This window comes from Pseudoalteromonas 'SMAR' (assembly GCF_048515945.1).
In the GTDB taxonomy this organism is placed as follows: domain Bacteria; phylum Pseudomonadota; class Gammaproteobacteria; order Enterobacterales; family Alteromonadaceae; genus Pseudoalteromonas.
Window position 1 is genome coordinate 141541 of the sequence record NZ_JBLWMW010000001.1, and the last position, 114482, is coordinate 256022.

Genomic DNA, 114482 nt, shown 5'->3' on the forward strand with positions numbered 1-114482 from the left:
TAGGGGTTGATTGTCAGCGATCATCGCCAAGTAATGTTGTAATTGCTGCTGCTCCCAGTTATCAGGTGCATTATTGGGGTTGCGATTTTTATTGCTCTTTCTGGCCACTTGCCAGCGGTCTGTAGAGAGTGAGGCGGCAATAACCGGAGCACGTTGTTGGCATACTTTGATGCCGTTAACTAAGCCACCCGCTTTAATCGCAGCACTCAGCTCAGACTTTAATTGGCCAGAAAATGCCTGCACCATTTTTTGAGCTTGAATCACTAGCTTTTCTTCGTCTGCTGCAGCCACTGCAACAGAGGCTATTGCAGCACTTAATAACGCCATATACCTAATCAATTTACTCATCTTGATACCTTTATATTAGAATCCTCTAATATAATAGAACAGAGTAAAAATATGACAATGTTCAAGTCTGTCAATCTTCAGCAAATTTGTTATAAATCAACAAAAACTAAGCAAAGACGGTGTGTTGCCAAACCTGTGGAGCAACCTAGACGGGAGATATGCGAGTGGTCGGGGAAGTGTGTGCCATCTACTTATAAAAAGGAGCAAAGTTCAGGCACAAAAAAAGCAAGCTTAAGCTTGCTTTTTGTCAGTCGTTTAAGCGATTAAAGCTTAACGATGTTCTCAGCTTGAGGACCTTTTTGGCCGTCAGTTACTGTGAATTCTACTCTCTCGCCTTCAGCAAGTGTACGGAAACCGTCACCTTTGATTGCGCTGAAGTGTGCGAACACGTCAGGGCCATTTTCTTGAGCGATGAAACCAAAACCTTTAGACTCGTTAAACCACTTAACGGTACCTGTAAGAGTGCTAGACATAATACTAATCCTGATATAAAAACAAAAAATCAATGCTATCAATGTGCATTGATGAGCTATGCCCATGTGGGCGCATAGACCTAAATTTGTAGAGTGGATAAAACTTCAGGACGGTACTACTACAAGCAAACACTTATACAACAACGTAATGGAGATTTTTAAACACTGACTCAAATTCTGTCTATGAACATCATATAGGGATTCCTCCCTAAGTCAATACATTTTTAACTATCAATATGACTTGTTAATGACAAGCTTAAATCTAGCGATAATAAACTGGTAATTTATTGTTTTTGTGATTATTTAATCGTGCCGACGGCGCTTAAATTACAGGCCTTATGGCCTTGAACAAAAATAAACTTGCGGTGTCATACTAACCCCCTTGCACATGAACATCAAAACGGAGCTTGCGTTAAAACTCAAACTCTAATGCCAAGCGGAAGCTATGATCTTTGCCCGACTGACTGACCTCAGTAATGAACCCAGCCTCCCACTTTAGTTGCCGTTGGCCTTGAAAGCGATAAAGCCCAATAAAACCAGGCCCAATGCCAACAAAGTCTTCGCCTGAATAGAGCTCAATGGCGGGCTGAAAAGCGCTATATAGGCGGTACCGTACTTGCGCACGAAACTCCGTCTCCCACTCATTGTTTATTTCACTTCCCCATTCTTTAACTAAAAACGCATTGAGGGTAATGCTGGTACGACCGAACTCTTTTTCCAATAAAAACCCTGTAGTGGCTTCATAGGCTTTGGATTTATGCTGTTTTTCAAGTTCGAATAGCATACCAATATCCGCCCAATATCGGCCCTGCTCCACAAGCTGCCAACGCGACTCAATTTCATAGGCGGCTAAATCAAAGTTACCGGTATTATCTCGTTCACCGATAAGGTAACCTTCGGCTGTGACGGTTTCAGACAGACTCCACCCTAAGCCTAGGCGCTGGGCTAAGACATTACCCGCTTCAGTTTGCCGTGATAACAATCGCCACTCCAGCTCTCTTTCTAATGGTAATACATAAGGGTGGTAGACCTTGTCGACGACCATGCCGTCGGCCCGGCAAGTAGCGCTGAACAACCACATTAACAGCACCGTTAAAACCCATACAATGCTATTTTGCATGTCGTTGCCTCCAAATAGAAATGCCTAAGAACAGGCTCAGTGCAGCAACATAGCCGGCTAAAGAAGCGCTATTCGGTGTCGCTTCATACCCCACTAATATTCGCAGCAGCCGACCCATAACGCTGTGCTCATCAATCCACCCTCGTAAGTCTAAACTCACCGGGTTCGCAGCAATAAAATCAACTTGCAGGGCTAAATCTAATGCCATAGCCACCTTGCTAGCAGCGTGTAATGCCAACAGCAGTAATAAAACCAACACCACCTTGTTACTGCGAAACCAGTCGAGGAAGAAAAACAACAAAGTAGAAAAACTAAAACAGATCCCTATGCCAAGGACAACACCTAATGCCAATGATTGGCTGCCTGATACTTGCCAATAAGAGAAAGTAAAACTAGCCAGGTGATGCAAGTGCAGTATGGCCACTAATGCCAGCGCCAACATTGCAAAATGTGCTCCTTTTGCAGTAAAAGTAAACAAAAGTAAACCATAAATTGCCAACAACAACGTGATTTGCAGCAATTCTAAACCACGGAACTGAAAACTGCTGGCTATAGCAGAGCCAAACCACCACACCAACAGCCCACCAGCAACCCCCACTATAGTGGCCTGAAGTGTGGCTTTGTTTGATAACTGCGCCGGAGTGCACAGCACTATCAAGACCCATAATACCGTCACAGGTAATAATTGATTAACGGTGACAACCACTGAGTTAAGGAGCATTGTAAACCTCCTTTACAACCACTACCCCTTGAGCAGTATTAGGTGAAAACTCACCAAAAAAACGGTATTCGCCAGGTGCAAGCGGACCAATGTAAATCACGCTTTTCTGCTTGGGAAAAAGCACTTTCTCACGGTTTAAATCAAAGCTGTCAAACTCCTCCGCTTGACTGTCTTGATTATCAATAATGAGCTTTACTTTCTTGTTGGCCGGTACTTCAATTTTTGCCGGCGTAAATAAATGATTTTTTAAGGTAATGCTAAAACTTTCCGTGGCCTGTGCACGCACAGAGGCACTCGAGGCAACCAACCATAAAAAAAACATTACTCCAGTGCGATTAATCCGTAACATGCAAGCCTCGCGGTAAGCTAACACGCACATGCAAACCACCTAAGTGGCTACGCTGAAACTGGATGTGTCCTTGATAGATAGAAATAATATGACTGACAATAGCCATGCCCAGCCCGGCTCCCTTTTCGCCTGATGGATGTTGATCGCCACCAACACGGTAAAAACGGTCAAACACTCGAGCTATTTCAGAGTCAGTCATCCCACAGCCCGAATCTTCTATTTGCCAAACCACTGTCTGCTGTTGGCTGGCAATTGAGACTCGGATCTCGCCGTCGGTAGGGGTGTATTTAATGGCATTACTGAGTAAATTGGAGAGCAATGTGGTTAAGGTAAATTGACACCCCATCAGAGTAAGTTGTTGTGGGGCTTCAAGGCTGATATGCAGATTCTTCGCTGCTACTTTGTCATAGTGATTAGCAATTAATGTTTGCGTTAATGCCACTAACTCTTGGCTAGAAAACTGTTTATGCCATAACTCAGGTTCGGTTCGTGCCAGTGTTAGCATTTGTTCAACCACATGGTTCAACTGCGCCAAGCCTTGTTGCATTGCACGGATGCTGGCATGGCTAATATCTTCACTTAAGTTATGAAGATGCACACGCAAACTGGCTATGGGCGTTTTTAATTCATGGGCGGCATCGGAAGCAAAATAACGCTCTTTTAAGTACGCCGCTTCCACCTTTTGTAGCAGGTCGTTTAACGTTGAGATCACGATGGCCACTTCGGCCTTATTACTATTAACTTGTAACTGTGCAAAATCTTTTGGGTTACGACTGCGAAGCTGAGTGGATAATATTCTTAGTGGTCGCAGTGAGGAATAAATAAGCCAGGCAATAAATGCCGCTAAAAGGGGTAATACCACCACTTGTGGAGTCATCGCGGCCACTATCATACTCTCAGCAAGGCTAAAGCGCTTTTCTACCGGCTCTGCCACCACTACTAGGCGTTCGGCAAACACTTCACTATAGGTTCGTAATCGCACTGGTCCGACATTTTGGGTTGCTAGGCCTGAAGCCAGCGACAATTGCTGCTGGTGTTCAACTAACAGCTCACTCCCAGCAATGGCTTTGCCATCCACAAGCACTAAAAAATAAAAAGCACCCGCGGTTTTTACCGGTGTCAGTGTTTCTAACTGCGTTAGTTGAGCATTCACAATGGTCGCAATGGCTTGCAGATGGCTATCAAGCTGTGTTTCAGCCATTGCCATACTGGCTTTATAACCTCTAAGCAGCGCCAAAGACATGGTTAACACCAAAGCCGATACCAGCACTAACGTGAGCTTTCGGGTAATGGAGATTTCACCATTAGCCTGCTTTTGCCTCACTCATCCCCCTTTGCAATCACATAACCAATACCACGCAAGGTTTTAATAAAATCTGCAGGCATTTTTTTACGCAGATGATGAATATGCACCTCAATGGCATTTGAGCCCAAGGTTTCTCCCCAGTCATACAGCTTGTCTTCAAGTTGCGTTTTGGACAGCACCCTACCTGCGTTTTCCATTAATGCTTTTAACAACATTAATTCTTTTCTTGGTAACTCTAGCGATTTACCGGCGGCTACCACCTCATGACTGGCAACGTCCAGCGTTACTTGCTGACAGCTCAATGTGCTGCTGGTTTGCTGCGTAAAGCGGCGACCAATCACCCGCAAACGAGCAAACAATTCCTCCGGTTCAAAAGGCTTAGCTAGGTAGTCATCGGCTCCCAGGTCTAACCCAGCCACCTTATCATCGAGACTATTTCTCGCCGTTAAAATGATCACGGCGGTTTGTTGCTGTTTGCGCTTTAGTGTTTTTAGCACGCTTAAACCGTCGCCATCGGGTAAGCCCAGGTCTAGCACCACCAAAGCAAACTCAGTGGCGGCAATAAACTGTTCAGCTTGTTGCTGAGTACAGGCATGCTCTACCGCATAGCCTTGTTTTTTTAACGACACTACCAAGCCTTGAGCCAGTAGCTCGTCATCTTCTACCAGTAATAGCCTCATTATTTCCTTCTTGCTAGCTTTTTCTCTACTTTAACCAACAGTTGACCGACCTCTTGTTGCCGATAGTGATCGGCTTTTTCTCTGCCATCGCGGCTTGGCGCTTGTTGTGCTTTTTTTAAGTGGTTCAGTGCCGCTTTGTAATCGTGCTCATCGTATAAGTACTGCGCATAAAAGTAGTTTACATCAATTCCCGTGGGATTGAGCGCTAATGATTGCTGAAATAATTGCTGCGCTTTTTTATCGCTGCCAAAACCGATAGGCCAACCCGGTACTTGCGCATACAAGGTGCCTAAACTGGTTAGCGCCGAACCAGACAAGGCCGTTTTATCTAAGTCAATTGCTTGCTCTAACGAGGCTTTGGCTTGTTTTGCTAACCCTAAGGCCCCAAGCCCACCTTTGGCTCCAGCAAAGCTCGACTGCACAATCCCTTGCCAAATATAGGCCTCGGCACGTTCAGGGTGTGCCGCTACCAATTGCTGACACTTTGCCACCAGTGCTTCGAAAGCCTGCTCTTGGGCGTCATCTTGCATTTCATAATTGACTTCTGCCCAACGCGTTTGCACTGCAGCTAACTCCTCCGAGAACCCTGCCCAAGCAGAATAACTAGTAAAAGTAATAAGGACTGATAAAGCAAGTGTAATTAATGTTTTCATCTTACTGACTCCTTGGTGGAAAAAATAGTTTCAATGGTCTTAAGCTGTTTAATTAGTGCTTTATCTAACAGCTCAGGAAAAAAGCCATTTAAGCGGGCAAAGCAGGTTTCGGCGAAGCCAACCGTAGAGCGCTTGCGTTTGCTGTGTAATAGTTTGATAAATGCTTGTGCCACCAGCTCAGGTGAATCCATCTGATTGCCAAGTGCCCGATTGACGGCATTACTTCTGTCGTCATTCATTTGCGTGACCGTGGCTCTGGGCGCTAAATACTTCACTTCCACCACGCCGTTTAGTTCGCGAGTAAGTGCTTCGGTAAAGCCACGAATGCCAAACTTACTGGCACAATAGCTGGTTTGATAGGGATAGCCGATGGCACCAAATGCAGATCCGACATTCACAATAGTGCCAGTAGAGGCTTGCAGCTGAGGTAAACAAGCCTGAGTGATGAGCATCGGCGCCACTAAGTTGGTTTGAATGTGTTGCTGTATTGCTTGCGCAGGAATATCAGCAAATGCCGACATGGTGTTAATGCCAGCGTTATTAACCAATAAGCTCGCACCGCCCATTTTTTGGGCTTTATTGGCAATACTTTGTGCCGCATTGTCTGCTGCGACATCGATAGCTAAATAATCGTGCTCGCCATCCAGTGAAGCAATAACTTGCTGTAGGCGCTCAAGGTCACGACCAATCAATAAACAGCGCCAGTTGTGTAGTGCCAACTGCTTACAAATAGCCCTTCCAATGCCCTTGGAAGCGCCAGTAACAATGGCTAACTTTGCATTACTCATTAGCTGGCCTCCGCAAATTGCAGCACTGCCGGCTCTTTCTCAATACTGCGAAACACATCACCATAAAGCCGATAAAAGCAGTTAGCGCTGTGAATGATCATGGCTTGCTCCTGCTCACAGGTAATGCGGTTCATTAAGCCCTTAAAAAAATCGATATGCTCAATGTCCAGAGCGCCATGGGAGGTTAAGTAGGAAAAAGCCTGTTTTGGTAAACCAAGCTGGTCACCAATGTGCAGAGCAGCTTGGTCTGCTAATGCGATTGATGTGCCCTCCAACACATTGACCATGCCAAAGAAGCACAACGGATGTTTACGATTGATGCAATCATAGGCATATGACACCATCATTTCAGTGGCAAAGCTGGGCTGACTATGACGCACCAACTCTTTATCTACGCCACATGCAGCGACATCATTTAAAATCCATTCTTGATGGCCCATTTCTTCCTCAATGTAATGACCGATGGCCTCTCGCAACCATTCTTTGCTGTCATCCAGCCTAGCACCACAAGCCATTAATAGTGGCACCGTATGTTTCACATGATGAAAAGCCTGCTGCAAAAACGAGATGTATTGGCCTTTGGTGATTTCTCCATGAAACACCTCGCGAATAATGTCGGCTTCTAGTAGGTATTGTCTTGCTTGCTCTGTTTGTGTCTGCAGTGTTTGGTAGAAGTTGCTCATAATACGATTCCTATTAGATGTGAAGAAATGACTCAGGTTGTAAGGGTAAGGCTTGCTGAGTGCCGTAAAGTGCAGCAATTGCACTTTGGTAGTGATGTAAAATAGCCTGTCGTTTGATTCGACCATTGGCCGTTAACAGGCCATTTTCGAGGCTAAAAGGCTGGTTTAATCGAATATAACTCTTAATGTGTGCGTAGTCGGGTAAGGTAGCATTGACCGATTCTAGTAACTGCTCAATATCTGCTGCTGACATACTGGCAGCAACGTACAGTAGCGCGCTGAGATAAGGCTGCCCCTCGCCTACCACCATGCATTGCAACACCTCGCCATGACTTAATAACACTGACTCTGGCCACTCTGGGGCAATATTACGTCCAAAGCTGTTAATAATCAGGTTCTTAACTCTTCCCTCAATGCGCAAGCCGTTTTCTGTCACACTCACTCGGTCCCCAGTGGCAAGCCACTGCTCTGGAGCCATGGCTTTGTCACCTAAATAGCCTAAAAAGTTGTTGCCACGTAGATAGAGCTCAGAGTCAACTACACGATACTCGATGTGCGGTAATGGCTGCCCGACATTGCCGTCTTGCCCTGCCGTGTTTAGCGCCACCACCGAGCCTACTTCTGACAGGCCGTAACCTTGAAAAACCGGTAAGCCGAGTTTGGCGGCCCGATGTAACAAAGAGACATCGACTTTAGCGCCACCAACGGCAATAAACTTGAGTGATGACGGTGGCAACCAACCCGTTCCGACGGCTTGACATAAAAAGCGCAGTAACTCAGGCACCACAATTAAACTGTTCGGCTGTGCAGCAGTAATAGCATTAAGCAGCTTGTTAGGATGGCTGAGTTGACTGCCCGTAAACCCTAACTCTGACAGCGCAACCACTTCAACACACCCACCTCGAAGTAAAGGTGCGTATACCCCCGCAATATTTTCCAGTAATACCGCCAATGGCAATAGACATAAGTGCTTTGGTTGGCTGAGCGTAATGACCTGAGCTAAGCTTTTTGCTACTTGCAGCTGATTTTGCCAAGACAAACATACCCCTTTAGGCGTCCCGGTTGAGCCCGAAGTGAAAGTCACTTTTTGGGTGTTTGGAAAGTACTCAACAGGGCCTGCGTCTTCCATTTCGTAAAGATGTAGTACTTCTCCGCAGACGTTGAGTGTTTTAGTCGCTTGCTTATCTTGGATTTCGTTATCCGCTAACAACCAAGAGGCACCTGATTGCTGTATGGCATGCGCTACTTGCTCGTCACTAAAAAATGCAGGTAATGGAATAGCGACTTTTGTGGTTGCGCTTAATGCTAAGTCACACAGCAACCATGGCAATGAGTTGTCTAGTTTTAGCGCAACGCTCTGGCCATGTAGCTGTGCCAATGTTTCACTGAGTTGCTGACATGCCTTTTGAGCTTGCGCGAAGGTTAACGTCACATCGGCTGCTCTAAACAGGACGTCGTTGCTTTGGTGCGGTAGTTGTGAAAACAGCTTAGGCATAGTTTAACGCCTCTTTTAAATTAACGGCTTCAGGGCTGAGATCGTGCAAGGCATGCTTGTATAGCGCAGTGCTTTGAATCACTTGCTGTGCATGACGCAAGTTAACGACGCACACTTTGGGCACACATTGGTAATAACTGCCGTAGTCTTTGGCGCTGGCAATATTGCCATTGGCATTGGAAATGATCTGGGCCTCAACCTGACATAGCGACAACAAGCTTCTTACTTGTTGCGTTGCGGTGAACACTAAGTGGTGAATGGAGTGCTGTAATAGTGCTTCAGTGAGAATAATAAAGTGCCCTAATGTCGCCATTCGGCCAGTGGAGTATAAGTTGCCCAACTCTGCGATTTCTGAGCGTTTAACCTGCTTTCCTAAATGCAGCTCAAGCGGCTGTTGCAAGTACTGCTCAACAAATAAAGGCGCATTAGCCGCCAAGCGTACACCTAAAAAACAACGACTGCGGCGATAGCTTAATTGGCTTAATAAAGGATAAAACTCATGGAGATCGGCACCAAAAGCATGGGCAAAGCCAGTATAAATTGCCGCTTCTAACTCGTGGCGCGATGCATCATTTGGTGATGCCCAGGTTAAACGACTGCTGGTTGATACGCTTGAAATTGCTTCGCCCATAACTACATACCTTGTTCAATTTGATATGAACAGAGTAAAAAGCGAAAATTAAGTAAACCTTAAGTGGAAAAATATTTTTTTACTTTACTGTTTATTGCCGTGAAACTAACGACTGCAGCCGATGTGAATTGCTTGCATGAACCGGCAAGCTAAGCGCAGCTCTGTGATAACCTGCGGCTTGCTTAACTCCAGAGTATTTGTGAACTTGCTACAGTGCGGTTTACAGGCACGGTTGAGTGCATCAATTTAAGTGCTTGCGCTTTGCTACCACGGTATTTGTTGCAAGCAGTTGCTCTGTCTCGGCTGCACTCATAGGCGCAAACAGGTGTTCGCCTTGCAGCATGTGGCAGCCTTTAAAACACAGGGATTTTGCCTGTAATTCCGATTCAACACCCACAGCAACACACTCTACATTCAAGCTTTTAGCCATAGACGCTATCAGCTTGGGCAGATCATTGTCATGGTCTTGCTGCTGAGCTAAAAACAGCGGCGAGATCTTAATGGTATCGACTATTAAACAACTTAAATAATCCATGCTAGCGGCGGCTACCCCAAAGTGATCAATGGCAATTTTAACGCCGCTGGTTTGCCATTTTTTTAACTGTGTTGCTGACTTATCGAGCAAGGTAATTAAATCACGCTCTTGAATTTCAATTTCAACTTGGTTTGCAGCTATCTGGTGGTGTTGGAGTAAATCACAAAAGTCACTTTGGCATTGGCTATCGAGTAATTCAGCCAGTGACAAATTAAAAGTAATAATCAAATTATTGTGCTGCTGTAACCACTCTTTTGCGCATTCAAGGGCTTTTGCGCGAACTTGGCTGCCAATTTCATTGATAAGAGCAGTTTGTTCTGCCATCGCCATAAAGCGGCTTGCAGAGTTCAGCTGATTAGGTTGCTGCCAGCGGGCCAGTACTTCGAGCTTCACTACTTTACGATTATAAGCATCGAGAACGGGTTGAAAATAAGGAATAAACTCATTTTGCTCTACGGCCACCCTGAGCGCTTGCTCTTGTAGAGTGTGTTGCTCAGAGGTTTGAACCAGCTCAGCATTATAAAATTGCCAGGCGTGTTGCTGTGACTTTTTGGCACGATACATCGCGGTGTCAGCATGTTTTAGCAAGGCCTCGGTGTCTTGACCATCATCGGGATACAAGGCAATACCAGCGCTCACTGTCGCTTTCAGGTTCACCTGCTGCAAAGTATACTGACCATTCACGCGCTCAAGTACCTTAGAAACCACTTTGCGAACGTGTCGCTTATCTTTAATGCTATCGATTAATAACACAAATTCGTCACCGCCCATGCGTGCCACGGTGTCGCAAGCACGGAGCTTGTCAGTTAAGCGACTGGCCACCTCTTTTAGTAATAAATCACCATAGTCATGGCCAAAAGTGTCGTTTATTTTTTTAAACTTATTAATATCTAAAAAGATCAAGGCAAACTGATGCCCAGCACGCTTACCTCGTTTACACGCTTGCACTAACCTATCTTGCAGTAACAAACGGTTGGGTAAGCCAGTCAGGGGATCATGATGGGCAAGATGGCTCAGTTTTTTTGCCATAATGCGCGATTCCGTGACGTCTTGAAATACCATCACCGTGCCAAGAAAACCGCCGTCTTTGGCAAAAATAGGCGAGAAAGAATCTTGAATGGCAAAGGTCAAGCCCAAGTGATTGGTAATGGATGTCAGCTCTGGCAAGCAAATCGTGTGACCTTTTTCTAAACATAAGCGCGGAAAGTCAGAGATCAAAGCTTTACTCTCTTCATTATACATTGCCATTACCTCATCGAACGGCTTACCCACCACCTCTTCATTTAATCGCGCTAATATCGCTTCAGAAACCGGGTTAATATAGGTGATCTTGCCCTCGGTATCAGTACAGATCACGCCATCACCAATGGAGCTTAATGTCACTTCTAACAGCTCTTTTTCTGCCTCTAACTCAGAAGCTAAGCGGGCTTCGCGCTCAATACTAATTAGAGCCAGGAGAAAGTGACCCAGCTCTAGTGCAACTAAAATAGGCTGATAGTTAACCTTTTTGTAGCTGATTCGGCTGTGATTTAACGCTGAACTGTGGTGCAGCTGCTTTAGCGTGGCCCAATTAATCCGCTGGGTGCCACTTGGGGTAAATTGCTGCAATGTCAGTAGGGCATCAAGGGGTTGGTGGTTGATGTCAGTGTGATTAAATATTGCTTGCGCTTGAGTGTTGCTCGCGAGGATATGGCCTTGGTTGTTTAGAGTCAGTAATGGTATGCCGGAGTGGATGTCATTATCAACGACAGCTAACCAGGTTGAGTTGGTTCGCAAATACATCAGTACTACGCTCATCAGCGCAGTGGTGGCAATGGCGATATACGCCTTATCGGAAAGAGTGATTAGCGCTAGTTTATCGAGCACTGTCATAACAACAAAGACACAGAGTAAAACGATGATTATCTTTGCTACAGTCACGCTATTAAGCGGTAATCGGGCTTTTAATTTTTTAAATAGTAAATGCATTAGACAAGTTACGTTTGCCCACTATTGGCCAGAGCATAGAGCTAAATATTGTCTACAATGGCAGTTTCTTCAAGCAAAGTCCGCGCTGCACTCACACTGTAAAGGGGTTTTACACCAATTCGCTTAATTAAGTGGTCTATTTGAGGCAAGAAAATTTTGTCGATAACACCGCTCTCGCGTCCTGCTACCGCCAAGGTACCTACATCCGTGTAGGCAAGGCAAAAATTTTGCTATTTAGTTGTTCTAAATAAGAAATTTTTAACGCAGTTAGCGTCAAATTTACTCCCTCAAATTGAGCAAGTATTAATGCGAGTTGGTGTTCTCCCTATTCAGACCATACTGCAAACTCGTTACCACTGGGTTCAATAAAGTGAAAGCGTCGGCCTCCAGGAAAACTAAAAGTGGCTTTGTTTACCCGTCCGCCGGCTTGCTCAACCAGAGCCTGCGTGGCTTCTAGCTCTTTGCTGTAAAGCACCACTAAAGCGCCACAAGTTTGCTGCTCAGAGTGAACATCGGCTCTAAAAAAGCCGCCATCGAGACCGGCATTACTGAATGCAATGTAATCGGGCCCATAAGATTGAAACTGCCAATCAAAGACTTGCTCGAAGAAGGCCTGAGTGGCTTCAAGATTGCTTGCTGCCATTTCTAGATAGTTGATTTTATGATGCATAATTGACTTCCTTTTACTCGGCTATTTTGAGTTTACATCGTATTAGGTGCTAAAGTGTAGCCCAGTTTGTTCAGCGTTAGTGACTGATTGTGCGTTTATTATCGTTTTTTACCATATTAGGGATGGTTATCACCATGAGTTTTTCAGCTTCAGCTCAAGCTGCACCGGATCGCGAGTCAATAAGCCCAGCATCAATGCTAGGGCAAAAGCTAATGCTTGACCTGCGTTATTATTGCCCTGAGGGCTCAAGCTCAGCCTGCCGCACTCCACTTACACAATTGCCACCAGAGTTGCATCAACTCATAGCTAAACACGATATCGGCGGGATTATTCTGTTTTCCGAGAATGTGCAAGACACGGCGCAAATTGTTTCACTTACCAAGGAGCTCCAAGCCGCAGCTGCAAAAAGTGACAGTGGCTTGCCTTTGCTCATTGCCATTGACCAAGAAGGAGGCCGTGTTGCTCGTATTAATCGCGCCCAAGCAACTTCGTTTACTGGTAATATGAGCATAGGTGCAACCTACCCTGAGCATGGTGATAAATACGCCACGGCGGTGGCCAAAGCCATCGCCACCGAACTCAATAGCCTTGGGATCAACGTGAACTTCGCACCGACGGTAGATGTGAATAGCAATCCACATAATCCGGTAATTAATGTCCGCTCCTTTTCAGAAAACCCTATGGTGGTTGCCGAGCTTGGCGCCGCACAGGTTAGCGCCTTTGAGCAGCATGGGGTAATTGCAGCATTAAAACACTTCCCCGGCCATGGTGACACCCATGTTGATAGCCATACCGGCCTGCCTCGCGTCGACCACAGCCGCGCCGAAATAGAGCAACAAGACTTGCTGCCGTTCAAAGAGATCATTGCCAGCAGTGCACCCGGTATGATTATGACAGCGCATATACAGTATCCCGCACTCGATGCCAGCGAAGTGGTTAACTCTCAGGGCGAGCGCATGATAAAGCCCGCCACCATGTCACATAAAATCATGACGACGCTGCTGCGCGATGAACTAGAATACCAAGGCGTTACCATCACCGACGCCTTAGACATGGCTGGGATCAGTGACTTTTTCTCTCCACTGGATGCCACCATCACAACTTTTCAAGCTGGGGTAGACATTGCATTAATGCCATTGGCCATCAGAACACCCGATGACATAGCGCAATTTGATGACTTTATGACTGCCCTTAAAAACGCCGCAGAGCAATACTTAGACAGCAAAGAAATACAGCGCTCGTTCTCACGCATTACCACGCTAAAGAGTAAGCTGCCGAGCTCATTTCCCTCGGCCACCATTGCGCAATCGACATTGGGTAACCCTAAGCACCGTCGCTTAGAGGCCGAGCTGGCATTAGCCGCCATCACCGAAGTGAAAAACCAGCAGTTACTGCCACTGCCAGCGTCCTTAACGTCACTGCACTTGATCATGCCAGATAGGCAAAAATGCATGGCATTAACCCAGGCGCTACAGCAGCTTTCAAGCTCACCACTGAGCATTACTTGCAGCAGTTTACAGGGTTACGACCCGGTGCTTGCAGCCTCGCAAATCGCCAATGCCGAAGTGGTGATTGCCGGCCATGCTTCGCCTCCGCAAAGTGCCGTTGAAATTGGTGGCATGGAGGATGTGAAAAAGTTACGTGAGCATGGTGTTGCCCGCAATGAGCAACCAGAAGCGTTAAAATCTTTACTTGAGGTGGGTGCAAAGCTGAGCAAACCCCAGGTCTTTATTAGTTTACGTGCGCCTTATGAAATCACCGAATTTGCCCCTCTGGTTGACGCGGTATTAGCCAGTTATGCTTATAATGTCGATGTGGTTGCAGGCGAGCAAGTAAGTGGCCCGGCGTATACCGCCTTGGCAAAAGTATTGCTGGGTCAGGCGAAGGCGCAAGGCCATTTACCGGTAACCGTAACGCTGCCAGAGCAACACCCCTAACTTTAACTAGGATCTACACATGTTATTGAATTGCGATTTAGGTGAAAGTTTTGGCCCATGGCAAATGGGGCTAGATGACCAAGTGATGCCTCATATTGACATGGCCAACGTGGCTTGCGGTTTTCATGCGGGCGACCCAGATGTAATGGCACACACATTAAATTTGGTTAAACAACATCAGGTGATGCTTGGCGCGCACCCAAGTTACCCAGACCGTCAAGGGTTTGGTCGTCGCTCAATGGCACTGAGTGATGGCGAGCTGCGTCATGCCTTACATTATCAAATTGCCGCGCTTGAAGGCATGGCTAAAGTGCAAGGGCTCACGCTCAGTTACGTCAAACCTCATGGCGCATTGTATAATGATATGATGAAATCTGAGGCGCTGTTGAGTACTGTGATTAAAGCCGTGGCAGACTACCCCAGTGACCTTAAGCTGATGATACTGGCCACCAAAGCGCAGCAGCAACATCAACAGCTCGCCCAGCAGTATGGCGTAACGCTTTTCTTTGAAGCCTTTGCAGATCGACTTTACACCGATGAAGGCTTATTAACCCCACGCACAGAGCCCAATGCGGTTCATAATAAAACCGCATTATTGGCTCAGGTTAAGCAACTGCATCAACAAGGCAGTGTCACCACCAGCTCAGGGCAAACACTGCCTTTGCGTGCGGATACCCTGTGCGTTCATGGCGACAACGAGGCCAGTATTGCGTTAGTAAAAGAGATAAAGCACGAGCTGAGTTGCTAATCGCTGAGTGCCTGAGATAGTACTTCGGCACCCGTTTAACTCAAGTGCTACCGCTTATTTCTTAGCAGCGACCCTTTTTAGCTTGCCCAGGTGGGCAAAATCCACGAGTTGACTTGTTTTGCTCTGCTCCCACTGCAACTTGCACATCGTCAATAACCCCTTCAACACGAGTCAGTTTGCAGCCCGACAATAAGCAAACACACATACAGGTTATTATTGCTGTTTTCATACCTTCCCCCTGTGGCAGCAAATAAGCGCCACCAGCTATTTTGCCAACGCTTTGTAGTACGCCAGGTTAACTGTGGTCATGGCATATATAAAACGCTGGCGCATTTGTGATTAATGCGGCTATGATAGCCATAAGTCCTTAATCGACCATTAATCACTTAGTTAGGGTAATAGAAAGCGCAAAGGAGCAGTATGCAACTCACCACATCTAGACTGGTATTACGGCCACTTCAGAGATCCGATTGGCCATTGTGGCAACAGCTGCACCAAGACCCTGCCGTAATGGCCTATATCGGCGATATACCCGACGAAAAAACGCTCGGCGAAAAATTTCACACCCGAATATTAAGCCCACAGCAGCCTTGGCATAAAGAAGCGTCGCAGTGGCTAACTTTTACTATTATTGAACAAGCAAGCGGCAAAGCCATTGGCTTTCATGGCTTTTTAAGTCACTGGTCGCCATATCAGCAAGCAGAGCTCGGCTTTATGCTCGACCCAGCCTTTCAAGGCCAAGGTTATGCCTTCGAGGCAAGCCGTGCGGTTATTGATTTTGCCTTTGCGCACTGTCATTACCATAAACTGGTCGCCACAGTGACCCAAGGCAATGCCCCTTCGCACGGTTTACTCAAAAAGCTTGGTTTTGAGCTCGAAGGGGTACTAAAACACAATTTTCGCATTGCAGAGCAATGGGTGAATGATGAAAAGTTCGCATTGTTTAATAACGAATAACCACACCTGTATGCTGTTACAAACGCCAGCTAGGTGGATAGTGTTAGCTGGCTTTTGCCAATAACTCTTGGCGCACCAGCTCAGCACCTGCGCTTAATGCCTGCAATTTCCCTTGAGCAATATCCCGAGCCAGTGGTGCCATACCACAGTTGGTGCATGGGTAGAGCTTATCAGCATCAACGTATTGCAATGCTTGGCGCAAGGTTGCGGCCACTTGTTCTGGCGTTTCAATGCTCTCGGTTGCCACATCAATCGCCCCTACCATGACTTTTTTACCCCGAACCAGCTCAAGTAGCTCAATGGGAACTCGAGAGTTGTGGCACTCCAATGAAATAATGTCGATATTCGACTGATGCAACTTCGGCAATACTTGTTCATATTGTCGCCACTGCGAGCCTAAGGTTTTTTTCCAATCGGTGTTGGCTTTAATGCCATAGCCATAGCAAATGTGTACCGCCGTTTCACATTGCAATCCTTCAATGGCTCGCTCTAGCGCTGCAATGCCCCAATCATTGACCTCATCAAAAAAGACATTAAAGGCTGGCTCATCGAACTGAATAATATCCACCCCTGCTCCTTCCAGCTCCCTGGCCTCTTGATTGAGGATTTTGGCAAATTCCCACGCCAGTTTTTCACGGCTTTTGTAATGATCGTCATAGAGCGTATCTATCATGGTCATCGGCCCCGGCAGTGCCCACTTAATTGGCCGGTTGGTTTGCTGGCGCAGCACTTTGGCATCTTCCACAAATACCGGCTGTTGCCGTGAAACTGGGCCCACCACCGATGGCACGCTGGCCTCATAGCGGTCGCGGATTGTCACCGTTTGCCGCTTTGCAAAGTCGACACCACTGAGGTGTTCAATAAACGTGGTCACAAAGTGCTGACGGGTTTGCTCGCCATCGCTGACAATATCAATCCCGGCTAGCTGCTGCTCATGCAAGGCTAGCCGTAAGGCGTCATGTTTGCCATCCACCAGCTCTTGGCCATGTAATTTCCAAGGTGACCAAAGCACCTGAGGCTGCGCCAACCAACTCGGTTTTGGCAAGCTGCCCGCCGTTGAAGTGGGTAATAACTGTTTCATACCATGATCTCCTTTGTTTTACTGGTTATAACGCGTAGTTTTGCGACCACTGCTCAAGCACCCTTTGGTACGGCTTAATAAAATGCTCTTCGGCAAATTTACCCTGTGCCACGGCCAATTGGCTGCGCTCTTCGCGGTCATAGACAATTTGCGTCAAGGAATGATCTGGGTTTTGTAAGTTAGGTCGATAACGACGCCCTGCCACCGCATTGGCATTATAGATCTCTGGCCGATAAATCTTTTGAAAGGTTTCCATGGTGCTAATGGTGCTGATCAGCTCCAAGTTGGTGTAGTCGTTTAGCAAATCACCAAAGAAATAAAATGCCAATGGCGCCACACTGTTTGGCGGCATAAAGTAACGCACTTGCAGCCCCATCTTTTTAAAGTACTGCTCGGTAAGCGAAGACTCGTTGGGCTGATACTCAAAGCCCAAAATTGGGTGTTGGTTTTCAGTACGTTGATAGGTTTTGTTGTCAGAAACGCTCAGGCAAATCACTGGCGGTTTGTCGAAGTGCTGCTGGTAAGTGTCTGACTCAATAAAGCACTTAAACAGTTTGCCATGGAGTTCACCAAAGTTACTGGGCACACTAAAGTTCGACTTGTTTTTATTATACTCCCGAAGTACCACGCTAAAATCATAGTCACGAACATACGAAGAAAAGTTGTTGCCCACAATACCAGCGATGCGCTCATTGGTTTTATGGTCAAGGATATTGGTTTTCAGAACTTCTATGGAAGGAAACGCCTGCTCGCTGCCAGCAATGGCGATATCCACAGACACAATCTCAAGCTCAACGGTGTAGCGCTCCCCCTTGGGGTTATCCCAGTTAGCCAAGGCGTTAAAACGGTTATTCACCATCTGTAAGGCGTTGCGTAAGTTTTGTTGGCGGCGCTCACCACGGGCCAAATTAGCAAAATTAGTGGTAATTCGGGTGTTGTTCGACGGCTTGTAATGCTCATCGAGCTTAAGCTTTTTAATATTAAAGGTAAATTCTGTCGTCATGGTTTTTCCCTGTCATAATGAATCACGGTTGCGGGCAAACAACCCAGCATGCAATATCACTTCTGGCGGTGTTACCCTTGCCTCGAAAGTGATGAGATGCAGTAGTTATACGTGTTCCAGTTAGAGAAAAAAAACGCTTTAATTTCACCCCTACTATGAGGGCGTTTCATATAAATAGAGCGGTGCTTAAGCTCACCAGCAAAATCCCCCCAAAACACAAATAAACACCCAGACATTTAGAGCTCCAAAAGTCTAAATGTAGTTTTATTCATGTTCAAGATGAGGAAATATCAGCTCTTATTATGACCGTAGTTGTTATACTGCTGAGCACCTATGCAATCAAAAATATCAGCATAACCAACTGATATTTAATTAATTTAAATAAGAATAATATGACTGAGCTGATCCTACTGTTGTTAAGCTGCGCTGTACTTGGCGCCGTGGTTGGTTTTTTAGCAGGCCTGCTGGGCATTGGCGGCGGGCTAGTAATTGTGCCTGTGCTGAGCAGCATTTTACTCTACTTTGCGGTGCTGCCGGCAGAGCAAGTGGTGATTGTTGCGATTGCCACCTCTCTTGCTTCAATTTTATTTACCTCCACTGCAGCGGCCAAAGCGCACCATCGCAATAATAATGTGCCGTGGCATATTGCCCCTTGGATTATGGTTGGCGTAGCGGTTGGCGCCACAGTCAGTGGCTTTTTCGCGCCACTGCTTGATGCCAAGGTGGTTAGCATTATATTCGTTGCCAGTGTACTGCTGATTGCAGTAAAAATGGCGTTTGGTAGCAACCAACCTAAACAGACGCACCCTTTACCTAATAAAGGGGTGCTGATGCTGCTTAGTGGTGTTACCGGAAGTGTATCTGCGGTGATTGGCATTGGTGGCGGTGCTTTGCTGGTGCCGCTGCTGACTTTCTTTTCTGTTGATATTAAAAAAGCCATTGGTTGTGCCTCGGCAAGCGGCATTGTTATCGCGTTATTTGGCTCAATTGGTTATATCAGCACGGGTAGCCAAGATTTGGCGCTTAGCCATGGCTTTGCCGGGTTTGTTTACCTCCCTGCACTGCTTGGGATTGTGTGTACCTCTTGGTTTACCGCCCGGCTTGGGGCCAAAGCAACCCAGTATTTACCGGTGGCCACCATTAAAAAAGTGTTTGCGCTTTTGTTGGTTGTTATGGCGATGAAGCTGTTGGTTTATTAGTCGTTATGCTTAACTGAGTTTTCGTTTTGAATTTTTTGTATTGAAATTTTGAACTCAAACAACTTGTAGTGCCATAGCCCTACTCTTCTTATGCGGTTTGGTGAAATTGTCCTCCTGACGGGTTTCGACGCCCGTCCATGGGCGTCAACTGACTTTTCTTTGCTTGCCCAAAGTAAAGTAAGCAAAAGAAAGGGCACTCCCAGCATCACACCAGGAACCTCAAGTCAGCAGCCAATTTTAACGTTACCAGCATGTAAGGGCCGTCCTTGGCCCTGACATGCTTTTTCGCGCTATCCCGGCGCGAAATAAGTTAATTGGCTGCTGACTTGAGGGTGTGATGAGGGAGGTAAAGTTGCTGCAAGCGCGCTGCTTTTAGCTCGCAATTGAGTGGCTTATCTAAACGAAAACGGCCATTTCGATTAAGACTCCTAAGCTTTTAACTTTGAGGTTATAACCTTTTCCTATATTCAGGAAAGTGAACCATTTGCGCATTTTTGCCCTGAGCTCAACTTGTAACACTGCAATAATTTCTTTAGCTAGTAATGGGTTATCAAATTTGCTATTAATATGTGAGTTAAAATTATGAGTCATAGCGCGGCAGAAAAATGTACGATTTGCGCACTATTAAATAGTAAGATTATTCAGGGAAAGTCTGTGACAGAATCAGAATTATTAATTGTACTAAATAGGTTTTTATCTGAAGGAATAACCTTGTCAATTGGTACCTATATAGGTTTTTATCTGAAGGAATAACCTTGTCAATTGGTACCTATATAGGTTTTTATCTGAAGGAATAACCTTGTCAATTGGTACCTATATAGGTGCAGGTATTGTTACAATTTGCGCTAGTGCCATAGGAGCATACACATTAACTTTCTTTAAGAAAAACGCAGAAATAAAGGCTATCAGTAGTAGCGTTGAGGAAATTAAAAAGCATACAGATGCAGTGAAAAAAGCCGAAGCTTTAATCTCAAATCAATCTTGGGTTGAGCAACAGCGCTGGTTGTTTAGAAAGGAGTTATATCTTTCTATTATTGAGCTACTAATTGAAGCAAGAGATAAAAGCTTAAAATTAGACAGTATTCTATCTTCAGTAGATCAATTTACTTTCAACGAAGAAAGCAGCGTTGATGAAGACGCTCAATTTGAAGTGTGGGAAAAGCAAAAAGATGAAACCATAGCTGAGTGTCATAAGTTCGTTAAGGAGCATATAAAACCAATTGCTGATGATGTTGCATTACTTGTGAATAAAAAAGGAAAGCTATTTTTAAGTCAAGAGACGATTTCTATCCTTGGTGAGTTCTACAACTCTCATAAAACGTGGTATCAAAAAGAGTTAGATGAACAAAGGTTCGACCAAAAAAATATATCATCTCATTATGATCTACCTGCAGGCCCAAGTGAGGAGGGTTACTTAGCTCATTATAGTAAAGCAGCAAAGGATGCATACAAGATGATTATTACTGTTGCAAGAAAAGACTTAAAAATTGATATGAGCCTAGAGCAATAGCTTTGAGTTACTCATAATATAACTAAAGCCGTAAAACAAAGGACACAAAACAGCAGGCTTATGCTCCTACGTCGCAAGTTTTAGCATGCTATTTTTTTGCCGTTTACAGCAAGCGTTATACTCTTTGGATAGATAGTGCATGAAGAAAATTGTTCTTAAAGATTTTTCAGAGATACCTGATTATATTGAAGTTATTGCCCATTCTGCGGAGCAAGCTCAATTGCGCATCACCGAAATATCAGAGGAAAAAAATGCCATGGCTTTGATGGTAAAGCTGAAATTTGAGAGGCTCGGATACGACCCATTAAATTCAAGTCGTGATCTAAATTTCATAGAGCAACTAAATCAGACCTATACATATTTGGCATCATTAAAGGCTGCTGAATTCATTTTCGTTCGGCATCCTAATATTTCATCTCTAACGTTAAACCTTGGCACAGCATCTGGGTCTGATATTGAAACACCTGATTGTGGAGGAATTGCTGCAGAGGTGTTCGCTGCCACGCATCCAAACAGCAATAACAAACTCAAAAAAGATATAGAAAAAGTTTCAAAAACAGCCGCTCATTACAAATACTCCTTTTTTATGTGTCCAAACATTGAGGAAGGAGAGTATGTTTCAAAATCAACCCCAGCTGTCATGGTTTGGTCATTGGGGCCATGGAATGAATATAACAAATAAAAGTAAACCGTCGCGTAAACAACGCGGTTGCTTTAGGCGTTTTATACCATTGTTGTAGAGAGGATTTTATGTCAGTTGAGTTATCATCATCCTTTTCATCAGAGGATTGGCAAGAATTAAAAGGTAGCCAAGATAAGGCTCAAATTATTACTGTTCTACGTCATCGTTATTCCGAGAGATATTTTGAGCCATTTAAGAAAAATGAATCCAAGCACGGTTTCAGTATGATGGCAGTTTCGTGTTTAGTTATTGAGTCGTTAATTTCATTAAAACACGGATGGAAGAAAACTAATAAGCCAGGGAGAGTTATTTTTGAGGAGTTCTTCTCCACATCGCAACATTTAACTGACTTTACTGGACTTGGAGCTGATTTTTATCAACACATTCGCTGCGGTATTCTGCACCAAGCAGAAACTACAGGAGGTTGGCGTATTCGTAGAGGTTGCTCATTACCACTTGTTTGTTCCGATACGAAAGTAATCCATGCAACAAAATTTCTAAATCGGTTAGAAAAGGAATTCGAAAACTTTCTAACAGAACTAGGTGGTCAAGAATTCGCTTCACCTCAATGGAGCAAGGTTGTGAGGAAAATTGACCATATTGTTGCTAATTGTGGCTAGGCATATGACAATAAATATAAGAGTAATTCATAACGCTTGGCGCAGTCACTTATCGTAAGTTTTGCCTATAGCACAATGTGTTATGTAGGGTGGTAGTGTGCTTCACACCTTAACTGGGCGCTCTCAAATTCCATGCTTAACTCAACTACAACAACCAGCTTTGATAAATTCTAACAACCAAAGCTGACAGTCGAGATTTAGAGCCATAAATAAACCCAAGCGAAGCGTTGCCTGAGCGTTACCGCAAACGGCGAGTTAGTCGCTGTTTCTTTCTTCAGGTAGATCGCTAAGGTATTCGACAAATTCGACTTCAAAGCCCATGGGGTCGATAAAGTAGACGTTTTTGCGGTGGGGGTGCTCTGCGCCTTGTTTATCCACTTGGTAGCCGGCTTGTTCTAAGCGCTCGATTAATCTATCTAAGTTTTTTACCACGTAGGCAAAGTGTGCCAGCCCTAGTTGGTGGCCAGTTAAGTCGCGGTTTTCTCCTTCGCCGTTGTCGCTCATGGCGATGTAGTGGTAATCATCGCCAAAGTGCAGCCATTTGCGTGCTTTGCCATACCACTCTCCTGTGCCCTCACTTCTGATTTTCCAGTGTGGAAAGGCCGCACCATAAAAACGTAGCATAGTGTTAAAGTCATTTACGATTAGGTTGATGTGTTCTAAGTACATGGTCTTTCTCCTTGAGCTTTTAGTATTGAGTGCAAGCGCATTTTTCGTTGCATTGAGTAAAAGATAAAACCTGAAGCTAACTTGAGGTAAAGCAAAAAAATGAGATTTATCGAAAAAAGTTGAATTAATACACTGAGCGACCATAGTGGGTAACAACAATTATTATAAGGAAGCGTCATGAAACGTATTTTTGCAGGTGCCGCACTGGCCAGCCTCTGTGCGGTTGCACACGCCACGCCATTAGCGCCTACCGATATATTTAATTTAGAGTACGCCAACCAAATCGACATTAGTAACGATGGCGATAAAGTCTTCTTCGTACGCAATCGCATGGACATTAAAAGCGATAGAAAAGTCGGCAATATTTGGTCGGTGGATTTAGCCACCAACGCCATGCATCCTGTGACGGATGGTTTGCATATGGACTATTCGCCGATATTGTCACCGAGTAATGACCGCATTGCTTTTATCTCTACTCGCGATGGCAGTAGCCAAATCTATGTAAAATGGCTTGCCACTGGGGCCGTTGCTAAAATCAGTAACTTAACTCATAGCCCTTCTTCGTTGCATTGGTCTGAAGATGGCAAAAGCCTGTTCTTTAGTCAGTTTGTGCCCAGCAAACAAGCGCCACCGGTGAGTGTGGCTGGCAAGCCTGAAGGGGCTGAGTGGGCAAAGCCGCCGGTGTTTATCGATGATGTCTATTACCGTGCCGATGGTGCTGGTTATACGGAACCGGGGTTTCGCCATATTTTTAAAATCGACGCCAACGGCGGTAATGCTATCCAGCTGACTTCTGGTGACTTCGACCATGGCGGCAGCTTAAGCTTTAGTGATGACGGTAAAACCCTTTATTTTTCTGCTAACCGCCATCCAGACCACAAGATGCAGCCCACCAACAGCGAAGTCTACAAACTCGATTTAGACTCGCTAGAAATTACCGCAGTTACCGACCGAAAAGGCCCAGATCGTAACCCGCAAGTGTCGCCGAACGGTCGCTATTTGGCCTATTTAGGGCACGACGATAAAAAAACCAATTACGAAAATAACCTGCTGTACGTTAAAGACTTGCGCTCGGGAGACACGCAAACCTTTGCTACCGACTTAGACCGCAGTTTAGAGTCGGTCACTTGGGCGGCTAATGGCCGTGGTGTGTACGTAAGTTACGACAGCGAAGGCAAAACCACGCTCGGCTACCAACCCTTGAAAGGCCGTTTTGAAGTGATCACCGACGAAATTGGCAGCGTCAGCTTTGGCCGCCCTTATTCTGGTGGCGATTATGACATCAGTGACCGCGGCTTAGTGGCTTTCACCTTGGCAGACACCCAAGCCCCAGCCGACGTAGCGGTAGTGAAGCGAGGCGAGCCTCGGGCTATCACCCAGCTTAATGCCGATGCTTTAGGTAACAAAGAATTAGCCAAGGTTGAAGAAGTGTGGCTGAAGTCAAAACACGATGAGCTGCCAATTCAAGGCTGGGTTGCCTACCCTCCTGGCTTTGATAAGTCGAAGAAATACCCCTTAGTGCTGGAGATCCATGGTGGTCCGGTGGCCAACTATGGCCCTCACTTTAGTGCCGAAGTGCAGTTATTCGCCGCACAAGGGAACGTGGTTCTATACATGAACCCACGTGGTAGCGACTCGTACGGTAAAGAGTTTGCTCAAACCATTCACCATAACTACCCAAGTCACGACTACGACGACTTAATGACCGGCGTAGATCACCTCATCAGCGAAGGCTTTATTGATAAAGATCGTTTATTTGTTACCGGCGGCTCGGGCGGTGGAGTGCTGACTGCCTGGACTGTAGGGCATACCGATAGATTTGCCGCAGCTGTGGTAGCAAAACCGGTGATCAACTGGTACAGCTTTGTGCTTACCGCTGATTTTTATCCGTTCTTTGCGGATTACTGGTTCCCAGGTAAGCCATGGGAGCACATGGAACATTATATGAAGCGCTCGCCCATCAGCTATGTTGGTAACGTCACCACACCGACTATGCTGCTCACCGGTGAAGCAGACTACCGCACGCCCATCTCAGAAACAGAGCAGTACTATCAAGCGTTGAAGTTACAAGGCGTAGATACGGCCATGGTGCGTATTCCCGATGCCTCTCATGGGATCACCCGTAGACCATCGAACCTGTTGAATAAGGTGGCTTACATTCAATGGTGGTTTGATAAGCACGACCCTAAAAAGTAATTCACTTACCAACCAATTGGGCTGACAACCTCATTTTGTTAGCCTTTTTCCTTTTATGGGCTATTTTAACGGTACTGACTGGAAGTGTCGCTCAGACAAGGTGATAATAAGCGCAGAAGATATCAAGGCGCTCAAGTAAGGTATTCTTGATTCAGACCTTAGCAGTCAAGAGATTATCGGAGCAACTTGGGTAAAAGTGACGCAACTAGACCGCTTTGACTTAAAATAAGCCAGCAACGGTGGGGCGCAAGCCCCACTATTCTTTAATTAAAGCGCAGCTAAAATGGCTTCCGCTTTGCTCACTTCAAACTGTTTCGGCTCCTCAACGTGTAGCTGAGTAACCACACCATTTTCAATCACCATGGCATAACGCTGTGAGCGCACACCGCCAAAGCTACCGGTGTCCATGTCTAACCCCAATGCCTTGGTAAAGCTGGCGTCGCCATCTCCTAGCATCATGATGTCATCGGCATTGTGAGCATCCCCCCAAGCTTTCATTACAAAGCCATCATTTACCGCGACACAGGCTATGGTATCGACCCCTTTTGCCTTGATTTTATCGGCATTAACGACAAAGCCAGGCAAATGCGACGCTGAGCAGGTTGGCGTAAACGCACCAGGTACTGCAAACAGCACCACTTTTTTATTAGCAAACAGTTCATTCACTTGGTGGCTTTGCATGCCGTCGGCAGTTAATTCACTGAGCTCTGCCGCTGGCAGTGATTGTCCTACTTGTATCATAGCTTAATCCTTATGGTTAAATGTATTGTTACTCTAGACCATATGGAGGCGATTGCCGTATTTTTAAATCTTCGGGGCAATATCTCTTTGCTATAAAAGTAAAAAAAGCCCCTTTTAATGGGGCTAAAGTCACTGCCTTGCTGTATTAGGCTCAGTTAAAGTAAGCTTTATGCTGAACGAGTAAGCCGCGCTACAGTTCACCGCTTACCAGCAAAACAGTGCACTGCAACTAAAACGGGCCGCGGTTGTTACTCGGCGAGCGCCATAAACTTTGCCAAACATAATTACCGTGGATATAAAATAATTGCTCTGCGTTAATAAGCCCCCTATCTGCTTCAGAAAACCCCAGCGGCAAATCACTGTGTATTGGCGCTGAAAGCTGCGCTTCACTGCGACCCATATACTCTAAGCTTGGTTTTTCTTGCAAAGAAATAGTAAATGCAGCCAGGCTATTTTCGTTATACCACTGCTGCACAGCCCCCTCAGACTCCGTCACCTGCCACGACACCAATGGCAAGGAAAAGCGCACTTGAGTTTGCTCAGTCACCATTGCCAGCCCACGATAGTCGTTTTCCAGCGGCGTAAACTGTTCAGTAAAGTAGTGTGCACCAAGTAGCAATGGGGCAGTAGGGTCACTGACATCAAATAAGCTCACTTGAGTGCCCACTCCTTGTGCCGTATCAGCGCTCACCTGCTGACCCACGCCTAATAACAGGTTGTCAGCAACAGGATGGAGATAAGTGGAGTACCCGGGAACGTCTAGCTTTCCTATTATTTTGGGGGCTCGAGGGTCGCTAAGATCAATCACATAAAGGGGATCGCTTTGCTGAAATGTTACCACATAGGCTCGGTCGTTGACGTAGCGCACCGCGTACACCTGCTCTTCCACTTGGTTTGACTCTGGGTCGACCTTACCAATTAGCTGTGGATGCTGGGCATTGGGTAGCTGTGCAATAATGGCTAAATTATTGCCCTCAGCTTGCAATAGATGCAACTGATGTAAATGGCCTACCGTGGCATCATCGCGGCTGGTGAGCACTCTAAGTACCCCGTCACGTTCATCAAAGCGCGTTGCAGCCATAGTATCACTGGCACGTGCTAAGACTCCTGGTACTTGACCTGTTGCTTGATAACTCGCCCCCTGCTCCCTGAGATTAAACTTATGCAGTAGCAACCCCTTGGGATCCCAAAGTGCGGTGTTAGCCTGACTTGAGTGAGAGGGTGTAAAAACATAACTGTATAAATACAGTGACGACGGTGACATATAAAAGCCATCACTGCGAGCACTGACACAGGTCGTGGTAATATCACCGAGGTTTAAAACATCAAAGCTGGTGATGGTTGTTAGGCCATGGTAGCCATCATTTTCCGTGGCATCCTTGGGGATATAACATTGCTCACTGTTTACCAGCGGCTGACTCGTTTGCTTGGTTAGGTTAACAAGGCTTGGTAGCATTGCTGGCAATTCTGATGCTTGCAAACGCGCATAGCTTTGCTGCTTATCATTGGCGATAAAATCACTGTAAGTTAGGTCATGCTTAGCGATAACATAGAGCTTATTGCCCACTAAACGACTTCCCACTAAAGTGCCGTCCATTGCAAAACGTTGCCCTACTTGGGCTTGCGCAGGTAATGAAACGTCACTGAATGCCAGCTCAATGTGGCCTGGCGAGTTTGCCTTTGAAGTCACACCACTGGGGCTAAGCTGCTCAGCAAAGTGAGGGTTACTGCCTATCATCACACTCACTAAGGTCTGCTTATGTAAGTACAAGTGTTGGCTGCTAAACTCACGCGGTGAAAGCGTTAGCTCATTTACTTGCGTCGCTTGTGGCTGTTGTAAGTCCATGATCCGAACAAAGCTTTTACTTGCCTCGCGGTTATAAGCCGTTTGCGTACTTCCGGCAATAAACAAATAACGGCCAGCAAATTTAATACGGTCACTCTCAGCAACGCCAGCCACCAGCTGATTGCTGGTTGAATAAGGAGAACTGGCACTTAACCAAGGCGCAGACGGCTGCGCAGTGCTTTGTTGCAACCGCGCCAGAAAAATACCATTTTTAATAAAGCGATCGAATTGTGCACTACTGGCCTGCTGTAAATGGGCTTTACTGTTGCTGAGGGCCTTTAATGGCGGCACGCTTAGTGCTTCTGTGTCACTGCTGGTGTCACCGCAGGCACTCAAACCTAAAAGCAAAATTAAGCTTAATACCATCGTGTACTTCATGCTTGAAACCTTGATTCATTGCCGTGCTCCCAAGCCTAGTCATCTGGCACTAAAATTCTGTTATTATGACGCCTAGTTTTGTTATTTATTGTTACCCTTAGTGGTGTTTTACCCCAGTGCTGGTACATTAACTGCAGAATTCTTAATCGGCGTTCATAAGCATGCTATATCTTTATGGAGTTAGAGGTTGAAAAAATTTCTTGGTGCCTTGGCGCTGCTACTTGCCCTCCCCTCATTGGCTAACTCATCAGACTGTGATGCTGAACAACAGCAATGTGTTGCTGTCGGCCAATGGCAAGTTGGTGTGGCGGTAGGTGCAGGCGTTATTTCAAACCCATTGCATCAAGGTGAAAACATTCCTTTGGTTGTGGTGCCTTATTTAAGCTACTACGGCGAGCAGTTATTTTTTGATAATGGCACCTTGGGCTATACATTAGTAAACAAGCCGCGTTTTGATTTTAGCTTAATCACCACCTTTAACGCCGAACAAGCTTACTTTGAAAAGTTTCACCCGAATAATATCTTCTTGCAAAAAACCTTTTTGGATTCCAGCGCCCAGCTGCCAGGCGGAGAATCTACCGTCATGGCTAATGCCATTTCGCTACAACAAATAGCTAAGCGCAAATGGGCCGCGGATGGCGGCGTGTTAATGCATTGGTTGCTGAACAATCAGGTAAAAGTATCTGCCAGCTGGCTCAGTGACATAACTAATACTTATCAAGGCTACTTGGCAGAGGTTGCGCTTAGCTATCGCTTTGCTTTATCTGGCAAAGCAAGCGCTGCACTCAAAGCAGGTGTGCAATGGAAAAGCCAAGCATTAATTGACTACTATTACGGCATAGACGGCAAAGACACCGCCAACGCCAGCTTCTGGTATGACGGCAAAGCAAGCCTGCAACCGTACCTCAGTTTTGCTTACTCCTATGCCCTTTCAGAGCAGTGGCAATTTAAGTTCAACGCCAAATATAAACGCTTAGACAGCGCCATGACCAACAGCCCCCTAGTGACTGATGATTATACCGCCACGGTATTTGTCGGGGGCAAATATGAATTTTAACTCCGCGTTGTTGTGCTTGAGCTGTATAGCCCCTTTACAGGCATTCGCAGAGCAAAGTAGCGCCATACGCTTTGCTATTAAGCCCATTACCTGCATGGTAAAGCAGGCTGGGCAAGCGTGTGAAATGACCGCTAAAATCACTTGGCAAAGCGAACAAAAGCAAGACTTGTGTCTGTATCAGCAGCAGTTGCAATTGGCTTGTTGGCAACAAACGCAAAAAGTGAACACCAACAAAGCCATAAAACTTGAAAAAACCATGCGATTTACATTAAAAAATAGTCAGCAGCAGGTGGTTGCCGAGCAAATGATTGAAGTCCACAGCAGCGCCAACCAAAAGTACCGTCGTAAACTGAAAAGTGATTGGAGTGTATTTTAATGGCTAAAGTATTACTGGTTGAAGATGATGTTAAGTTAGCCGAGCTAACGGCTAAATTTTTACGCCATAACGACTTTGAAGTGGTCACTCTGCATCACGGCGTTAACGCCATAAACGCCATCGAAGTCGAAAAACCGGATCTTTTAATATTGGATATTATGTTACCTGGGTTAGATGGCTACTCCATCTGCAAAGCGGTACGGCAAGAATTTACTGGGCCAATTTTATTTTTAACCGCCAAAGACAGTGACTTTGACCACGTCAAAGGACTCGAGATTGGCGCCGATGACTACATTATTAAGCCGGTGGAGCCCTATGTGTTGCTCGCTCGTCTCAACGCGCTATTACGCCGCACCATAGTGCAACCGGCTAACACCGAGTCAATCGTGTTAGGCGATCTGCAAATTGATAAATCGGATCGTAAGGTCTTTTTAGCTGGAAACGAGGTTGAGCTCACCAGTTATGAGTTTGATTTACTGAAAACACTGGCCAGTCATGCCGGTGAAACTTTGAGCCGCGATTACATCTATAAGCATGTGGTGGGGCGTGAATATGATGGCTTAGACCGCAGCGTGGATGTGCGCATAAGTCGCTTACGGAAAAAGTTAGGCGATAACTTAGAACAACCTGCACGCTTAATCACCGTGTGGGGAAAAGGCTACCTCTGCTCTAAATCAGCATGGGACTGAATTATTCGTGTTAAAACTTCTGCTGAGCCTGTATTTGGCGGTATTCACCAGCATTGTTGTTATCAACCAGCTCAACGAACTTATTTGGCAGCAGTGGGCCGTATCAGAGCCTGACGAGCTGAGGCATGCGCAATCCGTAGCCCAGACTTTGCAAACCAGTGTCAGCCCAAGCTCCTTGCCCGCAGAGTCTGAGAACCTAAAAGTACTGCAAATCGACGATATCGCTTGGCTGCCCGAGCAAACTTCCTTATTACGTCAAGGACAGGTACTGACCAGTTACAATAGCCAAGGTCATGCTTTACTCACTTTTGCTATAGCGAACTCAGACAAACTCATCCAACTTGGGCCATTCGCCCCTGCCACCAGCGCTGCGGACAAACGTTGGGCGCTGAAACTGTTTTCTTACGCTATTCTGGCGTTTTTATTGATGTTATGGATACGGCCACTGTGGTTAGACTTGCTGCAATTAAAGCACATTACCGCCAGCCTCACGCAAGGGCAGTTACCCAGCGCAACTCGGCGCTCACGATTTTCAGCCATTGCTACCTTAACCGAGCAAATTCGTGCCCTTGCGGCGCAAGTGGCGAGGCTAATAGAGAATCAAAAGTTATTGGTTAATGCCGTATCCCATGATCTGCGCACGCCCCTAGCAAGACTTAAGTTTGCCCTCGCCATGCTGCCTAAGGAGAGCCAACAGCAAGCTCAAGCCATGGCTGAAGACGTTACCGAGATGGAGCAGTTAATCGCCGAAATGCTGGCTTACGCGCGACTGGAGTTCGAGCTTGAGGAACTAACCATGAGCGACGTCGACCTCAACGAGGTTATAGAGCAGCAAGTCAGCAAACTCGGTAAATTAACCGAGAAAGCCATTCACTTTCAGGCTGGCGGCAACGCAGTCAATGTCACTGGCAATAATCATTACCTCAGTCGTGCCTTGCAGAACCTGATCCAGAATGCCGATAAATACGGTTACAGCCAAATTTCAGTGTCATTGCAATGCCACAATGAACAAGCCAGTATTATTGTTGAAGACGATGGTAATGGCATTGCCAAAGAGCAATGGCAAAGCATTTTTGTGCCTTTCTCGCGGTTAGACGAAAGCCGCAGTAAAAACGGCGGCGGCTACGGTTTAGGGCTGGCCATAGTGCGCAAAATTGCCCAATGGCATCACGGTGAATGTGAGGTTGGCGAGGCCAGTTTAGGCGGCGCCAAGTTTACTTTAACCCTGCCATTAAAGCGTTAGTGAGTAGTAAATCAAAGCTTCACAGAGCCACGCAATGCCTTGGTTTGCCCACGCTTGGTTTTTTGATTAAGCCGCTTGCGCTGGGCACTTTTACTGGGCTTGGTGGGGCGACGCTTTTTTTCCACTTTGGTCGCTTGTTGAATAAGTGCTTGCAAGCGCTTTAGGGCGTCTTCGCGGTTTAGCTCTTGAGTACGATGGTTTTGTGCCTTGATCACCACAACCCCTTCTTTGGTGATGCGCGAATCGTTCAGCTCAAGGAGCTTGTCTTTATAAAAGGCGGGTAAGGTTGAGCGCTTGATATCAAAACGCAAATGAATTGCACTGGCTACCTTATTGACATTTTGTCCTCCGGCGCCTTGGGCGCGGATCGCCGATAAGTCAATTTCCCACTCTGCCAATGTTACGTTATTTGAAATTTTTAGCATACTTCCCCCATTGCTGTGATTTTACCATAGCAGCAAAATCACACAAAATGAGGGCCGCGAAATGGCATTAAGCGGTGCGAGTGGCTATAGCAGGAGGAACCCGTGCAGCCATCACTGCAGGGTAAAGTGTTGCTAGCTGGCCAACGGCAATCATTGCGCCAGCACACCAAAGTAAATACTCGCCGGGCACCGCGCTAAGGGCAAAGTAGTTAACCAAATACATGTTCGCTAAGATGGCAAGCACTGAGCCCAGCACGATGCCTGCAACCATCATAATTGCATTTTCTAACAGCAAGTAAGCCAATACCTGAGCGCGAGTCGCGCCTAAGGCACGCCGCGTGCCTATTTGCTTACGGCGTTTGATCACGGTGTATCGTGCCTGACCAAAAATGCCCAACATAGTGACAAAAGCCAGTGCGATGATCACCGCCTTCAAGGTTTGGCTAGCAGCAAAGTCGGCTTGCAGATTGTCTTTTTTTATCTCTGTGAAGGCCTGAAAGTTATCAAGGTGACGACCGGGCTGCTGCACTAACAAGGAATACGTCGCCTCCATGGCTTGCTGGCGTTGACCGGGCTTGGCTCGTACCACCAACATGCTTTCTTCATAATGCTCGCGCACCGAACTTAATACCGTCATGTCGTAGGCATACCAAAATCGCCAGGCGGCTTTCATGTTGTCTACCACCCCAATCACACGTTGCGGCACAAACTCAACAAAAATGGTGTCGCCAACAACACTACGCCAATCTTGCGGTTTTATTTTAGCTGCGAGCTGCTTGGAAATAATCACACTGGCCGAGCTTTTGTGGCCATCATAATACTGCTCAATGACATCGGAGGGAGTAAAGTTTCTGCCAGCAATTAAGTTCAACCCCAGCGTTTCTATCACAGTATGATCAGAACCATAGTATCCAGCGTGGGTGATGCGGTCGTTTTCATTATCCGTTAAGCCAACATCCAGCGAGCGTCCCCAATTAGTAAGTGGCATGCCTGTGATCGGGCTGACACTGGCCACGCTGGGTAAGGCACGAATGGCGGCCAAGTCTTGCTCTAATTGTGCACTTTTTTGCGCTTGGTTTCCTGGCAAGTTGGTAGAAAAACTAAATAACTCGCTTTCATTTAACCCGGTTGGCTTTACCAACTCAGCTTCTTTAGTCACCATCATGTTCATGGCGTTGACCAAAATGGTGAAGGTTAACGCCACTTGCAGCGTCAAAAGTAAGGGGGCAAGCTTGCTGTGCTTAATGGTTTTCAAAATGGGAAATACGTCTCTCATGGGCCGCTCCTACAAGCTTTTCAACTGACTCGATGGCTGCGTGTGCGCCGCTCGAACGGTGGGCAACAAACCAAAGATCATGGCACTAATAATGGCCAACGCCAGTGTCATGAGCACCAATCCAAAGGTCATTTCCAGCATTTGCGCATAGAGGTGACTGTAAAGCTGTGCGGTGATACTGAGCCCTAATTGCGCCAGTACCAAGCCTGCAACTCCCCCCAGCAAACCAATAATGCAGGTTTCAACTAAAAACTGCAGGATAATGTCGCGCTGCGATGCGCCTACGGCACGGCGTAAACCCACTTCACCGGCGCGGCTGTGAAACTTGGCCATCATCATTGCCATACTGTTGAGCAAACACACCAGTAAAAAAGCAAAAGCCAGCCAAATGGCAATGTTGCCATCTTCTTTGAGGACTTTTTGATCGTACAAATACTCCTTCACATCCAACAACTGATGTAATGGTTCGCGCAAAAATCGGCCATACTCTCTTTGCTCTGCCGAGTAACTACGTAAAAAGTCGAGGTACTGTGTACGCTCTGAGGCAGAGCCCAGCTCTACCCAATAAGAAAGCCAAACACACTCAGAAGCCAAACGGGCAGCGAATGACTCATCGGCAGGCTCGCGCCAGCAGCGGGAAGAAATATCCGAGGCCGTCCAAAAGGTGTGATTTACTTGAGATTGCAGTGGGATCATGACATCACGAGGCTTGCTGAAGGCACGTACGCCATAATCATAGAATTTGGGGGTGGGATACCAGTGATCGATAACTCCGACCACGCGGTATTGATGCTCCCCAATCAATAGTCCCTGTCCTACCGAGTTTGCACCGTTAAACAGCTTGTCGTTTAACTCTCTGGTGATCACCGCCTCAGGCAATCCTGCTTTATCTGCCTGCTCGCTCCATGGTTGGCCAAACAGGAATGGCACCTCGAACATGGCGAAAAAGTCGCGATAGGCACTGCGGATCGGAGTCATTTTAGCTGCTACCCGACTTTGCTCAGTGCTGCGCACCATTTGTTTAAAGCTGGCCAGAGGAGTTTTTCTTACCCCCGGCTCGGCCAGCTGTAAATTCATGGCGTCTTGATAGGTCATGATTTTAGGCGGAATTTCTTGCCCATTTTGAATAGCAAAAGGCTTATCGGGACCATAACTGTTAAGCCGAACATGGAACAGTTTATCGCTTTTTGTCGGAATGGGATCTTTGCTCAGCATATAACTGACCGTATAGGTGGTCATTGCCGCACCGATACCAATGGCAATGGTCGCTATCATTAATAGGGATAAAAAAGGGGTTTTGCGTAATGACAATATTGCCAGCTTAATGTAATAACCGAGCATATGATCTCCTAAGCAATGGCTTTGGCGTAGTCGGCGACTTCTGCAATAATGCCGTCGCGAATTTCCACTACACGCTGTGCTTTTAGCGCTTGTTGCGGGTCATGTGTCACCATAATAATACTGGTGCCTTGGTTATTAATGTCTTGCAGCAACTGCATAATGCTGTCAGCCATTTTGCTGTCTAAGTTGCCTGTTGGTTCATCCGCGAGCAAAAAAGCAGGCTTACCGGCAATGGCTCTGGCAATCGCCACTCGTTGTTGTTGACCACCAGAGAGTTGTGCTGGAAAGTGGCTTTGCCGCGACGCTAACCCCACCTTTGTGAGGGCATCCATAATGCGTTCATGACGCTGTTTGCTCGACAGCTTACGATAGCGTAGTGGCATATCGATATTGTCGTACAGGTTCAGCTCGGGGATTAGGTTAAAACTTTGAAAGATAAAGCCTATTTTCTCATTTCTAAGCTTTGACTTGTGCTTATCGCTGAGCTTTTCCACATTAATGCCATCTAACTCATACTGGCCTTCGCAGGGATTTTCCAGCAGTCCGGTGACGTTTAAAAACGTCGTTTTCCCAGAGCCCGATGGCCCAACTACGGCGACAAACTCGCCAGCGGCAATCTCCAAATCGAAAGGCTGCAACGCTTGAGTTTTGATGGTATCGGTATAGTATGCCTTGGCCAAATTGCGCATCGATAACATGTGTAAGCTCCCTATTGCAGAATTCTGACGCTTGGCGCGTCATTAAATAAGCGCGGATCCGACGTCACCACTAAATCCCCTTCTTTGAGACCAGCAAGCACTTCAACTTGCGAAATACTTCGTAGCCCTACCTTAATCGGTGTTTTAACGGCCCGCCCCTCTTTTACAACATAAGCAAACTGACCATTATGCACCGTGAGATACTGGCCATGGGGTAAGTAAGCAATATTTTGCTTGTGCTCTATCACAATACGACTGGTAAGGCGTTGGTTTTGTCTAAGGCCATTCACTGTTTGCTGATTAAAGCGAATTTTGCCGGCAACCTGACCGTTTTCTATTTCTGGGGAAATGGCGACAATTTCTCCTTGGTACGATTCACCATTAAGATTAATTTCAGCGCTCATGCCAATGGCTAAGTCTTCTGAGTAACTTTCAGGGATCTGCACCTCGATTTCGTATTCGGATAAATCAACCACACTCAACAAGGATTGATTTTTTGCCACCGTATTTTTTTGCTCAACCGCCAAATTCCCCACGATCCCCGCGACCGGTGACACTACTTTAAGGGCATCAACCTGGCGACTCAGTTCAGCCACCTTGACCTTTTGGGCATCGTATTCCAGCTCTTTGGTACGAATTTCAAATTTCTGGCTTTCTTTTAATAGCGCCACTTCTTTTAGTGCCAAACGGTATTCCCGCTCGGCATTTTGTAATTCGTCTTTGGCTTTTTGGTAATCTATATCGCTGATCACTTGGCTTTTTAGGCCATTTTCTGATCGCTGCATTTCTCGCTTAGCCGCATTCAGTGCCACCTCGGCTTCACCAAGGTAGTTTTCTTGTACTAAGTCTTGTTTTTTGGCGTGAATGATCTGACGTTGCAGTTGGGTTTCTAGGCGGTTGAGTTCAGCTTGCTGTTGCGCCAGTTCACTTTTTAGTTCTGGGCTGTCGATAACGGCTAACGTTTGTCCGGCGACCACGGAATCGCCAGCGGCAACATGATAAGTCACCGTGCCTTGAGCTGGACTATAAATCTGCGGCCGTCGCGCGGCAACCACTTTACCTTGCACCGAAATATCTCTGATAAAGTCGCCCTTTTTAACACTGGTAATGTGGATGTCTTGTTTTGCGACCGCCGCTTCACCACTGAGCCACTGGGAAAAAAGGGGCGCTAACGCAACCACCACTACCACTATAGAAATAGCAGCCAATACTAGTAACGATAAACGCCTTTTCGGCTTTTCGACCTTAGTATCCTGGGAGCTGGTATCAGGGATATAAGTCATGTGAGGATTCCTTTGTCACGGCTTATGTTGTTTTTATTGCTATGCAAGTGCCGCGCACCGTTTTACCCAATGTAACCAGGTGTACCGAACCGTAATGCCTTATGATTGTGCACAGCAACTTACTTAGCGTCCTATATCAACGTGCCTAAACCCTACACAAATTAAAATAAAATGTCACTATTTATGAAAATTTTTGTTAATTATTCATTCTGACTGTTTACCATCTCCAGGTAGCGGCTTTCAATAAACTTTTTCTCTTTTGAAAGGTGATGCAAGGCTTCTCGGGTTTGCTCAAGTTCAGCCTTAATTTCTTGCAATTTTGCACCATCTTCCACTTCTTGCTCTTGTACTATTAGCTGTTGCAAAGCTTGACTCTGCTCAGCAATTTGGCGTTTATATTCGTTGATTGTATGAGACATATCTTGCCGCTCACGCTCAAAATTCGCCACCAATTGTTCCAGTTCCTTCTCTGACGGTCCAGCGGCGGTGTGTGATTCCTCTAACTGTTGTCGCAATTCTTGATTTTCTTTTTGTAATTGTTCGGTCGATTCGTACTGATCATAGAGTTTACGACGGGTGACTTTAAGACGCTCGATGCTGCTATCTAGATCGCCTTTGAGTTTTTTAATGAGCTTATGAGATTTAATTAACTTGCGATTCAATTCATCAATTTTAGTTTGTTCATCTTTGGTAATATGATCTTGGGTGGAGGTTTTTATTTCTACTAACTGCTGCTCGAGGTTGGATTGTATGCTGGCCAGCTCTTGGATGGTTTTTTGGTTATCGGCAATAAACCGCATAGAGCGGTCAATGGCATCGCGACACTGTTGCAACAAATAGTGGTTATCTTGTCCTGCTTGGTTATTCCCTTGGACATTTTTTGCAAATAGCCGAAATTCTCTTAATATCAATAATAGGATATAAAACCAGGCCGCTAATATTAACAGTCCAAGGTTTACCGCCATATAAATGAATACGTCGCTGGGTAGTTTTTCAATTAACATATTGCTTGCTCTTAGTTTACTCTTCGTTTAGTTTAGTATTGGTACAGAATCGTGCCTATAATAAATCTATATTTTTCAATTAAGTGGTAGTTTGTGAAGGTATTAATCGTTGATGACAGCCCGGCAACCCTAGAAATAGTCCGACGAGGTCTAGAGCGATTTCAATATCGCAGGCTGCTGGTTAGAAAAGCGCAAAGCGCCAAAGAAGCACTGAAAGTCATAGGCTCATGGCACCCCGACATAGTGTTAACCGATTGGCATATGCCCGACATATCTGGGTTAGCATTGGTTAAGGCAATTAAACACAAAAAGCTCGACATTACCATGGCTATGGTCACTACTGTCGACGATGAAGAACAAATTAAACTGGCAATGGAATATGGCGCGGCTTTTGTGCTATCAAAACCTTTTGCCGACGACGATCTACATTTTAAAATGCAGCCTTTGGTGGAAGCCGCAGAGCAAAGTATTAAAACTCGTCAAATCCATGCCCTTCACAAAGGCGTACCCTTGCCACAGGTGGCACAACTTGAAAAACTGATGAATAAACACATCGACCCTGAACTGCGACTGGATCAGGTCCACCCGCTTGAGTTTGATGCTGATAACCTGCCTTGTGTCATGGTAGCGTATGAAGATCCCAAAATACAAAAAGTCAGGGCTGTGGGGGTGTTAGATATTTATGCCCTTTGCGTTATTGTTGCCTCAACGGGCAACCTATCTAAACCTGAGGCGATGCAAGTGATCCATAACCATAAGGTCAATGAAGAGATTTTGTCAGCCTGTAAATCAGCTCTTAACTCCACTTCCTACGCATTTTTAGACATCATGACCCGCAGAAGTTTGAAAGTAAAAACCCTGCAGTTCGTTGAAAAGCCTTTTCCTAAATTACGCCAGCTTTATCAGACCGCTGCCAATATGCGCATCGATCTGTGTTGCCAACGCCCAGGTATGGCGCAAGGTAAAATCTTACTGGTGGGATTTTTAGACTAGTGTAAAAAATTGCGTGGCGTCCTTGCCACGGCAAGTGCTTGGGAACTGGAGAATGGACACCGGTAATAGCAATCGCATTGCTACGTTAATATTCGATTGTTTACTTCATGCAATTGCTAAAAATCATGAGCCGTTCAGTTTAAAATAACTTTGCGCCAATATTTGTTGGCTATTTTTCAGCGCTCGGCTCAGCGCTTGCAGTACTGTTTTCCCCTTAGCCTTAACAATTAGCGTGGGTAAGCCTGGCAGTAGCACCTCTACCTTACACAGTGTCATGTTGCCACTTTTGCTGCTTAACTCGTCTAATCTCACGTTGACCTTGCGAATATTATCGGCATAGCTTTTTAATCGACTTTTCACCGCTTTTGTGAAAGCGACCTTGTTATCTGCGGATAACGTGGTGTTTTGGCTAACAAGATTTAGTTTCATCTTCTACCTCAATTTGGTCGGACAGTGCCTATGAACAATCTTTCTCTTGCTCCGTGACAACAAATTTACTAATCTTGAAAAAAAGATAAAAGCTGATTATATCTAACCAAGTATAAGATTTTACCGAACAATGAACATAAACTTTAACCATCTATATTATTTTTGGCAGGTGAGTAACGAAGGCAGTATCGCAGCCGCGAGTAAAATACTGCATTTAACCCCGCAAACGATCAGCGCTCAACTATCTAGCTTAGAGCAGCGCTTGGGTAAACCTTTGTTTATCCGTGAGGGCCGCGGACTCAGGCTGACTGATTTTGGCATTCTAACCAAACAGTATGCTGATGATATGTTCTCAATTGCAAAAGAGTGGTTAGAAACCACCCAAGATGAATTCGGTAACGCTCACCGTACGCTAAAAGTGGGTATTTCAGATGCCATTCCCAAATCTTTGGTTTCAAAATGGCTAGCTCCATTAATCGAAAACGATAAAGTCGCCAACCTGCATTGTATTGACGGCCAACAAGCTGAGCTGTTAGCACAAATGGCCACGCACAAGCTCGATATTGTATTGGCAGATAAGCCCTTAGACAGCCAATTACCTTTTAAGGTGTTTTGTCATGAGATAGGAAAGAGCCAAATTGGCTTTTATGGCTCGTCAGATGCGCCCGAAATGCTGAAATCACACTATCCAGCCTCGCTACAAGATAAAGCGATTTTATTACCAGCAAAACATAGCCCAGTAACCAATGCCATTCAATATTGGCTGCAAGAGCAAGATATTGATGTGAAAGTAGCCGGCCACGTTGATGACAGTGCCCTAATGAAATCCCTTGGTCAGCAAGGGTTTGGATTTTTTCCTGCGCCCTTATCAATAAAGCGCGAACTGGAGCGCCACTATGATGTGGTGTTAATTGGCACCATGGAAAACGTTTACCAAAGCTACTATGCCTTTACCCCAGATAGGCTAATCAAAGATTCGATCTTCTCTGAGTTTGTTCGGCTCGCGAAAAACATCAGTTAATGTTGAGCGGTAAAAGTGGATAGCCTCAGGAGTAACAAGCACAATAAAAATTAAAACAACAGTAACATTGACTACATAGCTGAAATAGCTGTCTGCCTACTGTCATCACTTTAGTATGTCGCTGAGATAATTGCTGGGGTTCCATACCTTCGCTCTTTGAGCTTTTCTCTCAGCTTCCATACCTCTATAATTTAACAAACCCTTAAATCAAACGATATCATGTTGCGCAAGCCCAAAATTCGTATTCATTATTGCACTTTGTGTCAGTGGTTGTTGCGTTCAGCCTGGCTAGCACAAGAGCTACTCTCGACTTTTTCCGATGATCTAGCTGAAGTCGCCTTAGTGCCGGCTAGCAAAGGCTGCTTTGAAATTTATTATAACGACACCTTAATCTGGTGTCGCAAACTCGATGGTGGTTTCCCTGAGGCAAAGGAACTAAAACGGCGGGTCCGTGATAAATTGGACCCAGAGCGAGACTTGGGTCACATTGATAATTAGCTTGATACCGGCGCATGCCCTACTGGGCATTGCCCCCATAACCTCATTAACTGGTGGCAAAGTCTTTTAGCGCTTGGCCACTCAAGCGGTAAATGATCCATTCGTTTTGCGGCTCGGCGCCGATGCTGTCGTAGAAATCAATGGACGGTTTATTCCAGTCTAATACCACCCACTCAAAACGCCCACAGTCCTTTTCTAACGCCAAATTAGCTAAATACTTCATTATCCCCTTCCCTGCTCCATTTCCACGCTTATCTTGGCTTACGTAAAGATCTTCAAGGTATAGTCCATGTTTTCCTAACCAGGTTGAATAATTAAAGAAATAGACAGCAAAACCGATCGCCTCGCCATCTTGCTCACAAATGACACTGTGGGCTCTTGCCTGCTCGCCGAACAATTTTTTTTCTATTTCGGCTACGGTGTTGACCACAGCATCAGGCTCTTTCTCGTAAATAGCTAATTCATTGATAAAATGTAAGATGGTTTTGGCATCGGATGGCTCTGCAGGCCGCACGGTTATGGTCACTGTTTTTCCTTTTTATGAGTTTGTTTCAGACTAGCAAAAACGCTGAGTGGAAAACAGCAGCACAAGATAAGTGCACTGAAAAAGTGAACAATTAAGGTGAGCAACTCGTATAAAGGGTACATTTAGGTATGAGGAGTCTTACCATGTTTACAAGGATATTTGCTGCCACAGCTCTACTTTTTACCAGTTTTTCATCACTCGCCAGTATCGATGTGGTGCAGCGCTTTATTGAGCAACCGAAAGCGGTGGGTGAAACAGCCAGAATGACCTATTTATTTTGGGACGTTTACGATGCCACCTTGTACGCACCACAGGGGACTTACTCTGAGCAGCAGCCCTTTGTATTAGCACTACGCTATTTACGCGATCTTGACGGTAAAGCCATTGCGGAGCGCTCCATTGAAGAGATGCAGAAACAAGGCTTTAATGACCCTGAGCTTGAAAAAAAGTGGCTACAACAAATGATTGCTATATTTCCTGATGTCAGTGAAGACACAACCCTTTATGGTGTCCGTAATGCCGCAGGCTATACTGAGTTTTATCAGGGCAGCAACAAAATTGGTGAAGTCCAAGACCCACAGTTTACCCGATGGTTTTTCAATATTTGGTTAGGAAGTAAAACCTCAGAGCCCAAATTACGTGCAGAAATTTTAGGACTAGGGAGTAAATAAATGCGAGCCACCATTATTATACTTATTACTTTGTTACTTACTGCTTGCAGCAGCGGTATTGAAGGAAACCGCTATGCCCAGTTACAACCCAAGTTTGACCCTTACACCTTCTTTCAAGGGGATATAAAAGCTTGGGGCATTGTACAAGACCGTGATGGCAATATGATCCAGCAGTTTGTGGTAGATATTAACGCCTACCAGAATGAGTCGGGACAACTGATACTCGACGAAACGTTTGAGTATTTGTTGGGAGACGGCGTTAAAGAACGAGTTTGGAAAATTCGTCAGCAACAAAATGGCAGTTACGTCGGCCGAGCTGGAGATATTTTAGCCGAAGCCTCAGGTGAAACCTTTGGTAATGCCATGAACTGGCGCTATGAGATGGACTTACCCGTGGGTGACACCAGCTATGTAGTGACTTTTGATGATTGGATGTGGGCGTTTGATAATAACACCCTTATGAATCGCTCTTACATTGAAAAATTCGGCTTAACTATGGCCGAGGTGACTATTTTTATGCAAAAACAATAAAGTTATGTCGAGCTATTTATACGGCGCTTAGGCGCCGTCTTTAACGGTAATACTCACACTCTTATTTTTCCTCTTGGTGCATTGCAAGAGACATAAATACACTCAAGGGGTTATCACGGTAAAAGCCAAAGCGTTCACAACGCTCAAATCCTAGGCTTTCATATAACTTAATCGCATTGGTTTGTTTTGAACCTGTCTCTAGGCGGATCAGGGGAATTTGCGCATCTCCAGCGTAGTGCAACAAGATTTGCATAATACGCTTAGATAACCCCTTGCCGCGATAGCTTGGCTTGACATACAAGCGCTTAATTTCGCCGTACAAGGTTTTATCAAATTGTTTTACAATGGCGCCGCAAGCAACAATGCCTTCATCTGTTTGCAGGCCTACGGCATAAACATTGGGTTGGTTCAGCTCTTCCACAGCCAAAGACTGTGCACTAGCGATGGGATACAAGCTATTCATTAGCTTGTCGATTTCAGAGAACACCGCAATGGTCTGCGGATCCTCTGGCTTAAGTTGAACTAATTGCATACCTGCCTCTATATCAAACAGTCACCTACAGAGCTACTTCCGGCTCTAGCTCAAAGAGCATACTTTATACCTACTTACTGCGCTGATTGATCAATGTGTTTCATTATTTTGTTGATATTTATTGCAGCGCATAGCGTGACCGAGGTCAGACTATACCGAGTTAAACAAAATAAGCAACTTGGTGAGGTATTTTTGAATAGCTTGTTGGTTGTACCTGAGAAAGAGAAAATAAATTATTTTTTATTTTAATCACATAGTTAAGATTGAAAGTTAACGTCTGAACTTAACTGGGGAAGATTAACAAAGTCAGTAGTAACAAAACCAGCACAAGTAGGGTAAGCGCCGGCAGTGAAGGGGCCATATTTGAATTTGGTGATTTGTGTGGCATAAACGGAATACTCCCATTGCAGCTTCTCAGATTTTACTTCCTTAGCAGGCTTCAGAAGTGCAAACAAACAAGCGGTGGGTTAACTCCAGCCCACAACACTAAAGTACCAAATAAAAAATAAAAAGCAATACTAAAGATTTTGCTCGCTATACTTAGCATATGCGTCACAGTCGCTTTCTATTGTTGCGAAAGCACAGAGGCAAAAAGCGACTACTATTGTTACAGGTGAACTTTGTTAAAGGCATGATTATGGCTACATCGGTGAATGAAAGTATGCCAATCCTTATCGTCTCTTCCAGCTGGCGGATCATAAAGGCAACGCAGGCTGCACAACAGCTGCTAGAAAACCAGAATAATATTGTCGGCAGTCAACTTGATGAGCTGTTTAATTTTCCCAGTAGCTTTTTAGAGCAAAGAGCAATCAACAATGGCGCTCTGGTCCAAGTAAGCCACCGTTTACAAGGAAAAACTCAGTATTTACTTTCTTTTTATGATGTTGCCCACAGTGAAATTACCATCCATATCACAGAATTAACCAGCTACTACTGCCAAAACCCACTCGAGGATGAACAAACTCGGATCTTAAGGCATGCAGTCAACAGTGCCAACTTAGGGATCTGGTGTTATGACTTAGTGAGCAAACATGCCTACTTCTCTCCTAAGTTTAAAGCTCTTATTGGCCTACCAGCATCTGCTGAGCTCGACTGGGAGTCACTTAAGTCGATGATTTATCATGAAGACCGCAGCTTGTTTGCAGAACTCTTAGCGCATCACATTGAGCAGGGGCTGATGATCCAATTTGAGTTTCGTATTGAAGTACGAGGCGCCATTCGCTGGTTTGAATTCAAGGGTGAACAAGTTAAGTACTGCATAAAAACACACAATGTTTATGGGATTTTGGCAGACTGCACCCATGAAAAAGACATGTTGGTTGCGCTTCATGATGCTGAGGAAAGCAAGCAGCTGGCCATGCAAGCTGGAAAGATCGGCACCTGGCGAGCCATAAAAGTAGCGAATCAATGGGTTTGGAACTGGGATCGACAAGCCAACTCTATCTTTAAGCTCGAAGACGACGATATCGGAAACTTAGCAAAATGGCAGCAGAGCCTTCACCCTGATGACAAAGAGCGAGTCACAGAAGCGCTGCAAAACTCTTTACAAGCCGGTGATACTTTCGAACAACGTTACCGCAGTGTTATTGCAGAAGGTGACGTTATCGTGTTGTATGCAAAAGGCGTGGTAGGCTGTGATGAACATGGCGACCCCACGCGCATCGATGGGGTGGTCATTGACCAAACGGATGTATACATTGCGCAAAAGAAACTACAACACATCAACCAGGAACTAGAACAACGGGTGGCGGAGCGTACCGCCGACTTAGAAGCCGCCATCATCAAGGCAGAACAAGCAAATCGTACTAAATCAGACTTTCTATCAATGATGAGCCATGAGTTACGTACCCCCATGAATGGCATCATTGGTGCTCTTGATTTAATCAACCTCAGTGAGCTCAATGAGGATAACCAAGAGCTAATCGAAACCGCCACGGTTTCGGCCAATAATTTGGTGGCAATTTTAAACGATATTCTCGATCTTGCGAAAGTAGAACAAGGAAAGTTAGAACTAGAAAGTTACCCTTATTCTCCCTCGCAAATGCTCAATAACATTGTTAAAACGTTTTCTGCCCATGCAAACGATAAATCCGTTAAGTTAGTGGTATTAGAAGCCACAGATTTACCGCTAACGGTAACCGGAGATGAAAACCGTGTCCGGCAAGTTATTTTTAATATTGTCAGCAATGCCATAAAGTTTAGTGTGCCGACCAGAGCAGAAGGTGCCTTAGTGTCCATTAAAGTGAATTGGAAAACGGAGGGAGTGGCATTGTCTCACCTGATTTTCACCATATCAGACAACGGCATTGGCATCACTCCAGAAGTACAGAAAAAACTGTTCACCCCCTTTACACAAGCCGAACGCTCCATCACTCGTCGCTTTGGCGGTACTGGGCTAGGATTAGCCATATGTGGCAAGTTGGTTGATTTAATGGGTGGTAAAATCAGCTTAACCAGCAAACCTAATCAAGGGTCAAGCTTTGCTATTACCATCCCGGTATGGCAAGGACACACGCCACAACAGTTAGAGCCAACCTTTAAAACCCTTTACTTACTTCACAGTTCAGACCAACAGGCACCAGAATTACAACAGCTTAGCAACTGCTGCCATAAAGCCTGTGAGCAGGTCATTGTTATTGAAAACATCTCGCAAGCAAAACCAGAGAAAGATGCGGCTCTGATCATGACTGTTACTGCGAATGAAGAAATTACACAAGGTGCTAATCAGCGTGCCTCTTTACCAACATTAGCCTTTGTCACTCCAGCTCTGCATACCACCTCTACTGAGCAGCAACTGCAGGTGGATATGGTACGCTCACTCTACCCCCACACTCAGCACTCTTTTATGCAGTTGCTGAAGAAGCTACGCCAAACGACTAAGCCAGTCCCCGTCGACAGTCTCGATGACTTAACGCCACTGGATGAACTCGATAGCCTGCTAACGCAAACTAAGGACTCTAGCTGCATTGAGCAAAGTGATGCTGGTAAAACAATCTTGCTCGCAGAGGACAACCCTTTTAACCAGAAGCTGATTGTTAAGCAACTGGCTCGACTGCAATTAAACTGTGATATTGCCAGCAATGGCCAAGAGGCTTTGGATAAATTCAAAAATAATGACTACAGCCTCCTACTCACCGACTGCCATATGCCAGAAATGGACGGTTACGAGCTAACTAAGCATATTCGTGAATTAGAGCAACAACAACAGCTTACTGCTATACCTATTGTTGCGGTGACCGGTGCGGCCATGAAAGGCGATAAAGAAAATTGCATCGACAGTGGTATGAATGATTACGTCAGTAAACCGGTTAGACTGATGGAATTAAAGGACACTTTATACAAATGGCTGAACACAGAGGATAGTAATGAGTAAATCGCTGAACCCACAAGTTATGATAGAGCTTATCGGTGATGATAAGGCCAGCGCGAGAAAGTTTTACAGCGATTTTCTCCAACAAGCAAAGTCCAGCTGTGGGCTACTTAAACAAGCTTACCAAGACAGCGCATATCAAGAGCTGAAAGACCATGCACACTTTTTAAAAACGTCTGCCAAGGCCGTCGGGGCTGAAGTACTAGCGGAGCAACTACAAGAGTTAGAGGAGCAAGCCTTAGCCAATAACCAAGCACAGTGTGCCGAGCTTATCCGCGCCATTCATACCGAGCTGGGCAGCCACTTTGTAGTAGCACTAAAAGCACATTTACAGCAAGCTTAATAGCCATCTCATTTAGCTGAATAAAATAAACAGGCCGCCATACCACAACAGTGAGCAATCTATTTTACAGAACAAAACAATCACAATATACCATTATACAGATTGAATACATTCACTCATAATAACGTCATCAACTTAATGAGGAGCGACAAGATGCTAAACAATATGGAAGGTAAATCAGTACCCAATGTAACATTTCCGGTTCGAAAAGGTGAACAGTGGCACCACCTAACCACAGCAGAGATTTTTAATAACAAAACGGTTGTGGTGTTTTCATTGCCAGGGGCATTTACGCCAACGTGCTCTTCGACTCACTTGCCACGCTATAATGAATTGGCAAATGTATTTAAGCAAAATGGCGTCGATGACATTGTCTGTGTGTCCGTCAACGACACCTTTGTTATGAATGCTTGGGCACAATACCAAGAAGCTGAAAACATTACCCTGTTGCCCGATGGCAACGGTGAGTTTACTGATGGCATGGGCATGTTAGTAGACAAAAACGATCTCGGCTTTGGCAAACGCAGCTGGCGCTACGCTATGTTGGTAAAAAATGGCATCATTGAAAAGATGTTTATTGAGCCAGAAAAACCGGGTGACCCATTTGAGGTTTCAGATGCCGACACCATGCTGGAGTATATCAATCCCAGTCAAATTAAACCGGAGCCGGTTACGGTGATCAGTAAAATTGGTTGCCCATTTTGTGAAAAAGCAAAAGCTCTGCTGCAACAAAAAGGCCTTGCTTATGAAGAGCTAATGCTGGGAAAACACGCCTCTTTGACTAGCTTAAAAGCGTTGTCGGGCCGTGAAACCGTACCTCAGGTATTTATTGGCGGCAAGCATATTGGTGGCTCTGACGACTTAGCTGAGTACTTTGCATAATCCTTTCACCGCTTCAATCCAAAGCAATGCTTTGTCATGGGGGTTTACAGTGGCAAAGCATCTTGCTTAGAGGTTGCTCTTACTTGAGCAGTAAAGGAGCATTTATAAAGCCCATTTAAAAACTTGCTTTTATTAACAGCGCTTTGCACCATAGCTGTTACACTTAACAGCAAGCCTACGACGTTGTTAAGGATAAGGACATGGATCACCCCAAATGTTGCCACTATCATGCCGACTTTTTATCTTTGCATGAACAAAACACGATACTGACTACGCTGAATAATGAGTTTAACCTCAATCAACCCGACTATGTAGAGATCATTGGCAAAGGCAAACAGCCAGTATGGCCTTGGAAAATGATGTTGGTTGACCCGCTTTTAGTGGACAGCGATGTATTTCCTGCACACCACGGACGGCGTCAGGCTTGGTTTCCAGCCATTTCGTCTTTACAACAAAAACTCGCTGAATTCACTGGGGTAGTATTTCCGGTGTGCGTTTGTATCTACTACCCTGATGGCGACGAGTACTTGGACTTTCATAGCGACCTGCCCGCCTTTGGCCCAACTAACGTCATTGCCTCAATTAGTTTAGGTGCCGAGCGAGCATTCCATATTCGCCACCAATCTCAGCTACAACATCAGTGGCAAATCAACTTAGCCAGTGGTTCGTTATTGCTCATGGCTGATGGCTTTCAAGACAATTACCAGCACGCTGTACCAAAAGCGACAGGTAAGGTCGGCCCGCGGTTTAACCTAACATTCCGCCAGTTTAACTGGCCTGGGCATGTTCGCTCAACTCAAGACATTTCGAACTCAGCCCTACCATGAGAGGTGGAGATAAAAGATCCTTCCTTGCCAACCCAACTGTCATCAAAACTGCAGTATTTAACGACAAATTGACTCGAGGCAACGCCTTGTTTAAATTGACCTTGGTGTGCTAATACCAACACTCCGCCTTGGTGAGGCGAGGTTAATGTGATCACCTCAAAGCCGTTAAAGTGAGCATCCCCTTCAGGGTGGTAATAAAGCTGATAACGTACTTCACTGGTGCCAGACAGTGCCCCCTTGTAACTTTGCTTTACCTTAGCTTGACTCAATTTTTCGCTGCTACTTTCAATTGCTTGCTCTTGCCAATCTTGAATTTGAAACTGACCCGCTAACTCCATGATGATTCCTTTTTTTTATGCTATTAATCACCAACATCCTAGCATGACGAACATTATCTGATATTGTAAAAACGCGACAACGACTTTTGAGGGAACCATTTTGCAATCAATTCAACAAGCTTCATCGGGTGTGCTACATCAGCAACAGAGCCAGCAACACTACCAGTTGCGGCGATATAAGCCTCACTCTCAATATGCAGAGCTTGTCGAACAATATTGGTTTGTGGACTGGCAGTTGCCGGCAAAAACTATTCACACGCAACAAAACTTACCCGATCCCAATCTACATCTGGTTCTTGAAAAGAATCAACTAACATTGATAGGCCCAGTAAGTAAAAAGTACAGCTATAAGATGTCAGGCACAGGAGGTATTGTCGGAGTTAAGTTTGCGCTCGCAGCACTAGCGCCTCATTTACCCCATACGATGAGTTATTATGTCGATAAAACTCTGCCAGCAAGCCATTTATTTACCGAAGATATTGCGCACCACCTCGTTTCGTTGCTGCAAAGCAGCGATGATCAACAGGCGGTATCTTGCTTAGAAGCTTACCTAAAGAGCTTGGCAGTAGAGCACTCAGATGCGCAAAAGCAGGCAGCTACGCTGGTTAATTTAATAAAACACAGCCCTCACATCTACAGTGTCGCACAATTGGCTGACGAATCTGGTTTATCACAACGAAGCATACAGCGGCTTTGTCATCGCTATATCGGCCTTTCCCCTAAGTGGTTAATTAGAAAATACCGTCTACACCAAGCACTGAAACAACTCGACAAAGGCGATGTAACCATGATTGACCTCGCCTTACGCCTTGGTTACAGCGACCAACCTCACCTTATTCGTGACTTTAAAGAGATAGTGGACATGACTCCAAAACATTATGTAGAACAAAAAACACCGTAAAAAGAAAAAGAGCGGATAACCCGCTCTTTTGTATTAATTATGCTTTTTTAATCGCTTTTTTCAATTTCTTGATTTTCGCTTCATGCTTTTCAATTTTTGCCTTGCGGGCTTTCACTTCTTTTTTTAGCTTCTTAACATCGTCTTTCTTAGCCACTGAACTCTCCTTAATTTGCTTGGTATCAATAATAAAGATAGCCATTAAGTGCAGTATTTCAAATTCATTGCGCTACAATGAGAACTATCTAAAGGGCGTTAGTCAATTTCATCACTTTACTACACAAACGCTTACTTTTTGGTATTTCTTATTACCAAATAAAACCTAGAAATTCATTAAGCTATTGATATTGTATAGTTTATAAATATTGGCTTAGTAGTTGCTGCAAACAATCACTATTCGATTATGAGTTGGAGTAAGGATAATGTCCGTACCATTACAAGACAGACCGCTAGAAACCGTCAGGGAAGAAGTCATTGATCAATTAATCTTAAATTATAGCCATGGTGAAATCTCGGCAGATGCCTTTGAAAGGCGGCTTGATAAAGCATACCGGCTGGATTGTCACGAACCGTTAGCTGCCTTAAGTGCGGACCTGCCATTACAAGCCGATCCTAGATACCACAGCGAAAAAGCGGCACGGATGGGACCAAAATTTTCTCCTAGTGAGTCGCAGCAGCCTCTCACTATCACTGCTATTTTGAGCTCAGATCACCGTGCCGGTGAATGGCGAGTGCCAAAGTCTATTACTTTGCGCAACTATCTTGGCAGCATCGAACTCGACTTTACCAATGCCGTATTCACTCACCCTGAGGTACACATATACAGTGACTGTATTATGGGAAGCGACGACATCATTGTTCCAGACTCAGTGGATGTCGTCACTGAAATCACCAATATTATGGGCTCAGTCGAAAACACCAGAAATACGCTCAGCAATACTGCACACGCCAAACAACGGCCACGAATTCACCTTCACGGTCGCACTATTCTCGGAAGTGTAGAGGTACGCTCTAAAGTATCAATGAAAGAGCAACTGAAGCAATTTGCTAATGGTTTGCGGGAGTTTTTTACTGAGCAACCTAAATCTAAGTAATTTAAACTCAAGCAAGCACATCTGAGTTGACCATTGCCAGTTTAGTAAAACATATAAAAAACCCTGCCGCGTAGGACAGGGTTTTACTATTTCATATAGCGTTTAAACTATTATTTTTCGACTGGGAAACCACGGTCACGCATCAGTGCATCAACCTTGGCATCACGCCCTCTAAACTTGCGGTACGCTTCGGCAGGATCCATAGCGTTACGCACAGAGAATAAGTAGTCGACTAAACGCTCTGCTACGTCTTCATCATAAAAGCCACCTGGTGCTTCCGCGAACGCTTCAGCAGCATCAGACGTCAGTACCTCAGCCCATAAGTAGCCATAGTAGCCTGCAGAATACCCTTCGCCAGAGAAGACATGGCCAAAGTGCGTGGTGCGGTGACGCATGACAATTTCTTCAGGCATGCCTAGGGCATTCAGCTGTGACTTTTCAAACGCCACTGGATCGCCAATTTTATCTGGATCCGTGGTGTGGAATAACATATCCATAATCGCAGACGCTAAGTATTCAGTGGTCGCAAAGCCCTGGTTAAAGGTGGCCGACTTCTTGATTTTCGCAATCAGCTCTTTCGGCATCGGTTCGCCAGTTTTATAGTGTACCAAGTAGCGATTGATCACTTCATCTGTGGCCAACCAACGCTCTAGCAGCTGTGATTGGAACTCAGTGTAATCACGAACACCCGAATTTGAACTTGGGTATTTCACTTTTGATGATAGCGCGTGCAGAGCATGCCCGAACTCATGGAAGTAAGTTTCTGCGTCTGACCAAGAAATCAACGTTGCTTCACCTTCTGGGGCTTTAACAAAGTTGGAGTTGTTTGAGCTCAAGACATTTTGTTTGCCATCAAAGGTGGTGTGACTACGATAAGATACTGCCCAAGCGCCAGAGCGCTTACCTTTACGAGCGAATGGGTCTAAGTACCATAAACCAACGTTTTCACCGGTAGTTTTGTCGGTGACTTCCCACACTTTTACGTCTGGGTGGAACACTGGCACAGTACCCTTAGCAACAGGCGTAAATTCAAAGTTAAATAAGCGTCCCGCGACATAAAACATGGCTTCACGAAGCTTATCCAGCTGTAAGTAAGCCTTTACTTCATTTGAGTCAAGCTGATACTTAGCTTGGCGAACTTTCTCAGCATAGAAGCGGTAATCCCATGGCTTAATAGTGATATCCGCGCCTTCTTTATCGGCGATGGCCTGCATATCAGCCACTTCTTGCTCAACACGAGCGATGGCGGCTGGCCATACTTTCTTCATTAATGCCATGGCATTGTCTGGCTTTTTCGCCATACGGTCTTCTAGGCGCCATGCAGCATAATTATCGTAGCCCAGTAAGTTTACGCGCTCGTGGCGTAGCTTTAAGATTTCAGAAATAATTGCCTTATTATCCGCTTCGTCACCATTGTTGCCGCGGTTGTAATAATTATTCCAGACTTTTTCTCTGACCTCACGCTCAGTGGAGTAGGTTAAAAATGGGTCCATTGAAGAGCGTGAGTTAGTAATAGCATACATGCCCTCTTTGCCACGCGCTTTCGCCGCAGCTGCCGCCGAAGTAATAAATGACTCAGGCAAGCCAGAAAGCTGGTCTTCGGTTAAATAGACCACATAGTTTTCTTCATCGGCCAACACATTGTTGGCAAACTTAGTATGCAGTTTTGATAACTCTAAGTTTATTTCTGCGTAGCGTTTAGCATCATCGCCCGTCAAGGTTGCACCATTGCGGGCAAAGCCGTCGTAGCGCATTTTGGTAATTCGCTGTTCCTCAGGAGTCAGCTGCTGGTATTCCTCACCCTCGTAAACGGCTTGAATGCGTTTAAATAATTTTGTGTTTTGGGTGATTTTAGAGCTGTATGCTGAAAACTTTGGCACTATGCGAGATTGAATGTCACGAAACTCTGGACTCGACAGGTTTGCGCTCCAAATACCGTAATAGGTAAAAATACGCCCTAAAGCGGCGCCTGATTTTTCTAGTGCCACTATGGTGTTTTCAAATGTCGGTTTCGCAGGGTTGTTGGCAATGGACTCAATTTCTTTGAGGTTATCTGCCATTGCGATTTCTACCGCTGGCTCTAACAGTGCCAAGTCCATCTTGTCAAAATGAGGCACACCTTGGTAAGGCCCTGAAAACGGTTTTAGCAAAGCATTGTCATACTGTTTATCTTGCAGTAGTTTAACTTGTTGTGGTGCTTTGTCAGCAGTGCCTGCGCAGCCCGAGAGTGCCAAGCACACAGCAGCACTTAATAAAGTAATTGTAGGTTTAAACATAATGTTCCATCGCTTGTTGTTATGTTAGCCACAGATATTACCCATAGCAGATAAAAGTGCAATGTGTTTGCGAGCGACATGCCATCACAAGCGATAGATTGACATCCCTTGATGTGGCCCTGCTTAACGCCTTAGTGCTCTTATCAATGCTAATTTTTTTCATCGATTGTTACAATTTAGCTTGAAAAATAGGCCAAGATCAGCCAAGTTAGTAAAAAACTGATCTGTAAGGCAAACTGATGGAAGTTGGCATTTTCATTTATGACGGCGCGGAAAGTTTAGATTTTTGCGGACCATTCGAAGTATTTAATACGGTAAAACGGTTTATCGATACTCCCATCAATATCAGTATTGTTGCTCCCAGCCATATTCCAATTACTTCTCGTGGGGGAATGAGTGTAAACCCCCATTACAGTATTTACTCCCATCCCAAGTTCGACTTACTCATTGTCGTAGGTGGATTACATCAAAACATTTGTCGTGACCACAACGTCTTGAATTGGTTAGCAGAAACCGCTAACCACACCTCGCAGTGCGCCGCTGTTTGCACTGGGGTGTTTCTTTATGCCGAGGCAGGCCTAATTGATGGTAAACGCGTCACAACTCACTGGCAGAACCTAGATCAACTTAAAGAACTGTATCCGACACTCGAAGTAGTGGAAAATGCACGCTATGTTATGGATCAGAATTTTACTAGCTCTGCAGCAGTATCGGCAGGTATTGATATGAGCCTCGCTTTAGTAGAGAAAAAGTTTGGTCAAGCCATTGCGATGGAAACCGCAAATTACATGGACTACGACTGGTCAGCAAACAAGTAAATAGTGTGGCTATAGTTAATTACAGTGAAGGCGCTAATGCAACGCCTTCAATCTGTCTCCTTGATTAACACTTACCCGTTATGCTCATAAAGCAATGCCGTTGCGATTATGATAGCGTTGATAATCAATATCGGGACCCACTGGCACCACCTGAGTTGGGTTGATCATGGTATGACTAAAGTAATAATGACGCTTAATATGTTCAAAATTCACGGTCTCAGCTATTTCTGGCTGTTGATACAGATCACGCACATAGGCACTTAAATTTGGGTAGTCTTCAATTTGCTTAAGGTTACATTTAAAGTGACCGTGATAAACACTGTCGAAGCGGATCAAGGTGGTAAATAAGCGCCAATCGGCTTCAGTCAGTTGACCGCGTACCAAATATCGCTGAGCTGCTAAGCGTTCCTCAAGCTTGTCCAGTGCTTTGAAAAGCTCAGTCACCGCTTGTTCATAAGCCGCTTGAGTCGTAGCAAAACCGGCTTTATACACGCCATTGTTGATGTTGTGATAAACGAACTCATTGATCTGGTCGATTTCTGCCGCTAATGACGCCGGGTAGTAATCGTCATGATTGCCTGTCATGTCGTTAAATGCACTATTGAGCATACGAATAATCTCACTCGACTCATTGCTGACAATACGGTCGCGGTGTTTATCCCACAGCACGGGTACGGTAACTCTGCCAGAATAACTAGGATCGTTTTTCGTATACAACTGATGCATGAAGTCTAAGCCAAACAGTTTGTCGCCTACCTCTTCTCGTGCACTATTAAAGCTCCAACCATGATTGAGCATATCTGGGTCAACGATGGAGACATCAATGTGGGATTGCAATTGCTTTAACTGACGAAAAATCAGCGCGCGATGTGCCCAAGGGCATGCCAAGGAAACATAAAGATGATAACGCCCTGATTCAGCCTTGAACCCTCCCTCACCAGAGGGTCCAGCTTCGCCGTTGGCCGTGACCCAGTTTCTTAATTTAGCTGATTCACGCTGAAACTTTCCTTCACTGCTTTTGGTGTCATACCACTTATCATGCCAAGTGCCATCAATTAATAATCCCATGTATCCTCCTAAACAATATCGCCAAAACGGCCTTGTTGATAGTCTCTCACCGCTTGATGTAGCTCTTCTTGAGTATTCATTACAAACGGTCCCATATGGGCAATACGTTCATTAATGGCTTTTCCAGCCAAAATGAGAAACCCCGCATATTCTTGTGAGCGCAGCTCAATGGGGTATTGGCTATCAAGCTCTAATAATGATTGTGTGCCATACTGTTGTAATTGGCCACTGTGAATATAAATCAACACTTTATCAAAGTGTGATAGGTCTAACTTCAGCTCATCACCTGGTTGCAAACTGACATCAGCAAGTGCCCCCTGCCCTGCTAATTGTTGCAAAGGAGAAGTTAAGGTCTGCTCGCCAAGCTGCCAGGTTCCTGCCAGCGCTTTAAATTGGCCACCCGACCCTAAGTCTGTTACCGGCGCAGGATTGTCGGTGGTGTCTTGGTATTTGGGTGCACGCATTTTGTCTTTTGCTGGCATATTGAGCCAGATTTGAAAGCCATGCATCCCCTCACTGTCATTTAATGGCATTTCTGAATGCACCACTCCTCGACCAGTGCTCATCCATTGGACATCGCCGCTGCGGATCGCCTTTACATTGCCCATTTGGTCTTTGTGTTCAAACCCGCCTTTGCGGATATAAGTAAAGGTCTCAATACCGCGATGAGGATGTGCTGGGAAACCAGCCATAAAATCTTTTTTATCATCTGATTTAAGTTCATCAATCATTAAATAGGGATCAAGGCTTTTACCATCAAAACCAGCTATACGGTTGATTTTGACCCCAGCACCATCTTGAGTTGCTTGAGCACGCTTTAATTGTTTGAGTTTCATCTTTATTCCTAGCAAAACTTATCTTGATATTAGAGTAGCAAAGCACAGCAAGATTAAAATTAGCGAAAATCGTCGCTTTTATTCGTTTTAATAGAATGAAAAAGCAATTTTCTCAATGTAAAGCCCCATTACAGCTCCTTAATTTGCAGCCTTTCTGTCGCTTCAAAATATGACTTTTGTCAGTTTCTTTACTGACAACCATCACTGTTACTTGTTATTGGCAAGCGCAATACTGAGCCTAACTTAACAAAGGAGGCCAGTTATGGAGCAGGTCATTAATATACAAGATATGAACTTTGCCTACGGCGAAAAAGAAATACTGCAACACCTTAACCTGAGTATGGTTAGTGGCAAGGTCTACGCTATTCTTGGGCCCAATGGCGCAGGAAAAACGACCCTCATTAATATTCTGCTCGGGCGACTTGCACCACAAAGCGGTCACGTTAGTATTCTTAATCAGCCACCAGGCAGTGATGATTGTCGCGCCCGAGTTGGTGCTATGATGCAAACCAGTAGCTTGCCTTTAAATATCAAAGTGAACGAGTTTTTAAAGCTATTCTCGAGTTACTACCCACAGCCACTTCCTATCACTAAACTGATTACCCTGTGTCAGCTTGAGGGTGTCAGCGAACAAACCTTTGATACCTTGTCAGGGGGAGAGAAACAGCGTTTATTTATGGCATTGGCTCTGGTAGGTAACCCCGACATTGTGATTTTGGATGAACCCAGCGTTGGCATGGACGTGGAATCAAGGCAGCAGCTTTGGCAAGCGATTTTGACACTAAAGCAACAAAATAAGACAGTACTATTGACCACCCACTATTTACACGAGGCAGAACATCTGGCCGATGAACTGTATGTTTTACAAGCTGGAAACTGCCAACCTTTAGCGGACATTCCAGAGTTCAACAACCATTATAAACGCTCTGAGATCCGCTTTTGCTGTGATGCCTCTGCTGCCGCTATTGTCTCGGCTTTACCGTTAGTGGAAATCAGCCATCAGCAAGGCAAATACATCATTATGACTGACAGTCCCAGCCAGGTGTTATTGCAACTGCTATCACACTTTTCTGTGTCAGAGCTTGTGGTTTCCCCCCCTTGCTTAGAGCAGAGTTACCTTTCTTATATGAACGCGAGGAGTGCTTAATAATGTTATCGTCAACGTCTATGATATTAGAGTGTAAAACGGACTTACTGAGTACCTTTAGAAGCAAAAGTTTTGTCATTCCAGCCACACTGTTCCCATGCCTGTTTTACCTCTTTTTTGGCATTGTGTTTAGTCCAGATAAAGCCCAAAGCTATATGTTTATCAATTATCTGATCTTTGGCATGATTGGGCCGGCCTTGTTTTCGTTTGGGGTTAATGTCGCGCTGGAAAAACAAAATGGCTGGCTCACGCTTAAACAGTTAGCACCAGTATCACCCTACCAGTATTTAGTGGCAAAGTGTGCCAGCGCTATTTCGTTCTCGCTTATTGTCGCGCTATTAATGAGTGGTTTAGCTCTCATGGCAGGGGTGAGTCTCGCTCTCACGCAATGGTTGATGGTTGTTGCAATTGCGCTTATTGGCACGCTACCGCTGTGTGTTTTAGGCTTGCTATTAGGCATGTCAGTATCAGCGAAAGCGGCCCCAGCCATTGTCAACTTAGTGTATTTACCGCTGTCTTTGTTATCGGGTTTATGGCTGCCAATCCACCTATTTCCGGAAGTAATGCAGTGGTGCGCATGGCTATTGCCGAGCTTTCACATTTCACAACTGGCACTAAAAGCGATTGATGCATCACTTGGCTATATGTGGTGGCAGCATTTTCTGGTATTGCTATTGCAAACCATAGTGATGGTGGTCGTTGCTAAAGGTAAGTTTCAGTCGTAGTAATTAGTCTGCCCCCTTTAATTTAACCACTAGAACTTAATAAGCTTCCAGCCCAATATGTAACAATCGTGGGCTGGAAGTGGATGACAGAGGCTACTGCTGACGTGTAGCTTGCTTATGATCAATGCTCCATTGCCCTGCACCTGATACCGCCAGTGCCAAAAAGCCACCCGCCATTGCGATATTCTTAAAGAACATCAAAAACTGCATTTGATCGGCTAAATCAAAATGAAACAACAAGGCACTGACGACACTAAATAAAGCAAATGCCAATGCAGTCAGCTGGGTAAGGGCACCTAATAGAATAAACACCCCACCTACTAATTCAAAAGCAATAACCAAAGGCAATAGCTCACCAGGTAAACCACTGGCAGCCATATAGGCTGCATTACCATCGTAATATTGGATTTTATTCACTGCCGCCAGAATAAAGATGGCCGCTAATCCAATTCGTCCAAGTAGAGTCAAAAGTGCTGCAAACGGTGTGTTAGGCTTAATAATGTTGATCATGTTCATTTTTCTTTCCTCAATAACTGTTTGAAAAAACCACCTAGTGGCTAGTTGTTGAGAGAAAGTATATATCCTAAATAAACAAATGAAATTTGTATATTTGAAACTATTTATTCTATTTATCAGAATTTAAGCGATTAGTTTAAGAATTACACTCGATAGGTGCGCTTCATGGCATAAGTTGACTTTGCAGCCGCTCCTTACAACATACCCAGCTCACCCCTTCCCCTTTACTGTGGTTTGTCGTCAACGGCAGCAACAAGTAAGTCACGGCTCACCCAAAAACCACAAATACTGAGTACGACTAAGAATATGCCATACATAGAGCCAATATAAATCCAGTCGGTTTGATTGAAAAGCAAGCTTAACTTAGTGCCATCATTAAGGAAAAATACGTTCAGTAATGCACTAAAAATGGTTATACGAAAGTAAATGGGCTTGTCCATATGACTAGCAAATGCAGCAATAATGAGGGCAAATAAGCAGACATAAAATCCAATCACCGACATGGCACCGGTGAGCATGCTGGGGTAAAACGCGACGAGCGAGAGGGTTACGGCGGCCCAGCCTGTGACGCTGTAAATCATTATCAATTCCCTTGAAAATGTAAATGGTGTTCAACATATAAGCAGACGGAAGTATGAGGTAAATTATCTCTTTTAGCAACTAAATCTGAGTCAAAACGCCGTGTCTTTTAGCCGTCTGCTGGTTCAGCTCGACTCGGCCAGCAGCTTTTCCACCCTGTGCTGCAAAATAGGTAGCTTCAGTTGCTCAAACCACGGGTTCTTTTGTAACCAAAAGCGGTTCCTTGGGCTGGGATGGGGTAACGCTAAACAATGGTGATTTTGGTAGTCACAGCTACTTACATTGGCCGTTAATGTACTAGCCGCGGTTAAATAATACTTTTGCGCGTACTGCCCTATTAGCAACGTCAGTTTGGATTGACGTAATGTGGCTAAAATAGAGCGATGCCAAGTTTGAGCACAAATTGATGGCGGCGGTAAATCACCGGATTTGCCTTTACCTGGGTAACAAAAAGCCATCGGAATAATAGCAAACAAGCTTGGGTCGTAAAATTGCTGCGAACTTACTGCTAACCACTCACGTAAGCGCTTGCCGCTAGCATCATTAAATGGTGTTGAGCTTTGGTGAGCCTTGATACCCGGCGCCTGCCCTATAATAACAATCCGCGCCCGCTCACTGCCTTGGATTATGGGGTTAGCTCCAAGTGGTAGTGAGTCATGACAAAGCTGACATGCGCGAACTTGTGAAAAGATATCCTGCAAACTAAAGCCTCAAAAATAACTCAGCGCTACGCTAACAAAATGCCTGCATAATTGCATGTCATTTTATTGTGAATGTTAGCACTCGAGGTTTAAAGGCTGTTCAGCAAATAAAAGCAAAACAGGCACAGTAAAACAACTGATAATCACTATTATTTAGCTGTTTATTCATGGATAATACCCGCTTATTTTTTGTTGATTTAAGAGGTCTATGCTGTGCCTGCGCTCGGTAACGCCAATCCGTTATTAAGTACTTATCAAGTACAAGTCGTTATTCGTTTTTTCATTGCAATAGTAGGCGGCTATTTTTTCACCGCCCTATGCGCCTCATTACTGGCATTATTATTACCAACCACGCACCTCGACGCGCTGCTATTCGCCTTATCAAGCAGCCTTATTTTTTATACCTTGGTGTTTATTGGGGTCTTTAGTTGCCGCTCATTTCGCCGCCTTTGTGTTGTTAGCACAATGACATTAACCCTGCTCTATGGCTTGCTGATATCACTTGGAGGGACGCTGTGAAAGACTCTTTTTTCCGCAGCATGAGCTGGTTACACACTTGGGTTGGGTTACTCGTCTGTTGGCTGTTATTGCTTATTTTTTTCGCCGGCACGACCAGCTTCTTTCGTCATGAGATCAGTTTTTGGGCACAACCAGCGGTTCATGACTTACCCGACTATGACCCAGCTTTACAACGCCAAATCGTCAGCGACAGCATTGCTAAGTTGCAACAGCAGGCCGCTGACGCCCGTTCATGGCGTATTGAAATGCCCACCGAACGTCGCCCTAGCCTGCTATTAATTACTTCGCAGCAACCTGAAGCCGGAGAACGTCGTGGTAAACGCGAATTTAATTACTATCATCCTTTGACGCTTGAGCCATTACCTGACTATCGCGAAACCCGCGGCGGTAACTTCTTCTACCGCTTACATTTTGACCTGCATTATATGGATGCCATTAGTGCACGCTGGATAGTCTGTTTTGCTAGCTTATTTATGTTGATCGCTTTGGTCTCGGGCGTGGTGATCCACAAACGTATTTTTAAAGATTTATTTCAGTTTCGCAGCGGCAAAGGACTCAGGAGCTGGTTAGACGGCCATAATGTGTCTTCGGTTATTGCCCTGCCCTTTCATATTATGATCACCTACACCGGATTGGTGACGTTGATTTTTATGCTGTTGCCACAGCCACAAAAACAGCACTTTGGCGACCGTCAAGCCGTGCGCGCGGAGCAATTTCCTTTCTCAGCCAGTATTGAAAAAAGTGGCCAGCCTTTACAGCAGATAGCACTTGGTACCATTCTGGATCATTATTTTACTAACAATAATGACCTACCCATTCGCCGCATTAGTATCTCATCGCCTGCAGATGCCAATGCCACAATAAAAATCTATGCTAATGCCGTGCGCCAAGTGCAGGACGATCCACCTGGTTGGATGTATCAGGCTGCCAGTGGTGAGTTGCTTGCGACTCAGCATACCGAGTTGTCAGCAGCAGAAAACCTCTATGGTGGCATGATTGCACTGCACACCGGTCGCTTTGCTGAGCCTCTGCTACGTTGGCTTTATTTCCTTTGTGGTTTGGCAGGCTGCGCCATGATTGCCACGGGCGCGGTCATGTGGGCAAAACGGCTGCGAAAAAAATCGAAAGCGACCGGTAAGGGTCCCTTTGGCTTGCGCTTAGTGGAAGCATTGAATCTCGCCACCATCATGGGGCTTCCTGCTGCCACTGCGGCTTTTTTTCACGCGAACCGTCTGCTGCCTATTGACCTTATAGGCCGAGCCGACAAAGAGGTTTTAGCCTTCTTTATAACTTGGGGCGCATTCACATTAGCCGCATTCGTCAGTGCCTCGCGGCGCTCTTGGTGGTTTGCTGCACTGAGCAATGCCCTATTATGGGGCACCTTACCTCTGGTGAATATACTTGTAACATCAGGCAACACCCTAAGTTATCTCTACCAGCAACAGTGGCTGCTGTTTGCTGTTGATGCGGTTGCCATTATCACAGCAATTGGCTTTCTAATTCAGGCCAATAAACTGAAGTTAACAGCAAGCTCTTCTGCAGCTAAAGGTAAGCGCATTAAACGCGAGGTAGTCGATTCATGATGTTGGTTGCTTTAATACTGTGTTTAATGGCCTTCGTCGGCTTTGCGCTCAGCAAACCAAACCACTACAAAGAGGTCATGGGCTGTCGGCCTTCAACACAAGGTTGCTGCCAGCTCAATCTGCTGAGCTGGGTTCTGCTCAGTATCAGTTTTGTGCTAGCAATTAAAGAGAGTGGGGCATATGGTAGCCTTGAGATACTAGGTTATATGACTTTCTCGGTGTTGTTGTTGGTGTCGCTATTGGCGTTGCGGCCAACCTGGTTGAGATCATTATTTTACCTACTTCCTGCTGCGCTTATTGTCTCCTTACTGATATAGATCAGAGTTTAATCAAGGCGCCGTAACTGGCGCTTTTTTTGGATCATGATTTTACTAGCTTTGGTTTGTTAAGCCATTGAAGTAGAATGTTTTTGTCTAAAAATCACACAGTGTTATAGCAATACAACAAGGATTTACTAACGCATTGCCCATTAAGTTAGTAAAAAGCTGATCTATTAGTTCGCACGCCTATTATTAGTTAGTAAAATGCTGATCTCTACTAGCAAACACATTAACAAGGTTAGTAAAAAACTGATCTGTGTAATGCCATTTCCGCTTTTGTTGGTAAAAGTCTGATCCATATTGTCAGCCCCGATAACACAACTAAGTAAAATACTGATCCATAAACATTGAGTTAGTAATTTGATGATCTCTAATGCTTGCAAAGGAAAAAACGATGAGTGGCTTGCATCCTTTTATAAGCTAAAAAAACGACGAATAAATGCAAAAAGAAGGGTGGCAAATAAAGGTAAGACTATCAATTTAACATAATAAGCTTATCACTGTTTTTATCGTCTCTCTAGTGATCGAGTTTATCCGCTTCATCATGACGGAACAATTAAGTCATAAAACAAAAGACACCCAAGTAAACACGCTTATGTTTACTTGGGTTATAGCGCTAAGGCGTATTATTCTTGTTGCCACTCAAGCTGCATGTCCCACACATATCGATGCTCAGGCTCAAGGGGGTGTTGTGAGTCGTCCACCTGTTGCAGCACATTTTTTGCCTCAACTAGGGTAGCATCGCGACCAAACAAGTAGCTTTGCTCATCAACTATGGTTTTATAGGCTTTATTCAAAGCCAACGCTCGTTCTTTAGAAGGGGTAATTAACTCATACAAATTAGTGGCAGATTTAACCTTTTGTTTATTCACAGTACCGTCTGAGTTGAACCAACGCATTAGCATTTCTTGGTTTTGTCTAAACTCATCGCCACCACCGACACGCATCATATAGGTTAAGAACTCACCTTGGGTTTCGCCCTTATTTGGTACGTCAGTCATGGCTTTTAAATCAATGTAGCCCCAGCCAAGCTTACCTTCTACTTTTCTGGCAAAAGAAAATGTTTGGTCATACGTAGAGCCAATGGTCTTATGACAACCATTACAAAACGCAAGCTCCTGTTCATGCTGTGGTCGTAACTGACCCTCTTTATCCTCTATATAGCCATTTAGAGTCCAACCAAAGTTGTTGTTGATACCTTGGTCACCTAAATAAAGCGTTTGTGGATAATTTTCAAAGGCTTTTTCTTTTGCCTCGCGATAATAGGCTGCGCCCAAGGATTGCTTTGACTTGAAGTTGTGCTTTTTCATATAGCGCACTTCTTTCATTCTTGGTGCGTTAAAGATATTTCCTTGCTCATCTACTCCAATGTACCTTACGGTATGTAAAAACTCTGTATTCTCAGGGTACAGTTCGTGAGCCAGCTTGATGCTGTTGGCATCGCCGACATAGTATTGTCTGGCTTTAATTTTAGTGATGCGACTAAGCACACCATCGCCATTCAAATCCGTGCCAATTTGCGATTCTGAAATTTCTGGAGTAGTTATGGTGTCAAGCCCCTTTACAGCCATCTCCACCAAACTGAGGTTGGCAAGGTAGACGTCTTTGCTGTAGCGGCCAGAGGTTTCCCTAAAGGCATCGGCAAGGCGGATCATGACATCACCGGTGGAACCATTGGTTGGCCAAAAGGTACTAGGAAAGGGCTTGTAATTAAACGCCACCCAACCACTGCCGTCTTTAGCAAAGCCTTGCTCATCGAAGGCCTGCTCAGGAAAAGCTAAATTTTCAATCGGGGTAATTTCGCCCTTCCAGTTTGGATCGGCTTTTAGCTTTTCAATCAGGGGAGTGTAGTTGTCTTGATTGACCCAGTTAGTAATATCTTGATCTGAGATATTGGCAATAAGCTCAGAGCGATCTTTGAATAGATTTTTCCAATGGTTTTTAAAACCTAAATCAGAGAATTCATAGGCACCTTGTAAGTTGCCATCACGCAACATATTAGGTCGCTTTTTATCATCATAAGACTGGTGACAAGCGTAGCATGGGTTATTCACGCCATCAGTTTTGGTGTAGCACTGCGGCGGGATCACCGATTCAGGGTTATATACTTCATCATGCGCCATAAACGCCGTAGCAGGAATATCATCTCCCTCAGAGTAGGGCGCAGTGACAGGGGAGCTCAGCACCTTGGTGCCGTTTGCGGTAACAACTGGCGGCTCCTGGCAACCTGTCATGAAGACAGCTACAGAGACTGCAATAAAGCTAACGTATTTCACTTTTATGACTCCAAAAAATAGTTAAAAAAAGGCAGTGCCTTAGGCACCGCCGGGCGTAATCTAAATCCGTTTTCGATTACTGTGCTTTAGGGTCATACAGCCAAAGCGTATTGTTTTCTTGGAAGCCATCTTCACCGATGATGATACGGCCGTCTTCCATCACGATGACGTTATCAGGCTGAGAAAGCTGGTTTACATCGCAGCGTTCTGCCCCTGTTAATGACGAACGGTAAGTGCCACCCATTACCACAGGTTCAATGCGCGTTAGGTTGTAGCTATTATCGATATGAGCACGGTATACACCACCACAATCTTTCACTCGCGCAGATAGCTGAATATCTCCTTCACCGTCAATCATAGTATTATCGATATCCGCAATGCCGATATACATATAAGCTTTATCAACGACTTCGCCAGCCACTACATCTTGACCAGTCACCGCTTCTAACACGCGATTATGATTGATGCTGATCCCTTCAAGCTTACGCCATTCGGCCGTAGCGCCCATTTGACGAGCGGCTTGACGAGACTCTAGGAAAATTGCACGATTGTCCATCGGCTGACCCGCTGTCACCAAACCACCGCCATTTTCTACGCTAGGGTAGTTAGCAGCGCCCTCGGCCCATGCTTTAACATCCGCCACTGACAGATAGCTGGTTTGGCCATCAACGTAATCTGAGGTATCAATGTTGTCGTATTGTGCAACCCAAGTTTCTATTTCAGCATTGCTTCCGGAGCCAAGTTCTACCCATGAAATGTCAAACCCGGTTACCGCTGGATCGGATAGTCCTGCGTCTTGAGTAAGTTTGGCTGCATACAAAGTACCAGAACTTAAGTCTTCAGGCTGATCAGCAACAAACTTAAATAGCACGCCACCGGTATCATCTTGTGATGAGTAGACGGTGCGACGGTCAGGCATAACTACTGAGTTTTCATGCTCATAACGACCAATAGTGAAATGCTTAACGACATCCGGAGTATCTGATGTTGGGTTTTTAATTTCAGCAATATAACCATAGCGATATGGGTTAGGGAAGTCAGGGGCAGTTAACGCTTCCATGGTATCGTTACCAGTTTCGCTAGGGTCGTTCCAGGCTGGGTCTTGAGTTGAATCAACCGATGACCAAACGATCCACTCTTCTGAAGTCAGTGGCGTGCCCCAAGGAGATACTGAGCCAAAACAGTTTGCTGCCGTACCTTTAACGCCATCGAAGTCCACCATCATGGCTTCTTCGATAGACCATTGACCACTGGTCGCTTTGCTCATTTTTAAGCGACTTACGCCACCAGGGTAAGCCTCCCAGTTAGTAAACAAGTAGCCCGTATCGGCATCGACAGGAATGAAACCATTAAAATCTGGGTTGTCATTTTTAATGATTTCTTCACCGGTAGAAATGCTGTAATGAACACCTAAACCGCCCGCTAAGCCTTTGTCGCCAAGCTGGTCAAATGTATCGCCAGTTTGGCCAAGAATTTGATATTGGCCAATCGCCGACACCACGGTTTGTTGTTCCATGGTTGATGCCGGCACTGGAGCGCTGGCAATGGCCGATGGTAGGTTGTTAAAGTTAACCCCAGTTAGAACACCTACAGTACCGGTATTAAATGGCTTGCTGTTAAAGCTGTCGGTTTCCGTATTGCTGTCATTAGGGTGCTGAACGTTAAAAAATAAATCCCCACCTTCTGATAAGAACAAGCCAGTTACTTCTGCACCTGCAGGTACCGTGGCTATGCGCACTAGGCCAGGTACACTGTAACTGCCATCACGACCATCTACGCCATCTTGACCGTCTTGGCCATCAGTGCCATCTTGACCATCCGCACCGTTTTGGCCGTTACTACCATTACTGCCGTCAACGCCATCTTGGCCAGCACTGCCTTGTTCACCTTGAGGACCAGCAGGACCGATAGGCCCTTGCTCGCCATCATCGCCATCACACGCTGTGAGAGACATTGCAACTGCCGCTGCAATCAGAGAATATGCTACACGCTTCATGTTTTACTCCAGTTCCGATGTATTGTTTTTGTAAGCGTGCAATAGTGTGCAGTGTCCCTGTTACAGTTAACCGACTAATTTATTAACCCTTTCCTACAGGATTAAGACACTGGTATGAATACCCAATACAGGTAAATCTGTACAGGGGGTTTACAGTCAATATAAGTGGCCTTGCAATGGTTATTGTGAAATGGGTTTATGCTCCATAAATATCAGCTCATCGCTAGCAAAACCTTTTTCTTTCGCTGTAGCGATAAAGTTATCCATTACCGCTTCATCGACTGTAGGGGTTCTAGACAGTAACCACAGGTAATCACGGTTGTAGCTGGTAACATAGGCATATTGATAATCACTGTCTAATTCAAACACCACATAGCTACCATAAAATGGGCCAAAAAAGGAAACCTTTAAATGTGCGGTACTCTCATCTTCAACAAACTTAGCTTTGCCAATGGCCTCTTTCCAGGTTTGTTCTGCAGTAACATATCCTTTATTGATTACTTTAATGCTACCATCATCATTTAAGCTATATGTTGCTGTGACGTTTTGCATTCCTCGCTCAAAGGAATGGTCTAAGCGCGCAATTTCATACCAAGTACCGGCATAGCGCTCTACATCAAACTGTTTTACGGGCTTAATATTTTCTGGTAATCCCGTGCATGCTGTTAAAAGCAGCATAAAAAAAAATAGGGATAGATGTTGATATTTCATTATTTATTTCCTTCTTCAAACGCCAACAATACGAAAAAAATTTCCATAAAGTTTAGCTTAAATATCATTTTCACCATATTGGGAAGGGTATTATTAGGTGCTTCTGGCCAGCGATTGTTTTACTATTTAGTATAAACTCTCTCTAGAGGTCGCAATGTTAAAGGAACAGAACAAAAAAATACTAACTCGTGGGCTGGGTGCTAAAAGTGGCTTACTTGCTTTCTACATTGAACATGCGCCCCCTTTACCTCCTTACCAGGATTGTCAGCAAGTGCTGCCTCTGGCACTTGGAGAAGTGGCTCATATTGGTGCCCAGTGTGGCAATGGCTGGCGTAAAATTTTTAATGTTTTTGCCAAAACCTTGGCCGCTGGCGCTTTTTTAGATCATCAAATTACTAACTATGAGCGCTGGCAAGACTACCGCGACAACCAATTACTGCAATCCACCTCACAAGAAGCGCTGCTTTTCAGTCCACCAGATTTAGCTGCAAACCGCTATCAATGGCACATTATCGCAGGTCGCACCTATGCAAAAAAGCTACTCAGAGATCACGTTTTTACTAACAACTTGGTTTGGTTAGACAGCGAATTCGCGGTTGACTATGAGCGCCGCCTAATCGTTTCACCGTTTCTTGATTATCGGCAATTAAGTAACATTAAAATCAATAAGTTAGTTAATATAATTAAACAAGCTTCCGGATCGAACAATGATTAAAAGAAAAAATAATTAACGACTGGGATCAACTTTTTACCTAGTAATATACTGATCTCTACTTCTTAATTGCAGACTGTAAAGATTAAGAGATCAGGATTTTACTAGCTTAATAGAATGCTTTTCTCTTTTATTTCAATAGGATCATATTTTTACTAAGTTGCTGTTCAAGCCACCCATCTAACATGAGCAAGGCACTTAGTATTTTTGCGTGTTGTAGCCAGCAAAACCGAGCGCTTTAAAATAAGGCCTCGCCGGCTTAAACCCAGCATTATCAAGCAGTTCAGCTAAGCGCATTTTATCGAGTGGGTAAAACTCACGCTCAAAGTTCCCCCTCATGCGCTGTTCACCGGCGTCCGTTAAACCCAACTGTTTGCATACCAAAAGCTGTGCCTCACGCTCAAATGGAGTGACAGGGCGCTCAAGGTCGGCCAAGAACAAATAGCCGCCATTTTTTACTTGCTGCCCCATTAACCGAAATAGCGTTTCTTTATCACCGTTATCGCTAACAAAGTGCATAACGAGCAGGCACAACACCACATCGACCTGATACTCACCGGATTGCAGCGGACCGTGATGAAGCGTGACACGTGAGTTTATTTCCAACTTAGTAAAGTGCTGATCTGCAATTGCAAGCATGTCGGCCGATGTATCTTGGGCAATAAACGTCCAACTGGGGTTTATTTTAGCCAGTTCAATAATCTCTTTTCCTGTGCCGGCACCAACCACCAAAATTTTCGCCTGTTGTGGGTACAGTGCCATAAGTTGCGCAGCGGTTAATTGATGCAGTAATTCATAACCTGGCACCAGCTTTGTAATGCGCTTATCGTAATGTAGTGCTTCCTCACCGTTAAAAGTAGGCATATTCTGCTCCTTAAATTACTGAATGCGTAGTGCTCGGCACATTGTTAAGACTCAGGAATGAAGGTTAACGCCGAATACCCGCCGGGCCGCTTATTGACGTGTATGCGGGTGGCAATGCGTTCACTCATTTGCGCCACATGGGAAATCACCCCCACTTTACGCCCTTGAGACTGTAAGGCATCCAAGGCATCAATAGCAACCGCCAGAGTCTCAGGATCTAGGGTGCCAAACCCCTCATCAATAAACAGCGAGTGGATCTGCACCTTATTGGCCGACAATGCCGCCAAACCTAACGCTAGTGCCAAAGAAACTAAGAAAGATTCGCCACCAGATAAGGTATTGACGCTGCGCTGTTCATCAGCCATATCCTTGTCAATAATAGCAATGTCCAAAGATTGCTCGATGGTCGTCAGCACATAGCGCTTCGACAAGCTGCGCAACTGCTGATTTGCGTATTGCAGTAAAATCCTCAAGGTTTGCGTTTGCGCCCAGTTACGCAACTTTTTACCTGTGGCATCGCCAAGCAGCTTGTCTAATAAATACCAGTGTTCGTAATCTTGCCGCTGTTGCTCAAGTTGGCTGGCTTGGGCGGCAAACTTTTCGCGGTTTTGACTGTCGAGTTCTAGCTGTGTTTGCACCTGCAATAATTGTTGCTGGGTTTGCTGCAACTGCTGCTGCAATTCATTCAGTTGCTGTTGCAACTGCTCCTCATCAACTCCCTCAGGGTAGTGGGTGAGAAGCTGTTCGATTTCTTGCTGTTGGTGCTGCTGCAGTAATTTAGCTTCATGTTGCTGCTGGGTTAATTGGCTATATTGGCGGATCACTTCCTCTGCTGGTGCCAAAGGCTCTCCCAGCAAAGCGTGTAACTGCGCTACATCTTCAATGCCATGATCTTGCGCCAGCCATTGCGCTATACGCTCATTGAGGGTGTGTAATCGTTGTTTTAGATCCTGTTGCTGCGCCTGCAGTTCGGTGATGCTGTGCCTCGCTTTCTCAAGCTCTGTAACAGCCTGATTGTAGGCAATCACAGCGTCATGAAGCCTCTGCTGTGCCTGCTCAAGGCCATGTTGATACTCTGCAATCCATTGCTCTCGAGTTTTGTCCGCCGGCAAATAGGCTTGCCGTTCAGACGCCAGCTCCTGCAGCGCTTGTTGGTGCTGATCTCGCTGTGACTCAAATTGCCTAAGCTGCTGTTGTTGGTAACTGCGCTTTTCTTGCTCAGCATCTTGTTGCTGTAGAGTGGTTTTTATTTTTTCTTGCAGCGTCTCAACGTGTTGGCATAACTGTAACCAGTTGCTCACCTGACTCTCTAATTCCTCCAGTGCCTCAGTGTCGCTGTCACTAAAGTGCTGCCACCAGGCTTGTTGCGGTAGCAATTGCTGCAGTCGCTGTTGCAGCTCATGGACGCTGTGTTGATATTTCGCCACCTCATCTTCAAGTTGCGCCTGTTGTTGCGTAAATGCGGTTTGTTCTTGCTGCGACGCCGTGAGTTGTTGCTGTATGGCATCAAGCTGCTGCTGAGCTTGCTGACATCGTTGCCATTGTTCATCCTGCTGAGTTCTTAATTGATTGAACTGAGCCCGCGCTTGTTGCGCCTCTTCGAGTCGCTGCTGCGCCAGCTCACTGGTTACATTGTGATAGTCGCTAGGGAGCGCATTCAATTGCTGTTGCTGTGTATCAATGGCTCGCTGAGATTGCGCCACTTCATGTATAGTGGACTGTAATAGGGCGTTTTCACGCTCTTTTTGTCCAACTAATTCATTGTAACGTTGCAGCACTTGTTCTCGCGCTTGCTCCGCTGCATGAGTCTGTCCACGGAAATCCTCTAACAGCTGTTGCCAATGCTTATCAATGTGTTCGACGGCATAAGGGTGATCTTTAGCGCCACACACCATACACTCTTGCCCTGGCTGTAACTGGGCTCTTAAGTGGCTAATACTGTCGCTGGCACGAAGCTGTACCTGCGCTAAGTTGTCCTGCGATAAGGCAACCCGCTGCTTAGTCAGTTCATCTTGTTGTTTGGTGTCTTTGAGCTGCTCTTCAAGACGTTGCAGCGCTATTTGATGTTGGGTTTGCTGGATCTGCAACTGAGCAAGGTGCTCTTGCTGTTGTTCGAGTTGCTGACGGCTCTGTAGTGCTTGAGTCCAGTTGCTGACTTGCTGATTAACATCAAGGTCTTTAAAGCCAGCTAGTTTTTGTTGCAATGCGCTCAGTTGTGATTGTTCGTTTTGCTGCTGTGATTGCGCTTGTTCAAACTGCTGACGTTGCTGTTGCAACCGCTCAGCTAATTGTTGCTGTTGATTTGGTAAGCTACGTAATTGTTGTTGGCTCTTAAGCAATTGCTGTTGCTGAGTGATTAAATCTTGAAATTGTGGCTTTAGCGCTGACCATTGCTGGGCAATACCAGCAAGCCACTGCTGTTGTTCTTGCCTCTTTTCTAGGGCTTGCAACTCAGCCGTTACGTCTGATACCTGCAGCACCAGCGCTTTGATACGCTGAGCATATTGCTGCACCAACGATTGTGCTTCTTCATAATGGCGATTTGCTTGTTGCTGTTGCACTTGATGCTTGGCCAGCTCTTCATCAATTTTTTTCACTGCAGCAAAACTATCAGAAAGGCCATCAAACTCCGTTTGCAACTGCTGTAAAGTGTGTTGCTGTTGTTGTTTATTTTTCTCACACGCGGCAATCTTAGCCTCAAAGTCTTGTTCACGCAGATGCTTTAAACGTTGCTCCAGTTCATGCAACTTTGCTTGAGCCTGTGTTTGTTGCTCAACATTATCGCGCATTGAGTTAGCTTTGCTGATTTGCTGTGCTTTTTCTTGCTGCGGGGCTAACTGAACAAGTTGCTGCGCTAGCGTCTGCAACTGCGACTCGACTTGATTAAGCTGCTGTTTTCGTTTTGCTAGAGCATCGAGCCACTGTCGCTGCGCGTTAGCAGTATTAAACTGTTGCTGATGGGAATCTCGTTGCTGAATGAGTTGCTGTTGTTGTTCATGCAAGGTGTGTTGTTGTTCTTCAGTGAGCAGTTCAATCTCACCGAGCTTGTCCTCTTGGCGCTGCAGTAGCTGCTTTTTTTCTTTGTGCGCTTCGAACACCGCTTGACCAATTTTACTGAACTTCTCTGTGCCAGTAAGACACTCAAGCAACTGGGCGCGCTCATCACCATTGGCTTTTAAAAAAGCGGCAAATTCATGCTGAGCAAGTAACACAGCTCGGGTAAACTGCTCAAAGTTCAAACCAACCAACTCTTCAATTTTTTGCTCGGTTTCACGTTTACCCTCACACACCAAGGTCTCTTGCGGCCAAGTATACAACTCCAGTTTCGCTGTTTTAAGTTTTCCAGCGCTCTTTTTTCTCGCCCGCTCAACCGACCAACAAGCCAGATAGCGTTTACCGTCTTGGGCTAAAAACTGCACCTTAGCCGAGCCGGATACGCAACCACGACGTAATAGGTTTCTAGGATCATTGAGTTTTATATCATCGCCATTGAAGGCCACCGTCTTTTTATCATCTGATTTCAATCTGGCTGTTTTGCCATATAAAGCCAAACAAATAGCATCCAATAAGGTACTTTTACCGGCGCCAGTGTCTCCGGTAATCGCGTATAAGCCAGTATCGCTCAGCGGCGCAGCGGTGAAATCAACTTCCGCGTCAACAATTGAAGCCAAGTTTTCTATGGCTATTTTTTCCAGTTTCACCGGCTAGTCCTCCATGGCTGTGATAACGGCGGCAAGTTTGTCATGTAACGCTTTAGGTGCCGCCTGTTGCTCCGGGTCAATCTCACGGTAAGCAATATCCAGTAGCGTATTTACGCTTAACGACTCCACCTTACCAAGATCTTCAAATTGCGATTCTTTATCCTCATCCGCTTTACTCACCCGTTCGATACCGCAAAATAGCACCGGCTTATCTTTTAAAGCGGCATCAATCTCTGCCCGAAAACGACTGCTGGATTCAGTAGCACTGAGGCGCAAACGCACATAAGGTTTTTCTTCATATTGCCCAAAGTCGGTGTTGTTGATTTGTTCGCATAGCTCATCAAGCGTGGCAGCACCTTGCTCTGGGATATAAAGAAGGTGTTGAAACCTTGGAATGTAAAGGGGCTTTACATCCAGCAAGTCGCTATCAGAAAACTCTAAAAGTAAAACCTGATGCTGATAGTTACGTTCAGAAAAAGACATTGGCAGCGGGGTGCCGCTATAACGAATTGCATTTTGCTTTGCAACAGTTTGTGCCTTATGCAAATGACCCAGCGCGACATAATCAAATTGCTCGCCAAACACGTTTGCAGAAACAGCATCAAAGCCACCGATATTGATATTGCGCTCAGAATCTTCAGAGATACTGCCACCTTTAGCGTGTAAATGTCCCATTAAAATAATCGGGCCTGATGGCTTGGCAATGGTGTCAATGGCTTGTTGGTAGGCCTGTGCAACCCCTTGCTGGTAGCTATTATCGCCACTTTGACGGGGCAAGTCGCCGCCGCGTAAGAAGGGCATAGCAACCACATGAGCGGTTGTCGTTGCGGTTGCTAAGGTTAATACCACTTGCTCTGGTGCGTTTTTATCAAAGTGACCCACGACATGAGTATTAAAGGACTGCAACAGCGGCTTGGCGGTTTCAATGCCACTGGCAGAGTCATGATTGCCAGCTATCAACACAATATGGAGCTGAGGTAAGTGTTTTGAGATGTGCTGAATGAAGGTGTAGAGTTGTTTTTCGGCGCTGGCAGGGGGAGTGGCGGTGTGGAAAATATCCCCGCTAATAAGCAGAATGTCAACTTGATGCTGCTGCAGTGTTTCGCTTAGCCAATCTAAGAATTGCTGATGCTCAGCCGCTCGTTCATGTTCATAAAACGATTGCCCTAGGTGCCAATCAGATGTGTGTAAAACCTTCATTTAGCGTTCCTTTTCTAATAGAAACGCTAATATAACATCGTCTGGCGACGTTCGTCTTGTGCTTATTCCATGGTGTTAGCTCAATGGCTCAGTTGCCACCATACCAACATAATCACTGGCAGTGCCAATAAAAAGAACATTGCTGGTACTTTAATGACACGCTTTTGCTTTTCTTGCACCCGCTTGATCGCGGATTTTTCATTGCAAGCGGCTACCTTATCAACGTAGAAATAGCCTTCGTCTAAGTAACCTTTACAGTTTTGTTCGTCTGCTGGAATTGCAACAAACTTCTCTTGTTTTTTTAGTATGTAGAAATCCATACTGCCCACCACATTTCTTCGCTAAACGGGTATTTAGTACAGAGCAAAACTAACGCCAGTTTTACCCAGAGCTTGTGAAGTGCGCGATTTTAAAGACAAACTTGGGTCAATATCAACCACTTATTCTGTTTTTTTTATTTATTTATAAAATAGAGACAATAAGCTGACAAAATACCTTCTTGGCATGTAAATTTACGAGCCATACTCAATTAATAATATATCTGTATAACAACAACTTACAAAAGCAGATGGCAAAGGGGGCCGCGTCATCAGACAATTTTGTTACTTTATCTCAAAATTTTGCTTTGTGAAATGTTCTTTGTCACTTTATTGACACTGACGATCCGCTTGCAACTGCTACATGAGCGCTAAACTTGGTTTTGCGACATGGCACGATGGCTGGCCTTAACCAATTGAGAAAAAGAATGATAAGAACCCTCCCATTACTCACGCTGTTAGGCAGCGTGGCTCTTTCCACTGTGGCAAATGCCACTGCCATTAAGCAAACCAAAGGCAGTTTTGAAGATAAATTTCGCCAGCTTGATGAAACTCTCCCTACCGCTAACGTTTATCGTAGCGCAGCCGGTGCGCCTGGGGAGCGCTATTGGCAACAACAGGTAGACTATGATATTGATGTGACACTGGACGAACAAGCTCGTCGTTTGAGCGCCAGCCAAACAATCCGCTACCAAAATAATTCCCCCCATCAATTAAAGTATTTATGGTTACAACTGGACCAAAATATCTTTAAAGCGGACTCTATGGCCGAACGCAGCGCCACTTTTGGGAATGAATTACAGAGTAATCCTATCGCAAAGCCAGCAAAAATTTCCCTCAATCAGCTGCGTCGCCAGCAATTTATGGCCGACAACGAACTGGGTTTTGTGATCAGTAATGTCACCGACAGCAAGGGCCAAGAGTTAAAAGTGACCATCGTTGATACCATGATGCGGGTCGACTTAAACCAACCACTGGCCAGCAATGAAGCGACCGAGTTCTCACTCGACTTTGCCTTTAATATTGTTGAAGAAGATGCCGTTGGCGCACGCTCGGGATATGAGCACTTTGAAAAAGATGGCAACGACATTTTCTTGCTGGCGCAGTGGTTTCCTCGCTTAACCGCTTACACAGATTACGAAGCTTGGACCAATAAAGCCTTTTTAGGCAGTGGCGAGTTTACTCTCGAATTTGGTGACTACGACGTTGAGATCACCGTGCCAGCAGATCATATTGTGTCAGCCACCGGTGAGTTAGCCAACCCCAGTTCCGTGCTCACTAAGACACAGCAAGCACGGTTAGAACAAGCAAAAACAGCCAAGCGCCCGGTTTTCGTTGTCACCGAAGAAGAAGCGTTAGAGAAAGAGAAGTCACACAGCAAAGAGACCAAAACCTGGCACTTTAAAGCGCAAAATGTCCGCGACTTTGCTTGGGCCTCATCACGTAAGTTTATGTGGGATGCCAAAGGTTATCAGCAAGGCGGGGATGAGCAGCCGTTGGTGATGGCCATGTCGTTTTATCCTAAAGAGGGCGGCGACCTTTGGAAAAAGTACTCCACTGAGTCGGTGATCCATACCATGGAAGTCTATTCGCGCTTTTCTTTTGATTACCCATACCCCACCGCACAGTCGGTCAATGGCCCGGTAGGTGGCATGGAGTATCCGATGATCACCTTTAATGGTCCGCGCACCAAATTGCAAGATGATGGCACCAGAACCTACTCTTTAGCAGAAAAGCGCTTTTTAATTGGGGTGGTTATCCATGAAATTGGCCACATTTACTTTCCTATGATTGTCAACTCCGACGAGCGCCAGTGGACTTGGATGGACGAGGGCTTAAACAGCTTTTTAGATGGCGTGGCTGGGCGTGAATGGGATCCTACTATCCCGTGGGGCGTTGAACCACGAGATATTGCCGCTTATATGAAGTCGGAGCATCAAACCCCGATTATGACGCAATCTGACAGCGTGCTAAGACTGGGGCCAAATGCCTACACTAAGCCTGCAGCGGCACTGAATATTTTACGCGAAGTGATTCTCGGTCGAGAGCTATTTGATTTTGCCTTTAAAGAGTATGCTCAGCGCTGGAAATACAAACGTCCCACTCCAGCAGATTTTTTCAGAACCATGGAGGAAGCATCTGGGGTTGATTTAGACTGGTTTTGGCGCGGCTGGTTTTACAGCACCGACCACGTTGATATTTCACTGGATAAAATTTACCAGCTGAGAATTGATACCAAAAATCCCGATATTGATTATGGTCGCTTACGCGAATTTGAAAAAAACAAGCCCATGTCCTTGTTTGTTAAGCGTAACCGTGAAGAGGGTAGGGCACTGTGGGTTGACAAAAATCAAGATATCCAAGATTTCTACGACCAAAACGACCAATTTACGGTGACCAATAAAGAGCGCAACGAGTATCAGGAATTCCTCGACAAATTAAAACCTTGGGAAAAGCGCACGCTGGAACGTGCGGTAGCTGAGGACAACAACTACTATGTTATGGAATTTAGTAATCTTGGCGGCCTCGTTATGCCTATTTTGTTAGAGTTAACCTATCAAGATGGCAGCAAGGAAGAACGCATGATCCCAGCGGAAGTTTGGCGTAAAAATGCTCGTCATGTCAGCAAGTTGATCATTACAGACAAAGACAAGCCATTGGCTTCTGTTAGTGTAGATCCTCGTTGGGAAACGGCTGACGTTGACATTGAAAATAACCACTATCCCAGACGGATCATTGAATCACGTTTAGAAGTGTTTAAGAAAAAGAAACGCCACGGCAAAGTGCATCGCGATATTATGCAAGACAGTAAAACCCAGATAAAAACCGATAAAGAGCAAGAGGAAGTCTAATGAAAGCTTGGCTTATCGCCATTGTGGTGGTGCTCATAGCGCCACCGAGCTTTGCGCATCAGCTTAAAGCCGCGATCACTACGGTGCTATTCAATAAGCGCACCGGCAACATCGAGATCATGCACCGCTTCCATTTGCATGATACCGAGCATGCGGTAGAAGGGATTTTTGATGATCACGCTGACTTATTTAACAGCGCAGAAGATCGTGCTCGATTCGCTCAATACGTTGACGAGCGCGTTGCTATGCGCATTTCTCCTGCTCAGCCACTGCCACTCGAACTCGTTGGTGCTGAAATTGATGGTCGGTTTTTTTGGGTATATCAGCAAACCCCCATTCCCAAACAGTTTGATACACTGGAAATGCAGCACGGAGTATTGCGTGATATTTGGCCACAACAAGTTAACCTAGTTAACTTTGAAGGATTAGACAAAGTCAAAAGCCTAAACTTTAACGGCGATGATAATTGGCTTAGCGTTTCTTTCTAAATCATTCAGCCCGCCACAGTGCTGAGCGGGCCCGCTACTTTTCCCCACTTTAATAAACTAACAACAAACATAGCAAACCGCCCTTTCGTGAACTAATGTTAAAGAAATGCGTTGTGTTGCCGCAAATAAAGTGAGGAGGGAAAAGGAGTGAATACCTTCTATTTACTGTCGTTCTATGTCGCAGCTTGGTTGTTTTCTACACCTGTGTTGGCTACCGATGTCGTTCGCTACAATATCTCTCAACAGTATAATGATCCCAAACAAGATTATTATATTGCTTTGCTGCGTATGGCGCTTAATAAAAGCAGAGAACGCTACGGACCGTATCAGTTATTTGAAAACTCCTTTGATCACACCCCACAAGGCAGAACTCTCGACCTTGTTGAGCGAGGGAAATTATTAGATGTGCATTGGAGCATGACCTCTAAACAGCGGGAAAAACAACTCGGAACCGTGTATGTGCCATTACTAAAAGGCATGATGGGCGCTAGGTTGCTTTTAGTGCGAGAAGATACCCTAGACAAATTAGAGCTCATTGATTCAGCAGCACAGCTTACCAACTTCACCTTAGGCAGTGGCTCAGATTGGCCAGATACAGCAATATACGAAGCCAATGGCTTTGTGGTAACCACCAGCAACGCCAGTACATTACCAAAAATGTTTCAACAGCGTCGTTTTGACTTATTTCCACGAGCCCTTCATGAGCCATGGACCGAACTGAGTGGCTACCAAAAAGTCACTGTGGCACCAAGGTTTGCCTTGTGTTACCCCGCCGCCATGTATTTTTTTGTGACAAAACAAAATACCAGGCTAAAAGAGCGCCTTGAGTATGGACTCAACCAAGCCATCGATGATGGTTCGTTTGATCAACTCTATTTTTCGCACCCTATTTCTAAAACCGCCATCGACAAGGCGCAATTTAGCACGCGAAAAACGCTCAAACTCCACAACCCCAACCTAACCAGCCATACCCGCGACATTCTTTTTGATGCGCGCTATACTTGGAAACCCATTCATCAATGCATTGCGCCTCATTAGTCCAGCTCAACAAATACTTGCATAAGCAGATAAGGTATTAGTACAGTCTTAACAATAACCTGTCTATTTATCGTAGAGCGTATGGAACTACCTCCACAGATCCCTCGAGCCAACAGCCCCTTAGGCAGAGCGATTGGAAAATTGATGCTAAAGCTAATGGGCTGGAAAATTCGCGGCCAGTTTCCCAATAGTAACAAGTTTGTCGCTGCAGTGGCGCCTCACACTTCCAATTGGGATTTTTTTATTGCCATTGCCGTTAAGCTAGCATTGGATGTCGACATTCGCTTTCTTGGTAAACACAGTATTTTTATCCCGCCTGTCAGTTGGTTACTGCGTCATTGGGGTGGCATTGCGGTACGTAGAGACTCACCTCACGGTATGGTTGAGCAAGTTAGCCAGATTTTTGCTGAAAAAGATGCCTTAGTATTGGGGCTCGCGCCAGAGGGAACCAGAAAGCACACACCAGAATGGAAAAAAGGGTTTATTTATATCGCACAAGCCGTCCAAGTGCCCATTGTACCCATGGCCATCGACTATCGTAATAAGACCTTTATTATTATGCCACCCGTACCGCCTGATGCCGAAGAAGATGTTGATATGCTGCTTGCCAAAGTAAAGTCAGGATATTGTAAGGCCATGGCAAAATACCCCCAGCAAGTTTCTGGCATGTAGCAACTAAACAGCCATAACACACGTCTGGTAGCAGTAAAGTTTGGCGTTTCATGGCATTAAACTACATCAAAACCAAAAATGTAAACAATTGTTAATGAAACTTACCTTTTAATATCATGAAGATATTTCAATTTAATGACGTCAATTGAAAACAAAAAGTTAAAATTAAGTTGCTATAAATAATCGAATTTGAATATTATTTCATCATTGCTTCGATGATGAGATTAACTAATGCGTATATTTATTGTTACTGTACTGCTGACACTGATTGCCGCCGCCTTTTGGGTTTTAACTCAACACAACACCTCAACCACAGCGAAGGTCGCTGTAGTAGCTCAGCCTAATTCAAAGCCCAGCGCTGAGAAAGCAAAAGACATCACAGCGCCAGAGAAAAAGATAACAAAAAAGCAAGCTACCGGCACCAAACCGAGTTTACCTGCATCCGGTTTTTATGCCGTTAATAAGCCCTCCACTGAAGCTAAGCAAATCTTGCAGGCGGCTAACGTATTGCCCAAAGATCTTAATAATGAAGCCTACATTGAGTTTGACTTGGACTCGTTAAGAGCACTTGAGCCTGGCCAAAACTTCGAATTATTGATCCCACAAACACAAGCCTCATTTATTGCCGAGGTGACCTCAATCTCAGAGTCAGGCAATGGCGATAAAAGTATATTTGGCAAAGTCACTGGCGTTGATGGTCGTTTTCATACCACCGTATTAACGGTTGGTGAGAATGCCGTTTATGGTCAGCTGACCGTCCCCAGTGGTAACTATGTGTTTGAATCCAAAGATCAATATGGCTGGATAGCAGCCAAGCGCGACCTCTATCGCTCCCATCAAGAAGAAGAAATGCATCCATCGCACGCCAAGGAGCCATCTTCAGGCGTGCAAAAAGATATCTTTAACCCAAAAAGTAACATTAACTAAAAGAAAGGAAGAAAAATGGAAACAACAGTAAAGGTACTATCGCTGGCAACAGCACTCACGCTATCCTCGGCGGCATCAGCGCAAACCATTGATATTGGTATTTTATATACCGATCAGTCTGCTGCGGCAACAGCTAACATTAATACTAAGATCAACCAGTTAGTTTCATTTACTAATCAGGTATATAGTCAGAACAACTTAAATCTAAATTTGCGCCTAGTGGGCACTCAAAACCTAGGTAATTACGATATTCGACCGACAGGTGGTTGGCTAAACAGCGTAACTGACAGCGGTTACCTAGCCAATTTACGTAATAATTGGGGCGCTGATATGATCGCAGTGATAGGCACAGCTGAACGTACCGCTCGCGGAACAACCTGTGGTATCGCATGGGTGGGTCAAGGCAGTAGCGCTACGGGTAACCTAAATCCCAGTGCCTCTGGTCGTATGTACAGCATTACCGCTGTTGATTGCGGTGCGACCACATTTGTGCATGAACTAGGCCATAACCAAGGGCTTACTCACTCACCAGCGCAAGGTGATACCAGTGGCGGTGTGTATGTGGATGGCATGGGCTATGGTGTATATAACCAGTTTGCTAGTATCATGGCTTACCCGCATGTGTATGGTAATGCCACTCAGTATGACTACTTCTCTAATCCAAACTGGTCATTGAATGGCTATACTTATGGCGAATGGGGCAAAGCATTTGCTTGGAAAACAGTCGATGCGACAAAAAATAGCATAGCAAACTTCAAATAATCGCGACTGCTCAAATAACTAATAAGCCCGCTTTATGCGGGCTTATTAGTTATAAAAATGCCGTTTTACTGTGCCATCCACTTATTAATCTCACGGTACATAAAATCTCGGATCAAAGGTTGAGCTTGCTCATTGGGGTGTAAGTTGTCGTCTTGCATTAAATCCGGCTTGCCGGCGACTTCCAACATAAAGTAGGGCATTAAGTAACTATCTGTGGCCTCTGTCACCGCCTTATAACTGGCGGTAAACATTGACGTGTAGCGTGGCCCAAGATTCGGTGGAATTTGGATCTCCATCACCGCCACTTTCGCCCCTGCTTGTTGGCTAGCACGAACCATCTCAGTTAAGTTGGAGCGCAGGCGCTTAACTGGAAAGCCGCGCAAACCATCATTGCCTCCGAGCTCAATTAACACATGGCTCGGTTGAATATCCTGAAGCTGTTGCGCTATCTTGGCAAGCGCGTTCCCAGTGGTTTGCCCGCTGACGCTGACATTGACGATTGCGATCGATTTTTGTTCCGAATCGTATTTATTTTGTAACAATTTTACCCAACCATCATCTTGTTTCATGCCATAGGCGGCGCTTAAGCTATCACCAACTATCATGAGTTTTTGCTTGGCATTTGCGCTCAAAGGCGTCATAAAGATAACAAGTATGAACAACAACTTTAGGAAATAGTACTTCATGTCAGTGCTTTCTCAGTTAAATATGATCCAAGTAAAGAGCCTAACTAAACAGGTCTCTACCGTCGAGGGTGAGCTCACTATCCTTAGTGATATCGATTTCACTGTCAAGTCGGGAGAGTCCGTTGCCATTGTCGGGGCCTCGGGTTCTGGTAAATCCACCTTACTCAGTTTGTTAGCGGGGCTCGACATTGCCAGCCAAGGAGAAGTGTTTCTTGACGGTGACCCACTACAAACCATGAATGAAGAAGCCAGGGCACAGCTTCGCGCTGAAAAAGTCGGCTTTGTGTTTCAGTCTTTTATGCTAGTGCAAAGTTTAACTGCGTTAGAAAACGTGATGTTACCTGCTGAGTTGGCGGGAGACAAAGGGGCCAAACAACAAGCCACAGAATTACTCGAAAAAGTTGGCTTAGGCCATCGCTTAACGCATTACCCATCGCAGTTATCCGGTGGTGAGCAACAGCGTGTTGCTATAGCCAGAGCCTTTGTTGGCAAACCAAAGATTTTGTTTGCCGATGAGCCTTCGGCGAACTTAGACAGCAAAAATGGCCACCTCATTGAGAAGTTACTGTTCGATCTCAATAAAGAAAATGGCACCACCTTGGTGTTAGTCACCCACGATGAACAACTGGCACAACAGTGCGATCGCATCATTCACATTGAAGGTGGTAAGCTTGAAGTGATAAAGCAAGGAGCAGCAAAGAATGTGGTTTAAGTTAGCACTTACTCTATTCTCGCGAGAGCTGCGCAGAGGGGAGCTAACCATTATCCTTGCAGCCATCGCACTGGCGGTGTTAACGGTGTTTAGTTTATCGTCCATCACCGAGCGGATCCGCCTTAACATTGAACAAAAGTCGGCTGACTTTATTGCCGCCGACAGACGCCTATCCAGCAACCATGACTTCGACCCCAGCTTTGTCAGTACGGCCCAAGACTATGGCTTGAACACCGCCAAGCAAGTGTTTTTTGACTCTATGCTGTTCGCCAATGACGAGCTGGTACTGGGTTCAATTAAAGCCGTCTCAGAGTCGTACCCACTAAGAGGGCAAGTGACCCTGAAAGATACCATTGACGGCTCAGAGTACTTAATACAAGGTGCACCAAAGCCAGGCCATGTGTGGCTTAGTGAAGGACTATTTTACTCCTTAGGGCTTGCCGTTGGTGACTCAGTGGAAATTGGGGCAGGGCGTTTTCAAGTTAGTAAAGTGCTAATTAACGAGCCCGATGCGCCGTTTTTCTCCCTTGCAGGAAATAAGCGAGTACTTATTAACTTTGCTGATATTCCCACCACCAAAGCCATACAACCAGGCAGTCGGGTGTTTTATCGCTTGCTGTTTTCAGGCTCTGAGACACAGCTAAGCGATTATTACGCTTGGCTAAAGCCACAATTAAAAAACAATCAGTCTTGGCAAGGCATTAAAGACCGGCAATCGCCGCTGGGCGAAAATCTAGCACGCTCAGAGAGCTTTTTATTGTTAGCGGGCCTGTTCGGTATTATGTTGGCAGCGGTGGCCATGGCGGTATCAGCCAAGCGCTACTGTGAGCGTCAATACGACCCCGTAGCCATGATGAAAACCCTTGGCGGTAGCCGTTCTACCATCCGTCGTATTTACCTCTTACACTTGAGCCTAGTGACCGTGTTCTCGGTAGTGATTGGTTTGGTCATTGGTTATGCACTGCAAAGCGTGGGGGCTTCTTACCTTATTTCCTTTATGGATACCAGCCTACCACCGGCAGGGCCGCGTCCTTGGCTGCTGAGCATTGCCGTTGGTGTGGTGTGTGCAATGATGTTTTCGTTAAAGCCGCTGCTGGATTTATTTGATATACCACCTCTTCGGGTATTGCGCCGCAACCTTGGCGATAGCATTGCCATTAGCCGTATTCACATGGGGTTATCGGTAGCCACCATTTTTGCCTTAATGTGGCTATTCAGTCGTGACATTAAAATCACTGCGATTTTATTCTCTGCCACTGCTTTACTGATGGCGGTATTATTTGTGGTGTCGCGGTTGCTGTTTAAAGCAGGTCGCAGTCTGGGCCTAAGCCCAGGGTCAAGTTGGTCTTTGGCAATAGCAACCCTACAAAAGCGCGCCAATGCTAATGCCATTCAGCTGATCAGCTTTGCGCTGGCGATAAAGCTAATGCTGTTTTTGGTGGTACTGAAAAATGACATGATTTCCGACTGGCAAATGCAAGTTCCACCTGATGCCCCCAATGCTTTTTTCATTAATATTAATGAACGTGAAATTGCACCAATGGCGGCTCAATTTGAACAAAACGCCATTCCCCATGAACACTTTTACCCTGTTTTTCGTGGCCGAGTAAATGCCTTAAACGGCGAAGAGTTTGCCCGCAGAGCCTCGTTACAAGAAGGTGAGCAGCAAGACGAAGAAGCCAGAGAAGGAGTCGGTCGCGAGCTTAGCCTTACTTGGCTTAATGAGCTGCCTGAAGGCAATGAAATTGTTGCAGGGCAATGGTTTGATGACACCGAGCAATTACAGGTGTCGGTTGCAGAAGGGGTCGCTGAAAGAGTGGGCATTGCGGTTGGCGATACCCTGAGCTTTTTGATTAACAACCAAACCATCGAGGCTAAGGTAAGCAGTATCCGTAGTGTAAACTGGGGCTCACTGAAACCCAACTTTGTGATGATTTTTAACGCTCAAATTGCCGGGCAATTTCCAGTCACCTACTTTACTGCAGCCAAGCTTGGTAGCGAAGACAATGAAACCATTAGCGCACTATTAAAGCAGTATCCAACCATTAGCATGATTGATATCCAAAGTCAGATAAAACAAGCGCAGTCGATGATTTCGCAAGTATCCATGGCGATCAGCTTTGTTTTAAGTATCGTGCTAATTAGTGGCTCTTTGGTGCTTATTTCACAAGTGCAAGCCAGCCTTGCTGAGCGGATTCAAGAAACGGTGATTTTACGGACTCTGGGTGCCAAAGGCCGACTGATTAAGCTCGCTACCTTATATGAGTTTTTGATGTTAGGAGCGTTAGCAGGACTGGTTGCAGCCATTGTTAGCGACATCACCTTATTTGTTATCCAAGTGCAAACCTTTGATGTGGCCGGAAGACTACACCCTTATATTTGGCTGTTAGGGCCGGCTACTGGGGCATTGTTTGTGGCCGCAATTGGCTACTTTATGGTGGCTAAAACCATGCGCCAAAACACCCAAGGTTTGCTCCGAAAGCTTGCCTAACCAAGGGCCTGACAGCGACACAGCCTGTCAGGCTCGACCTTCTCAGCGCCTTAGGCTGTGGTGATCTTTACAAACCCCAGCTACGTACCTACCTTTAATGAATAACTCAACACAGCGTTGCATGTTAAGGATACGACATGGATAGAATACCAGTGCAAGGTATTATTTTTGATCTCGATGGCACTCTTGTCACCTCAGAGCTCGACTTCTCACTGATAAGAGCGCAAATAGGCTGCCCCAAGGATACCGATTTATTAAGCTTTATTGCCGATTTACCGTCTCCCTATATGCAAGAGGAAGCTATGAGCATTGTGCATCAACATGAGTTATCCGATGCCCAACATTGCAGCGTTATTCCCGGAGTACCAGAAACTTTAGCTCAACTTATTCATCATGGTGTGCCTTTGGCCGTGGTAACCAGAAATTTTACCAAGGCAGCTGAGCTAAAATTAAAAACCGCTGGCTTGCCCATACCGCTTCTGCTTACCAGAGACGACGCCCCAGCCAAGCCCGATCCCAGCGCCTTGCTACAGGTTGCTCAGTCGTGGCAGGTAGCACCAAGCCAGTGTGTGTACGTTGGCGACTACTTGTACGACATAGAAGCGGCTAAAAACGCCCAAATGCGCTCTTGTTTATATGCTCCCGGAGTAAAACCGCATTATGCCGACCAAGCGGATATCGTCATCGACCATTTTGAGCAGTTGATTTCAGCGCTTTACCAGTTTGCACCGTCAAAACCTAAAGACTATGCCTAGCAGGCGAAGCACTGGTCGATGTAATGCCCCTTTACAGCCAATCTCACCGAGGTATTGTCGTTAGAGTGACATGATAACAGTGACCGTTACCGAATAGCTGCTATTGGGTATAGCCCAAACCCAAATGTCTTGGTAAAATCTTGTGCAATCTTTTTAAAAACGAGAATTAAGATGGGTAGAGCATTTGAAGTCCGTAAAAACGCCATGGCAAAAACGGCGGCGGCAAAAACAAAAGTGAACTCCAAATACGGAAAAGAAATATACGTAGTGGCTAAAAACGGCGGCGCCGATCCAGACATCAACTTGTCATTACGTCGCCTTATTGATAAAGCGAAAAAAGATCAGGTTCCGGCTCACGTTATCGATAAAGCCATTGAAAAGGCCGCTGGCGGTGCAGGTGAAGATTACTCTCCTGCGCGTTATGAAGGATATGGCCCAGGTAACAGCATGATTATCGTTGACTGCCTAACAGACAACATGAATCGTACCATTAAAGATGTACGCTTACCGTTTACCAAAACTGGTTCTAACCTAGGTAGCCCTGGCTGCGTTGCACACATGTTCGACCACTTTGCTATTTTGGGCTTTGCGGGTGATGACGACGAGTCAGTTTTGGAAGCGCTAATGATGGCCGATGTTGACGTAACGGATGTCGAAGTAGAAGATGGCAAGGTATCGGTTTTTGCACCGCACACCGAGTACTTCAAAGCCAAAACGGCACTAACAGAAGCGTTTGATGGCATTACTTTTGAAGTTGACGAAATTACTTGGGTACCACAGACCCACGTAGAAATTGACGACCAAGAAACCATCGAAGCGTTTGAAAAACTTATCAATATGCTTGAAGACGTTGATGACGTTCAAAACGTCTATCACAACGCCATTGTGACCAAGTAAATCACATTAAAACAGGCCGCCAATGCGGCCTTTGTTATTTTTTGTAGTGGCGCAGCAATATCAGAGGGAACAACAATACTAATGATTGCGATAGGGTATACATCACCCAATTCACGTTTCTCGCCACAGGAAAATAGCCCAAGCCATTATTACCGAACAACCAAAACTGCCCAATAACCGCATCAGCTAGGGTGGCCAGTAAAAAGCCCGCCGCTACAGCCATCAGCATAATGTCGTTGCGCTTCAGCGCGAAGGTTGCCAATATAACCGCAAACACCCCAAGGTTTGCCATTAATACCGTGTACCCCCCAGCCAGCAGCAGTGAGTAGTGACTCGCCGAGTTCAGCGACATCATCACAAAACTCAGTAACCCCATCCCCGTAGCCAATGCAATGGCAAGCCACAGAGCATTACTTGAAAGCCCTATTACTTGGCGTAAAAAACGCAGCAGCAGATACAACAGCAAGCCATAACCGGGGGCAAAAAACCAAATAGAGTCGATTAAATAGTCATGGCGAATAACAGGGTCTTGACGATGGTATTGCTGCCATAGGTTTTGATTGACCAGATCGCCGGCGCTACAGAACAGCACACTAACCCAACACACTTTAATGGCCTTTATGGCAGAGGAAAGGGGATGTACCAAGGCAACCTGTTTAACCCGCCAAGCCAACCATAATATGCTAGCAATGGTTATCGATGGCAATACAAACTGTAATAATAATTGCTGACTTTGCCACAAAGCGGTACTGGCCAATACCGCCGTAATAAGTGCCATAACATTAGCAAAGGCCGCAAGGGAATAATAGCTTACTTCCTTTAGCATAATATTCTGTCTCATGTTTTTCTTTATTAAGCCCAAAGAGGGACCACAAGCAAGAACCAACTACAAACTATAGGAAGCCTTCGCATCCAGCCAAGTTCTTGGTATTTTGAAAGCTTCTAGGTTAATTTTAGTTAAGTGTATTTGCTTTTCTTGGGTGTAAAAATTTCACTTAAAAATTCGAGTAATTCTATTTTCTGAACTCTTACGAGAAGTTATTAACCTAGCTGGAAGCGCAGCTTATGGAAAGAGTTTCTAGCGCACTTAGCGACGTTTTGACTTATTCATGAGATATTCTTGACAATAAATTCATGGAAATCTAGGGGGGGATTCAGGTGGCTTAAGCATTGTAACTCTCTTTTCTTCAAGTCTGCGAAACAAACATCCAGTATTCATCCACTTAATTGATAACTAAAAAATAAATTAAGGTCTTTGCATTTAAGCTCTAATTCGTGAGAGTGACAATTGTCACATGCAATTGATGACAATTTCCAGTTATCGAAGTTGCCAATCACTTCCATAATAGCTCTCGAAGACTCGATAACTAAGCGGATAATTATTATGAAGCATTCTATTCTTTTTACATTCCTTTTCAGTGGTTCAGTACTTGCAAATCAAGCCAACATTGATGCCATTGAGCAAGCAGCTAGGTCACTTAACCACAACGAACTAGCACAACTTGTAAATCAAACCAGTGGCTATGACAAAGCTTTAGCAAACTATCGTCTATCCATTGCACATAGTTTAAATGCGAATACTGATGCGGCACATAACGCCCTCGATATGGCTATCGAACAGCTTGTTAAATTAACAGTGCTAGAAGCAGAGAACGCTGAGAACTGGTCACTACTTGCGCAAGCTTATGGATACAAAATTAGCCTAGCACCGATGAAGGGGGCCTATTATGGACCAAAATCAGCAAGCGCCCTATCCAAAGCTTACCAGCTTGCTCCAAACAACCCAAGAGTTCACCTTGTTAAGGCAGTTAGTGAATACAACAAACCAGCCCTGTTTGGCGGTAGTAAACAAGCAGCTAAGAAATCGCTCGACAAAGCGATTTCCCTATTTCAACAAGACAGTGCAATCGATACTAAATGGGGTTATGCCGAAGCGTATGTATGGCGAGGTTTAACTCATATAGAGTTAAATAATCGCGAACAAGCGATTTCGGATTGGCAACAAGCACTGGCTATCGAACCCAGTTATGGCTGGCCACAGTTTTTAATTGAGCAAAACCAATAAAGTAAACCTGTAGCGTAAGCCCATCATCAGTGATGGGCTAATCAAACTAAAAAATCAATCGACCGGATAAAGTCAATGAAAACACTCGATCATTACCGCCAAGAATACAAACAGAAAAAATTAATCACCATGCCTATCGCAGGTACCATTGTATGGTTTTTGCTTGGCTGCTTAAGTTTATATTTACCTGAAGAGAAAATGGTGTTGCCACTCTATATTGGTACAGGTTCGATTTTTTATTTAGCGCTCTTTCTGTCTAAATTTACTGGCGAGAAATTGCTAGTCAAAAGCAGCGAAATGAACCCATTTGACAAGCTTTTTCTATATACTGTTGCCATGTCATTTTGTGGTTTTGCCATCGCCATCCCTTTTGGAATTGAGAACCATACCTCGTTGCCGCTAAGTATTGGTATTATATCTGGCCTTATGTGGTTACCTATTTCATGGACATTAGAGCACAGCGTCGGGCTGATACACACAATCCTACGCACTTTATTGATTGTTGCTGCTTGGTACGTTTGGCCCGAAATACGCTTTACCGCCATTCCATTTCTTATTGTGTTTGTATATGGCATAAGCATTACCCAGCTTTATCTAAGACACAAAAAAGTACATCAATCACTGACACAGCAAGTAGAACAAGCTTCTGTTACACGATCAGTACAAAACCATTAACATTGGGATTGATATTTCTTCAACTATCGCCCCTCAAAGTCAGTGATATTAGTTGCTAAAATACTTGTATCAGTCCTGCACACTCGATAGCGTGTTCAGTAATAAATAGCTGTTCTAAGTCGGGTGTGGAGTTTTACAAGCGCAAGTTGCGCATCAAATTAAAAGCATAACAAGCACTAAAAGCAATCAAGAATACCTGCTTTACCGATACACCCAATCGAATAAGTTGGCTTTCCTTGCTAGCTTAGAGGCTTCATAATCCATTCATAAATTTTCTCGTTAACTTATTGCACTATTGGAGAGCTGCATGATGAGGCATAGCTCAATATCGAAGGTGCTTCGTTTTGAAGTCTAAGCATATGATCCATGCCCGCAACAATTTGAGTTTCCCTTTGGCTTGGAGAGATTTCTGAAATTAAGAGAGTAGCATCTGGATGACGCTGAAAACCCTTGCTAACTCCAATGTCCAATATCGGGTGCCGGTTATTTTTCAGAAAGGATTTGACGCCATAGTTGAACGTCTCTCGGTAAAATTTAGTGCTCACCCTATTAAAGTCCAGGTATATTCTTTTAGCTTTGGTTTTCTCGATCTTACGTCTAAGTTTTTGCATAGTCTCTAACCGCTTTTTAGTATATAAAACAGGCGCGCTAACTTTCCTTTTACTCCCGGCATTTGGTCTAAATCGCGGTATAATATCTCAGCGTTATTGACGCCATCCTCCTCAAACTCCTACGGCTGGCGCACAACATAAAGATACCAGCTATATTTGGCCCCTTTTTGACGCTTTTGACGCTATTTCAGGCGCTAAGACCGCACCTTCATTATGACCAAGAAGATAAATGGCCTTTGGGTCTCGTTAATGTAGTTAATTGGTGTACAGGCATCTTCTACCATCTCAAACAAACCAGCTGTTTAAATTCCCTTCGCTTTTTCCACATCCTCTTTTGTCATAACGAAAAGAAGAGATCCCTTTTCCTGCCAAATACTCCGCAATATATTTATATTGCCATCACAATCTTGATCACCACTGCCATGAATCATAACAACGCAAGGGGGCAGGGGGTCACATTGAGGTACTAGAAGAGAACCTGATAGGTTTATTTTATTCAGTTTGAAATTTACTTCTGAGTGCAAACCAAACTCCTTTTAAAAACATAAACCTACAGTAATAGTTACCTAACCACAGACTAATAACTTACCAAGATGGTGCAACAACCAGCTGGCTATGGTTCTAACTTAATGGTTATGTGAATTCTAATTACAGGCAGCTGGACCAATAATTGATTTTTCTTGCGGTAACTCTTGTGCAGGCTGCGGGTATTGCTTTGCAAACTCTTTCTGAGTATTCGAAAACTCATCTTTGACTAAAATTGATGAGTTATGAGTCGAAAAAAATATGTATTCATTAGGACCATCTACATCAAAATATATATCTCCAATATAATTCGCAGCACCAGGTTTAATCACAAATGTTCCCAAACAATTTAAATCAGGGTCGACAAAATCCATCCCCTGCATATACATTACTTTATCAATCGAATGTGTGCCTGCAGTCATTGGGAATACAAATAGCTTTTCATCATTTTTCACCACAAAGCTATAGTTATCTAAATTTTTATTTGTATTTTTGGTTAAGAACTGTGCAGAAGAAGCACCTGACATGGTAAATTTAGCCACAACTAAACCTGTATTTTCTTTGAGCGGCTTAGTAGGATCGTAAGTTTGAGCGCATGCAGTTAAGAATAGTGATAATAAAACAGGTATATATTTCGGCATTTAAACCTCAAAAATTAACATGAACTAGCATGTTAGTGTTGAATAATCAATTTAGGGCTGAGCCTGACCCGCTTGAAGTATCAGAGCTGGGGCTGTTTATGTTATTGCTTTGCTTAAAAAGGCCTAGTAATAGGCAATTTCTCGGTTAGCTGGTTCAGTCAGCTTTACCGTTTGTTTTTTTAATTTTTTTGCATTACTCAGCGCTTCTTTGTTCCTATTACACCTAAAATTTGCCAGATAAGCAATATCCGTGAAAATATAACTCAATTACAATACAATATACATATCAACACAGCTGCTACCAGCGCATTTTCAAGAAGGCCGCTTATGTCTAATATTAAACTCAATATTGCATTAACCTGCTCAGTGCTAGCACTGGCATTTTCTGGGTTTAACGTTATTCAAACTAAGTTAGCTTCGAGCCCGGTGAGCACAGTCCCCTATTTAGCGCAAACTCAAGAACCACCGCAGCCAGCTCAGCTCCCCTCTGAATCTTCACTGCCCTCAGAGCATAGCGAAGTGACGGCACTGAAAGCACGAATTGCCAAGCTTGAAAAACAATTAAGCACGGCGACGAATACAGGCTCTGGGCTTGCTTTTAGCGATAGTGATATTGATAGTGCCGACTTTGAATCCTTAGTCTTTGCCCTGATAGACAAACATGAGGAACAAAAAATAGCAGAGATGAAAGCCGAAAACCCCATTTATGGCTTTTATGAAGACCTGCCTGATGACTATGAAATGCGCATCAAAACCGACCCTGAATACGCCACCCAAATCAGTAATGAGCTGAAGCAGAAGGTCCTCAATAGCAGCCTACCGGCGGCTGAGCGGCTGGCCGCAATGAGTCAATTACAAATGAATATGTTTATGCTAAACCGTAACGAGCTTGAGCAATACGATTATCAAGCGGTGGAGTCTATTTTGAATATGACCCACAGCATGAGCGATGAAAAACTGCGTTTGCAAGCCTTAGAGTTGGTGTCGCGTACCCCTATTGTCGATGAGCGGTTGTCACAATCGTTTGTCAAAATGCTCGAGCAAGAGCCCAATGATTATGTAAAGAGCCTGGCAGCTGAGGGCTTAATGTCGCAATACTTTCAATCGGGCTCTAAGCCAAAGCAACAACGGAAAATTGCCCAAGACTTATTATCCTTGTATGAACATGCGTCCGATCCTAAGGTAAAAGCCATCTTGAAAAACTTAATGGGCGATGAGCGCATGCTGGAAGAATTACAGCGCCAAGCCAACGGTTAATTGTGAGCTGTTGCCGTTTGGCAACAGTTTAGCTGCCGCGAGAAAATTTTTTTTTTACTACTTCTGCTACTGATGACCTTACAGCCCTTATAGATTGGCTGAAGTGCATGCAAAAAAATATTTCACAGTCGTTGTCATACCCCACCAGCGCGCTGTAACTTTTCCACTAGGACACCACGTAGAACACTCACCACCTCCCTCTGTTGCCAATAAGCAACAACTTAAGCTATTGATTTTTATAGGGTAGTAAAAGACCCAAACAATACCTGTTGCCAAATAGCAACACCCAGCCTGAACCCGTTCTTAACAAAATCCCAGAAAGAAATTTAACACATTGTTTTTAAATGATTTTTAAATTATGGCATCAAAGTTGGAATAGTCTCTGTGAAAGCACAATTTGGCTGCTCAATGTAATGAGTACAGCAACAACAAGTTACTTAACAGGAGAGACATTATGAAAACAGCAATCACAGCAGTAAGCGCGTTATTAGCATTAGCGTCACTTGGCGCGCATGCCACATCCACATTTGATCAATACGACAGCGATGGTGATGGTTACATTTCTCTAAGTGAGTCAAAAGCTAATCCAAAGCTTATGGCACAGTTTAAAGACTTAGACGCGGATCAAGATGGTCAACTTAGTCCTGAAGAATTCGCTCAATTCAAAGGCTAAAACCAACATCACTGGTAAGTAAAATAAGGAGAGTAACATGAAAAACCTATCAATATTGATTGCAACAGCAGCGTTATCACTGAGTTCAACAGCGGCGTTTGCCAAGGCTGATTTTGCGAAATACGACCTTGATGGTAACGGCACCATTAGCATCAAAGAAGCACAGGTTGACGAAGCTCTAGTCGAGCAGTTTAACGACCTAGATAGCAATGCCGATGGCGTGTTAAGCAAATCCGAGTTTGCCAAGTACTAATACCAAGCTTGCTTATATATTGAAACATAGTGAGGAGAATGGCTATGAAAATTAGAAATGTATTTATGACTACCGTAGGTATTTTGGTCAGCACCATGGCATTGGCAGCAACTTTATCTTTTCAAGATATTGATAAAGACCAAGATGGTCAGATCAGTGAGGCTGAAGCCGCCGTTTCAAGTGAATTACTAGGACAGTTCAAACAGTTGGACAGCGATAAAAATGGCCAATTGAGTGCATCGGAGTTTGCTAACTTCAAAAAATAGTATAGCTGGCAGCCTATGACGTTCCGCTCACTGTTATTACCAATAATAGGCTGCATTTATAGCTCATTCAGCAAGGAGTTTGTAATGAAAAAAACACTACTAATCATCAGTACTTTTAGTGCAATGTTTGCGGCACAAGCCATGGCTGCAGACTTTAAAGACTACGACTTAGACCAAGATGGTTTTATTTCGAAAAGCGAAGCCGCTTTATCTGAGTCGCTCGCGTCTATTTTCGATAAGTTAGATAGCGACGGTGATGGCAAGCTATCAGAGCAAGAGTTTAATCAGTAAGCTTGTGATATTCACTATCACGCCTCCCCAAGCTCGGTATTGCCGAGCTTTTTTTGTGAGTCACCGGCAATTTAGCTGAGGGAATTGGCATCGGCTGACAGTTCCACCCAACGCAGTTCACGGATCCAACGAACCATATGAGGAAACCCATGGTTAGGGCAGGTCATCTGCCAAGCCGCTAGTAAGGGTTGACCAAACAACCCACCTTGTTGAAAGGTATTTATTAATGACTGGCTGGCTCCTTTATAGCCATGCTCATGCAGCACCACCTCCAGTGGTAAGCCTATTTTTGTTATGGCCGCAACCGACCAGGCAATGGCTGCGATTTCTTCACCATGCATCGCTTGCTTTTCTCTTCCTCGCAGCAAACCATTACGATACACATCAGCATTAAGATAAGGCCTAAACGCCGGCTCACACACAGCAATATGACCAGCTTCATGAAGTATATCGCCAGGGTATTTCAAGCTTTCTATATCGATATGTAAGACGCCATTGTGGGTCTCTAAGCCTGGTAGGAAGCTGCCATTCGACACCGCACACAACTTAAATGGCAACCCTATCTCGCTAAGAAACTGGCAAATGCGAGTTATTTCAGACTGCATCATCTACTCCCTTTATCATCATGGTTATCCTAACGCTTTGCCATGCTGCTTGACATTACCTTAACTTACAGAAGCAAGTAGTTTACTGGCAAATATTGACCAATGCTGTTTTTTTACACAAACTAGATGATGTTGCAGTTATCAGCAAGGAGCCTGCTATGCTTTTGACAGAATTACTCGGTATCTCCATTCCTATGATCCAAGCCCCGATGGCTGGGGTACAAAACTGGCGTTTGGCTGCTGCCGCTGCAAATGCCGGAGCCTTAGGATCTATTCCCTGTGGCATGTTAAGTCCAAACCAAGTTGTCGATGAAATCGAAGCCTTTAGAGAAAATGCCTCCGGGCCCTACAACTTAAACTTTTTCTGTCATGACATGCCAGAGCGCAACCCATACCAAATGGAGAATTGGCTGAAAAAGCTGTCGCCCTACTATAAGGTTCTGGACCTAAAACCCAATACTCAAACCAGTTCCAGCTTACGCATGCCATTTGATGCACAAATGGCGGCTGCCATTGCGCCCTATAAGCCCCCGGTGATTAGTTTTCATTTCGGCCTTCCAAGCCCTGAGTTAGTTGAGCTGATAAAGTCGTGGGGAACCACCATCTTGTCTTCGGCCACCACCTTAGAAGAGGGTAAGTGGCTTGAACAGCATGGCGCTGATATTGTGATTGCACAGGGAATTGAAGCCGGTGGCCATCGTGCGACCTTCACCTCCGCGCGCATGCAATCGCAGCTGCATACTAGGCAGCTGGTCACAATTCTGGCCGATGCCCTGAGCATTCCAGTGGTTGCCGCCGGTGGCATCGCCTCACATCATGATGTAAAAATGATGCATGATTTGGGTGCCTGCGGCACTCAAGTGGGTACATGCTTTTTACTCTGTGATGAAGCCGATACCTCAGCAGTGCATCGAACCGCATTAAAGTCGTTAGCCGCCCCTTCTGCCATCACCAATATTTTCACTGGAAAACCCGCTCGTGGCATTGAGAATAAGCTCATGGTCGAGCTCAACTATATGTCTAAAGATGTGCCTGATTTCCCCTATGCAGCGGCGGCTTTAGCCCCCCTAAGAGCAGCCGCAGAGTCACAAGGCCGCGGTGACTTTAGCCATTTGTGGTCAGGTGCAAACCGTCAAGGGTGCCGCGAAATAAGCACTAAAGCCATGATTGATTTGCTCTGGCAAGGACTAGAATAGTGTCTTAACGTTGCGAGCCAACCATATCCTAGCGTTGGCTCACACTTTGCTCTTCACCTCTACCAGACTCAACAAAAACATTTAATTAACATTTTTGACACACTTTGAGTTTATGCTCTACCTTTAGGTTTCAGCCACCTGTGCTGTTCACCTGAATTTCAATTAACATAAATATAACTTGGAGTCGTGCATGAAATACTCTTTTTTAGCCGCAGCGATATGCTGTGCTAGCAGCGCTGTTGCCAACCCACAATGTCCTAACTTAGTTGAGCTAGAGACCCGCTATACAGCCCCAGATATGACAGATCGTAGCTTTAACAACCCACTCAATCGTTACCTTTCTTGGCTGCCTAGCTACCATATGGTGCACGACCAAATTAGCGCTGCAGAGCAACCGATTCAGCTTACAGCAAAATTCGATCACGGCAGCGTCAGCCACAAAGACTTAGAGTTTGAAACGGTAGAGTTTTACTATCGCGGTGAAACGGATAGCCAATGGCGCTATGTCGGCCAGCAAACCACCAACGGTGATGGCAAAGCGTTTATCACCTTACCAGGCTTACCCGCTGGGCAATACCGTGTATACGCAGGCGTACCCGCTGATGGCACTGGCGCAGAAGGATTTGTTACGGTGGTGGAACCTGGCACTCAAGCCGTGCTATTTGATATTGATGGCACCTTAACGCAATCTGATGCTGAGCAAATCGGCGACTATACGGGCATTAAGTATGCCGACCCCAAAGACGCAGCCTTTGATTTAGTACATCACTATCTCGACCGCGGCTATCAGCCAGTGTACTTAACCGCACGAGTTTATTGGTATGCCAAAGGCACCCGCAGCTGGCTAGAATGGATGGGGTTACCGCAAGGTTTCTTACGCACTTCGTTAAGCAATGAGACCAGTTTGTTTAAAACGGCTGAATACAAAACCGCTGAAATTAATCGCCTTAAAGCCCAAGGGTTGGACATTGTTCGTGCCTATGGCAATGCAAAAACCGATGCCGAAGCCTTTATTACTGCGGGGATCCCAGCAAGTGATGCCTTCACCATTGGTCCTGATGCTGGTCACTATGGCACCACCGCCATCACCACAGACAGCTACCGAGCTCACTTAGGCGACTTAACGTCATACCCCAACGCCAACTGCCAATAAAGCCCCCTGGGCGAGTTACTCCTCGCCCTTAAAATTAACAAAACCTTAACTTTTTACCATTCTAGCTTGACCTCTGACCAGCCTGTTCTACAGTGTATTTTGTTACTATTTTGTAATAATTGGAGCAAGTACATGAAAAAAATAATTACACTCACCCTGACGGCACTGCTGTTGCTAGCTAAACCTGCCTACAGCAATGAGCCACTGCAATACCCCGTGGTACTAGTACACGGCTTATTTGGTTTTGATAACTTACTTGGGGTAGATTATTTCTACCGTGTGCCACAAGCAATGCAGGCGGTGGGCGCAGACGTCCATGTTGCAGAAGTGTCGTCCGCCCATAATTCCGAATTACGAGGGGAGCAGTTGCTGCAGCAAGTGGCATTAATCAGGTCCATTACCGGCAAAGACAAAGTGAACCTAATAGGGCACAGTCAAGGAGCGCAAACCATTCGTTATGTCGCCTCAGTGAAACCACAATGGGTGGCCTCAGTGACCAGTATCGGTGGTGTTAACTGGGGCAGTCGCTTTGCCGATGTGGTCCGCGGCAACGTCGATAACGACTCTTTTTCAGAGCAGTTTCTTGCTAGTTTAGCCAATGGCCTAGCTGGATTAATCGATTTGCTCTCCGGCAAAGCAACCGCACCCAAAGACGCCATTGAGGCACTAGAAGCGCTGACCACTTCTGGCTCAATAGCGTTTAATCAAAAGTATCCCGAAGGGGTTCCAGCACAATACTGTGGAGAGCGGCAAAGTCTGGCTGACAATGGCGTGCATTACTTTTCTTGGAGTGGCAGTAAAGCGTGGACCAATGTCTTTGATCCCGCAGACAATGCCCTGGCTTTATTTTCCCAAGTATTTGATGAGCCCAATGATGGACTGGTTTCGGCATGCTCAAGTAACCTCGGCTTTGTGATCGGCAATCAGTTCAAAATGAATCATTTAGATCAGGTTAATCAGACGCTTGGGATCCACCACCTATTTGAAACGGATCCATTAACCTTATATCGCCAACATGTCGCTCGGCTAAAAGCATTAAACCTATGAAGTACTGGATAACGGCATTGATAGTCTGCCTCACCATCGGCTGGTGGGGCGGACTCTCTAAAAAAGCACCACCGATTGCAAGTAACGACAGTGATAACAGAGTGGTCACAGAGCTTAAGCTCAGCCAAGCACCTCTGGCGAGCGTGGAGGTTAATAACCCGGATACATGCCCAGCAATCACTTTAGCAGATAAGCATACGCTGGATGACTGGGTGCTACAGCTACAACAGCAGCAACGCACCGCGCAGTGGCAAACACAGCTATCATCACTGCCTCAGTGCTTACAGCCTCTGGCACAGCGTTATTTGAGGTATCGACAAGCGCTTACCAGTGTTGATGATACCCTCAATTTAGCCGAGCGCTTGGAACTACTCACCAGCCTACAACGGCAGTTTTTTTCAACCCAGCTCATAGCGGTTTGGTTTGCAGACGAAAATGACTGGCACCAGCACGCATTAGCGCGTTGGCAGATTTTGGCTGATCAGAGTCAAAGTGATGCACAAAAAGCACAATTAATTGTCACCCATATAAGCCAATTAAATGAAGATGACCAAGCGATTGTGGCTAAACAACAGCAATTACAACGGCTCGCTAAGGAATGGCAAACAATGAGTTATAATGAGCTGGCCGATAAGGTGGGAACAGCGGCTGCTACTCGATTAATGCAAGCACAGCAGCAGCAACAACAATGGCAAAGTAGAGTGCAAGCTTTCGTCACCCAAACAGCGCAAATACATGCTCAGTATGGTGATACTACTAGGGCAAAGCAGGAAATAGCACGGCTTAAGCGCAACGACTTTAGTCCAAATGAACGTAAACGCTTGGCGGTGCTTGTGCCTTAGTGTTTTTGCTTTATTGCTAGTAAGCTATCAAGTATAAAACACCCAATTTGAGCCAACTTATGATTATCGAGCCGTCACGCTGGGCAATTTATACTGACTGTTTTTTTCGCCCCATTAAGCCATTAAGCCCCGATAGTGAAGGGGCCATTATCAGTTTGTGGAATCCGCTTGGCAAGGTTTACTCTGTAGCGGCTAACCGTCGCATTACGCGATTTTGGCAAGGGGCTTTACAGCGCCAGCAAAGTCCCTATCAACTATTGTGGGGTGGTGATAAGCACATGCAGTACCGTGAACTCAGTGTGCTGCTAGCATGCAACTTAAACGACGCTATTCATTGGTCACAGCGTATGCAACAACTGGCGTTTTACTTTGTCGAGGACCACAGCATCACCTTGTTCAATACCCAGTTTCCGAGTCAACATCAGCAACTCAAAGGCACCTTTGCAGAGCGCATTGGTTATCAGCGCCTGCCTAAGCGCAATCAGGCCACGACGTAAAGCACATTTATTATCATGCTGATTTTGTCAGTAATGCGGTGATCATCTTGCGCACCGTTTCTACGCGACGGGGTAAACTCGCCATGCGTTTGGTACACAAATACAGGGGTTCGCTCACCGGATGTGCCAAGGTATGAAGGCTAATTTTATGCTGATTAGCGTAGCCGGCCAGCGCTTGGCTCGGCAATACCGTAAACCCAAGCCCCCGGCTAACAGGCTCAGCTATTAAACTAATTTGATTACAAAACCCCGATTTTTTTATTCCCTCAATACGCTGAAACTCGGCAAAGTTTTGACTTAATAACAGACTGGCATGATGGCCACCATCAGGGTGGTCGATAAACCCAAGTTGCTGTAATTTTTCCCACGTGGGGTTGCATAGCTTTGCTGGCGTTACTAGCACCAGAGTGTCCTCACCAATAAGCTCGCTGTCAATATTAGGCTGTGTACTGGAAGCAGTCATCAATCCAATATCAACTCGGTTATCGAGTATCGCTCGCTCTATGTCTTGGTTTGGCGCAAAGCGATGATCTATAGTCAACTCAGTATGCTGTTGTTGCAATTCAAGGAGTGCAGGGTAGAGTTTCAGTCCGATGCTTCCGGGGCTCATTACCTTTACTTCTCCGATATAAGGGGAGTCGACCCGTACACTTTGCGCCAAGTTTTCTAGTGCCAACAATACATCAGGGGCTTGCTGATAGAGACGTTTGCCCGCATCAGTTAAAGAAAACTGCTTACCCTCTCTTATCAGCAAGCCTGTGCCGACTTGCGCTTCTAGCTTGCGAATGTGCTGACTGACACCCGATTGCGTCATATAAAGCTGCTCTGCGGTACGAGTAAAGTGCTCAAGCTCTACCAAGGTACAAAATGTTCGCAGCCAAGTGGTATTTATCATTACAAAGTGTACTTAAAAATATAAAAAATGATAATTTAACTTAATAGCACAACAGAATTAAGCTGTCACCAACATCAATGAGGAGACAGCAAATGACTAATACTTACCCGAGAAGTTTTTCACATATCGGTATCTCAGTGCCAGACCTTGAAGCCGCAGTAAAATTCTACACTGAAGTCTTAGGTTGGTATTTAATTATGAAGCCAACTGAAATTATTGAAGATGATAGTGCCATCGGTGAAATGTGTACCGATGTGTTTGGCGTGGGCTGGCAACGCTTTAAAATTGCCCACTTATCCACTGGCGATCGTATCGGCGTTGAATTATTTCAGTTCCAACAACAACAGAACCCCGAAGACAACTTTGAATACTGGAAGACAGGCGTATTTCACTTTTGCGTTCAAGACCCAGACGTAGAAGGTCTAGCAGAGCGGATCGTCGCGGCGGGAGGTAAAAAGCGCATGGCAAAGCCGAGATACTACTACCCTGGTGAAAAACCCTATCGCATGATTTATATGGAAGATCCGTTCGGCAATATTTTAAAAATTTACAGCCATAGCTATGAACTAACTTACAGTGACGGAGCTTACTAATGTAACTCTTACCTTGCCCAGGGTTGCCTCAATCAAATAGTGAGGCAGCCGACCTAAATTGATAGCTCCAGCTACAGGCTTTTCATTACCCCAGCCATAGTTTATGGACGGGTTTTTCTTCTTTAATGGCAAACTCGTCTACCCATACTTTAAGGTTTTCTATACTCATGGGTTTAGCAAAGTAAAAACCTTGAACGTGCTGGCAACCTAGCTCTTTCAAACGCGCGAGTTGTCCTTCTTGCTCAACCCCTTCCGCTATCACATGCAGCGATAGGCTTCGCGCCATGGATAAAATAGCATTAACCAGCACGGCAGCATCTTGGCATTGGTCGAGGTCTTGAATAAACCCTTGATCGATTTTTAAGGTATTGATGGGGAAGTGCTTTAAATAACTCAGTGAAGAATAACCGGTACCAAAGTCATCGATTGCTAAACTTACACCCGTTGCCCTTAAGCTTTGTAACCAATCGGTAACGGCATTGTCGTCTTCCAACAGGATGCTTTCAGTGATCTCGAGAGTTAAATTATGGGCCCGAAATCCTGAGGATTGCATGGCCTTTTTAATGGTGGTGGCATTAAACCCTAAACGATATTGCTGACTGGAAACGTTTACTGTGAGGCAACAGTTCATGCCCAATTGCACGTTCATACTCTGAATGTCGCGGCACGCCTGTAACAATAGCCACTCGCCAAGCGGTGCAATTAGGCCACTTTCTTCAGCAACGGGGATAAACTCAGCCGGTGAAATAAAGTCCCCAAAGTCAGTCGGCCAGCGCATTAAGGCTTCAACGCCATACAATTTCCCAGTAGCAATATCAATGATCGGCTGATAATGCACTGTGAGTTTTTGCAGCTCTAATGCCGTACGTAAATGTTGCTCTAACTCAACACGGCGATTGACCTGCTCTTGCATTTCTTGGGCAAAGAAATGATATTGGTGCCTGCCGGCTTCTTTGGCTTTATACATGGCCAAATCAGCTAAGCGTAACAACTCTTTATGATCTTGCGCGTCTTCTGGCAAAATGGCAATACCAATGCTGGCTCCGGTAAAGACTTCAAAGCCACTAATATCAAACGGCGCACTGAGCGCTTCAATAATTTTATCCGCCACTTGTGCTGCGTGGTCGGGGTGAGCAACTTGGCTAAGCAATAACACAAATTCATCACCACCAAAGCGGCTTAGGGTATCACTTTTACGGATAAGATCACTCAAGCGGTCCGCGACCGCGATCAGTAAGGCATCTCCAGCTTCATGGCCCATGGTATCATTAACACGCTTGAAGCGATCTAAGTCGATAAATAACACCGCGCTGTGATGGTTTGTACGTGACATGCGCTTAATGTCTTGCTCGATGCGCTCAAGCAGTAAAGTCCGATTAGGCAGCCCTGTTAAGACGTCGTAATAGGCCTGATATTCAATTTGTTCTTCTTGCGCTTTGCGCTCTGTCATATCCGACAAAATGGCGACATACTGCTGTACTTGGCCTTTGTCATCGTTTACCACACTGATGGCCAACCACTCTGGATAAATAGAGCCGTCTTTGCGCTTGTTCCAAATTTCACTGGCCCAATGGCCTTTACTTTCCAGCGTTGACCACATCTGCTCATAAAAGTGTTTGTCATGTTTGCCTGAGCTTAAAATACTGGGTTTCTTGCCAATCACCTCGTGTTCTTGGTAGCCGGTTATTTTAGTGAAAGCAGGATTAATGGCGGTGATTTCCAACTTAGCATTGGTGGTCATAATGCCCTCTTGGGTGGCATTAAACACCGCAGCCGCGGTTTTGAGCTGAGCACTGGCGCGTTTTTGTGCTGTGATATCTTCATTAATGGCAATAAAGTTAATCACTTCACCTTGCTGGTTCTTAATGGGCGATATGGAAGCATACTCCCAATAATAATCCCCTGATTTTCTGCGGTTATGGAACTCCCCTCGCCACACCTCACCGCTATTTATCGCTTGCCACAGTTGCTTATTATCGGTAAAGCTTTGCTCCGCACCGAGCATTTTGGGCGTTTTACCTTTCACTTCATCGAGGCTGTAACCGGTTATCTTTTCAAATTTAGGGTTAACGTATTCGATACGCGCTCGGGTGTCGGTAATGACAATGGAGGAGGGGCTTTGCTCAATGGCATGACCCCATTTGCGTAACTCTTCTTCGGCTTGCTTAAACAAAGAAACGTTGACGCTAACATACACTTGTCCGCCATTGTGGGTTTCAGTCTGTTTAACCTGTAACCAAGCCCCTTTGTCGGTTTTATGCAGGTTGGCATTATCACAAAAAAACGCCGCAAAACGTTGCTGCCAGTCACTGAGCTTTTGCGGTAACTCGTCTTCGTCAGTAAAGCCAAAATGACTGCGCCAAGCTTTGTTGCATAACATTAGGTTCCCAGCGCGGCTAAATAACGCAAAGCCCTCAGTTAATCGTGCTACGGCGTCGGAGAGTGTTTGGCTGGTACTTTGAATCTTTCTTTTCGCTGCGTTTAAGCGATTAGCAGCAATGATCAACACCAAAAACAATAATATGGCGATGGCCAATAACACCTCACTTAGGTGTCTAGCATCTTCAATGGTTGTGGTATAAAAATGATTATAGGCGCTGTTGAGTTCACTAAAGGCTTGCTCGGTAGGAATAGCTAAAAAAGCCTGCTTGGCGTCGCTCAGCTCAGTACCTGCAGCGGTAGCCACATCAAAATGGCGGTTAACCAATTGGCTAAGTTGCGTGCCAGACAAAGGCGTCAGGGCCTTTGCTTGGGTACCTTGGTAGAGTTCACTCAGCATCAGCTGAGTTAAGTTTTTATTTGCAAGCTCTGCATGTTCTGGACTAATTTGTTCCAACTCAGCAATAAGTTCAGGAAGATACAAGACACTGTTGCGAATCGTAGCTGCGGCTGTTTTAATTGACTCGAGTTGTTCAGACTTTTGCTGCAACAGCTGCAGATACTGCTTGAACTGATGTTGAATGGCACTTGGGGTTTGCTCGAATAACTCCACCGACTCTGGCCGTGTTAGTTGCTCTACAGCGTGGGTCAGTTGCGCCAAACTGTCGTACTGGTTGAGTTGCGCACTGAGCATTTGCAGTACCGCAGTATCTAATTTGGCATCTAAGCTTTTGGCCTCAATTAACAAGGCCACTCGCGCCTTATGAGCTTGTCCGCTCACCTCTTGCTGAGAGTAAAAATAGGAAAACAAGGCCACAGGCACACACAATAAAAGCGCCTGCACTCCAGCGAATGCTTTATTCTTCATTTATACTGTCCACGTCCATCTCTTTGTGTTTTCCTGCTAAGCTACCAATAAATGCGGCGATTTTGCTAATGTCAGAAGCAGGTAAAGAGCGACCAAGTTGGTACTTTGCCATTGTGGCTATCGCCGCTTCTAAACTGGCATGACTGGCATCATGAAAAAAATAAGATTGCTTGCTGGCGAGTCGTAGACTCGGCACTTTAAAAACAAATTTATCTTTTTCCTTTCCTGTTACATTATAGCGGCCAAAATCAGATTGCGTCACACGAGTTCCTCGATCAGCAAAATAATCACCAAAGGTCCCCATTTTAGCAAACATATTACCACCGACATTTCGCCCTTGGTGACAACTAATACAACCATAACGCTTAAACAGATCATACCCAGCCAACACTACCTCAGGTAAATTGTAGCCCTTATCTTGTAACCAGAGGTCAAAAGGCGCATCGGTCGTTACTAGGGAGCTTTCATAGGCAGCAATAGCATCTTTAATACTGTGTTTCGTTAATCCTTTTGGGTAAATTGCATTAAACTTTTTTACCAAGGTCTTATCTTGGTTTAACTTCGCCACCAGCAAAGGCCACTCCATGTCGTGTTCGTTGCGATTTTCAATCGGTGACTCAACTTGTTCATACAGTGACCCGGCACTACCATCCCAAGCCTGGCGTACATTCCACACCACATTATAAATAGTTGGGGTTTTTAACTCGCCAGTGCGACCATTAACCCCAGTGGAAAGGGGCTTTACATCAGCACCATGAAGCGCCAAGCGGTGACATGAAGCACAGCTGATCTGGTCACCTTTTGATAACCGCCGATCATGAAATAACGTTCGGCCTAATGCCACTTTATTAGCGTCGAGTGTTGCTATTGGCTCGAGTGGCAGGATCGGTTCACTTGCAAATACCCATACAGGAAACAGCCCAAGTAATACTATCCAAATACCCATATATTCACCGAAGTTACCGTCTTGATGTTCAAGATAACAGCAATTTAAGCACTAAATTTTGATTTAAAATAAGCTTGTTGGATTCAGCTCAGCGACCCGAGTCCCGCTAAAAGAACCATGGCTTATCACTTCCTCTGAGTAGCAAAAGAAAATTCAACCGCTGTTTTTGTTATTAATACTGTCAAAATAAGTAATTCAGCCTAAGCTTGAAGGAGTCACCTGCATCCAAGGAGGATAAATGGAACATCTAGTGAAAGGCTATATATCAGCCTACAACCAGTTCGATATTGACAGCATGCTGGAGAAGCTGACCGACGATATCATTTTTGAAAACCACGCTAATGGCGAAGTAATCACTAGAACAACCACTAAAACGCAGTTTGCCGAGCTGGTAAAGCAAGCCGCTGAGTTGTTCTGTGAGCGCCAGCAGACCATCTCGAGCACCACCGCAGACAACGACATGGTTATTGTGCAATCTAGCTACCATGCGAAGTTAGCCCATGATTTAGCGAATGGCATGAAGGCAGGGCAAACCATTTCACTGCAAGGTCGCTCAGAATATGCCTTTCGCGATGGCAAAATTTGTTCTATAAAAGACTTTCTGTAGTTATTTACAGCGCTTTGCGATGCTTTTTTAAGAGGTCGCCAAATCGCGTTAATAACCACAGTAAGTATCTCGCTAAGATGAATGGCGTAATTAACTTAACACAGTACTGAAAAGCAACAGCAAGCATAGATTAGGAGCAAGGCAATGGGACTATTGAGTGGATTAATGGGAAATGCCAGCGAAGTAGAAGGCAAGGACATCGACGAGCTATTAGCCGATACGTTAATTGCAGATGAAGAAGTCGCGCAAGCCTATAAGGTTATCCGAGACTTATTTATTTTTACCAATAAGCGTTTAATTTTAATCGATAAACAAGGCATGACTGGCAGTAAAGTGGAAATGCTCAGTATTCCTTACAGTAAAATTACTAAATTCAGTAAGGAGTCTGCGGGCCATTTTGATTTAGATGCTGAGTTAAAAATTTGGATAGGCTCTGATCCCACCCCCATCAGTAAAGAATTTAAAGCAGGAGATAACATCAATCAAGTGTATAAAATTATCTCGCAATACTGCTTGTAAAATAAGCCACATAGCCCGCATCGATGATTACAGCCTGTAAGCATCATCGGGCTGCAAATATCGCTTTGTCTTACTGTGCGAAAGAGTGATTACTATTAGCGATGACCCCTTACCCTAGGCATAATGACACTGTGCACTCGTGACTTGCATTTACGGGCTTTGTCCCCCACAATTATGTAACCATTTTTAGTTACCTTTTAAAAAGTAACCAATATAAGTTACATAAAATGATACCATCACCTTTTTATGCCGTGATCACCGCCGATATTGTTGCCTCGCAAAGCCTATCTAGGCAGCAATTTTTGGTGACTTAACGCAAAGTCGTGACCCCAAGCTCACCGAGTATGTGATGCTTGGCACACTCATCAGTGTCTTAATTGCTTTAGCCATTGGTACCGCAGTTAAACCATTTCTGACGCTCACGCCATAACACTTGACATTACCTAGGATGCCTGCAAAATATTGTCAGGCATCGACCTCATCATTCTATTTCAGGAGCCGCCATCACCATGAATAACTAAGCCTATTGTAACTGTCGAATTTATTTTTCTTTCCAGTGCAAGGCTTTGGTATTTTTGTGATGCCCACCTTCTTCAACCAACGTAACTTTGGGTCTAATACTACTCGCTTCTGCACGCCTTTAACTAGGAGCATATTGGTATGCCAAGAATACAGTTAAAAGATGCGGGGATCATGCTGGCTGATGGCCGCCCCCTTTTTCAACACCTCGATGTTAATCTCACCCAACAGTTTATTGCCATCACTGGGCCCAACGGCGCAGGTAAATCACACCTACTAGCGGCGATGGCAAAACAAACGCCACTAACCTCAGGGCATCTGCAAATCCAAGGTCAATATTATTACCTGCCACAAGATGCCGCACATCGCTTTAATTCGATTGCCGCAATGCTGGGGGTCGAGCAAAAACTCAACGCGCTGCAGCGTGCTCAGTGCGGTCAAGCGGATCCCCATGACTTTGCTATCATTGCCGATGATTGGCAACTTGAGCACCGTTGGCAGGCGCAATTGCAGCCACAACAATTACAATTGACAACCCCCTTTACGGACAAAAGCCCAGGTCAACGAATGCAAAGCTTTATCGCCGCATTGCTTAGCGAGCCTGCTATCTTGTTGTTAGATGAGCCCAGTAACCACATGGACAGTAAGCATCGTCATTGGCTCGCCACGCAATTGCAGCAACACAGCGCTGGGGTCGCCATTGTCAGCCATGACCCTGTGTTATTAGATGCAGCGGATCATATTCTCTACCTGGAAGACGGTGCCATACAACATCATTCCCTAGGATTTACCGCGCTGCAGCAAAGCCTTGCTCAACAACAGCGTAAGTTGCAACAACATCATCAGGCACAAAAAGCCCAGTCTCGGGCATTACAACAGGCCTTACACAAAGCTCAAGCCCAACAGCAACGGCAACAATCCAAAGGCAAGCAAAAGGTACGTGCTGGCAGTCAAAGCAAATTAGAGGCTGACTTTAAAGCAGATAGAAACGCTAAACGGTTGGCCCAGCAAAGCCATAAATTGCAGCAATCACAGCAGCAACTTAAGCAAGACTCACAGTATTATAACGATAAACAGCAGCGGTTTTACTTTAACCAAGCAACTCAGAGTAGGGCCGTTATTGAGCTGGCCGATGCGCAACTGCCTTATGTACAGCAGCCACCGCTAAATGTGCGTTTTACCACCGCTCACCGTCTGCGCTTATTAGGAGACAATGGCACAGGAAAGTCTGTATTACTAAAAACTCTGGCAGGGCAATTGGATATTGTCCACGGCCGCATTGCTTGTCCGACTGAGATGATCTACCTCGATCAACATTGCAGCTGGTTAAGCGATGAGTGCAGTTTACTTGATGCCGCTTGTCGCCGACTCGATAAACCGCAACATGAAATCATCACCGCTTTTGCCAGCGTCGGGATCACTGTAAATCAGGTATCTCAGCCCATAGCGCAATTAAGTGGTGGAGAAAAAGTAAAAGCGGCAATCATTATCGCCATCCAGTTAGAGGGTTACTTATTGCTCGATGAACCAGACAATCACCTCGATATTAACGCGCAGCTCGAGCTTGCGGCGGTGTTAAACCAAATCCCAAACGGATTTATGCTGGTCAGCCATAATGATTATTTTTGTCAGCAACTCGAGGAGGTTAGGACTATGACTTTGACCACAACTGGGGTGTTATAGCCTAACGTCTGATAAAAAAAGGGGGAGGAAGGAACGCCTCCCCCTTTGGCACTTAGTGGCGTCTCTGTAATAACCACTAAACTGACGTAGCTTACGGCGACTGCTGTGCCGCTAGCTACTTTGGACGGTTACGCTATTAAAGCGGTAATACCTCAAGTGTGGTGACATAACTGCCAACACGCTTACTCGCAGGGGCTTGTGCGCGTTCATCTTGGTACTCAACTTCAAGCCAATACATTCCAGGTTGCGACAATGTCATGGTTACCTCACCATTGGCATCCGCAGTGTATTTATTGGCCGAGGCCTTATCACGGTACTTTTCATCTTGACGTACAAGGGTCATTTCAGCTCCCTCAGCCGCTTCTCCATCCATGGTGAACTGTAAAGTAAAGGCTTCGCCAGTATATAAATCATTAGGGTGGCTAATGGGGTTAAGTTCCAATCCCTTACCTGTGGGTTTTAGAGCAGTTTGGTTAGGCGCGCCTAAGGTGACAAACACCTCCAGTCTTCTGGCGACATCGGTAACCTGTAAATCCTCTGCTGTTTTCGGCACTTGTTGATTAAAGTCAGCCAGTGTTGCCACTTTGCCACGACCTGGCCAATAATGCTTCTTGCCATCACTGTCAGTCCAACGTGCCACTAGCGAACGACTTTGATTGAAGACTTTATAGGTACCAGGCTGAGTGAGTTCTAGATCAAAGACACTGCGGTATTTCAACTTTGCTTTATTTTGCAGAGCCACGTTATTTCCCGAAGGAGAGAGGGCAGTCAACCGCTCTACAGGATAAGCGTAATGATCGGGATTAAAAATACCATTGGCAATTGCTGCGTCAAAGGTCACCCACTCACTGTCGCCAGATACCACAGTGGTGCTGGGTTTGATCCACACTCGGTGGGCTTCACTAAGTGGACTGTAGGCAGCGAGTGCAACTAAAACAGTAGAAACGAGTGATGAAATTTTCAAAATTAGGGCTCCATAGTTAACATTATTGTGGCAAGCTCAGACTTACCTTCTGCAATCACAGTGACAGGTTTGGTGATTGGCAATGAGATAGGTAGCTTAATGACCTCGCGACCACCCAGCTCACGGGCAGCTTCGACAAACAGGGTATAGTCACCGTTAGGCAGAGCCTTAAATTCCTCTTGCCACGGTGATAGATCTATTGTGGCCTTACCGGGCCGCCTGGTTGCGCCTGTGACACCGTCAATCGGTAGAGATAAGCTGCGGCCACTGCGACGCCACCATAAGCGCATATCTTTCAACCACTTTTCTCCCTCGCGCTGCGCCAGGTTAATGTCGTACCAAATGGCAATATCAAGCACGCGGCGCTGTTGACTATTCGCTAGCCAAACGGCGACATAAGGAGGATGGTACTCTGCGACATTAAGACGCGGAATGTTCACTTCCAGGGTATCGGCTTTGGCATGAGCCGGAAACATCAACACCAAAGCGGGTAATACCAATCCTGCAGCCACCAGCGGCCAAGTCGACTTCCGGGCTCTGGAATGTTTATACAACAGCCATAACCCAGTCACTGAAAAAACCACACACGCTAGTGAAAAAACATCAATAAACATACGCCATGCAAATCCTGTATTGCGTCCTTTATGAAGATCGTTGAGATAGGAAACCCAACCCCGATCGGTTATTTCTTGATAAAACTCGCCACTGTCGAGGGCAACACTAAACCAACCATCGCCACCTGCACGCGGCATAGCAACATACAGCTCATAGTCACTCCACTGCAGCTGTTTTAGAGCAGGTAAGGTCGCGCCGGTTTGCGATTGATACCAGGACACAAAACTGTGCGGTAAGGTATTGTTTGCTGCCGATGCTTTTAGTGCTGACAGCAGCGCTTCCGGCACCACGGCTTCATGGGCCTGAGTATGAGGCTTGGCCTCAATCTCACTGGCGTGGTTCAAAGTGATCCCCGTCAGGGCAAATAGCAGCAAACCCACTAAGCAAACCGCTGAACTCATCCAATGCCACGTGCGCCAATCAAATAGCTTTTTCAGCCGTTTTTTTGGGCGCTTGGCTCGCTGACGTGAGCTCGTCATTAAAAGCTCCATGCCAATGAGGCCCAGTAGCGACGACCGTCCTCAATGTAACCGTATTCCGCTTCGGTGATCTTTTCATCAAACAGGTTATACACCCCAACACCGAGTTTGATACTGCGGTTGAGCTGATAGTTGGCCCCCAGATCGGTAAAATTATAGGAAGGCGCAACTAAGCTACGCTGTGATGGCCCAGTCACAGGCTGACTTTCCTCGCCGCGATAATGGAAGCGCAGCCAGCTGCTTAAGGCATCGCTGTGTTGATAGTTCAATGAAGCTTGAAATAAATGCTTCGGCAACTGATTTAGTGGGTTGCCAGCATAGGCGCCGGTTTTTTGTTCCGAGTCGGTATAGGTGTAGTTGGCATTGAGCTTTAATTGCTTAGTTAACTGACCGGTAAAGCTGACTTCTCCCCCTTGGGTGATGGCTTCATCGACATTGACGTAAGTAGTTGGTAACGAACCAAATTCATTTGGGCCATCGGTGCACTTAGTTAACGGGCACGATACACGAGAAATCTTATCATCGAATTCATTATAAAATACCGTCGCAGAGGCTGAGACACCGTCATTGAGGTCAACATACACACCTAACTCGTAATTAAGCGACGTTTCTGGGTTTAAATCTGGGTTGCCGTAAATGTTGCCGCCACGGCTAACCTGTCCCCATGCTGCGGTACTTTGCCTTAGGTTTGGTGCTCTAAATCCGCTTGATATGCCACCTTTTACGGTGACTCTATCTGACGCATTAAACACACCATATAAGCGTGGGCTAAGGTGACCACCAAAGTTACCATCTTTGTCATAGCGCAGTCCCATTGTCAGGGCAAAGGGCTCTACTAAACGCCACTCATCTTCGGCAAAAACCGACCACTGATCGTTATCAACTTGCTCTAGATCGCTGATCCGGTTACTGGTTTTGTCGCTTAGATCCTCTTTTAGATACGCCACACCAATAGAGCTGGTGTGCAGTTCACCCAGCGGCAGTGTCCACAACGATTGTAAGTTGGTGTTTTCAACCACCATCTCACGAGATTTATTGTCAAACTGCTCATGCTTTAGGTAAGTTCGAGAGCTACCAAATGACCAATAACCATTGTGCGCCAGTGACACCGATTCACTGTCGTATTCGGTGGTGGTTGACTCAGGGCAACCGCGACGTCCACACGGTTCACCGGGTGCCAATGGGGCCACCGTCTTGCCTAATGTGGCATCGAGGGTTTGCGAGGCCATGCCGTAATCAAACAGCCACTCATGTTGCTCAGATGGGGTATAAGCCAACTTCACCTTTAGGGTGTCGGCATCACGGCCTCTAAAGCCGGATACTAAGTCATCTTCATCTCGCTGAGTGGTCTGGCCGTAAACTTGTATACCTAAGGTGTCTTTTACCAAGGCGCCAGCGGTAAAAAAGTTTGCTTGGTAAATATTGCCAGAGCGACTGTCCTCTTGGCTGGTGGTATCAAGGCGGACCTCACCATGCCAGGAATCAGGCGTCTTTTTAGTAATAATATTGATCACCCCACCAATGGCATCAGAGCCGTATAGAGATGACATCGGGCCGCGTATAACTTCAATGCGCTCAATCGCCGCAACAGGGGGCGTCCATGCGCCTTCCACGCCCGGACCATCACTGTTGGGGCGAGTTTCACGGGAGTTTTGTCTCTGGCCATCCACCAAAATAAGGGTGTATTGGCTGCCCATGCCTCGTAGGCTGATATCCTCTCTGTCACCTCCACCGGTCACCACGACGCCAGGCACATCAGTCATTGCGTCAGTTAAGTCACGATAAAAACGTTGCTGTAATTCCTCTTGGTCGATAACACTTATCGAGGCTGGAGCATTTTTTAACAGCTGTTCAAAACCAGAAGCCGAGACGACTATCACCTCTACCGCTTCTTTTGTTGGTGTTTTTACATCACCCTGAGCCAAGCTAGAACACGGCAATGCAGCTGCAATAGCTAAAGAAAGTGGCGCCAAACTACGACAGGCCATCAACATCGAGAAACCTCCATGATAGAATATAAAGTAAATAGCAATTATTTTCATTTGTAATGGTATGATGATTGCGTCTTTTCGAGCAATGCGGTTTTTCTTAAAGGTATTTTAAGTAGGTCTTAACAATGAATCAGAAGTTAACACGAGGGCTCAGAGTGTTTGCCAAAACTGTTGAGGTGGGCAGTATGAGTAAGGCCGCAGAGTTATTACACATGACCACCTCAGCAGTGAGTCAACAAATTAGTAAATTAGAACAAGACTTAGCCTTAAGTTTATTTAATCGCAATACCCGTAGCCTTACGCTTACCGAGGCAGGTAGCATTTACTACAAGTCAGCAATCCAAATCTTGCAAACCGCGGAGCAGGCCGAGCATGAACTGGAGCTGCTACAACACACGCCTTCTGGGGTACTAAAAATATCCGCCCCCATAGGGTTTGGTGGCGGGTTGTTAAGCAAACCTTTGCAGTATCTCAGTGAGCAGTTTCCACAAATCAAGGTCGACTTAACCCTAACCGATGATGCCATCGATATTATCGCTAACAGCATCGATTTAGCCATCTGTATAGGCCCTTTACAAGATTCCGGCTTAATTGCCAGACACCTTGCTGACTGGCAGCTGATCCCCTGTGTGAGCTGCCATCACCCATTAGCAAAACTCAAGGTTTCACACCCTGAGAGCTTAGTTGCCCACGCGCTAATTGGTCACTCTAGTGCTAAGACTAACCCCTACCAATTGCAACATCAGTCAAGCCAAGAGCAATTAACATTGTCGGCACCAAGGTTTATGGTCAACAACATGCAAGCCTGTATTCAATTGACCCTAGACGGCATTGGCTATGGTATCTTGCCGGAGCCTGAGATCAGACATCACCTGGCCACAGGTCGCCTGAAGCGACTTTGCCCACAATGGAGCTTACCTCATTATAGTGTCTATGCTGTGACTCCACATCGCGATACCGTGGCTGCAAAAACCACCGCGGCCATCGACAGTTTAAAGCAGTGGTTTACTCAGGTTTCAACGGATAACCAAGTCTTTGTTGGTAACGAATAACATTTAACGGGCAGTGAAGTCGACACTTTGTTGCTGCTGAAATAATTTGCCGCAACAGCACTTCCTTTTATCTGGAGGCGGCAAATTGGGAGAATGGATAGTGGTGTGTAATAATCATGTTTACTACATGGTTGTCTCGGTTAAAAATAACGGCACGGGTTACGCTCAACCACATCAACCGCTGTAAAGTCACTATTTAAGATACATAAAAAACAAACTAATGCAAATTAGTTTTAACATACATAATTTCCCTTTTATATTCTCTTTCCGTTTTCGGCACATAAACAAAAACGCCGGCTTAAATAAGCCGGCGTTGCAATCAGGGTGTTATATTGATTTATAGGTCAAATGTGCGCGACACAGATAACACCACACGCTCATCAGCCGTGTCCCAATCTAGGTTGGTATTTTCTGCAGCCACTTCAATGTTGAAGCCTTTAAATGCGGTTTGGTAAGCCAAACGGTAATGGTGGTAAGAAGAGTCATTGCCATCCCATGCATACTTATTACCATCTAATGAGTTAGACACATCAAAGCTGGCTCTTAAGGCATGGCCTTCAGCAATCTCGAATGTATGCGCTACCATAGCAATGGTGTGACCTGCGCCAGTGCCGAAGTAATCCCAGCTGTACCAGAAATTAAACTCAGTTTGGCCGTACTCACTGGCATAACCAAATTTACTGTATACTTCTGGGTAGTTACCATCACTGGAGTTATCACCACCATGATAGCTGTAGTAAGCGATACCGTAGTCAACACTCCAGTTCGAGTTTAGCTCTAGGTAACGGCCAACGTAAAAGTCCCACTCAAGATCGGTGTCACCACCAAAGTCAACATTAGACGCCCAGCTGCCAGCGTAAACGCCGTTGTCGAATGCTTTGTCAATGCTGCCTTGCAGTGCAGGGTCGTTTTGCGTTTGGCTTACACCGTTAAAGGTGTAATCAGATACCCCAGTTAGTGTTGCAGACCAATCCGCTGCAGCGTGCGATGATGCTAATACTAAAGGTAATGCGCAAAGTGTTTTCTTAAAAGTTGTCATCTGGTTGTATCCCTAGTTTACTGATTCAATTTTGTTAAAGTCGACTAAATTATCTTTTGGTGAGCTATCGATATTGCTCACGGTCTTAAACTTGCTGTAGCCAATATAGGCAAAACAAGAGAAGAACAGACCGATCACTAACGCACCTACCCACTGGATCTGCAGGAAGTTAAGCTTAAATAGCAAGGTCAATAGCGATAACGCGACGATATTAAATAAAATATAGTTTCTTTTTCCTAAACGACTAACAGTTAGGTTCAAGTTATCGGTATAAAGTCGAATGAGTGAGTCAAGTGAGTTAATTACAAATACCACACCGACGAACACCATCGCGAAATTCTTGATACCCGTTGTTGGGATCCCCGCCTCATGGTAGTGATAAAGCACGCTGAACCAAGCTGCGATAGGAATAGATGGGAATACCAACATCGCCGCTAGCACTTGGTAGGTCTTCAAACCACCCACAAAGCGTGAGGTAAACTGACCAATCATGATGCTCCACGCGAACCACCAGAATAGGTAGAACTCATGGTAATCATTCAGTGGCAAGACAAACTGATGGATATTGGCAAAGTAATCACCAAGTAAGACTAGATTGTCCGTGTAAGCCGACATTTCACTGTCGCCAAACAAGAACGCAGCAGCCCACATAAAGGCGATTAAGCCAATAAATACCCACGTGGTAGTGATACTTAAAAAGCGCACATACTTAAGGCTAGTACTTGAATACACCGCAAACGCAATGGCGGCAAATACGATCAAGTAGAAGGCCGGAATTACCGACTCACCGTCACCAACACTGGGTAAATACCAAGGCAGGTTAGACAGCAGTAGGAATGCCGTAAACGCACAAGTACCAATGATCACTAGGTTATTAATAAACTTCACCCAAGGAATTTCAAAGAATTTCACTTTGGGTTCTATTACGCAGAAATAAAAACACGTAAGAAAGTAGAACCCCCAGATTAAGAACCCCCAGAAACCAAATTCAATGGCTAATGGGTTGGTAAATCCATATTCTGGGCTTGCTTTTATGTCTGCGTAACCCGCAAACTCCGTAAGCGGAAACATGATAAGGCCAACGTCGAGGCCAGAAGTAAATAAGATAGCAATAAACGTAAACGTTTTAACCGGTGTCACACCGACGCACTGTAGGTTACCCCACTTCACTAAAATAAAGGCGATTGCCAATAGAGTGAAAATGATGCCTGCACTAAGCCATACTGTCATTATCACCCTCCCAAAATAGATAGAAGTAA

111 protein-coding genes and 1 pseudogene (1 of these 112 running past the window's edge) are annotated in these 114482 nt (G+C 45.3%); 57 read left to right on the top strand and 55 right to left on the bottom strand.

Translation table 11 applies throughout. From position 1 onward, the window contains the following. The 14 genes from ACNKW2_RS00595 to ACNKW2_RS00660 all read right to left on the bottom strand — a co-directional run. Positions 1-348 carry the 5' portion of a Tll0287-like domain-containing protein gene (locus ACNKW2_RS00595; RefSeq protein WP_419146813.1) on the bottom strand. 213 nt of this gene lie to the left of the window's left edge, so only the first 348 of its 561 coding nucleotides appear in the window; the start codon lies at positions 346-348; its stop codon lies beyond the left edge, outside the window. A 263-nt stretch (positions 349-611) separates the two neighbouring features. Beyond that, the gene (locus tag ACNKW2_RS00600; protein WP_099029882.1) at positions 612-821 is read right to left on the bottom strand and encodes a cold-shock protein; all 210 of its coding nucleotides are present in this window, start codon (positions 819-821) and stop codon (positions 612-614) included. Between the two features lie 412 nt (positions 822-1233). Continuing rightward, positions 1234-1902 carry a hypothetical protein gene (locus ACNKW2_RS00605; protein WP_419146929.1) on the bottom strand — a complete coding sequence of 223 codons (669 nt, stop codon included), beginning with the start codon at positions 1900-1902 and terminating at the stop codon, positions 1234-1236. 28 nt (positions 1903-1930) lie between these two features. Further along, positions 1931-2662: a hypothetical protein gene (locus ACNKW2_RS00610; RefSeq protein ID WP_419146814.1), complete on the bottom strand. Its 732-nt coding sequence runs from the start codon at positions 2660-2662 to the stop codon at positions 1931-1933. Beyond that, positions 2652-2984, bottom strand: coding sequence for a cupredoxin domain-containing protein (locus tag ACNKW2_RS00615; RefSeq protein WP_419146815.1), 333 nt, complete (start codon positions 2982-2984; stop codon positions 2652-2654). Before ACNKW2_RS00615 ends, ACNKW2_RS00610 begins: the two co-directional genes overlap by 11 nt. A 13-nt stretch (positions 2985-2997) precedes the next feature. Beyond that, positions 2998-4335, bottom strand: a complete 1338-nt coding sequence (locus ACNKW2_RS00620) for an ATP-binding protein (RefSeq protein ID WP_419146816.1) — start codon at positions 4333-4335, stop codon at positions 2998-3000. Then, positions 4332-4997, bottom strand: a complete 666-nt coding sequence (locus ACNKW2_RS00625) for a response regulator (protein ID WP_419146817.1) — start codon at positions 4995-4997, stop codon at positions 4332-4334. The genes ACNKW2_RS00620 and ACNKW2_RS00625 overlap by 4 nt, the downstream gene beginning before the upstream one ends. Beyond that, complete coding sequence (locus ACNKW2_RS00630) at positions 4997-5650, bottom strand: tetratricopeptide repeat protein (RefSeq protein ID WP_419146818.1); 654 nt, start codon at positions 5648-5650, stop codon at positions 4997-4999. The genes ACNKW2_RS00625 and ACNKW2_RS00630 overlap by 1 nt, the downstream gene beginning before the upstream one ends. Continuing rightward, positions 5647-6438, bottom strand: coding sequence for an SDR family oxidoreductase (locus ACNKW2_RS00635; protein WP_419146819.1), 792 nt, complete (start codon positions 6436-6438; stop codon positions 5647-5649). The genes ACNKW2_RS00630 and ACNKW2_RS00635 overlap by 4 nt, the downstream gene beginning before the upstream one ends. Then, complete coding sequence (locus ACNKW2_RS00640; protein WP_419146820.1) at positions 6438-7121, bottom strand: iron-containing redox enzyme family protein; 684 nt, start codon at positions 7119-7121, stop codon at positions 6438-6440. Before ACNKW2_RS00640 ends, ACNKW2_RS00635 begins: the two co-directional genes overlap by 1 nt. A gap of 13 nt (positions 7122-7134) precedes the next feature. Next, positions 7135-8616, bottom strand: coding sequence for an AMP-binding protein (locus tag ACNKW2_RS00645; protein ID WP_419146821.1), 1482 nt, complete (start codon positions 8614-8616; stop codon positions 7135-7137). After that, a complete protein-coding gene (locus ACNKW2_RS00650) occupies positions 8609-9247 on the bottom strand; it encodes a thermostable hemolysin (RefSeq protein WP_419146822.1) in 639 nt (212 codons plus the stop codon). The genes ACNKW2_RS00645 and ACNKW2_RS00650 overlap by 8 nt, the downstream gene beginning before the upstream one ends. A gap of 241 nt (positions 9248-9488) precedes the next feature. After that, on the bottom strand, positions 9489-11654 hold the full coding sequence (locus tag ACNKW2_RS00655) for a sensor domain-containing protein (protein ID WP_419146930.1): 2166 nt from the start codon (positions 11652-11654) through the stop codon (positions 9489-9491). 421 nt (positions 11655-12075) lie between these two features. Beyond that, the gene (locus ACNKW2_RS00660; RefSeq protein WP_419146823.1) at positions 12076-12420 is read right to left on the bottom strand and encodes a VOC family protein; all 345 of its coding nucleotides are present in this window, start codon (positions 12418-12420) and stop codon (positions 12076-12078) included. A gap of 134 nt (positions 12421-12554) precedes the next feature. Between ACNKW2_RS00660 and ACNKW2_RS00665 the strand changes: the two genes are divergently transcribed. Further along, entirely contained in the window at positions 12555-14357 is a 1803-nt protein-coding gene (locus ACNKW2_RS00665; RefSeq protein ID WP_419146824.1) for a glycoside hydrolase family 3 protein, read from the top strand. A gap of 19 nt (positions 14358-14376) precedes the next feature. Further along, entirely contained in the window at positions 14377-15105 is a 729-nt protein-coding gene (locus tag ACNKW2_RS00670; RefSeq protein ID WP_419146825.1) for a 5-oxoprolinase subunit PxpA, read from the top strand. Positions 15106-15166: 61 nt separating this feature from the next. On the opposite strand, the gene ACNKW2_RS00675 is transcribed toward ACNKW2_RS00670, so the two are convergent. After that, positions 15167-15334, bottom strand: a complete 168-nt coding sequence (locus tag ACNKW2_RS00675; protein ID WP_419146826.1) for a hypothetical protein — start codon at positions 15332-15334, stop codon at positions 15167-15169. A gap of 191 nt (positions 15335-15525) precedes the next feature. On the opposite strand from ACNKW2_RS00675, the gene ACNKW2_RS00680 reads away from it, so the two are divergent. After that, positions 15526-16062, top strand: coding sequence for a GNAT family N-acetyltransferase (locus ACNKW2_RS00680; protein ID WP_419146827.1), 537 nt, complete (start codon positions 15526-15528; stop codon positions 16060-16062). Between the two features lie 43 nt (positions 16063-16105). Here the strand turns inward: ACNKW2_RS00680 and ACNKW2_RS00685 are convergent, their stop codons facing one another. Both ACNKW2_RS00685 and ACNKW2_RS00690 read right to left on the bottom strand, forming a co-directional pair. Next, the gene (locus tag ACNKW2_RS00685; protein ID WP_419146828.1) at positions 16106-17143 is read right to left on the bottom strand and encodes a methionine synthase; all 1038 of its coding nucleotides are present in this window, start codon (positions 17141-17143) and stop codon (positions 16106-16108) included. A gap of 25 nt (positions 17144-17168) precedes the next feature. After that, complete coding sequence (locus tag ACNKW2_RS00690; RefSeq protein ID WP_419146829.1) at positions 17169-18146, bottom strand: DUF1852 domain-containing protein; 978 nt, start codon at positions 18144-18146, stop codon at positions 17169-17171. A gap of 392 nt (positions 18147-18538) precedes the next feature. Between ACNKW2_RS00690 and ACNKW2_RS00695 the strand changes: the two genes are divergently transcribed. From ACNKW2_RS00695 to ACNKW2_RS00710, 4 genes are all read left to right on the top strand, one after another. Then, positions 18539-19345 (top strand): sulfite exporter TauE/SafE family protein, encoded by an 807-nt coding sequence (locus ACNKW2_RS00695; protein ID WP_419146830.1) that lies wholly within the window; start codon positions 18539-18541, stop codon positions 19343-19345. A 799-nt stretch (positions 19346-20144) separates the two neighbouring features. Further along, complete coding sequence (locus ACNKW2_RS00700) at positions 20145-20855, top strand: hypothetical protein (RefSeq protein WP_419146831.1); 711 nt, start codon at positions 20145-20147, stop codon at positions 20853-20855. Between the two features lie 139 nt (positions 20856-20994). Next, complete coding sequence (locus ACNKW2_RS00705) at positions 20995-21537, top strand: hypothetical protein (protein ID WP_419146832.1); 543 nt, start codon at positions 20995-20997, stop codon at positions 21535-21537. Between the two features lie 68 nt (positions 21538-21605). Further along, positions 21606-22157, top strand: coding sequence for a hypothetical protein (locus tag ACNKW2_RS00710; protein WP_419146833.1), 552 nt, complete (start codon positions 21606-21608; stop codon positions 22155-22157). Positions 22158-22412: 255 nt separating this feature from the next. Here the strand turns inward: ACNKW2_RS00710 and ACNKW2_RS00715 are convergent, their stop codons facing one another. Further along, on the bottom strand, positions 22413-22826 hold the full coding sequence (locus ACNKW2_RS00715) for a VOC family protein (RefSeq protein WP_419146834.1): 414 nt from the start codon (positions 22824-22826) through the stop codon (positions 22413-22415). 177 nt (positions 22827-23003) lie between these two features. Between ACNKW2_RS00715 and ACNKW2_RS00720 the strand changes: the two genes are divergently transcribed. Next, positions 23004-25022 (top strand): S9 family peptidase, encoded by a 2019-nt coding sequence (locus ACNKW2_RS00720; RefSeq protein ID WP_419146835.1) that lies wholly within the window; start codon positions 23004-23006, stop codon positions 25020-25022. 267 nt (positions 25023-25289) lie between these two features. Here the strand turns inward: ACNKW2_RS00720 and ACNKW2_RS00725 are convergent, their stop codons facing one another. Further along, a complete protein-coding gene (locus tag ACNKW2_RS00725) occupies positions 25290-25763 on the bottom strand; it encodes a peroxiredoxin (protein WP_419146836.1) in 474 nt (157 codons plus the stop codon). A gap of 229 nt (positions 25764-25992) precedes the next feature. Next, the gene (locus ACNKW2_RS00730; RefSeq protein WP_419146837.1) at positions 25993-27987 is read right to left on the bottom strand and encodes a beta-propeller domain-containing protein; all 1995 of its coding nucleotides are present in this window, start codon (positions 27985-27987) and stop codon (positions 25993-25995) included. A gap of 187 nt (positions 27988-28174) precedes the next feature. Between ACNKW2_RS00730 and ACNKW2_RS00735 the strand changes: the two genes are divergently transcribed. The 4 genes from ACNKW2_RS00735 to ACNKW2_RS00750 are packed head-to-tail and all read left to right on the top strand — an operon-like array spanning position 28175 to position 31352. Continuing rightward, a complete protein-coding gene (locus tag ACNKW2_RS00735; protein WP_419146838.1) occupies positions 28175-29044 on the top strand; it encodes a MipA/OmpV family protein in 870 nt (289 codons plus the stop codon). Then, complete coding sequence (locus tag ACNKW2_RS00740) at positions 29034-29420, top strand: DUF3019 domain-containing protein (protein ID WP_419146839.1); 387 nt, start codon at positions 29034-29036, stop codon at positions 29418-29420. Before ACNKW2_RS00735 ends, ACNKW2_RS00740 begins: the two co-directional genes overlap by 11 nt. Next, positions 29420-30109, top strand: a complete 690-nt coding sequence (locus ACNKW2_RS00745) for a response regulator (RefSeq protein ID WP_419146840.1) — start codon at positions 29420-29422, stop codon at positions 30107-30109. The genes ACNKW2_RS00740 and ACNKW2_RS00745 overlap by 1 nt, the downstream gene beginning before the upstream one ends. Positions 30110-30116: 7 nt before the next feature. Further along, entirely contained in the window at positions 30117-31352 is a 1236-nt protein-coding gene (locus ACNKW2_RS00750; RefSeq protein ID WP_419146841.1) for an ATP-binding protein, read from the top strand. A gap of 11 nt (positions 31353-31363) precedes the next feature. Here the strand turns inward: ACNKW2_RS00750 and arfB are convergent, their stop codons facing one another. From arfB to ACNKW2_RS00780, 6 genes are all read right to left on the bottom strand, one after another. Next, entirely contained in the window at positions 31364-31777 is a 414-nt protein-coding gene (arfB, locus tag ACNKW2_RS00755; RefSeq protein WP_336565381.1) for an alternative ribosome rescue aminoacyl-tRNA hydrolase ArfB, read from the bottom strand. A 67-nt stretch (positions 31778-31844) separates the two neighbouring features. Next, a complete protein-coding gene (locus ACNKW2_RS00760; protein WP_419146842.1) occupies positions 31845-33053 on the bottom strand; it encodes an ABC transporter permease in 1209 nt (402 codons plus the stop codon). Between the two features lie 9 nt (positions 33054-33062). Further along, entirely contained in the window at positions 33063-34394 is a 1332-nt protein-coding gene (locus tag ACNKW2_RS00765) for an ABC transporter permease (protein ID WP_419146843.1), read from the bottom strand. Between the two features lie 8 nt (positions 34395-34402). Beyond that, positions 34403-35092 (bottom strand): ABC transporter ATP-binding protein, encoded by a 690-nt coding sequence (locus ACNKW2_RS00770; RefSeq protein WP_419146844.1) that lies wholly within the window; start codon positions 35090-35092, stop codon positions 34403-34405. Positions 35093-35103: 11 nt separating this feature from the next. Beyond that, positions 35104-36375 carry an efflux RND transporter periplasmic adaptor subunit gene (locus ACNKW2_RS00775; protein WP_419146845.1) on the bottom strand — a complete coding sequence of 424 codons (1272 nt, stop codon included), beginning with the start codon at positions 36373-36375 and terminating at the stop codon, positions 35104-35106. Between the two features lie 200 nt (positions 36376-36575). Further along, positions 36576-37379 (bottom strand): chromosome partitioning protein ParA, encoded by an 804-nt coding sequence (locus ACNKW2_RS00780; protein WP_419146846.1) that lies wholly within the window; start codon positions 37377-37379, stop codon positions 36576-36578. Positions 37380-37472: 93 nt separating this feature from the next. On the opposite strand from ACNKW2_RS00780, the gene ACNKW2_RS00785 reads away from it, so the two are divergent. Continuing rightward, positions 37473-38372 (top strand): response regulator, encoded by a 900-nt coding sequence (locus ACNKW2_RS00785; RefSeq protein ID WP_419146847.1) that lies wholly within the window; start codon positions 37473-37475, stop codon positions 38370-38372. Positions 38373-38495: 123 nt separating this feature from the next. Here the strand turns inward: ACNKW2_RS00785 and ACNKW2_RS00790 are convergent, their stop codons facing one another. Then, a complete protein-coding gene (locus ACNKW2_RS00790) occupies positions 38496-38801 on the bottom strand; it encodes a hypothetical protein (RefSeq protein ID WP_336565389.1) in 306 nt (101 codons plus the stop codon). Between the two features lie 130 nt (positions 38802-38931). On the opposite strand from ACNKW2_RS00790, the gene nhaR reads away from it, so the two are divergent. Further along, complete coding sequence (nhaR, locus tag ACNKW2_RS00795; RefSeq protein WP_419146848.1) at positions 38932-39822, top strand: transcriptional activator NhaR; 891 nt, start codon at positions 38932-38934, stop codon at positions 39820-39822. Between the two features lie 222 nt (positions 39823-40044). Then, on the top strand, positions 40045-40320 hold the full coding sequence (locus ACNKW2_RS00800) for an Rdx family protein (protein WP_472977997.1): 276 nt from the start codon (positions 40045-40047) through the stop codon (positions 40318-40320). Positions 40321-40366: 46 nt separating this feature from the next. Here ACNKW2_RS00800 and ACNKW2_RS00805 read toward each other — a convergent pair whose 3' ends face one another. Continuing rightward, positions 40367-40846: a GNAT family N-acetyltransferase gene (locus tag ACNKW2_RS00805; RefSeq protein ID WP_419146849.1), complete on the bottom strand. Its 480-nt coding sequence runs from the start codon at positions 40844-40846 to the stop codon at positions 40367-40369. A gap of 143 nt (positions 40847-40989) precedes the next feature. Between ACNKW2_RS00805 and ACNKW2_RS00810 the strand changes: the two genes are divergently transcribed. Continuing rightward, a complete protein-coding gene (locus ACNKW2_RS00810; RefSeq protein ID WP_419146850.1) occupies positions 40990-41517 on the top strand; it encodes a chalcone isomerase family protein in 528 nt (175 codons plus the stop codon). Then, a complete protein-coding gene (locus ACNKW2_RS00815) occupies positions 41518-42048 on the top strand; it encodes a DUF3833 domain-containing protein (RefSeq protein ID WP_336565394.1) in 531 nt (176 codons plus the stop codon). A 61-nt stretch (positions 42049-42109) separates the two neighbouring features. Here ACNKW2_RS00815 and ACNKW2_RS00820 read toward each other — a convergent pair whose 3' ends face one another. Further along, entirely contained in the window at positions 42110-42580 is a 471-nt protein-coding gene (locus ACNKW2_RS00820) for a GNAT family N-acetyltransferase (RefSeq protein ID WP_419146851.1), read from the bottom strand. Between the two features lie 637 nt (positions 42581-43217). Between ACNKW2_RS00820 and ACNKW2_RS00825 the strand changes: the two genes are divergently transcribed. From ACNKW2_RS00825 to ACNKW2_RS00840, 4 genes are all read left to right on the top strand, one after another. Further along, positions 43218-45953, top strand: a complete 2736-nt coding sequence (locus ACNKW2_RS00825; RefSeq protein WP_419146852.1) for an ATP-binding protein — start codon at positions 43218-43220, stop codon at positions 45951-45953. Continuing rightward, complete coding sequence (locus tag ACNKW2_RS00830; RefSeq protein ID WP_419146853.1) at positions 45946-46293, top strand: Hpt domain-containing protein; 348 nt, start codon at positions 45946-45948, stop codon at positions 46291-46293. Before ACNKW2_RS00825 ends, ACNKW2_RS00830 begins: the two co-directional genes overlap by 8 nt. Before the next feature lie 153 nt (positions 46294-46446). Then, on the top strand, positions 46447-47175 hold the full coding sequence (locus ACNKW2_RS00835) for a glutathione peroxidase (protein ID WP_419146854.1): 729 nt from the start codon (positions 46447-46449) through the stop codon (positions 47173-47175). A 200-nt stretch (positions 47176-47375) separates the two neighbouring features. Then, positions 47376-48002 (top strand): alpha-ketoglutarate-dependent dioxygenase AlkB, encoded by a 627-nt coding sequence (locus ACNKW2_RS00840; protein ID WP_419146855.1) that lies wholly within the window; start codon positions 47376-47378, stop codon positions 48000-48002. Here the strand turns inward: ACNKW2_RS00840 and ACNKW2_RS00845 are convergent. Further along, positions 47972-48340 (bottom strand): DUF3224 domain-containing protein, encoded by a 369-nt coding sequence (locus ACNKW2_RS00845; protein WP_419146856.1) that lies wholly within the window; start codon positions 48338-48340, stop codon positions 47972-47974. The genes ACNKW2_RS00840 and ACNKW2_RS00845 overlap by 31 nt on opposite strands. A 100-nt stretch (positions 48341-48440) precedes the next feature. Between ACNKW2_RS00845 and ACNKW2_RS00850 the strand changes: the two genes are divergently transcribed. Further along, positions 48441-49241 carry a helix-turn-helix domain-containing protein gene (locus tag ACNKW2_RS00850; protein ID WP_419146857.1) on the top strand — a complete coding sequence of 267 codons (801 nt, stop codon included), beginning with the start codon at positions 48441-48443 and terminating at the stop codon, positions 49239-49241. 419 nt (positions 49242-49660) lie between these two features. After that, entirely contained in the window at positions 49661-50332 is a 672-nt protein-coding gene (locus tag ACNKW2_RS00855) for a LiaF domain-containing protein (RefSeq protein ID WP_419146858.1), read from the top strand. 110 nt (positions 50333-50442) lie between these two features. Here the strand turns inward: ACNKW2_RS00855 and ACNKW2_RS00860 are convergent, their stop codons facing one another. Then, positions 50443-52608 (bottom strand): M3 family metallopeptidase, encoded by a 2166-nt coding sequence (locus tag ACNKW2_RS00860; protein ID WP_419146859.1) that lies wholly within the window; start codon positions 52606-52608, stop codon positions 50443-50445. Between the two features lie 239 nt (positions 52609-52847). Between ACNKW2_RS00860 and ACNKW2_RS00865 the strand changes: the two genes are divergently transcribed. Continuing rightward, on the top strand, positions 52848-53426 hold the full coding sequence (locus tag ACNKW2_RS00865) for a DJ-1/PfpI family protein (RefSeq protein ID WP_419146860.1): 579 nt from the start codon (positions 52848-52850) through the stop codon (positions 53424-53426). An 84-nt stretch (positions 53427-53510) separates the two neighbouring features. On the opposite strand, the gene ACNKW2_RS00870 is transcribed toward ACNKW2_RS00865, so the two are convergent. Next, entirely contained in the window at positions 53511-54494 is a 984-nt protein-coding gene (locus ACNKW2_RS00870; protein ID WP_419146861.1) for a glutathione S-transferase family protein, read from the bottom strand. An 8-nt stretch (positions 54495-54502) separates the two neighbouring features. Beyond that, complete coding sequence (locus ACNKW2_RS00875; RefSeq protein WP_419146862.1) at positions 54503-55330, bottom strand: pirin family protein; 828 nt, start codon at positions 55328-55330, stop codon at positions 54503-54505. A gap of 262 nt (positions 55331-55592) precedes the next feature. Here ACNKW2_RS00875 and ACNKW2_RS00880 point away from each other — a divergent pair, with 262 nt between their 5' ends. Beyond that, positions 55593-56477, top strand: a complete 885-nt coding sequence (locus ACNKW2_RS00880; protein WP_419146863.1) for an ABC transporter ATP-binding protein — start codon at positions 55593-55595, stop codon at positions 56475-56477. Between the two features lie 2 nt (positions 56478-56479). Next, positions 56480-57202, top strand: a complete 723-nt coding sequence (locus ACNKW2_RS00885; protein ID WP_419146864.1) for an ABC transporter permease — start codon at positions 56480-56482, stop codon at positions 57200-57202. Between the two features lie 93 nt (positions 57203-57295). On the opposite strand, the gene ACNKW2_RS00890 is transcribed toward ACNKW2_RS00885, so the two are convergent. From ACNKW2_RS00890 to ACNKW2_RS00900, 3 genes are all read right to left on the bottom strand, one after another. After that, positions 57296-57718, bottom strand: a complete 423-nt coding sequence (locus ACNKW2_RS00890; protein WP_419146865.1) for a DoxX family protein — start codon at positions 57716-57718, stop codon at positions 57296-57298. Between the two features lie 224 nt (positions 57719-57942). Then, positions 57943-58299, bottom strand: a complete 357-nt coding sequence (locus ACNKW2_RS00895; protein WP_336565408.1) for a hypothetical protein — start codon at positions 58297-58299, stop codon at positions 57943-57945. Between the two features lie 123 nt (positions 58300-58422). After that, positions 58423-58998: a uracil-DNA glycosylase family protein gene (locus tag ACNKW2_RS00900; protein ID WP_419146866.1), complete on the bottom strand. Its 576-nt coding sequence runs from the start codon at positions 58996-58998 to the stop codon at positions 58423-58425. A 515-nt stretch (positions 58999-59513) separates the two neighbouring features. Between ACNKW2_RS00900 and ACNKW2_RS00905 the strand changes: the two genes are divergently transcribed. Together ACNKW2_RS00905 and ACNKW2_RS00910 are read left to right on the top strand one after the other, a co-directional pair. Continuing rightward, positions 59514-61100, top strand: coding sequence for a PepSY-associated TM helix domain-containing protein (locus tag ACNKW2_RS00905; protein WP_419146867.1), 1587 nt, complete (start codon positions 59514-59516; stop codon positions 61098-61100). Then, positions 61100-61417 carry a DUF3325 domain-containing protein gene (locus ACNKW2_RS00910; RefSeq protein ID WP_419146932.1) on the top strand — a complete coding sequence of 106 codons (318 nt, stop codon included), beginning with the start codon at positions 61100-61102 and terminating at the stop codon, positions 61415-61417. Before ACNKW2_RS00905 ends, ACNKW2_RS00910 begins: the two co-directional genes overlap by 1 nt. 629 nt (positions 61418-62046) lie before the next feature. Here the strand turns inward: ACNKW2_RS00910 and ACNKW2_RS00915 are convergent. The 3 genes from ACNKW2_RS00915 to ACNKW2_RS00925 all read right to left on the bottom strand — a co-directional run bounded on the left by ACNKW2_RS00915 (position 62047) and on the right by ACNKW2_RS00925 (position 66403). Then, positions 62047-63654 (bottom strand): hypothetical protein, encoded by a 1608-nt coding sequence (locus tag ACNKW2_RS00915; protein ID WP_419146868.1) that lies wholly within the window; start codon positions 63652-63654, stop codon positions 62047-62049. A gap of 118 nt (positions 63655-63772) precedes the next feature. Then, the gene (locus ACNKW2_RS00920; RefSeq protein WP_419146869.1) at positions 63773-65692 is read right to left on the bottom strand and encodes an alkaline phosphatase PhoX; all 1920 of its coding nucleotides are present in this window, start codon (positions 65690-65692) and stop codon (positions 63773-63775) included. Positions 65693-65872: 180 nt separating this feature from the next. After that, positions 65873-66403 carry a lipocalin family protein gene (locus ACNKW2_RS00925; RefSeq protein ID WP_419146870.1) on the bottom strand — a complete coding sequence of 177 codons (531 nt, stop codon included), beginning with the start codon at positions 66401-66403 and terminating at the stop codon, positions 65873-65875. Positions 66404-66557: 154 nt separating this feature from the next. Here ACNKW2_RS00925 and ACNKW2_RS00930 point away from each other — a divergent pair, with 154 nt between their 5' ends. Continuing rightward, positions 66558-67118, top strand: coding sequence for a DUF6942 family protein (locus ACNKW2_RS00930; protein ID WP_419146871.1), 561 nt, complete (start codon positions 66558-66560; stop codon positions 67116-67118). 195 nt (positions 67119-67313) lie between these two features. On the opposite strand, the gene ACNKW2_RS00935 is transcribed toward ACNKW2_RS00930, so the two are convergent. The 4 genes from ACNKW2_RS00935 to ACNKW2_RS00950 all read right to left on the bottom strand — a co-directional run bounded on the left by ACNKW2_RS00935 (position 67314) and on the right by ACNKW2_RS00950 (position 73200). Then, a complete protein-coding gene (locus tag ACNKW2_RS00935; protein WP_419146872.1) occupies positions 67314-67979 on the bottom strand; it encodes a class I SAM-dependent methyltransferase in 666 nt (221 codons plus the stop codon). Between the two features lie 44 nt (positions 67980-68023). Further along, on the bottom strand, positions 68024-71680 hold the full coding sequence (locus ACNKW2_RS00940) for an AAA family ATPase (RefSeq protein ID WP_419146873.1): 3657 nt from the start codon (positions 71678-71680) through the stop codon (positions 68024-68026). 3 nt (positions 71681-71683) lie between these two features. Next, positions 71684-72880, bottom strand: a complete 1197-nt coding sequence (locus tag ACNKW2_RS00945) for an exonuclease SbcCD subunit D C-terminal domain-containing protein (RefSeq protein ID WP_419146874.1) — start codon at positions 72878-72880, stop codon at positions 71684-71686. A gap of 80 nt (positions 72881-72960) precedes the next feature. Then, positions 72961-73200: a hypothetical protein gene (locus ACNKW2_RS00950; protein ID WP_419146875.1), complete on the bottom strand. Its 240-nt coding sequence runs from the start codon at positions 73198-73200 to the stop codon at positions 72961-72963. 425 nt (positions 73201-73625) lie between these two features. On the opposite strand from ACNKW2_RS00950, the gene ACNKW2_RS00955 reads away from it, so the two are divergent. From ACNKW2_RS00955 to ACNKW2_RS00980, 6 genes are all read left to right on the top strand, one after another. Further along, on the top strand, positions 73626-76049 hold the full coding sequence (locus ACNKW2_RS00955; protein WP_419146876.1) for a M1 family metallopeptidase: 2424 nt from the start codon (positions 73626-73628) through the stop codon (positions 76047-76049). Beyond that, entirely contained in the window at positions 76049-76537 is a 489-nt protein-coding gene (locus ACNKW2_RS00960; RefSeq protein WP_419146877.1) for a DUF6702 family protein, read from the top strand. The genes ACNKW2_RS00955 and ACNKW2_RS00960 overlap by 1 nt, the downstream gene beginning before the upstream one ends. A 147-nt stretch (positions 76538-76684) precedes the next feature. Beyond that, a complete protein-coding gene (locus ACNKW2_RS00965; protein ID WP_419146878.1) occupies positions 76685-77575 on the top strand; it encodes a hypothetical protein in 891 nt (296 codons plus the stop codon). An 81-nt stretch (positions 77576-77656) separates the two neighbouring features. Beyond that, positions 77657-78247 (top strand): 1-acyl-sn-glycerol-3-phosphate acyltransferase, encoded by a 591-nt coding sequence (locus ACNKW2_RS00970; protein ID WP_419146879.1) that lies wholly within the window; start codon positions 77657-77659, stop codon positions 78245-78247. 231 nt (positions 78248-78478) lie between these two features. Further along, positions 78479-79174 (top strand): hypothetical protein, encoded by a 696-nt coding sequence (locus tag ACNKW2_RS00975; RefSeq protein WP_419146880.1) that lies wholly within the window; start codon positions 78479-78481, stop codon positions 79172-79174. Between the two features lie 15 nt (positions 79175-79189). After that, complete coding sequence (locus tag ACNKW2_RS00980; protein ID WP_419146881.1) at positions 79190-79936, top strand: reprolysin-like metallopeptidase; 747 nt, start codon at positions 79190-79192, stop codon at positions 79934-79936. Between the two features lie 65 nt (positions 79937-80001). On the opposite strand, the gene ACNKW2_RS00985 is transcribed toward ACNKW2_RS00980, so the two are convergent. After that, positions 80002-80622, bottom strand: a complete 621-nt coding sequence (locus ACNKW2_RS00985) for an arylesterase (RefSeq protein WP_419146882.1) — start codon at positions 80620-80622, stop codon at positions 80002-80004. Between ACNKW2_RS00985 and ACNKW2_RS00990 the strand changes: the two genes are divergently transcribed. From ACNKW2_RS00990 to ACNKW2_RS01005, 4 genes are all read left to right on the top strand, one after another. Further along, entirely contained in the window at positions 80621-81334 is a 714-nt protein-coding gene (locus ACNKW2_RS00990) for an ABC transporter ATP-binding protein (protein WP_419146883.1), read from the top strand. The two genes, ACNKW2_RS00985 and ACNKW2_RS00990, sit on opposite strands and share 2 nt — an antisense overlap. Next, the gene (locus ACNKW2_RS00995) at positions 81324-83825 is read left to right on the top strand and encodes an ABC transporter permease (RefSeq protein WP_419146884.1); all 2502 of its coding nucleotides are present in this window, start codon (positions 81324-81326) and stop codon (positions 83823-83825) included. Before ACNKW2_RS00990 ends, ACNKW2_RS00995 begins: the two co-directional genes overlap by 11 nt. A gap of 137 nt (positions 83826-83962) precedes the next feature. Beyond that, complete coding sequence (locus tag ACNKW2_RS01000) at positions 83963-84580, top strand: HAD family hydrolase (protein ID WP_419146885.1); 618 nt, start codon at positions 83963-83965, stop codon at positions 84578-84580. A 171-nt stretch (positions 84581-84751) separates the two neighbouring features. Continuing rightward, positions 84752-85477: a YebC/PmpR family DNA-binding transcriptional regulator gene (locus ACNKW2_RS01005; RefSeq protein ID WP_419146886.1), complete on the top strand. Its 726-nt coding sequence runs from the start codon at positions 84752-84754 to the stop codon at positions 85475-85477. Between the two features lie 34 nt (positions 85478-85511). On the opposite strand, the gene ACNKW2_RS01010 is transcribed toward ACNKW2_RS01005, so the two are convergent. Further along, positions 85512-86318, bottom strand: coding sequence for a hypothetical protein (locus tag ACNKW2_RS01010; protein ID WP_419146887.1), 807 nt, complete (start codon positions 86316-86318; stop codon positions 85512-85514). A gap of 543 nt (positions 86319-86861) precedes the next feature. Here ACNKW2_RS01010 and ACNKW2_RS01015 point away from each other — a divergent pair. Then, the gene (locus tag ACNKW2_RS01015) at positions 86862-87542 is read left to right on the top strand and encodes a tetratricopeptide repeat protein (RefSeq protein WP_419146888.1); all 681 of its coding nucleotides are present in this window, start codon (positions 86862-86864) and stop codon (positions 87540-87542) included. Positions 87543-87617: 75 nt separating this feature from the next. Next, the gene (locus ACNKW2_RS01020) at positions 87618-88217 is read left to right on the top strand and encodes a DUF7010 family protein (protein ID WP_419146889.1); all 600 of its coding nucleotides are present in this window, start codon (positions 87618-87620) and stop codon (positions 88215-88217) included. 1255 nt (positions 88218-89472) lie between these two features. On the opposite strand, the gene ACNKW2_RS01025 is transcribed toward ACNKW2_RS01020, so the two are convergent. Continuing rightward, on the bottom strand, positions 89473-89994 hold the full coding sequence (locus tag ACNKW2_RS01025; RefSeq protein WP_419146890.1) for a hypothetical protein: 522 nt from the start codon (positions 89992-89994) through the stop codon (positions 89473-89475). Between the two features lie 327 nt (positions 89995-90321). Between ACNKW2_RS01025 and ACNKW2_RS01030 the strand changes: the two genes are divergently transcribed. The 5 genes from ACNKW2_RS01030 (at position 90322) to ACNKW2_RS01050 (ending at position 92734) form a co-directional block, all read left to right on the top strand. Beyond that, positions 90322-91251, top strand: a complete 930-nt coding sequence (locus ACNKW2_RS01030) for a hypothetical protein (protein WP_419146891.1) — start codon at positions 90322-90324, stop codon at positions 91249-91251. A 454-nt stretch (positions 91252-91705) separates the two neighbouring features. After that, on the top strand, positions 91706-91924 hold the full coding sequence (locus tag ACNKW2_RS01035; RefSeq protein ID WP_336565432.1) for an EF-hand domain-containing protein: 219 nt from the start codon (positions 91706-91708) through the stop codon (positions 91922-91924). A gap of 37 nt (positions 91925-91961) precedes the next feature. Continuing rightward, on the top strand, positions 91962-92177 hold the full coding sequence (locus ACNKW2_RS01040; protein ID WP_336565433.1) for an EF-hand domain-containing protein: 216 nt from the start codon (positions 91962-91964) through the stop codon (positions 92175-92177). A gap of 44 nt (positions 92178-92221) precedes the next feature. Next, positions 92222-92443 carry an EF-hand domain-containing protein gene (locus ACNKW2_RS01045; RefSeq protein ID WP_336565434.1) on the top strand — a complete coding sequence of 74 codons (222 nt, stop codon included), beginning with the start codon at positions 92222-92224 and terminating at the stop codon, positions 92441-92443. 84 nt (positions 92444-92527) lie between these two features. After that, on the top strand, positions 92528-92734 hold the full coding sequence (locus tag ACNKW2_RS01050; protein WP_336565435.1) for an EF-hand domain-containing protein: 207 nt from the start codon (positions 92528-92530) through the stop codon (positions 92732-92734). 71 nt (positions 92735-92805) lie between these two features. On the opposite strand, the gene ACNKW2_RS01055 is transcribed toward ACNKW2_RS01050, so the two are convergent. After that, on the bottom strand, positions 92806-93339 hold the full coding sequence (locus ACNKW2_RS01055; protein ID WP_419146892.1) for a hypothetical protein: 534 nt from the start codon (positions 93337-93339) through the stop codon (positions 92806-92808). Positions 93340-93497: 158 nt separating this feature from the next. On the opposite strand from ACNKW2_RS01055, the gene ACNKW2_RS01060 reads away from it, so the two are divergent. From ACNKW2_RS01060 to ACNKW2_RS01080, 5 genes are all read left to right on the top strand, one after another. Then, positions 93498-94535, top strand: a complete 1038-nt coding sequence (locus ACNKW2_RS01060; RefSeq protein WP_419146893.1) for an NAD(P)H-dependent flavin oxidoreductase — start codon at positions 93498-93500, stop codon at positions 94533-94535. Between the two features lie 190 nt (positions 94536-94725). Further along, the gene (locus tag ACNKW2_RS01065; protein ID WP_419146894.1) at positions 94726-95688 is read left to right on the top strand and encodes an LNS2 domain-containing protein; all 963 of its coding nucleotides are present in this window, start codon (positions 94726-94728) and stop codon (positions 95686-95688) included. Between the two features lie 132 nt (positions 95689-95820). After that, the gene (locus ACNKW2_RS01070; protein WP_419146895.1) at positions 95821-96735 is read left to right on the top strand and encodes an esterase/lipase family protein; all 915 of its coding nucleotides are present in this window, start codon (positions 95821-95823) and stop codon (positions 96733-96735) included. After that, a complete protein-coding gene (locus tag ACNKW2_RS01075) occupies positions 96732-97577 on the top strand; it encodes a lipase secretion chaperone (RefSeq protein ID WP_419146896.1) in 846 nt (281 codons plus the stop codon). The genes ACNKW2_RS01070 and ACNKW2_RS01075 overlap by 4 nt, the downstream gene beginning before the upstream one ends. Positions 97578-97636: 59 nt before the next feature. Continuing rightward, positions 97637-98074: a DUF3293 domain-containing protein gene (locus ACNKW2_RS01080; protein ID WP_419146897.1), complete on the top strand. Its 438-nt coding sequence runs from the start codon at positions 97637-97639 to the stop codon at positions 98072-98074. A gap of 13 nt (positions 98075-98087) precedes the next feature. On the opposite strand, the gene ACNKW2_RS01085 is transcribed toward ACNKW2_RS01080, so the two are convergent. Further along, the gene (locus ACNKW2_RS01085) at positions 98088-98969 is read right to left on the bottom strand and encodes a LysR family transcriptional regulator (protein WP_419146898.1); all 882 of its coding nucleotides are present in this window, start codon (positions 98967-98969) and stop codon (positions 98088-98090) included. A gap of 92 nt (positions 98970-99061) precedes the next feature. On the opposite strand from ACNKW2_RS01085, the gene ACNKW2_RS01090 reads away from it, so the two are divergent. Beyond that, on the top strand, positions 99062-99562 hold the full coding sequence (locus tag ACNKW2_RS01090) for a lactoylglutathione lyase family protein (protein ID WP_419146899.1): 501 nt from the start codon (positions 99062-99064) through the stop codon (positions 99560-99562). Between the two features lie 85 nt (positions 99563-99647). Here ACNKW2_RS01090 and ACNKW2_RS01095 read toward each other — a convergent pair whose 3' ends face one another. Together ACNKW2_RS01095 and ACNKW2_RS01100 are read right to left on the bottom strand one after the other, a co-directional pair. Further along, a complete protein-coding gene (locus tag ACNKW2_RS01095; protein ID WP_419146900.1) occupies positions 99648-102809 on the bottom strand; it encodes an EAL domain-containing protein in 3162 nt (1053 codons plus the stop codon). Beyond that, positions 102799-103755 (bottom strand): cytochrome-c peroxidase, encoded by a 957-nt coding sequence (locus ACNKW2_RS01100; protein WP_419146901.1) that lies wholly within the window; start codon positions 103753-103755, stop codon positions 102799-102801. The genes ACNKW2_RS01095 and ACNKW2_RS01100 overlap by 11 nt, the downstream gene beginning before the upstream one ends. Before the next feature lie 238 nt (positions 103756-103993). On the opposite strand from ACNKW2_RS01100, the gene ACNKW2_RS01105 reads away from it, so the two are divergent. The 4 genes and pseudogenes from ACNKW2_RS01105 to ACNKW2_RS01120 all read left to right on the top strand — a co-directional run bounded on the left by ACNKW2_RS01105 (position 103994) and on the right by ACNKW2_RS01120 (position 107083). Beyond that, positions 103994-104362, top strand: a complete 369-nt coding sequence (locus ACNKW2_RS01105) for a nuclear transport factor 2 family protein (RefSeq protein ID WP_419146902.1) — start codon at positions 103994-103996, stop codon at positions 104360-104362. 144 nt (positions 104363-104506) lie between these two features. Further along, positions 104507-104881, top strand: coding sequence for a PH domain-containing protein (locus ACNKW2_RS01110; RefSeq protein WP_336565447.1), 375 nt, complete (start codon positions 104507-104509; stop codon positions 104879-104881). Between the two features lie 301 nt (positions 104882-105182). After that, positions 105183-105311, top strand: a pseudogene (locus ACNKW2_RS01115) (DUF3307 domain-containing protein); the annotation flags it as partial. A 230-nt stretch (positions 105312-105541) separates the two neighbouring features. Continuing rightward, the gene (locus ACNKW2_RS01120; protein WP_419146903.1) at positions 105542-107083 is read left to right on the top strand and encodes an ATP-binding cassette domain-containing protein; all 1542 of its coding nucleotides are present in this window, start codon (positions 105542-105544) and stop codon (positions 107081-107083) included. Positions 107084-107219: 136 nt separating this feature from the next. Here ACNKW2_RS01120 and ACNKW2_RS01125 read toward each other — a convergent pair whose 3' ends face one another. From ACNKW2_RS01125 to ACNKW2_RS01135, 3 genes are read right to left on the bottom strand one after another with little or no spacing between them, the layout of a single operon-like run. Then, entirely contained in the window at positions 107220-108047 is an 828-nt protein-coding gene (locus ACNKW2_RS01125) for a DUF4198 domain-containing protein (protein ID WP_419146904.1), read from the bottom strand. A gap of 2 nt (positions 108048-108049) precedes the next feature. Further along, positions 108050-109141: a PepSY-associated TM helix domain-containing protein gene (locus tag ACNKW2_RS01130; protein ID WP_419146905.1), complete on the bottom strand. Its 1092-nt coding sequence runs from the start codon at positions 109139-109141 to the stop codon at positions 108050-108052. After that, on the bottom strand, positions 109141-111135 hold the full coding sequence (locus ACNKW2_RS01135; RefSeq protein ID WP_419146906.1) for a ligand-gated channel protein: 1995 nt from the start codon (positions 111133-111135) through the stop codon (positions 109141-109143). The genes ACNKW2_RS01130 and ACNKW2_RS01135 overlap by 1 nt, the downstream gene beginning before the upstream one ends. Before the next feature lie 122 nt (positions 111136-111257). Here ACNKW2_RS01135 and ACNKW2_RS01140 point away from each other — a divergent pair, with 122 nt between their 5' ends. Beyond that, a complete protein-coding gene (locus ACNKW2_RS01140; RefSeq protein ID WP_336565454.1) occupies positions 111258-112184 on the top strand; it encodes a LysR family transcriptional regulator in 927 nt (308 codons plus the stop codon). A gap of 337 nt (positions 112185-112521) precedes the next feature. Here ACNKW2_RS01140 and ACNKW2_RS01145 read toward each other — a convergent pair whose 3' ends face one another. Then, positions 112522-113223 (bottom strand): TorF family putative porin, encoded by a 702-nt coding sequence (locus ACNKW2_RS01145; RefSeq protein WP_336565455.1) that lies wholly within the window; start codon positions 113221-113223, stop codon positions 112522-112524. Positions 113224-113235: 12 nt separating this feature from the next. Next, the gene (locus ACNKW2_RS01150) at positions 113236-114453 is read right to left on the bottom strand and encodes a BCCT family transporter (RefSeq protein ID WP_419146907.1); all 1218 of its coding nucleotides are present in this window, start codon (positions 114451-114453) and stop codon (positions 113236-113238) included. Positions 114454-114482 lie beyond the last annotated feature (29 nt).

Bases quoted from the DNA above. Each gene is read 5' to 3' on its own strand.
- ACNKW2_RS00600 (WP_099029882.1), bottom strand. From the start codon at position 821: ATGTCTAGCACTCTTACAGGTACCGTTAAGTGGTTTAACGAGTCTAAA.
- ACNKW2_RS00605 (WP_419146929.1), bottom strand. From the start codon at position 1,902: ATGTGGTTGTTCAGCGCTACTTGCCGGGCCGACGGCATGGTCGTCGAC.
- ACNKW2_RS00610 (WP_419146814.1), bottom strand. From the start codon at position 2,662: ATGCTCCTTAACTCAGTGGTTGTCACCGTTAATCAATTATTACCTGTG.
- ACNKW2_RS00615 (WP_419146815.1), bottom strand. From the start codon at position 2,984: ATGTTTTTTTTATGGTTGGTTGCCTCGAGTGCCTCTGTGCGTGCACAG.
- ACNKW2_RS00625 (WP_419146817.1), bottom strand. From the start codon at position 4,997: ATGAGGCTATTACTGGTAGAAGATGACGAGCTACTGGCTCAAGGCTTG.
- ACNKW2_RS00630 (WP_419146818.1), bottom strand. From the start codon at position 5,650: ATGAAAACATTAATTACACTTGCTTTATCAGTCCTTATTACTTTTACT.
- ACNKW2_RS00635 (WP_419146819.1), bottom strand. From the start codon at position 6,438: ATGAGTAATGCAAAGTTAGCCATTGTTACTGGCGCTTCCAAGGGCATT.
- ACNKW2_RS00640 (WP_419146820.1), bottom strand. From the start codon at position 7,121: ATGAGCAACTTCTACCAAACACTGCAGACACAAACAGAGCAAGCAAGA.
- ACNKW2_RS00645 (WP_419146821.1), bottom strand. From the start codon at position 8,616: ATGCCTAAGCTGTTTTCACAACTACCGCACCAAAGCAACGACGTCCTG.
- ACNKW2_RS00650 (WP_419146822.1), bottom strand. From the start codon at position 9,247: ATGGGCGAAGCAATTTCAAGCGTATCAACCAGCAGTCGTTTAACCTGG.
- ACNKW2_RS00655 (WP_419146930.1), bottom strand. From the start codon at position 11,654: ATGACAGTGCTCGATAAACTAGCGCTAATCACTCTTTCCGATAAGGCG.
- ACNKW2_RS00660 (WP_419146823.1), bottom strand. From the start codon at position 12,420: ATGCATCATAAAATCAACTATCTAGAAATGGCAGCAAGCAATCTTGAA.
- ACNKW2_RS00665 (WP_419146824.1), top strand. From the start codon at position 12,555: ATGAGTTTTTCAGCTTCAGCTCAAGCTGCACCGGATCGCGAGTCAATA.
- ACNKW2_RS00670 (WP_419146825.1), top strand. From the start codon at position 14,377: ATGTTATTGAATTGCGATTTAGGTGAAAGTTTTGGCCCATGGCAAATG.
- ACNKW2_RS00675 (WP_419146826.1), bottom strand. From the start codon at position 15,334: ATGAAAACAGCAATAATAACCTGTATGTGTGTTTGCTTATTGTCGGGC.
- ACNKW2_RS00680 (WP_419146827.1), top strand. From the start codon at position 15,526: ATGCAACTCACCACATCTAGACTGGTATTACGGCCACTTCAGAGATCC.
- ACNKW2_RS00685 (WP_419146828.1), bottom strand. From the start codon at position 17,143: ATGAAACAGTTATTACCCACTTCAACGGCGGGCAGCTTGCCAAAACCG.
- ACNKW2_RS00690 (WP_419146829.1), bottom strand. From the start codon at position 18,146: ATGACGACAGAATTTACCTTTAATATTAAAAAGCTTAAGCTCGATGAG.
- ACNKW2_RS00695 (WP_419146830.1), top strand. From the start codon at position 18,539: ATGACTGAGCTGATCCTACTGTTGTTAAGCTGCGCTGTACTTGGCGCC.
- ACNKW2_RS00705 (WP_419146832.1), top strand. From the start codon at position 20,995: ATGAAGAAAATTGTTCTTAAAGATTTTTCAGAGATACCTGATTATATT.
- ACNKW2_RS00710 (WP_419146833.1), top strand. From the start codon at position 21,606: ATGTCAGTTGAGTTATCATCATCCTTTTCATCAGAGGATTGGCAAGAA.
- ACNKW2_RS00715 (WP_419146834.1), bottom strand. From the start codon at position 22,826: ATGTACTTAGAACACATCAACCTAATCGTAAATGACTTTAACACTATG.
- ACNKW2_RS00720 (WP_419146835.1), top strand. From the start codon at position 23,004: ATGAAACGTATTTTTGCAGGTGCCGCACTGGCCAGCCTCTGTGCGGTT.
- ACNKW2_RS00725 (WP_419146836.1), bottom strand. From the start codon at position 25,763: ATGATACAAGTAGGACAATCACTGCCAGCGGCAGAGCTCAGTGAATTA.
- ACNKW2_RS00730 (WP_419146837.1), bottom strand. From the start codon at position 27,987: ATGAAGTACACGATGGTATTAAGCTTAATTTTGCTTTTAGGTTTGAGT.
- ACNKW2_RS00740 (WP_419146839.1), top strand. From the start codon at position 29,034: ATGAATTTTAACTCCGCGTTGTTGTGCTTGAGCTGTATAGCCCCTTTA.
- ACNKW2_RS00745 (WP_419146840.1), top strand. From the start codon at position 29,420: ATGGCTAAAGTATTACTGGTTGAAGATGATGTTAAGTTAGCCGAGCTA.
- arfB (WP_336565381.1), bottom strand. From the start codon at position 31,777: ATGCTAAAAATTTCAAATAACGTAACATTGGCAGAGTGGGAAATTGAC.
- ACNKW2_RS00760 (WP_419146842.1), bottom strand. From the start codon at position 33,053: ATGAGAGACGTATTTCCCATTTTGAAAACCATTAAGCACAGCAAGCTT.
- ACNKW2_RS00765 (WP_419146843.1), bottom strand. From the start codon at position 34,394: ATGCTCGGTTATTACATTAAGCTGGCAATATTGTCATTACGCAAAACC.
- ACNKW2_RS00770 (WP_419146844.1), bottom strand. From the start codon at position 35,092: ATGTTATCGATGCGCAATTTGGCCAAGGCATACTATACCGATACCATC.
- ACNKW2_RS00775 (WP_419146845.1), bottom strand. From the start codon at position 36,375: ATGACTTATATCCCTGATACCAGCTCCCAGGATACTAAGGTCGAAAAG.
- ACNKW2_RS00780 (WP_419146846.1), bottom strand. From the start codon at position 37,379: ATGTTAATTGAAAAACTACCCAGCGACGTATTCATTTATATGGCGGTA.
- ACNKW2_RS00790 (WP_336565389.1), bottom strand. From the start codon at position 38,801: ATGAAACTAAATCTTGTTAGCCAAAACACCACGTTATCCGCAGATAAC.
- nhaR (WP_419146848.1), top strand. From the start codon at position 38,932: ATGAACATAAACTTTAACCATCTATATTATTTTTGGCAGGTGAGTAAC.
- ACNKW2_RS00810 (WP_419146850.1), top strand. From the start codon at position 40,990: ATGTTTACAAGGATATTTGCTGCCACAGCTCTACTTTTTACCAGTTTT.
- ACNKW2_RS00815 (WP_336565394.1), top strand. From the start codon at position 41,518: ATGCGAGCCACCATTATTATACTTATTACTTTGTTACTTACTGCTTGC.
- ACNKW2_RS00820 (WP_419146851.1), bottom strand. From the start codon at position 42,580: ATGCAATTAGTTCAACTTAAGCCAGAGGATCCGCAGACCATTGCGGTG.
- ACNKW2_RS00825 (WP_419146852.1), top strand. From the start codon at position 43,218: ATGGCTACATCGGTGAATGAAAGTATGCCAATCCTTATCGTCTCTTCC.
- ACNKW2_RS00830 (WP_419146853.1), top strand. From the start codon at position 45,946: ATGAGTAAATCGCTGAACCCACAAGTTATGATAGAGCTTATCGGTGAT.
- ACNKW2_RS00835 (WP_419146854.1), top strand. From the start codon at position 46,447: ATGCTAAACAATATGGAAGGTAAATCAGTACCCAATGTAACATTTCCG.
- ACNKW2_RS00840 (WP_419146855.1), top strand. From the start codon at position 47,376: ATGGATCACCCCAAATGTTGCCACTATCATGCCGACTTTTTATCTTTG.
- ACNKW2_RS00845 (WP_419146856.1), bottom strand. From the start codon at position 48,340: ATGGAGTTAGCGGGTCAGTTTCAAATTCAAGATTGGCAAGAGCAAGCA.
- ACNKW2_RS00855 (WP_419146858.1), top strand. From the start codon at position 49,661: ATGTCCGTACCATTACAAGACAGACCGCTAGAAACCGTCAGGGAAGAA.
- ACNKW2_RS00860 (WP_419146859.1), bottom strand. From the start codon at position 52,608: ATGTTTAAACCTACAATTACTTTATTAAGTGCTGCTGTGTGCTTGGCA.
- ACNKW2_RS00865 (WP_419146860.1), top strand. From the start codon at position 52,848: ATGGAAGTTGGCATTTTCATTTATGACGGCGCGGAAAGTTTAGATTTT.
- ACNKW2_RS00870 (WP_419146861.1), bottom strand. From the start codon at position 54,494: ATGGGATTATTAATTGATGGCACTTGGCATGATAAGTGGTATGACACC.
- ACNKW2_RS00875 (WP_419146862.1), bottom strand. From the start codon at position 55,330: ATGAAACTCAAACAATTAAAGCGTGCTCAAGCAACTCAAGATGGTGCT.
- ACNKW2_RS00880 (WP_419146863.1), top strand. From the start codon at position 55,593: ATGGAGCAGGTCATTAATATACAAGATATGAACTTTGCCTACGGCGAA.
- ACNKW2_RS00885 (WP_419146864.1), top strand. From the start codon at position 56,480: ATGTTATCGTCAACGTCTATGATATTAGAGTGTAAAACGGACTTACTG.
- ACNKW2_RS00890 (WP_419146865.1), bottom strand. From the start codon at position 57,718: ATGAACATGATCAACATTATTAAGCCTAACACACCGTTTGCAGCACTT.
- ACNKW2_RS00895 (WP_336565408.1), bottom strand. From the start codon at position 58,299: ATGATTTACAGCGTCACAGGCTGGGCCGCCGTAACCCTCTCGCTCGTC.
- ACNKW2_RS00910 (WP_419146932.1), top strand. From the start codon at position 61,100: ATGTTGGTTGCTTTAATACTGTGTTTAATGGCCTTCGTCGGCTTTGCG.
- ACNKW2_RS00915 (WP_419146868.1), bottom strand. From the start codon at position 63,654: ATGACAGGTTGCCAGGAGCCGCCAGTTGTTACCGCAAACGGCACCAAG.
- ACNKW2_RS00920 (WP_419146869.1), bottom strand. From the start codon at position 65,692: ATGAAGCGTGTAGCATATTCTCTGATTGCAGCGGCAGTTGCAATGTCT.
- ACNKW2_RS00925 (WP_419146870.1), bottom strand. From the start codon at position 66,403: ATGAAATATCAACATCTATCCCTATTTTTTTTTATGCTGCTTTTAACA.
- ACNKW2_RS00930 (WP_419146871.1), top strand. From the start codon at position 66,558: ATGTTAAAGGAACAGAACAAAAAAATACTAACTCGTGGGCTGGGTGCT.
- ACNKW2_RS00935 (WP_419146872.1), bottom strand. From the start codon at position 67,979: ATGCCTACTTTTAACGGTGAGGAAGCACTACATTACGATAAGCGCATT.
- ACNKW2_RS00945 (WP_419146874.1), bottom strand. From the start codon at position 72,880: ATGAAGGTTTTACACACATCTGATTGGCACCTAGGGCAATCGTTTTAT.
- ACNKW2_RS00950 (WP_419146875.1), bottom strand. From the start codon at position 73,200: ATGGATTTCTACATACTAAAAAAACAAGAGAAGTTTGTTGCAATTCCA.
- ACNKW2_RS00955 (WP_419146876.1), top strand. From the start codon at position 73,626: ATGATAAGAACCCTCCCATTACTCACGCTGTTAGGCAGCGTGGCTCTT.
- ACNKW2_RS00960 (WP_419146877.1), top strand. From the start codon at position 76,049: ATGAAAGCTTGGCTTATCGCCATTGTGGTGGTGCTCATAGCGCCACCG.
- ACNKW2_RS00970 (WP_419146879.1), top strand. From the start codon at position 77,657: ATGGAACTACCTCCACAGATCCCTCGAGCCAACAGCCCCTTAGGCAGA.
- ACNKW2_RS00975 (WP_419146880.1), top strand. From the start codon at position 78,479: ATGCGTATATTTATTGTTACTGTACTGCTGACACTGATTGCCGCCGCC.
- ACNKW2_RS00980 (WP_419146881.1), top strand. From the start codon at position 79,190: ATGGAAACAACAGTAAAGGTACTATCGCTGGCAACAGCACTCACGCTA.
- ACNKW2_RS00990 (WP_419146883.1), top strand. From the start codon at position 80,621: ATGTCAGTGCTTTCTCAGTTAAATATGATCCAAGTAAAGAGCCTAACT.
- ACNKW2_RS00985 (WP_419146882.1), bottom strand. From the start codon at position 80,622: ATGAAGTACTATTTCCTAAAGTTGTTGTTCATACTTGTTATCTTTATG.
- ACNKW2_RS00995 (WP_419146884.1), top strand. From the start codon at position 81,324: ATGTGGTTTAAGTTAGCACTTACTCTATTCTCGCGAGAGCTGCGCAGA.
- ACNKW2_RS01000 (WP_419146885.1), top strand. From the start codon at position 83,963: ATGGATAGAATACCAGTGCAAGGTATTATTTTTGATCTCGATGGCACT.
- ACNKW2_RS01005 (WP_419146886.1), top strand. From the start codon at position 84,752: ATGGGTAGAGCATTTGAAGTCCGTAAAAACGCCATGGCAAAAACGGCG.
- ACNKW2_RS01010 (WP_419146887.1), bottom strand. From the start codon at position 86,318: ATGAGACAGAATATTATGCTAAAGGAAGTAAGCTATTATTCCCTTGCG.
- ACNKW2_RS01015 (WP_419146888.1), top strand. From the start codon at position 86,862: ATGAAGCATTCTATTCTTTTTACATTCCTTTTCAGTGGTTCAGTACTT.
- ACNKW2_RS01020 (WP_419146889.1), top strand. From the start codon at position 87,618: ATGAAAACACTCGATCATTACCGCCAAGAATACAAACAGAAAAAATTA.
- ACNKW2_RS01025 (WP_419146890.1), bottom strand. From the start codon at position 89,994: ATGCCGAAATATATACCTGTTTTATTATCACTATTCTTAACTGCATGC.
- ACNKW2_RS01030 (WP_419146891.1), top strand. From the start codon at position 90,322: ATGTCTAATATTAAACTCAATATTGCATTAACCTGCTCAGTGCTAGCA.
- ACNKW2_RS01035 (WP_336565432.1), top strand. From the start codon at position 91,706: ATGAAAACAGCAATCACAGCAGTAAGCGCGTTATTAGCATTAGCGTCA.
- ACNKW2_RS01040 (WP_336565433.1), top strand. From the start codon at position 91,962: ATGAAAAACCTATCAATATTGATTGCAACAGCAGCGTTATCACTGAGT.
- ACNKW2_RS01045 (WP_336565434.1), top strand. From the start codon at position 92,222: ATGAAAATTAGAAATGTATTTATGACTACCGTAGGTATTTTGGTCAGC.
- ACNKW2_RS01050 (WP_336565435.1), top strand. From the start codon at position 92,528: ATGAAAAAAACACTACTAATCATCAGTACTTTTAGTGCAATGTTTGCG.
- ACNKW2_RS01055 (WP_419146892.1), bottom strand. From the start codon at position 93,339: ATGCAGTCTGAAATAACTCGCATTTGCCAGTTTCTTAGCGAGATAGGG.
- ACNKW2_RS01060 (WP_419146893.1), top strand. From the start codon at position 93,498: ATGCTTTTGACAGAATTACTCGGTATCTCCATTCCTATGATCCAAGCC.
- ACNKW2_RS01065 (WP_419146894.1), top strand. From the start codon at position 94,726: ATGAAATACTCTTTTTTAGCCGCAGCGATATGCTGTGCTAGCAGCGCT.
- ACNKW2_RS01070 (WP_419146895.1), top strand. From the start codon at position 95,821: ATGAAAAAAATAATTACACTCACCCTGACGGCACTGCTGTTGCTAGCT.
- ACNKW2_RS01075 (WP_419146896.1), top strand. From the start codon at position 96,732: ATGAAGTACTGGATAACGGCATTGATAGTCTGCCTCACCATCGGCTGG.
- ACNKW2_RS01080 (WP_419146897.1), top strand. From the start codon at position 97,637: ATGATTATCGAGCCGTCACGCTGGGCAATTTATACTGACTGTTTTTTT.
- ACNKW2_RS01085 (WP_419146898.1), bottom strand. From the start codon at position 98,969: ATGATAAATACCACTTGGCTGCGAACATTTTGTACCTTGGTAGAGCTT.
- ACNKW2_RS01090 (WP_419146899.1), top strand. From the start codon at position 99,062: ATGACTAATACTTACCCGAGAAGTTTTTCACATATCGGTATCTCAGTG.
- ACNKW2_RS01095 (WP_419146900.1), bottom strand. From the start codon at position 102,809: ATGAAGAATAAAGCATTCGCTGGAGTGCAGGCGCTTTTATTGTGTGTG.
- ACNKW2_RS01100 (WP_419146901.1), bottom strand. From the start codon at position 103,755: ATGGGTATTTGGATAGTATTACTTGGGCTGTTTCCTGTATGGGTATTT.
- ACNKW2_RS01105 (WP_419146902.1), top strand. From the start codon at position 103,994: ATGGAACATCTAGTGAAAGGCTATATATCAGCCTACAACCAGTTCGAT.
- ACNKW2_RS01110 (WP_336565447.1), top strand. From the start codon at position 104,507: ATGGGACTATTGAGTGGATTAATGGGAAATGCCAGCGAAGTAGAAGGC.
- ACNKW2_RS01120 (WP_419146903.1), top strand. From the start codon at position 105,542: ATGCCAAGAATACAGTTAAAAGATGCGGGGATCATGCTGGCTGATGGC.
- ACNKW2_RS01130 (WP_419146905.1), bottom strand. From the start codon at position 109,141: ATGACGAGCTCACGTCAGCGAGCCAAGCGCCCAAAAAAACGGCTGAAA.
- ACNKW2_RS01135 (WP_419146906.1), bottom strand. From the start codon at position 111,135: ATGTTGATGGCCTGTCGTAGTTTGGCGCCACTTTCTTTAGCTATTGCA.
- ACNKW2_RS01140 (WP_336565454.1), top strand. From the start codon at position 111,258: ATGAATCAGAAGTTAACACGAGGGCTCAGAGTGTTTGCCAAAACTGTT.
- ACNKW2_RS01145 (WP_336565455.1), bottom strand. From the start codon at position 113,223: ATGACAACTTTTAAGAAAACACTTTGCGCATTACCTTTAGTATTAGCA.
- ACNKW2_RS01150 (WP_419146907.1), bottom strand. From the start codon at position 114,453: ATGACAGTATGGCTTAGTGCAGGCATCATTTTCACTCTATTGGCAATC.